Origin of the sequence: Kitasatospora sp. NPDC004723 (assembly GCF_040609255.1) — a bacterium.
Lineage (GTDB): Bacteria > Actinomycetota > Actinomycetes > Streptomycetales > Streptomycetaceae > Kitasatospora.
On sequence record NZ_JBEXJT010000008.1, the window covers coordinates 115,344 to 204,166 of the forward strand.

At 74.6% G+C, this 88,823-nt stretch carries 64 protein-coding genes and 2 pseudogenes (1 of these 66 only partly in view); 26 read left to right on the forward strand and 40 right to left on the reverse strand.

The features are described from left to right. A protein-coding gene (locus ABZW10_RS12320; RefSeq protein ID WP_355363185.1) for an alpha/beta fold hydrolase crosses the window boundary here: on the forward strand, positions 1-914 show its final stretch. 1,492 nt of this gene lie to the left of the window's left edge; the window shows 914 of its 2,406 coding nt (coding positions 1,493-2,406); its start codon lies beyond the left edge, outside the window; it ends in the stop codon at positions 912-914. Between the two features lie 121 nt (positions 915-1,035). Here ABZW10_RS12320 and ABZW10_RS12325 read toward each other — a convergent pair whose 3' ends face one another. The 4 genes from ABZW10_RS12325 to ABZW10_RS12340 form a co-directional block, all read right to left on the reverse strand. Continuing rightward, on the reverse strand, positions 1,036-1,443 hold the full coding sequence (locus tag ABZW10_RS12325) for a hypothetical protein (protein WP_355363187.1): 408 nt from the start codon (positions 1,441-1,443) through the stop codon (positions 1,036-1,038). 251 nt (positions 1,444-1,694) lie between these two features. Then, entirely contained in the window at positions 1,695-2,600 is a 906-nt protein-coding gene (locus tag ABZW10_RS12330) for an NAD(P)H-binding protein (protein ID WP_355363189.1), read from the reverse strand. Between the two features lie 86 nt (positions 2,601-2,686). Next, entirely contained in the window at positions 2,687-4,279 is a 1,593-nt protein-coding gene (locus tag ABZW10_RS12335) for a serine protease (protein ID WP_355363191.1), read from the reverse strand. A gap of 400 nt (positions 4,280-4,679) precedes the next feature. After that, the gene (locus ABZW10_RS12340) at positions 4,680-5,729 is read right to left on the reverse strand and encodes an alpha/beta hydrolase (RefSeq protein WP_355363193.1); all 1,050 of its coding nucleotides are present in this window, start codon (positions 5,727-5,729) and stop codon (positions 4,680-4,682) included. A gap of 298 nt (positions 5,730-6,027) precedes the next feature. Here ABZW10_RS12340 and ABZW10_RS12345 point away from each other — a divergent pair, with 298 nt between their 5' ends. The 4 genes from ABZW10_RS12345 to ABZW10_RS12360 are packed head-to-tail and all read left to right on the forward strand — an operon-like array spanning position 6,028 to position 11,306. After that, positions 6,028-7,125, forward strand: a complete 1,098-nt coding sequence (locus tag ABZW10_RS12345) for a hypothetical protein (protein WP_355363195.1) — start codon at positions 6,028-6,030, stop codon at positions 7,123-7,125. Further along, positions 7,119-7,784: a hypothetical protein gene (locus tag ABZW10_RS12350; protein ID WP_355363197.1), complete on the forward strand. Its 666-nt coding sequence runs from the start codon at positions 7,119-7,121 to the stop codon at positions 7,782-7,784. Before ABZW10_RS12345 ends, ABZW10_RS12350 begins: the two co-directional genes overlap by 7 nt. 2 nt (positions 7,785-7,786) lie before the next feature. Continuing rightward, a complete protein-coding gene (locus tag ABZW10_RS12355; RefSeq protein ID WP_355363199.1) occupies positions 7,787-8,458 on the forward strand; it encodes an RES family NAD+ phosphorylase in 672 nt (223 codons plus the stop codon). A 1-nt stretch (position 8,459) separates the two neighbouring features. Next, positions 8,460-11,306, forward strand: coding sequence for a CHAT domain-containing protein (locus tag ABZW10_RS12360; RefSeq protein ID WP_355363201.1), 2,847 nt, complete (start codon positions 8,460-8,462; stop codon positions 11,304-11,306). Between the two features lie 55 nt (positions 11,307-11,361). Here ABZW10_RS12360 and ABZW10_RS12365 read toward each other — a convergent pair whose 3' ends face one another. Next, positions 11,362-13,257: a caspase family protein gene (locus tag ABZW10_RS12365; RefSeq protein ID WP_355363203.1), complete on the reverse strand. Its 1,896-nt coding sequence runs from the start codon at positions 13,255-13,257 to the stop codon at positions 11,362-11,364. Positions 13,258-13,416: 159 nt separating this feature from the next. Between ABZW10_RS12365 and ABZW10_RS12370 the strand changes: the two genes are divergently transcribed. Continuing rightward, on the forward strand, positions 13,417-14,343 hold the full coding sequence (locus ABZW10_RS12370; RefSeq protein WP_355363205.1) for a hypothetical protein: 927 nt from the start codon (positions 13,417-13,419) through the stop codon (positions 14,341-14,343). Between the two features lie 3 nt (positions 14,344-14,346). On the opposite strand, the gene ABZW10_RS12375 is transcribed toward ABZW10_RS12370, so the two are convergent. Next, positions 14,347-15,534 carry a CapA family protein gene (locus ABZW10_RS12375; RefSeq protein WP_355363207.1) on the reverse strand — a complete coding sequence of 396 codons (1,188 nt, stop codon included), beginning with the start codon at positions 15,532-15,534 and terminating at the stop codon, positions 14,347-14,349. A gap of 171 nt (positions 15,535-15,705) precedes the next feature. On the opposite strand from ABZW10_RS12375, the gene ABZW10_RS12380 reads away from it, so the two are divergent. After that, entirely contained in the window at positions 15,706-16,098 is a 393-nt protein-coding gene (locus ABZW10_RS12380; protein ID WP_355363209.1) for a hypothetical protein, read from the forward strand. Positions 16,099-16,114: 16 nt separating this feature from the next. Next, entirely contained in the window at positions 16,115-16,417 is a 303-nt protein-coding gene (locus ABZW10_RS12385; protein ID WP_355363211.1) for a thioredoxin family protein, read from the forward strand. 10 nt (positions 16,418-16,427) lie between these two features. On the opposite strand, the gene ABZW10_RS12390 is transcribed toward ABZW10_RS12385, so the two are convergent. From ABZW10_RS12390 to shc, 7 genes and pseudogenes are all read right to left on the reverse strand, one after another. Continuing rightward, positions 16,428-17,309, reverse strand: a complete 882-nt coding sequence (locus ABZW10_RS12390; protein WP_355363213.1) for a menaquinone biosynthesis protein — start codon at positions 17,307-17,309, stop codon at positions 16,428-16,430. A gap of 6 nt (positions 17,310-17,315) precedes the next feature. Further along, the gene (locus ABZW10_RS12395) at positions 17,316-18,572 is read right to left on the reverse strand and encodes an FAD-dependent monooxygenase (RefSeq protein WP_355363215.1); all 1,257 of its coding nucleotides are present in this window, start codon (positions 18,570-18,572) and stop codon (positions 17,316-17,318) included. Then, positions 18,569-19,903 (reverse strand): cytochrome P450, encoded by a 1,335-nt coding sequence (locus tag ABZW10_RS12400; RefSeq protein ID WP_355363217.1) that lies wholly within the window; start codon positions 19,901-19,903, stop codon positions 18,569-18,571. The genes ABZW10_RS12395 and ABZW10_RS12400 overlap by 4 nt, the downstream gene beginning before the upstream one ends. Next, positions 19,900-20,970: a polyprenyl synthetase family protein gene (locus tag ABZW10_RS12405; RefSeq protein WP_355363219.1), complete on the reverse strand. Its 1,071-nt coding sequence runs from the start codon at positions 20,968-20,970 to the stop codon at positions 19,900-19,902. The genes ABZW10_RS12400 and ABZW10_RS12405 overlap by 4 nt, the downstream gene beginning before the upstream one ends. Before the next feature lies 1 nt (position 20,971). Beyond that, positions 20,972-21,880, reverse strand: a complete 909-nt coding sequence (locus ABZW10_RS12410) for a UbiA family prenyltransferase (protein WP_355363221.1) — start codon at positions 21,878-21,880, stop codon at positions 20,972-20,974. Then, positions 21,877-22,617 (reverse strand): methyltransferase domain-containing protein, encoded by a 741-nt coding sequence (locus tag ABZW10_RS12415; RefSeq protein ID WP_355363223.1) that lies wholly within the window; start codon positions 22,615-22,617, stop codon positions 21,877-21,879. The genes ABZW10_RS12410 and ABZW10_RS12415 overlap by 4 nt, the downstream gene beginning before the upstream one ends. Positions 22,618-22,771: 154 nt before the next feature. Continuing rightward, positions 22,772-24,735 (reverse strand): annotated as a pseudogene (gene shc / locus ABZW10_RS12420) (squalene--hopene cyclase). Between the two features lie 35 nt (positions 24,736-24,770). Between shc and ABZW10_RS12425 the strand changes: the two are divergent. Next, positions 24,771-25,964 carry an NAD(P)/FAD-dependent oxidoreductase gene (locus ABZW10_RS12425; protein ID WP_355363225.1) on the forward strand — a complete coding sequence of 398 codons (1,194 nt, stop codon included), beginning with the start codon at positions 24,771-24,773 and terminating at the stop codon, positions 25,962-25,964. Between the two features lie 112 nt (positions 25,965-26,076). On the opposite strand, the gene ABZW10_RS12430 is transcribed toward ABZW10_RS12425, so the two are convergent. Genes ABZW10_RS12430 through ABZW10_RS12520 form a run of 19 tightly spaced genes read right to left on the reverse strand, consistent with a single transcriptional unit; the run spans position 26,077 to position 54,397 of the window. Then, complete coding sequence (locus ABZW10_RS12430; protein WP_355363227.1) at positions 26,077-27,480, reverse strand: DUF6519 domain-containing protein; 1,404 nt, start codon at positions 27,478-27,480, stop codon at positions 26,077-26,079. A gap of 34 nt (positions 27,481-27,514) precedes the next feature. Continuing rightward, the gene (locus ABZW10_RS12435; RefSeq protein ID WP_355363229.1) at positions 27,515-29,746 is read right to left on the reverse strand and encodes a hypothetical protein; all 2,232 of its coding nucleotides are present in this window, start codon (positions 29,744-29,746) and stop codon (positions 27,515-27,517) included. Then, positions 29,743-33,573 (reverse strand): putative baseplate assembly protein, encoded by a 3,831-nt coding sequence (locus tag ABZW10_RS12440; RefSeq protein ID WP_355363231.1) that lies wholly within the window; start codon positions 33,571-33,573, stop codon positions 29,743-29,745. Before ABZW10_RS12440 ends, ABZW10_RS12435 begins: the two co-directional genes overlap by 4 nt. Further along, positions 33,570-36,842 (reverse strand): putative baseplate assembly protein, encoded by a 3,273-nt coding sequence (locus tag ABZW10_RS12445; protein WP_355363233.1) that lies wholly within the window; start codon positions 36,840-36,842, stop codon positions 33,570-33,572. The genes ABZW10_RS12440 and ABZW10_RS12445 overlap by 4 nt, the downstream gene beginning before the upstream one ends. After that, entirely contained in the window at positions 36,839-37,246 is a 408-nt protein-coding gene (locus ABZW10_RS12450) for a GPW/gp25 family protein (RefSeq protein WP_355363235.1), read from the reverse strand. Before ABZW10_RS12450 ends, ABZW10_RS12445 begins: the two co-directional genes overlap by 4 nt. After that, positions 37,243-37,575, reverse strand: coding sequence for a hypothetical protein (locus tag ABZW10_RS12455; protein ID WP_355363237.1), 333 nt, complete (start codon positions 37,573-37,575; stop codon positions 37,243-37,245). The genes ABZW10_RS12450 and ABZW10_RS12455 overlap by 4 nt, the downstream gene beginning before the upstream one ends. A gap of 12 nt (positions 37,576-37,587) precedes the next feature. Further along, positions 37,588-38,097: a phage baseplate assembly protein V gene (locus ABZW10_RS12460; RefSeq protein WP_355363239.1), complete on the reverse strand. Its 510-nt coding sequence runs from the start codon at positions 38,095-38,097 to the stop codon at positions 37,588-37,590. 18 nt (positions 38,098-38,115) lie between these two features. Continuing rightward, positions 38,116-39,210: a hypothetical protein gene (locus ABZW10_RS12465; RefSeq protein ID WP_355363312.1), complete on the reverse strand. Its 1,095-nt coding sequence runs from the start codon at positions 39,208-39,210 to the stop codon at positions 38,116-38,118. 55 nt (positions 39,211-39,265) lie between these two features. Beyond that, complete coding sequence (locus ABZW10_RS12470; RefSeq protein ID WP_355363241.1) at positions 39,266-39,637, reverse strand: LysM domain-containing protein; 372 nt, start codon at positions 39,635-39,637, stop codon at positions 39,266-39,268. Between the two features lie 5 nt (positions 39,638-39,642). Next, positions 39,643-40,290 (reverse strand): hypothetical protein, encoded by a 648-nt coding sequence (locus ABZW10_RS12475; protein ID WP_355363314.1) that lies wholly within the window; start codon positions 40,288-40,290, stop codon positions 39,643-39,645. Next, positions 40,287-40,898, reverse strand: a complete 612-nt coding sequence (locus ABZW10_RS12480; RefSeq protein ID WP_355363243.1) for a HEAT repeat domain-containing protein — start codon at positions 40,896-40,898, stop codon at positions 40,287-40,289. Before ABZW10_RS12480 ends, ABZW10_RS12475 begins: the two co-directional genes overlap by 4 nt. A gap of 12 nt (positions 40,899-40,910) precedes the next feature. Beyond that, the gene (locus ABZW10_RS12485) at positions 40,911-46,880 is read right to left on the reverse strand and encodes a DUF4157 domain-containing protein (protein ID WP_355363245.1); all 5,970 of its coding nucleotides are present in this window, start codon (positions 46,878-46,880) and stop codon (positions 40,911-40,913) included. Next, on the reverse strand, positions 46,877-47,221 hold the full coding sequence (locus ABZW10_RS12490) for a hypothetical protein (protein ID WP_355363247.1): 345 nt from the start codon (positions 47,219-47,221) through the stop codon (positions 46,877-46,879). The genes ABZW10_RS12485 and ABZW10_RS12490 overlap by 4 nt, the downstream gene beginning before the upstream one ends. Beyond that, on the reverse strand, positions 47,212-49,248 hold the full coding sequence (locus ABZW10_RS12495) for an ATP-binding protein (protein ID WP_355363249.1): 2,037 nt from the start codon (positions 49,246-49,248) through the stop codon (positions 47,212-47,214). Before ABZW10_RS12495 ends, ABZW10_RS12490 begins: the two co-directional genes overlap by 10 nt. Before the next feature lie 20 nt (positions 49,249-49,268). Then, positions 49,269-50,537 carry a DUF4255 domain-containing protein gene (locus ABZW10_RS12500; protein WP_355363251.1) on the reverse strand — a complete coding sequence of 423 codons (1,269 nt, stop codon included), beginning with the start codon at positions 50,535-50,537 and terminating at the stop codon, positions 49,269-49,271. 16 nt (positions 50,538-50,553) lie between these two features. After that, on the reverse strand, positions 50,554-51,279 hold the full coding sequence (locus ABZW10_RS12505; protein WP_355363253.1) for a hypothetical protein: 726 nt from the start codon (positions 51,277-51,279) through the stop codon (positions 50,554-50,556). Next, positions 51,272-52,003, reverse strand: coding sequence for a hypothetical protein (locus ABZW10_RS12510; protein ID WP_355363255.1), 732 nt, complete (start codon positions 52,001-52,003; stop codon positions 51,272-51,274). Before ABZW10_RS12510 ends, ABZW10_RS12505 begins: the two co-directional genes overlap by 8 nt. A 14-nt stretch (positions 52,004-52,017) precedes the next feature. Beyond that, positions 52,018-52,542, reverse strand: a complete 525-nt coding sequence (locus tag ABZW10_RS12515; RefSeq protein ID WP_355363257.1) for a phage tail protein — start codon at positions 52,540-52,542, stop codon at positions 52,018-52,020. A 7-nt stretch (positions 52,543-52,549) separates the two neighbouring features. After that, positions 52,550-54,397, reverse strand: coding sequence for a phage tail sheath C-terminal domain-containing protein (locus ABZW10_RS12520; RefSeq protein ID WP_355363259.1), 1,848 nt, complete (start codon positions 54,395-54,397; stop codon positions 52,550-52,552). 306 nt (positions 54,398-54,703) lie between these two features. Here ABZW10_RS12520 and ABZW10_RS12525 point away from each other — a divergent pair, with 306 nt between their 5' ends. After that, on the forward strand, positions 54,704-55,360 hold the full coding sequence (locus tag ABZW10_RS12525; protein WP_355363261.1) for a TetR family transcriptional regulator: 657 nt from the start codon (positions 54,704-54,706) through the stop codon (positions 55,358-55,360). A gap of 13 nt (positions 55,361-55,373) precedes the next feature. On the opposite strand, the gene ABZW10_RS12530 is transcribed toward ABZW10_RS12525, so the two are convergent. Continuing rightward, positions 55,374-56,171 carry an alpha/beta hydrolase gene (locus tag ABZW10_RS12530; RefSeq protein ID WP_355363263.1) on the reverse strand — a complete coding sequence of 266 codons (798 nt, stop codon included), beginning with the start codon at positions 56,169-56,171 and terminating at the stop codon, positions 55,374-55,376. Between the two features lie 190 nt (positions 56,172-56,361). Here ABZW10_RS12530 and ABZW10_RS12535 point away from each other — a divergent pair, with 190 nt between their 5' ends. Continuing rightward, positions 56,362-57,123, forward strand: a complete 762-nt coding sequence (locus tag ABZW10_RS12535; RefSeq protein ID WP_355363265.1) for an SDR family NAD(P)-dependent oxidoreductase — start codon at positions 56,362-56,364, stop codon at positions 57,121-57,123. Positions 57,124-57,227: 104 nt separating this feature from the next. Here ABZW10_RS12535 and ABZW10_RS12540 read toward each other — a convergent pair whose 3' ends face one another. The 3 genes from ABZW10_RS12540 to ABZW10_RS12550 all read right to left on the reverse strand — a co-directional run bounded on the left by ABZW10_RS12540 (position 57,228) and on the right by ABZW10_RS12550 (position 60,704). Beyond that, complete coding sequence (locus ABZW10_RS12540) at positions 57,228-58,193, reverse strand: zinc-binding dehydrogenase (protein ID WP_355363267.1); 966 nt, start codon at positions 58,191-58,193, stop codon at positions 57,228-57,230. 10 nt (positions 58,194-58,203) lie between these two features. Next, entirely contained in the window at positions 58,204-59,247 is a 1,044-nt protein-coding gene (locus ABZW10_RS12545; RefSeq protein WP_355363269.1) for a beta-ketoacyl-ACP synthase 3, read from the reverse strand. A gap of 401 nt (positions 59,248-59,648) precedes the next feature. Next, positions 59,649-60,704 (reverse strand): ParB N-terminal domain-containing protein, encoded by a 1,056-nt coding sequence (locus ABZW10_RS12550; protein ID WP_355363271.1) that lies wholly within the window; start codon positions 60,702-60,704, stop codon positions 59,649-59,651. A gap of 536 nt (positions 60,705-61,240) precedes the next feature. Here ABZW10_RS12550 and ABZW10_RS12555 point away from each other — a divergent pair. From ABZW10_RS12555 to ABZW10_RS12565, 3 genes are all read left to right on the forward strand, one after another. Further along, entirely contained in the window at positions 61,241-64,339 is a 3,099-nt protein-coding gene (locus tag ABZW10_RS12555) for an amino acid adenylation domain-containing protein (RefSeq protein ID WP_355363273.1), read from the forward strand. Continuing rightward, entirely contained in the window at positions 64,336-67,167 is a 2,832-nt protein-coding gene (locus ABZW10_RS12560; protein ID WP_355363275.1) for a beta-ketoacyl synthase N-terminal-like domain-containing protein, read from the forward strand. The genes ABZW10_RS12555 and ABZW10_RS12560 overlap by 4 nt, the downstream gene beginning before the upstream one ends. A 224-nt stretch (positions 67,168-67,391) precedes the next feature. Continuing rightward, on the forward strand, positions 67,392-67,979 hold the full coding sequence (locus ABZW10_RS12565) for a TetR/AcrR family transcriptional regulator (protein ID WP_355363277.1): 588 nt from the start codon (positions 67,392-67,394) through the stop codon (positions 67,977-67,979). Between the two features lie 49 nt (positions 67,980-68,028). Here ABZW10_RS12565 and ABZW10_RS12570 read toward each other — a convergent pair whose 3' ends face one another. Beyond that, positions 68,029-68,511 (reverse strand): SRPBCC family protein, encoded by a 483-nt coding sequence (locus ABZW10_RS12570; RefSeq protein WP_355363279.1) that lies wholly within the window; start codon positions 68,509-68,511, stop codon positions 68,029-68,031. Positions 68,512-68,744: 233 nt separating this feature from the next. Here ABZW10_RS12570 and ABZW10_RS12575 point away from each other — a divergent pair, with 233 nt between their 5' ends. From ABZW10_RS12575 to ABZW10_RS12615, 9 genes are all read left to right on the forward strand, one after another. After that, complete coding sequence (locus ABZW10_RS12575; RefSeq protein ID WP_355363281.1) at positions 68,745-70,355, forward strand: aldehyde dehydrogenase family protein; 1,611 nt, start codon at positions 68,745-68,747, stop codon at positions 70,353-70,355. Then, positions 70,352-71,491, forward strand: a complete 1,140-nt coding sequence (locus ABZW10_RS12580) for an acyl-CoA dehydrogenase family protein (RefSeq protein WP_355363283.1) — start codon at positions 70,352-70,354, stop codon at positions 71,489-71,491. Before ABZW10_RS12575 ends, ABZW10_RS12580 begins: the two co-directional genes overlap by 4 nt. 197 nt (positions 71,492-71,688) lie before the next feature. Continuing rightward, entirely contained in the window at positions 71,689-72,876 is a 1,188-nt protein-coding gene (locus tag ABZW10_RS12585) for an aminotransferase class III-fold pyridoxal phosphate-dependent enzyme (RefSeq protein ID WP_355363316.1), read from the forward strand. Between the two features lie 32 nt (positions 72,877-72,908). After that, positions 72,909-73,361 carry an SRPBCC family protein gene (locus ABZW10_RS12590; RefSeq protein WP_355363285.1) on the forward strand — a complete coding sequence of 151 codons (453 nt, stop codon included), beginning with the start codon at positions 72,909-72,911 and terminating at the stop codon, positions 73,359-73,361. Beyond that, the gene (locus tag ABZW10_RS12595) at positions 73,361-73,846 is read left to right on the forward strand and encodes a hypothetical protein (RefSeq protein WP_355363287.1); all 486 of its coding nucleotides are present in this window, start codon (positions 73,361-73,363) and stop codon (positions 73,844-73,846) included. Before ABZW10_RS12590 ends, ABZW10_RS12595 begins: the two co-directional genes overlap by 1 nt. After that, a complete protein-coding gene (locus ABZW10_RS12600) occupies positions 73,843-74,829 on the forward strand; it encodes a DUF2156 domain-containing protein (protein ID WP_355363289.1) in 987 nt (328 codons plus the stop codon). The genes ABZW10_RS12595 and ABZW10_RS12600 overlap by 4 nt, the downstream gene beginning before the upstream one ends. Positions 74,830-74,871: 42 nt before the next feature. Further along, entirely contained in the window at positions 74,872-75,840 is a 969-nt protein-coding gene (locus ABZW10_RS12605; RefSeq protein ID WP_355363291.1) for a VlmB-like protein, read from the forward strand. Next, positions 75,837-76,691, forward strand: coding sequence for an alpha/beta fold hydrolase (locus ABZW10_RS12610; protein ID WP_355363293.1), 855 nt, complete (start codon positions 75,837-75,839; stop codon positions 76,689-76,691). Before ABZW10_RS12605 ends, ABZW10_RS12610 begins: the two co-directional genes overlap by 4 nt. Positions 76,692-76,773: 82 nt before the next feature. After that, complete coding sequence (locus tag ABZW10_RS12615; protein ID WP_355363295.1) at positions 76,774-78,060, forward strand: ABC transporter permease; 1,287 nt, start codon at positions 76,774-76,776, stop codon at positions 78,058-78,060. Between the two features lie 27 nt (positions 78,061-78,087). Here the strand turns inward: ABZW10_RS12615 and ABZW10_RS12620 are convergent, their stop codons facing one another. Further along, the gene (locus ABZW10_RS12620; protein ID WP_355363297.1) at positions 78,088-78,903 is read right to left on the reverse strand and encodes an SAM-dependent methyltransferase; all 816 of its coding nucleotides are present in this window, start codon (positions 78,901-78,903) and stop codon (positions 78,088-78,090) included. A 323-nt stretch (positions 78,904-79,226) separates the two neighbouring features. Here ABZW10_RS12620 and ABZW10_RS12625 point away from each other — a divergent pair, with 323 nt between their 5' ends. Both ABZW10_RS12625 and ABZW10_RS12630 read left to right on the forward strand, forming a co-directional pair. Then, positions 79,227-79,787, forward strand: coding sequence for a sigma factor-like helix-turn-helix DNA-binding protein (locus tag ABZW10_RS12625; protein ID WP_355363299.1), 561 nt, complete (start codon positions 79,227-79,229; stop codon positions 79,785-79,787). Then, the gene (locus tag ABZW10_RS12630; RefSeq protein ID WP_355363301.1) at positions 79,784-80,446 is read left to right on the forward strand and encodes a hypothetical protein; all 663 of its coding nucleotides are present in this window, start codon (positions 79,784-79,786) and stop codon (positions 80,444-80,446) included. The genes ABZW10_RS12625 and ABZW10_RS12630 overlap by 4 nt, the downstream gene beginning before the upstream one ends. Before the next feature lie 278 nt (positions 80,447-80,724). Here ABZW10_RS12630 and ABZW10_RS12635 read toward each other — a convergent pair whose 3' ends face one another. Continuing rightward, positions 80,725-81,150, reverse strand: a complete 426-nt coding sequence (locus tag ABZW10_RS12635; protein ID WP_355363303.1) for a hypothetical protein — start codon at positions 81,148-81,150, stop codon at positions 80,725-80,727. Between the two features lie 116 nt (positions 81,151-81,266). After that, positions 81,267-87,017: an RHS repeat-associated core domain-containing protein gene (locus ABZW10_RS12640; protein WP_355363305.1), complete on the reverse strand. Its 5,751-nt coding sequence runs from the start codon at positions 87,015-87,017 to the stop codon at positions 81,267-81,269. A gap of 670 nt (positions 87,018-87,687) precedes the next feature. Here ABZW10_RS12640 and ABZW10_RS12645 point away from each other — a divergent pair. Further along, a pseudogene (locus ABZW10_RS12645) lies at positions 87,688-88,823 on the forward strand (hypothetical protein); the annotation flags it as partial.

The following is an 88,823-nucleotide window of genomic DNA, read 5'->3' on the forward strand; positions in this document are numbered from 1 at the left end:
GCGACCGCCGGATCCTGGCCGAGGGCCCGGCGGCCGACGGCGCCCTGCGCTTCTCCTCGCCCGCCGCGGCCGGGCCGGCGGGCGGCGACGGTCCGCGAACGGTCACGGTGGACGGGCGGCGCGTGCGCTACCGCGACACCGGGACGGGCCGGCCGGTCCTGCTGATCCACGGTCTCGCCCGATCCCTGGAGGACTGGAGCGAGCAGCACCGGCTCCTCGGCGAGGGACACCGCGTCATCAGCCTCGATCTGCCGGGCTTCGGCGGCTCCGAACGGCTGCCCGGTCCGACGACCCTGCCCGCCCTGGCCGCCGCGGTGCGCGCCTTCCTCGACGAAGTCGGCGTGCGCGAGCCGGTCCGGGTGGCGGGCAACTCGCTCGGCGGCGCCGTCGCCATGCGGCTCGCCGTCGACGCGCCCGACCGGGTGCACAGCCTGCTGCTGGCCGGCAGCGCGGGCTTCGGCCGCGAAGTCACCGCCGCCCTGCGGATCCTGGCGGTCCGCCCGCTGGGCCGGATGCTGCTGACCCGCCCCGGCCGCTCCGCCGTTGCCCGGGCCGAGCGGGCGATCTTCCACGATCCGTCGTTCGCCACGACCGCCCGGATCGAGCACGCGCTGCGCCTGGCCGACCGGCCCGGCGCGGCGGACGCGATGCTGGAGGTCCTGGCGGACCTCGGCTCGCCGCGCGGCGCCCACGAGGCCTGGCGCCGCACCCTGCTCGCCGGGGTCGGCGCCCTGGGCCTGCCGGTGTTCGTCGTCTGGGGCGACCGCGACCGCGTGCTGCCCGCCCGGCACCTGGCCGCGGCCCGCGTGGCCCTGCCGAAGGCCCGCACCCGCCTGTTCCGGGCCACCGGCCACATGCCGCAGATCGAACGCGCGGAGGACTTCGCCGAGTTGGCGCTGGACTTCTGGGCCTGACCGGGCGGCGCGGGCCGGCCCCGGGTCGGGCCGGGGCGGGCGGTCGTCGTGGGGGGTGTCCCGGTGCGCGTCGGGTGCGCACCGGGACACCCTTCGGCCGACCGGCCTCAGCGCCGCACGGTCAGTTGGCGACGACCCGGGCCGTGGTGGTGACGCGGTTGAGTTCGAGGTCCGCGATGTACAGCGAAAGGTCGACCGAGGACCTGCTCCACGCCTGGTCGGCCGAGGCGGTGGTCACCGGGACGGTCACCTTGCCCGGCACGCCGACGCAGGGGACGTGGATCGAGCCCCTGCCGGACACGCCGGACTGGGTGCCCTGCACGGTGATGGCGGCCGACTGGAACTCCGGGAGGCACTGGTAGGTCACGGAGACGTTCAGCGTACGGCCGGAGTCCGCCACCGTGGCACCGTCGGCGGCGATCGAGATGGAGCGGGCGTAGGCGGGCGCGGTCGCGAGGACCACGCCGGCCGCGGCGACGGCGGGGACGGCCAGGAACCGGGTGAACTTCGTACGGGCGGACGAGCGCATGGTGATCTGCTCCAGTGGTGAGATGACGGCGGGGAATTCCCGCGCCCCATCGTGCTGTCGGCAATCGCCGGGATCGGCCGGAGAATCGGCGGGCGTCCGAAATGGCATGGCGAAATGGCGTGGAGTCGTCCGCCGGAAATCGCGTGTACGGCGTGTGTACGGAACGTAGACCGGATTTTCCTAGGGTTGGAATCTTCCGGGCCCGCGAATTCGGGACGACGGTCGAAATCGAAGTCCGGGGAGAACCGGTCTCACCCGCCGAAAAGGCGGGCGTGCTGCCGGAGGTATTCGCCGACGCCGGTGGCGGGGCGTCCGGTGACCTGCCGGACGCCGTCGGCCCGGCGGTCGTAGCGGTTCTCGGCGTGCAGGCGGGCCATGGTGGAGATGTGCTGGAAGGTGTGCTCCGACAGCGCCAGGGGTTTGAGGTCGCGGTCGATCCACTCGTCCAACGGGACGTCGGCGTAGCGGACCGGCCGGCCGAGGGCGTCGGAGGCCTCGGCGGCGAGGGCGGGGCCGTCCAGGGAACGCGGGCCGGTCAGTTCGAGGACGCGGCCGAGGTACGGGGCCGGTTCGGCCAGGACCTCCGTGACGACGGCGGCGACGTCGGCGGCGGCCACGGGGGAGGTGCGGGCCCGGCCGAGCGGCAGTCGGACGGTGCCGTCCACGGCGATCGAGGACAGGCCGGCCCGGAACAGCGGGTTCTCCAGGAACACGGTGGGCCTGATCTCGACCACGGGCAGTCCGGACCAGGTGAGGGCCTGTTCCACCAGCCACTGCTGACGGTGCTGGTGCGACTCGCCCGCGTCCCTCGGGCCCAGCTCGGAGACGGTCAGCTGCGACATGTTGACGAACACCTCCGGCCGCTGCGCCGCGCGGGCCACGGCCGCCGTCGTCAGGGCGGCTTCCAGGTACCCGGCGGAGACGCCCATGCCGAAGTACACGCGCGGGCAGTCGGCCATGGCCGCCGCCACGTCGTCGATGCGGGTCAGGTCCCCGACGACGACCTCGGCGCCGGTCGCGCGAAGGGCGTCGGCGCGTTCGTCCGCACGGCGTACCAGGGCGCGGACCGGGAGGCCGCGTCGGCGCAGGTTCTCGACCACGGATCGTCCGACGGCTCCCACGCGGCCGGCGGCGCCGGTCACCAGAATCGGTTGCACGGTGTCCCTCCAGGGTGTGGGTACGGCACACCAAGGGTGACCGCTCGCCCGCCCGGCCGCCCGGCCGCCGAGCGGGCGGGAGGGCGTCAGTGGGTGCGGTAGGCGTCGACGACGGTCTGGTCGAGAGTGTTGCCCTCGGTGTCGGTCAGCTCCGCGCGCAGCGAGACGGCGGTGTCCGCCGCCGCCGGGTTCGGGACCGTGACGGCGCCGGCGTCGACCGGGAGCCGGGTCCAGGAGGCGCCGCCGTCCGCGGACATCGAGACCGTCAGCGAGCGGACCCGGCCGTTCGCGGCGGCGCCCTGCACGGTGACGGGCACCCGGATCGGGCTGCCGGCCGCGGCGGTGCCGTCCGGGTTCAGCTCGGGCGAGAACCGCACGACGCTCACCGGCAGCGGGGTCGGCCCGGTCGTCGCGGCCGAGGGGAAGGTCCACGAGGCGTTCACCCGGGTGGTCGCGCCGGTCGCGGCCCTGCGGGTGACGGTGGCGGCCAGACGGTACGAGGCCGGGGCCGCGGGCACCGTGAACGCGGCGCGCCCGGCCGCGGCGTCCGCCCCGGAGCGGGTGCCGATCAGTGCGCCGTCGCGGTGGAGCGCGGTGTAGGCCGTGTCGAAGGACGGCGCCGAGGGCACGTGGCCGTCGCCGTCGGCGAGCAGCGGGAGGTTCGCGGTGATGGTGTCGCCGTCGCGTTCGACGCCGGCCCGGTCGGTCAGCGCCGGGCCGAGGACCGGGCCCTCGAAGGTCTGGGTCGTGGTCGTCCCGGCCCGCAGGGCGAGGCCGTTGGCGAAGTAGCGGTTCGTCCGGGCGCCGTCGCCGCCGGGCGGCGCGAAGCTGAGGTCCCAGGTGCCGCGGTGGGGCGTGACGTGGACGGTGGCCGTGCCGGGGAACGGCATGCCCTGCGAGAGCCCGATGGTCGGTCCGGCGGCCGGTCCGGGGGTCGGCCCCAGATCGAAGGTCGCCGTCCCCGCGCCGCCCGGCCGGGCCGCGCCGCGGATCCGCAGGGTGGCGAGTTCCTGGGCGGTGTAGTGATGGGTGAGCCCGGTCAGCGCGCGGGTGCCGGAGAAGGTCCGGCCGAGCGCGTAGGTGTCCGTGTCGCTCGCCCAGTACGTGTCGTACCACTGCCTCACCGAGCCGGGTTCGCTGTCGGGACCGAGGTGGGCCACCCGCAGCGGGTTCGGCGTCAGCTTGACCATGCTGGCCATCCTGGTGGCGCCCTCGTGGGTGACGTCCAGGAACATCCCGGCCTGCAGGAAGCGCGCGGAGCCGTCGGCGGGCCGGACGTCCACGGGGGCGGTGGTCCGCGCGTCGACGGTGACGGTGGTGTCCTGGTCGAGGTCGAGCCGAGGCTGGACGATCCAGTCGGTGCCGTCGGCCGGCCGCTCGGTGAACAGCGTGCTCTCCAGCAGGTACCGGCCCTTGGGCAGTCGCAGGGTGGTGACGCCGGAGGCGTCGTAGGGCTGCTCCGTGCGGTCGGCGCCGGCGCCGGAGATGCCGAAGACGGAGGTGACGTACCTCGCGGGCGCCTGGCCGGCGCGGTCCAGGTGGCGGATCGTGAGGGTGTACGTCGGCGGCTCCGCGGCGACGGCCGCGCCGCTCCAGTCGGGCGTCAGGCCGCCGACCAGCGTGACGGCGACGGCCAGGGCACGGAGGACGGTCCGGCGGGGTGTGGAAGTTGTGCTCATGCCCTGACCTGGCCGCACGGGCCCCGGAGTTCCTGTGATCCGGGCCACGTGCGCGGGCCTGCCGTCCCGGCGGGCTCGCCGGCCCCACGGTTTCCGGGTGCGCCGGGCGGCCGGGATCGGCGATGTGCGGGTCTTGCCGCCGTGCCGTTGCCACGGCCGCCGTGAGCTGCGGATCACGCTCCGGGCGGACGGGGGGACCGCCATGATCGACGTGCCGGTCGAACCGGTGCGCCGCCGGCTCCACGATCGGGTCTTCGCCCTGGTGCCCCGCGATGGGGGGCCGAACTGGTCGACTGGGACCTCGAGTCGGGCCGCTTGGCCGGGGGCGGTCCGGGACGTTGCTGTCCGCCCGTACCGGGTCTCCGGGTACGGGCGGACAGCGGGCGTTCGGCGGGCGTGCTCAGCGGGTGCCGCGGCGGCGGGCGACGCGGGCGAGCACCGCGCCGGAGAGGAGCGCGGTGGCGGAGGCCGCGCCGACGGCGGCGAGGGCCTGGGCGGGCGAGCCGGTGGCCGCGAGCTCGGCCGGGGCCGTGCCGTCGCGGCCGTTGCGCCCATCGCGTCCGTCGCGCCCATCGCGTCCGTCGCGTCCGTCGCTTCCGCCGCGGCTCGTGCTCGCGGCCTCGCGGATCTGGCGGGTGACGACGTCGGGGTGGGACATCATCGACACGTGCGAGGAGTCGACCTCGACGGTGCGCGACCTGCCGCGCTCGGCCTCGAAGCGTTCGAGGTCGGGGGCGATGGCCTTGTCCTGTCCGGAGACGACGAACCAGGACGGGATGTCGTGCCAGGCGGCGGCGGTGAGCTTCTCGCCGAACCCGGCCTCGGAGACCGGACGCTGCTCGGCGGCCATCCGGCGGGCCCGGGACTCGGGCAGGTCGGCGGCGAAGACGTCGTGGAACCTGTCGTTCCTGATGTACAGGTCGGTGCCGCTGCCGCCGCGGTCCTTGAAGGGCACGGGGTTGAGCGAGGTGCCGAGCTCGCTGCCGGTGAACTTGGCGGACAGCTCGGCCGGGGACTCGCCGACGTCGGGCATGAACGCCGACACGTAGACCAGGGCCTGCACGTTCGGGTTCCCGGCGGCGGCCTGGGTGATGACGGCGCCGCCGTAGGAGTGGCCGGCCAGCACGATCGGGCCGATGATGCTCTTCAGCAACTCGGCGACGGAGGCGGCGTCGTTGGCCACGCCGCGCAGTTCGTTGGGCGGGGCCAGGACGGGGAAGCCGTCGGCGAGCAGGCGTTCGACGACGGCGTCCCAGCCCGAGGCGTCGGCGAACGCGCCGTGCACCAGGACCACCGTCGGCTTCCCCCCGCCACCCGGTCGACCGCCACCACTCGGCCCGCCCCCGGCCTGGGCGGCGAGGGCGGGGGCGGCGGTGGCGGCGACCGCACAGGTGGCGAGTGCCACCGTGGCGGCGGTGAGGAGCGGGGAACGGGGCAGTGATATGCCCATGATTCCAACCTTTCGAATGGGGTGAGGCTGCAACCACCCTGTGCACACCCGAGCGCCGGCAGCACCTCGCGCTGCGCACGGGGAGTGAACCCGCACGGCCGTTCGGGTTCCGTGGCGGTCGGCGGGGGCCGACCGGCGCGCGACCGGGAAACGACCTGGCGCGCGGGGTCGCGGGCGGGGCCGGCGGCCCTAGCATCGAGGCAGCGGGGGGAACTTGTCGCGATGCTGTTCCGCGCTCGATCATTGCCGTATGACGGCTGGTACTCCGCAGTTTGACGTTGCGTCGATTCTCCGCGAGGTGAAATTGGTCCGCTCCGAGGGGCTGGTCCGGATCCGTGACCTGGACCTTCCGTTGCTTCGCGGGATGGCCGTCTCGGCGCCCGGGGCCGTCGTGGAGGCCTGGCCGGTCGAGGTGGAGAAGCTGCTGCGCGAGGCGGTCTCCCGGCTGGGCGGCGGGGACCTCCAGGAGGCCGCCGAGCTGACGCTCGGGCTCGCGCCGGGCATGCGGGACAGCGTGGCGGCGGAGCGGCGCAAGCGCGCCGCGCGGGTCTACAGCCTGAGTACCGAGCGCTTCCGCAAGAGTCAGGAGGGGACGGTCCTGGCCCAGGTGGTCGAGCAGCTGTGCTGGATCGCGGGGGCGGGCGCGCGCGACGTTCCGGGGGCGGGCGGAACGGTGCCCGCGCCTTACCGCCAGCACCGCGAGTTGCGGATCGATCGCCAGGGGCGCGCACGGCGGGTTCTGCTGCACATTCACCCGGTCGAGTGGCTGCGCTGCGTGGACGTGGTCGTCTCGCCCAGCAACACCCACTTCGAGCTGCCCCCGGTCTACAAGTCCTCGGTGGCCGCCTCGCTGCGGCGGGCCGCGGCCGGGCGCGACGCGACCGGCGAGGTGGTCGCCGACCACCTCGCCGACGCCCTGGCGGCGGCGCGGCACGAGCGCGGGCTGCCGGCCGGGCCGGTGCCGCCGGGGGCCGTGCTGGCGACCGCCCCGGGGGCACTCGCCCGACGCGGCGTGCGGCGGATCTACCACGCCGCCGTGACGGCGCCGAGGCCCGGCACCAACGACTACGACACCACACCGCAGGGCGTCGCCGACGCGGCCGCCCGGGTGCTGGAGCTGATGTCTCGGGAGGGCGCCGCCTGCACGCCCCCGCTGCGCTCGGTCTGCTTCCCGCTGCTGGGCGCCGGCCGCGGCGGCCTGCCGGTCGAGGCCAGCGTCGGGGCCATGTGGCCCGTGCTCGACGCGGACGGCGGTCCCGACCGGGAGGTGCACCTCATCGTCCGCCGCCCGGACACGGCGGACCAGTTGGCGAGGTTCCTCGGCGCCGAGCAGCTGCCCCCCGACGGCGCGGCCGCGTGCTCCGGCGGACCGGCGGAAGGAGAACGGCCGTGGTGAACGCCGTGGCGTTGCTGGCCGGGTTCGCCGCGAGCTGGTCGCGGCTGTCGCCCCTGCTCGACCCCGGCGCGCGCCGGGCCCTGGTACCGATCCTGGCCGAGTTCAGGACGGTGGCGGGCGCCGACGAGGCCGACGCCCGCACGCTCGCCGCCCGTGCCGTCGCGACGGTGCTGGACGGACTCCCGGCCGACGAGGCCGAGCGGCTGCGGGCCGACGCGCAGGGCGCGCGGTTCTCCGACGCCTCACCGGACCCGCGCCACGACGGCTACAGCGCCGCCGACCTCTGTCTGCTCGTCGTCGACCGCAACCCCATGGTCGGGCCGCTGCTCGGACCGATCCGCGAACGGCTCCTCGCCGCGCCGGCCGTCGTCCGGCCGGTCTGGGAGGAGATCGACCCCAGGCTCGTCGTCCTGACCGGTCCGGACGGCCGACGACGGCTGCCCGCCTTCCAGTTCGAAGCCGCCCTGATGCCCTGGGCCGTCGTCCTGGACGTCAACGCCGCCCTACGGGCCGACGCCGACCCCTGGGGCGCCGCCGACTGGTGGCTCTCCGGCCACAGCCTGTTCGGGGCCGCGCCCGCCGAACTGCTGGGACGCGGCCGGGACGCCGAACTGCTCGGCGCTGCCAGGGCGTTGGCCGGCCTGGACGGGGAGGAGTAGTCGTGCCGAGGTACCCCTGCCCCGACAGCCTGCCGGGCGAGCCGATCCGCGCCGTCCTGGCCGCCGGAACGACCCTCTACCGCGTGCACTCCACCCACCGCTCCCCGGTCGCGTTCAACTCCGTCCCCGCGAAGGCGCTCTACGACGGCGGCCGGTTCGACGGCACGCCGAACGACGAGTACGGCTTCCTCTACGCCGGGTTCGGCCCCGGCGCCGCGCTCTGCGAGGTCCTGCTGCGCTCCATCCCGTTCGACGCGAGCGGAGGCCCGCGACTGCTCCAGCGGGCCGCCTTCGAGCGGCGCAGCCTGTCCGTGCTGCGACTGCGCGAGTCCGTCCAGGCGGTCTCCCTGATGTCCGGTACGGAACTGGCCGCCGTGGGACAGGACTCCTGGCTGATCCACGCCGAGGGCCTGGAGTACCCGCAGACCCGCGACTGGGGCCACTGGATCAGGGAGCGGACCAAGACCTGGTCCCAGGGCTTCGTCTGGCCGTCGAAGCGCGAGCCGGCCGACCGGGTCGTCGTGCTGTTCGAGGACCGCTGCGGCGACGCACCGCTCGAACCGACCGGCCACACCGTCGACTTCGGCACCGAGGAGGGCGAGGAATGGCTGAACGCGGCGCTCTCCCCGTACCTCACCCGGACCTCCCCGAAGCAGCCCGGAAGGTGGCTCTGACATGGCGGCGGACTACGACCTCCACGTGCTGTTGTACGAGATCCAGGAGGCGTCCCGGGGCGGTCTCCTCCTCGCCCAGGACATGAACCGGATCACCGGTACGGTCCTGGACCACCTCGGCTGCGCCACCGGCGACGAAGCCTTCGAACTGCTCTACCGCGACTGGAAGGCGCTGCCGGCCGGCACACTGCTGTCCGGGATGCGCGCCGGCCAGATCATCTCCGTCCTGCCGCTGCTCCAGCTCGACCGCAACGCGCCGCTGCACGGCCGGGACGCCGAACTGCTGGCCGCCGCCAGGTCGCACGGGCCGACCGGGAAGCCCTGGCAGACGGACATCGGCGCGCTGGCCGCCGGGCTGCAGGCGCGGGGCGACCTGACGTCCCCGGCCGAGCTGGAGCGGACCCTCGCCGAGGTGGACCGCCTGCTCGCGGACGTGCCGCAGGACGGCGATGCCCACGGCGCGCTCACGTTCATGCGCGCCTCCCTGCTGTTCAACCTCGCCCAGATCGCGGGCGGTCAGGACGACTTCGACGAGGCGGTCGACGAACTCGTCCGCCTGGCGGACCGACCGGTCTTCGCCGCCCCCGGGACGCGACAGGTCTTCCCAGCGCAGCTGGCGATGTTCCGATCCAGCCAGGCCACCCGCCGCGAGGACGAGCCCGCGCTCGCGCAGGCGATCCGGGAGATGGAAGCGGCGCTGGCCGAACTGCCGCCCGACTTCATGGACCGCGCGAGCTTCATGACGGTGATCGACACCGCCAAGTACAACCTCCGCGCGCTGCGGGCCCGACGCGGCGGCGAGGGGGACTGGAAGCTCACCCCCGACGCCCTGACCGCCCCGGCCCCGATCGAGGAGATCCGCCGGCACTGCGCGCTGCTCCCGCCCGGCCCCAGGGCCGACGCGCTCACGGATGCCGCGATCGGCCGCAGTGCGCACGCGCTGGCCGCCGGGGACGGGGTCCTGCTGGCCGAGGCGATGGCCCTCGTGGAGGACGCGCTGGAACTGACCGACCCGGACAGCGACAACTGGACCCGCCAGACCCACCTCCTGGGTGTCGCCCACTGCGCGGCACCGGAGCTGGGCCCTATGCCTCCCGGTCTCCGCCGGCACCACCTGGACCAGGGCATCGCCCTGCTGAGACACTCCGCGCGGGCGGCCGGGGGACCGGAGCACACCCTCTGGGGCGCCACGACCATGAGTCTGGCCCAGGCCTTTCGCCGACGGGGCCGGACGCGTCAGGTCCGCGCCGGGTCCGCGGGCGGCGACCACGCGGAGTCCCGGCGCCTCGGCCTCGACGCCTTGCGGGCCCCGGCCTGGGGCGTCCTGCTGCAGTCGGGTACCGCCCACGCGGCCGAGGTCGCCCGCCTCGCCGGTGCGCAGGCCCGCGAGGTGGCCCGCTGGAGCCTCGCGGACGGCGCGTACGAGGACGCCGTCCGCGCGCTGGACGCCGGCCGGGGGCTCGCCCTGCACGCGGCCACCGTGAGCGCCACCGTGCCCGACCTGCTGGTCTCGCTGGACCGGGCGGACCTGGCCCGGGAGTGGCGGGCCGCCGGAGCCGAACCGGTCGTCGACCACGGCGCGGCACTGTCCGCGCCCGGTTCGCCCGCGGGGCCGTCGAGCCGCTTGCGGCGCCGGGTGCTGGAGACGCTCGCGGCCTCGCCGGTGCGCGGGCGGGTGCTGGAGACCCCGGAGCCCGGTGAGATCGGGGCGGCGCTGCGCGCGCTCGGGGCGACGGCGCTGGTGTACCTGCTGGCGGGCGACGACATGGGCCAGGGCGCCGCGCTGCTGGTCCACGCGAACGGCCGGGTCGAGGCGATCGTGCTGGACGGGCTCAGGACGGACGCCCCGCCGCTGACGCGCTACCGGGCCGCCGGGACCCCGGGACGGGTGGCCGGTGCGCCGCCCGGCGGGCCCGCGCCCGCCGGGCCCGCCGCCGGGACGGCCGCCGACCGGGCGGACGCCCTCGCGGAGCTCTGCGACTGGGCGGGGCGGGCGGTGATGGGCCCGCTGCTCGACCGGGTCGGCCGCAGCCCGGGCCGGGCGCCCACCCTGGTGCTCGTCCCGATGGCGGAACTCGCCCTGGTGCCCTGGCACGCGGCGCGCGTCACCGGGCGTCGCGGTCGGCGGAGCCGGGCCTGCCAGGAGGCCACCGTCTCCTACATCCCCTCCGCCCGGCTGCTGTGCGAGGTGGCCGCGCGGCCCGCGTCGGCGGCCCGTGAGGTGCTCGTGGTGGGCAACCCCACCGGCGACCTGCACCACGCCGGGGCGGAGGCCGCCGCCGTCCACCGCGACTTCCACCCGGAGGGCGCCCTGCTCGACGCCCGCACCGCGACCCCGGCGGCCGTCCGGGACTGGCTGCGGCGCCAGCGCGGCGGCGTGCTGCACCTCGCCTGCCACGGGACGGTCCGCGAGGGCGAGCGGCACAGCGCCTACCTCGCGCTGTCGGGCGGCACCCTGGCCGCCGAGGAGCTGACCGAGGACCTCACCGGCCGCCGTGCGCTGGAGCTGGTGGTGCTCGCCGCCTGCCGTACCAACGTCTCCGGGCGCGGCTACGACGAGGCCTACAGCCTGTCCACCGCGTTCCTGGTCAGCGGCGCGCGCTCGGTGCTGGGCTCGCTCTGGCCGGTGCCCGACGAGGCGACCTCGCTGCTGATGTACCTGACCCATCACTACCTGAGCCGGGAGGGCCTGTCGCCGGGGCAGGCCCTGCGCCGCGCCCAGGCGTGGTACCTGGACGACCGCCGGCAGGCGCCGCCCGGGATGGCTCCGGAACTGGCCGCCCAGGTGCCGGGCGTCCGGGCCGACGATCTGGTGAGCTGGGCGGGGTTCACGCACCTCGGCTGGTGAACCCCGCCCGGGCCGGCCCGGGTTCCTCGGCTCCTCGGCTCCTCGGCTCCTCGGCTCAGGGAACCTCGGTCCGTACCACCAGCGAGGCCGTCCCCCACCGTCCGTGGCCGCCCGGTGCCGCCCCGGCGACCCGGTCGCCGCTCGGCGGACCCAGGTGGACCAGCGGTCCGTTGTCGGCCGGGTCGGCCGAGCGGGCCGACCATCCGGTCCACGCGTCGAGCTGGAACGGCACGGTGTTCAGCACGTTCTCGGCCGCGATCACCTTGAGCACGTCGACGGTGGACGCCCCGCTGCGCGGCGGCTGTGTGTGGGGCAACTGGAAGCACACCGGCTCGTTCGCGCGGGCGACGCCCCGGTACCGACCGACGACGAAGTCGCCCGGGTAGTTGTCCGTCGTGGCGGCGTAGTCGGTGCTGAGGGAGACCAGGGTGCACCACAGGGTGCGGTCGGAGTCGTTGTGGATCAGGACCCTCAGCTGCGGGGGCCGGCCGTCCCGGGTGTACGAGCAGACGATCTCGCCGGTGCCGGTGCGCCGGAAGGTGCCGACCGAGGGGGAGTCGACGGTCACCCGGAGCAGGGTGGAGAGCCACGGGTCCGGGTTGGCGAGGTCCCTGATCCGGTGCCAGCGTGTGACGTGCGTCAGGAAGTCGGCCAGCCGGGTCGCGTCCGCCGCGGAGCGCAGCGGCAGGAACGGGGCGTCGCCACCGGCGCCCAGGACCTCGGCCGCGCCGTCGCGCAGCACCACGCGCAGTGGCAGGCCGTCGCCGCCGCGGGCGAGCAGCGGCGCGGCGGCCACCGCCCGCTCGACCAGCCGGACCGCGGCCCGGTCGTCCCCGGAGACGGTGACGGCCGCGGGCGGGAACGCCAGCGCGGACGGGGTCACCGGGTAGGCCGCGCCCGTGTCCTCCCGCCGGGCCCACGAGCCGACCGGGTCGACCAGCGCCGACTCCGGCCGCAGTTCGCGCACCACGACCTTCCGGCCGGCTCGTGAGGCGTCGGTGCCGGCGTCCGGGAGCAGGGTGAACTCGGCGCCGATGCGCCGGAGTCCGTGCGCCAGACCGCAGTTGACCTCGAAGCCGGCCGAGGTGGAACGGAGTACGAACGGGGCGGAGGTGAGCTCGTCGCCGTGCAGGAAGCGGCGGTTCTCGGCGCCCCGCAGCTCGGGGTGCTGGGGGCCGGAGGTGCGCCGACGGACCTGTTCCTCGGCGAGCGCGTGCAGTTGGCCGTAGGTGGTGTGCGGCCCGAGCCGCTCCAGGGCGTCGAGCAGGGCGTGGCTGAAGTGGCCGCGGTGGGTGCCGTCGATCAGCCCCTCGTGGGCCTTCTCCTGCGGCCGGCAGGCGGCGAGCAGGACGTGCCGGGGCGGCTCCGGGCCGGTGCCGCCCGCGCCCCGGGCGCCGGTCGGCGTGCCGGCGGACGGCCCGGTGGGCGGCTGCGTCGAGGGACCGGCGGCCGGCTCGGCGTCCCACCAGGGCATCCACTCCACGCCGCGCGTGGTGAGGCCCGGGTCGTCGTCGCGGCTCGCTCCGCCGGCGTGGCAACAGTCCAGGACGGCGACCACGTGCGTGCCGCCCCGGGCGAGTCCGTCCAGCAGCGGGCCGAGGGTGGTGTCCTGGAGCAGGGCCCGCCCGCCCTCGGTGAGGCTGTCGTGGCAGACCAGCGCCTGGTACCGGCCGGTCGCCTCGCGCGGGTCGCCGGTGGGGCGGGAGGCGCCGTGGCCGCTGAACCACAGCAGCGCGGTGTCGCCCGGCCCGCACCGGCCCAGGTGGTTCCGGATGCCCTGGCGCACCGCGGCGGTGCCGGCCTGTTCGTTGAGCAGCGTCCGGATCCGCGTCGGCGGTCCGGGTCGGCGGGTCAGCCAGGCCTCCACCGCGCGGATGTCGTTCTCACATCCCTTGAGCGGTTTGGTCGGGTAGCGGTCGATGCCCACGAGGAGGGCGTAGACGGTGCGCATGCGGTGATCCTTCCAGCCCGGGCCGGTCGGGCGCGGGTCGTTCGTCGGGCGGATGGTGGGCGGGTGGTGGGCGGGGTGCGGGCGGGCGGCAGTAGGGTGCGGCGCTGCAGGGTTGACTGGGTGTCGGCAAACGGGCAGCGCGCGCGTGAGGAACTTGGTGTGACGTACGGAAATCAGAACTCCTTTCCCCGGCGGGACGTTTCGCTGCGGCAGCGGTTCCGGGGTGAGGAGTGGCCGACCCTGCGGGAGCTGGTGGCGCCGGTGTGGCGGGCGGTCAGCGGGTGGGTCCTGGTGCCGGTGCTGTTCTGTCTGTGGCCGTTCCTGATGTTCCTGGGGCTCTACCCGATGGCCCGGTCGGCCCGCCGGCTGGCGCGGCGGGTGTTCACGGTGGCCGGGCCGCAGGGGATGACCGACCTGGCGGTGCTGCGGGTGCAGAGGGTGCGGGCGCGGCTGGCCCTCGCGGCAGGGTTCGTGGTGCTGGTCGTGTACGGGACGCCGGAGGACTGGGGAGGGATCGGCGATCAGGTGCAGCTGCGGCTGCTGATCACGCCGTGGCTGGTGCTGGTGAGCGCGCCGGTGGTGGTCGGGGTGCTGTTCCGGCTCGCCGGACCGGACGCGCGGCCCGCCATGCGGGCCCGGGTGCGGCCGGCGGTGCGGATGGCGCTGCAGTACGTGGGCGCCTGTTCGGCGGTGCCGGTGCTGCTGTGGCTCGCCGACCGGGTGCAGGGGTCGGTCCACACCCTGCTGCTCGGGCAGGTCTTCGACCTGCTGGTCCTGGCGGTGCCGATCTGGGTGCTGATGTTCGTGGCCTTTGCCTCGCCGACGGTGGTCCGCACCGCCTTCACCCTGGACCGGGCCCACGCGGCGCTCCCGCCGGTGCTGACCGGCGTGCTGGTCTGGGAACTCGCCCTGACCGGCCTGCTGTTCGGCGGTCCGCCGCCCGGCCCGCTGCCCGTCCAGCTGTGCGCCGTCCTCGGCGGACCGGCCGGCGTGACCGCCGTGGCCTGGTGGGAGGTGCGGCGACTGCGTACCCGCTTCGGGGTCTCCCTGCGCGGTACGGCTGCGGCGGTGAGCGCCGCCGGGTAGCGTCTACGGGGCCATGGTCAGGCCCGCTGAGGCGGCGCCGCGGCTGAGGACCACGGAGCGGATGTGGTCCAGGGCGCGGGCGTAGTCGGTGCGGCCGGGGGCGCGGTGGGTGGCTTCGCGCAGGTCGAGGACGCGGTAGGGCGGGCCGAGGTCGGTCAGCTGGGGGATGAACTCGGCCTTGGCGACCGTCCACCGCAGGCCGGGGGCGTTCGGCGGGGTGAAGGTGAAGCGGGCGATCGAGCTCCAGTTGCCGCGCGGGTCCTCGGCGCCGTCGTAGGTGAACATGTGGCCGGCGAGCTGGTCGCCGAGGCCGTACACGGCCCAGGTGTCGTTGATCTTCTCGTACGCCTGGGGGATGTGGGCGTGGGTGCCGAGGATCAGGTCGATGTCCGGTCGGCCCTCGCCCTGTCCGGTGGCCAGCTCGCGGGCCAGGGTGAGCTGTTGCTCGTTCGGGGTGTCCTGCCACTCGGTGCCCCAGTGGACGCTCACCGCGACGACGTCGGCGCCGTTCGCCCGGGCGGCGCGGGCGTCGGCGAGGATCCGGTCCCGGTCGATCAGGTTGACCGACCAGGGGCGGTCGGCCGGCAGCGGGATGCCGTTGGTGCCGTAGGTGTAGGCGAGGTGGGCCACGGTGGCGCCGCCGGCCCGGAGCAGTGCGGGTCCGCCCGCCTCGGCCTCGTCGCGGGCCGAGCCGGTGTGCGCCAGGCCGACGGCGTCCATGGCGTCGAGGGTGCGCCGGATTCCGGCGGGGCCGTCGTCGAGGGTGTGGTTGGAGGCGGTGTCGCAGGAGGTGTACCCGGCGTCCTTGAGGGCGCGGGCGACCTGCGGCGGCGACTTGAAGGTCGGGTAGCCGGTGAACGGCCCGCCGTCGGCGCCGTAGACGGTCTCCATGTGGCAGATGGCCAGGTCCGCGCCGCTGATCAGCGGTGTGACGCCGGCGAACATCCGGGTGAAGTCGTAGCCGGTGCCGCCGGCGTCCTCCTGGGCCTGCCGGATGATCTCGGTGTGCGGCAGGACGTCGCCGGTGGCGACGAGCGTGAACGCCCGCGGCCCGGTGGCGGTGGTGGCGACGGCGGGGGTGGCGGGGGTGCGGTCGTCGACCGGGGGAGGGATGGCCGGGGAGCCGCAGCCCGCGGCGGTGAGGAGCAGCGGGACGGCCAGCGCGGTGGCGGGTCGGTGGGGCAGGCGCATGGTCGACTCATCTCATGATCGGAAGGTGTCGCCGGCACTCCGACTATGCGACGCCCCGGCGCCTCCTCCGCGCCCCCACGCCCCGGGGTCACCCGAGGACGAAACCCGGTGACAGGTGTCCTGCGGGCAGGTTGACTGGCTCCCGAGGACGGAGATGACGGATGCGGACGGGTGAGGGACGGGGGCGGCAGGGTGGTACTGGCCAGGAAGGGGTCCCGCCGGATCGTCGTGGACGGTGTCGAGTACCGCTGGCGGGTGGGCAGGCGGCACCTGTGCTGCGACTACGAGGGCAGCACCTTGGGCTATGTGGCGGAAGCCGCGGTCGGCCCGGGATCGACGCTGGTCGTGGAGACCGGCCGTCCGGCCCTCGTCGGCCCGCGCCCGCTGCCGGAGGAGGTCGTCCTGCCGTGGGAGGTCGCCGCCGGCATCCGGGCCGCCCGGGCGAGGGGCTGGACGCCCGGCGCCGACGGCTCGCCGTTCCGGCTGTCCTTCTCGCCGGGAGCCGATGACGGCTCCGGTGCGCGGGCGGACTACGGTCGGGGTCGAGAGGTGTCGGAGGAATGAACCGGAGGGCGGACGGATGCGGATCACGGTGCTGACGGTGGCGGGCTGCCCCAACGCCCGGCCTGCGGTGGAGCTGGTCGAGGCCGCCCTGGAGGGGCGGGAGGCGGAGGTGGAGCTGGTCGAGGTGCGGGACGAGGCCGAGGCCGTCGAGCGGGGCATGTACGGGTCGCCGACCGTTCTGGTCGACGGTACCGACCCGTTCGCCCCGCCCGGGGCCGTGCCGAGCCTGTCGTGCCGGCTGTACCGGGGCGCCGACGGCACCGTGTCCGGCGTGCCGGGGGAGGCCGCCCTGCGCCGCGTGCTGGCCGGGGTCCGCTGAGCACCCGCGGTCAGCGCTCGGCGGTGGTGGGGGAGGCGCTCAGCAGGTCGAGCCGGGCATCGGCGGGGAAGCCCGCCGCGGGGCCGCCGGCGAGGCGGGTGAACTCCGCGATGCCGAGCAGCTGCCGCGGGCCCAGGCCGTAGTCGAGCGCGCGGGTGAAGTAGTGGCGCAGGGCCGCGGCGTCGAACGGCTCCCAGCGGGCCGCCCGTCCGCACAGCCGGTCCACCTCGCGCAGCCCGAGGTCCCGGGCGGCCAGCAGCTGGGCGTGGACCTCGCGCACGGTCGCCGGATCCCGCCGCACGAGGTCGCGGCGGGCGGCGAAGAGCGCGAAGACGAAGGGCAGCCCGGTCCACTCCCGCCAGAGCCGGCCCAGGTCGTGCACCTCCAGGCCGGCGGGCGCGGGGTGGCGCAGGGCGGCCCGCAGCGCCGGGTCGCCGATCAGCACGGCGGCGTCCGCGTCGGCGAGCATCACCGGCAGGTCCGGCGGCCGGACCCGGTAGCGGGGTTCGACGCCGAACCGCTCGCGCAGCAGCAGCCGGGCGAGCCGCACCGAGGTCTGGCTGGTCGAGCAGAGCGACACCGTCCGGCCGTCGAGCCGGGACAGCGGCACCCTGCTGACGATCAGGCAGGACATCACCGGTCCGTCACTGCCGACGGCGATGTCGGGCAGGGCGACCAGCCGGTCGGTGTTGCCCAGGTAGTCCGCCAGGCTGATCGGGCCGATGTCCAGCTCGCCGGCCACCAGGGCGGCTCCGAGCCGGCCGGGGTGGCCGGTGGTCAGGTCGAGGTCGAGCAGGCTGCCGGTCCTGGCCAGCCCCCAGAGCAGGGGCAGGCAGTTGAGGAACGCGATGTGGCCGACCCGGGGCCGTCGGGGGGAGGGGGCGGTCGTCATGGCGCCTCAGCGGGCCCGGTCGGCGGCGTCGCGGGCGACCGTCCAGGAGGGGTGGGAGTTCACCTGCGCGACGGTGGCCAGGGCGAGTTCCTTGTAGCCCCGCGCGATGGCCTCGGCCCGGTCGGCGGGCAGCGGACCGCCGTGCTCCGCGGCCCGGGCGATGATCTCCTCCGGTCCCAGCTCCCGGTTGCCCAGCACGATGGCGTTGACGGTCGGGCGGCGCAGCTCGTCGTACTGGCGCAGGGCGGCCACCGGGTCGTGCTCCCGGGCCAGGCACCAGGCCAGCACCCGGGCGTCGACGACGGACTGCGAGCCGCCGTTCATCCCCATCGGGAACATCGGGTGCGCGGCGTCGCCCAGCAGGGTGACCCGGCCGAAGCTCCAGCGGGGCAGCGGGTCGCGGTCGAGCATCGGGTACTCGAAGATCGCCGAGGAGCTCCCGACCAGGGTGGGCAGGTCGATCCAGGGCAGGCTCCAGCCCGCCAGGCCGGCGAGCGCCTCGGCCGGCGCGATGCGGCGGTTGGAGCGGTCCAGCGGTGCGGCGGACGGGTCGTGCCGCACCTCCAGCACCCAGTTCATCAGGGCGTCGCCGCCCTCGGCGGCGGGGTCCTCGATGGGGTAGGCGACGAACTTGGCGCCGGGGCTGCCTCCGGCCACGGCGATCGACCGGCCGCCGAGGACGTGCGGGTACGGCGCGACGCCGCGCCACATGTGCACGCCGTTCCAGTGGGAGGGGCCCTCGTGCGGGTGGAGCTGGGCGCGGACGGCGGAGTCGATGCCGTCGGAGCCGACCAGCAGGTCGGACTCCTCGACGATCGGGGCGCCGCTCGCCCGGTCCAGGAAGTGGGCCCGGACGCCGTCCGTGCTCTGCTCGAAGCGCCGGAACCGCAGGCCGGTGCGGACGGCGTCCGGCCCCAGGCGCTCGCGCGCGGCGGCGAGCAGCAGCAGGTGCAGCCGGCCGCGGTGGACCGAGTACTGCGGCCAGCGGTAGCCGGCGTCGACGCCGAGCGTCTCCTCCCACACCGGCGAGCCGGCCCGGTCGTAGTAGTTCAGCCGGCGCGGGCGCAGCGCGACGGCGTCCAGTTCGTCGGCCAGGCCGAGTTCGGAGAGCTCCCGGGCGGCGTGCGGCAGCAGGTTGATCCCCACGCCGACCGCCTCGATGCTCCGCGCCGCCTCGCACACCAGCGGCTCGAAGCCGGCGGCGTGCAGGCTCAGCGCGGTGGTCAGCCCGGCGATGCCGCCGCCCACGATGGTGATCCTCATCGGTGCGAGCCTGCCTTTCGTCGGCGCACCACGACGGGGACTCCCCGGCGGGGGCGCATGGCCATGATGCTGACCGGGGTCACCGGGCCGGCCGGCGTCAGTTCGGTCCGCCGGAGCAGCTCCACGAGGACGGTCTTGAGTTCGGCGGTCGCGAACGGCGCGCCGATGCAGCGGTGGCGCCCGCCCCCGAACGGCAGGAAGCCGGCCGGGGTGACCTCCCGGTGCAGGGGGTGGCCGTTCTGCCACCGCTCGGGGACGAAGCGGGAGGGCTCGGGCCAGACCCGGGACATCCGGTGCGTCACGTAAGGGCTGATCGCCAGCCGGGTGCCGGCCGGCAGCCGCCGGCCGGCGAACTCGACCTCCCGGGCCGTGACCCGGGGCAGGACGACCACCGGCGGGTGGAGGCGCAGCGCCTCCTGCACCACGCCGTCCAGGTAGTCGAGCTTCTCCAGCGCCTCCACCGTCACCGGTTCGTCGCCGAGCAGCGCGGTGACGGACTCCCGGGCCCGCTCCCACGTCCCGGGGGTGCTCAGCGCGGCGTGCACCACCCAGGCCATGGCGGCGCTGGTCGTCTCGTAGCCGGCCACGATCAGGCTGATCACCTGGTCCTGGATCTCGCCGTCGTCGAGCGGGCAGCCCTCGCCGTCCGTGGCCGCGAGCAGCGCGCCGAGGCCGTCGCCGTCCGGTTCGGGGTGGCGGCGCCGGTGCTCGATCTCGGCCTGGACCCGCTCGGCGACCCAGCGGCGGGCCCGTTCGGCCCGGGCGGTGACCGGGTTGGGGACGCGGGTGAGGAAGAGCTGCAGCCCGAGGGGCAGGTCGGTGGCGTCGAGGGCGATCTGCAGCCGGGCGCCGATGGCGTCGTTCTGGGCGGCCAGCCGGGAGCCGTAGAGCGACTCGACGGTGTTGCGGCGGATCAGCGCGCGCAGCTCGCGGTAGAGGTCGACGCGCCGGCCGGTGTCCCAACGGTCGACCGTCGCCGCGGTGTTGCGGGCCATCAGACGGACGTAGTCCTCGATGCGGCGGCGGTGGAAGGCGGGCAGCACCAGGTGGCGGCGCCTGCGGTGGCTCTCGCCGTCGCTCACCAGCAGGGCGCTCTCGCCGAGCACCGGCAGCATCACCTCGAAGGAGTCGCGCCAGGAGAACAGCTGGGGGTTGGCGAAGACGAAGGAGTTGGCCTCCGGCCCGAAGAGGAAGGTCGAGCGCTGGCGGCCGTACCCGACCTCCACCACGTCGCCGTGGACGCGCTGGGCGCGCAGCATGCCGGTGAACGGGTCGGCGGCGAACCGCAGCACCTCGGCGGGCGTGAGCCTGGGAACCGCCGCGGTGCTCATCCCGCCGCCTTCGCGGATCGGGCCGCCTTCGCGGAGCGGGCCGTCCCGGGTGGGGCGTCGAGCAGCTGCGCCACCTCGGGCAGGAGGCCGGCCAGCATCCGGCGCAGCGCCGGTACGCCGTGCGGCCGGGGCAGGTCGGCGGCCTCCAGGCAGTCGAAGGCCGTCCGCAGCCGGGCGCCCGCGGTGTCGGCGGCCCGTTGCAGGGCGCCGCAGTCGCGCAGCACGGCGAGCACCTCGGTGACCGTTCGGTCGTGGTCGCGGTCGTGGTTCTGGTCAGGAGTGGACAGCAGTGGGCGCAGCCGGTCGCCGGCCGTCTCCAGCCCGAAGAGGACGGGCAGGGTGTAGACGGCGTTGCCGAGGTCACGGCCGGCGCCCTCGCCGGGTGCGGTGAGGTCGCCGAGGTCGTTCCAGATCTGGAAGGCCACGCCGAGGTGGTGGCCGAAGGCGGCCAGGGCCCGCCGGCGGCCTTCGTCGGCGCCGGCCGCGATGGCGCCCAACAGCGCGCTGAAGGAGAGGAGTTCGGCGGTCTTGCCGGAGACGGCGGCGAGGTAGCCGGGGACGGTGCGGTCCGGGTCGCCGGTCGCGCGGAGTTCGACGAGCTGTCCGACGCAGATCCGCCGGGCGCAGTGCGCCGCGGCGGCGGCGGCCTCCGGGCCCAGGGTGGCGGCGAGGCCGAGGGCGGTGGCGAGCAGGTAGTCGCCGAGCACCAGGGCGGCGCTGTCGCCGTAGCGCGCGTTGACGGTGGGTACGCCGCGGCGGACCCCGGCGCGGTCGCACAGGTCGTCGTGGCAGAGGGTGGCGAGGTGGAGCAGTTCGACCGCCGCGCCCGCGGTGACCACCTGCTCACTGGCCGGGGTGTCGGCGCCGAGCAGGTCGGCGGCGCCGAGCACCAGGGCGGGGCGCAGGAACTTCCCGGGGTGGCGGACCAGGTGCTGCAGGGCGTCCTCGATCGCCGGGTCGTCCAGCGTCAGCTCCTTGACGACGCGGTCGCGGACGCGCGACAGGTCGCCGGCGAGCCGGGGGAGATCCGGGCCCTGCGGGGTGGGGCCGGTTCCAGCGGGCGGCATCTCAGATCCACGCTCCGATCGCGAAGAGGACGAAGTCGGCGATCATCAGGTAGTACAGCCAGGCCCAGGAGATCATCGACGGGCCGATCCGGGACCGGGCGACCGAGACGGCCAGCGCGGCGGCCCAGGGCAGGGTGAGCAGCGGCAGCAGCACGCCCGCCGCGTGCAGCCGCCCGGCCACGGCGGCGTCGACCAGGTAGAAGCCGGCCAGGCAGCCGCCGTACAGCAGCTTGGTCACCGCCGGGCTGACCACGTGCGGCAGGGTCGTCTTGCCGACCGCGGCGTCCTTCTCGGTGTCGCGGGCGTTGTTGTGCAGCATCAGCGCGGCGAACAGGAACCCCGGGCCCAGGGCGGCGAGCAGCAGGGTGGTGTCGACGCGGCCCGCGTTCAGCCAGGCCAGGATCAGGGTGACGCCGAAGCCGGTCACCACGAAGTCCAGCAGCTCGCCCAGCGCCCGGTGGCCCAGCGGCCGGGGGCCGCCCGCGTAGCCGAAGTAGGCGAGGTAGCAGAGCGCGATCAGGGGTGGCAGCCACCAGGAGGTGGCGGCGGCGAGCACGGCGAGGCCGATCCAGGCGACGGCGAAGCAGCCGAGCCCGGCCAGCCGCAGCCGGCGCATGTCCAGGCCCTGCGCGAGGGCGCTCTCGGGGCGGACCCGGTCCGTCCTGTCGAGGCCGCGCACGTAGTCCTCGTAGTCGTTGACGTAGCGCCGGCCGACGCAGTCCGGGACCAGCACGAACAGGGTCAGCGCCACCCGCCAGGGCTCCAGCGGATGGACCTGGCGGGCGACGGCCACCGCGTACAGGCCCTGCAGCACGATGACCAGGACCAGCGGCGGTCCGGCGGCCACCAGCCAGGCCCGCGCGCCCGGCCGGGTCCGGGCGGACGCCGCCGTCGCGGACTCCACCGTCACCGCGCGCCGCCCGAGGCCGGCAGGCGCTTGGTGCCGATCGCCTGGAACATCACGTTGGTGGAGCGGGTGGGGAACATCGGGACCGTCGACCGGAGCTTGAAGAACCAGGGGATGAGTGCCCGGGCCTGCGGCCAGAGCCCGTACAGCCGCAGTTCGACCCCGCCGAGCGCGGCGGTCTGGGCCAGGCGCAGGCGGTTGACGAAGAGCCGGTGGTCGTGGCAGCCCTTGGGGGCCATCCCGGGCAGCGGGAGGTTCTCGGTCAGCGTGACGATGAGGATCCGGGCCAGGAAGGTGTCGGCGATGGTGTCGAGCAGCAGGGTGCCGCCCGGGCGCAGGATCCGGCAGCACTCGGCGACCACGGCGTACGGGCCCGGGACGTGCTCCAGGCACTGGCCGGCGACCACGACGTCCACGCTGTCGTCCTCGAACGGCAGCTTGGCGACGTCGGCCAGGACCGTCTCGTCGACCCCGTGGGCGGCGGCCACCTCCAGCGAGCGCTCGGACTGGTCCACGCCGATGTGCCGGTAGCCCTTGCCGGCCAGGTACGGGTGGAGCAGACCGCCGCCGCAGGCGACGTCGACCAGGCGGGCGCCGGACCGGTCGGCGGGCGGGATGAGCTCGCCGCGCTTGGCCGCGATCCAGCCGAGCGCGGCGAAGGGGCCGCGCGGGTCCCACCACTGGTCGGCGAGGTCGTCGTACTGGGTGAGGTCGTTGGCCTTGACCCTGGGCTTCTTCACGGAACTCCGTTCGTGGTGGTCGTCGGTGGTTGCCGATGGTTCGGGGCGGCTCCGGTCCGGGGGGGGGGGGGCTGTGCCGGTGGTCCAGGGAAGCGCAGGCCGAGGACGGCGCCGGTGGTCCGGGGGGCGCCGGTGTTCTTCGGGGTGGCGCGGGTCAGCGCTGGTAGCGCCCGAGCGCCATGACGGGGAAGAGGTGGCGGTACATCGGGTAGCTCATGTAGAACTGCCGCGGCAGGACGGTGCCGGTGAACGGCTCCTCGTCCCAGCCGCCGTCCTCCCGCTGCGCGGCGACCAGCCAGGACAGCCCCCGGTCGACCCGCTCGTCGTCGGCCGGCAGCCCGGCCGCGTGCAGGGCGAGCAGCGCCCAGGAGGTCTGGCTGGGGGTGGAGGGGCCGCGGCCGCGCCAGGCCGGGTCGTCGTACGAGCGCAGGCTCTCGCCCCAGCCGCCGTCGGTGTTCTGGTGGTCCGTCAGCCAGTCGACCGCGCGCCGCACCGGCCGGCTGTGCGGCGGGACGCCGGCGCTCAGCAGCGCGGTGACCGCCGCCCCCGTGCCGTACAGGTGGTTGGCGCCCCAGCGGCCGAACCAGGAGCCGTCCGCGTCCTGGTGGCGCGCCAGCCAGCGTGCGGCGGCCCGGATCCTCGGGTCGGCCGCCAGGCCCTGGCGGGCCAGGCTCTCCAGGGCGTGCGCGGTGATGTCCGGGCAGGGCCGGTCGGTGAGTTCGGTGAAGTCGAGGGTGCTCAGGCGGGAGACGGCCCACGAGGTGTTGTCCGCGTCGTAGGCGGCCCAGCCGCCGTCCGAGGACTGCATGGCGAGCAGCCAGGAGGTGCCGCGGACGGCGGCGCCGCGCAGCCGGGCGGCCTCGGCGGGGTCGGGGGCCGTCACCCGGGAGAGCGCGTCGACGACCACCGCGGTGTCGTCGCAGTCGGGGAAGGCCTGCTCGACGAAGCCGACCGACCAGCCGCCGGCGGCCCGTCCGGGCCTGGCGACGGCCCAGTCGCCGTGCGAGGTGACCTCCTGTCCGGCGAGCCAGCGGGCGGCGCGCAGCAGGGCGGGATGGTCGGTGTCCAGGCCGGCGTCGGTGAGCGCGGTCACGCACAGGGCGGTGTCCCAGACCGGGGTGGGCATGCAGTTCATCCGGCGGACCGGGCCGTCCGGGCCCTCCTCGTGGACCGCGAAGCCGTCCAGCCCGCGCAGTCCGGCGCGGATCGCGGGGTGCTCGGCGCCCAGGCCCGCGGCGTGCAGGCCGAGCAGGCAGAACACCGAGGCCACGTTGCAGGCCAGCCAGGCGCCGTCGGCCTCCTGGCGGTCGGTGATCCAGCGGACGGCGCGCTCGACGGCCCGGCCGCGCGGCAGGCCGAGCGCGTGCTCGTTGTACCAGCCGACCGCGCGGTCCACGGCCCGCAGGGCCGGCGGCAGTGCGGGTGGGACGCGCTGGCCGGTGCGCAGTTCGTCGGTCCGGAAGCCGGGGTCGTGGCGGGGCCGGGAGCGGTGCACCAGGCCGAGCGGCACCATCGTCAGCCGGGCCCAGGTGGACATCCGGTAGAGCGAGAGCGGAGCGCGCGGCGGCAGCAGCACCGCCTCGGTGAGCACGGTGGGCACGGCCCGCCAGTCCTCCTGGCCGAACAGGGCCAGCCACAGGTGGGCTTCGAGGCGGCAGCGTTCGGCGCCCCCTGGGCGCGGACGAAACGGGCCGCGGCCGCCATGTGCGGTTCCTCGGGGGCGTCGCCGGCCAGCCGCAGCGCGAGGTAGGCCTCCACGGTGGTGGACAGGTCGCCGGGGCCTCCCGGGTACAGGCCCCAGCCGGCGTCGGGGAGTTGGCGGGAGCGGATCCAGCGGGCGGTGGCCGCGAGGACGTCCTCGTCGCGCACCCCCAGCAGCTCGCGGATGAAGAGGTCGACCGCGTCGACCATCACATTCGCGTCCGGACAGCGGGACCACCAGCCGTCCGGTTCCTGGATCGACAGCAGGTGGTCCACCCCACGGGAGACGGCCACTTTCAGATCAGTGCGCACGATAGTAACCCTCGGTATCTGGACTAGTGGCCAGTAGCGGGTGGGACGTGACACTCGGGAGCTCTCGTTCGTACTATAAAAGCATTGGGGCCGCACTGCTCCCACCCGTCGATGTATTCACAACTGGGGGATCATCTTCCATGCGGTTACTGATAGTTGGTGCAGGAATCGGCGGCCTGGCACTCGCCCGGGGACTGCTCGCGACCGGACACCAGGTGACCGTACTGGAGCAGGCACCGAGCCCCCGGACCACCGGCTCGGCGATCACTGTCTGGAGCGGCGGAGTCGGCATCCTCCGCGCGCTCGGAGTCTCCGGCGAGGGGCTGGGCGCACGGATCGACCGGCTGGAGAACCGGACCGACGCGGGGGAGCACCTCTACTCCATCGATGTCGGGCACGCGACCCGGCGGCTGGGCCACCCCAGCATCACCGCGCCGCGCCGCGACCTGCTCGCCCGCCTCGCCGACGGCCTGCCGGAGGGCACCGTCGAGTACGGGCGCCGGTTCGTGCGGGCCAAGGAGGGCGGCTCCGGCGTGCAGGCCGTCTTCGCCGACGGCGGCACCGTCGAGGGCGACCTGCTGATCGGGGCCGACGGCCACCACTCCGCGGTACGGCGGCACCTGTGGGGCCAGGACCCGACCGAGCCGGCCGGCTGGGCGACCTGGCAGGGCCTCACCGGCCTCCGCTCCCGGATCACCGGGCCGCACCACGGGCTCATGATCAACGGGCGGGCCGGCTTCTGCGGACTGCTGCCCGCCGGGCCCGACACCCTGCAGTGGTGGTTCAGTTTCCCGTGGCGCCCCGGCGCACCCGGTGCACCCGGCGTGTCCGGAGCACCCGAGGCATCCGGTGCACCCGACGCACCCGACGCACCCGCCCTGCCGCTGCTGCGCGAGCGCTTCGCCCACTGGGCCGCGCCGGTGCCGGCGCTACTGGAGGGCCTGCGGGAGGCGGAGATCGAGATGTTCCCGCACCACACCCACCGGGTCCGCCGGGTCTGGGGCGGCGAGCGCTCGACCCTGCTCGGCGACGCCGCCCACACGATGCCGCCCATCGTCGCCCAGGGCGCCAACCAGGCGCTGGAGGACGCCTGGGTGCTCGCCCGGCTGCTCGCCCACCGGCCGGGGAACCTCACCGCGGCGCTGCGCCGCTACGAACACCTCCGCTCCCGGCGGGTCTCCCCGATCGCCCGGCTGGCCGCCACCGAGTACACCTACCGCTACCACCCGCCGCGCTGGGACCGCCTGGTGCCCAGCCCGCTGGTGACCCGGGCGTACGGGCGCTGGCTGTACGCCACCAGCGACTACCTGCGGGGCCGCCGACGCTGGTGGTAGGGGTGGCCGCCGCTCTTGGCCGGGGTCGGGGAGCCGGGTACGTTCGCGCGTCCTGCACCGGCCGCGCGACACCGCGGTAGCCGTCCCTGAACGGGCCGCGGGCGCGGGGTGGTCAGGCCAACGGGGCGAAGGTCTGCCGGAGGTCGACCACCGTGGCCGGCCCGGTCACCCAGGCGAGCGGGGCGTGGTGGACCCGCACGCCGGCCGGGGGCCGCAGCAGCGCCTGGCCGGCGGCGTTCTGCGGCCACTCCACCGAACCGGTGGCGGTCCGGGCCGGAACGAGCCAGTAGTCGCCCCGGGTGTACTCGCCGCACGGCCGGAAGTACACCTGGACGCCGTCCTCCAGGTCGAGCCAGGTCCCCTCCTGGACCCGCAGCGCACCGCCGGCCGGCGGCAGGGCGTCCCGGCCGCGCGGCGCCCGGTGGTCCCAGCGGCGCAGGAAGGGGTGACGCCCGGCCAGCCGCCCGACCTCCGGCACCGGTTCGGCGGACAGCCGCACCCGGCGCCCCGGCAGGTCGGTCTCCGCCACCTGCAGCAGGTCCGCCGGCTCCTCCCGGCTGACGTAGGCGCTGTCCGCGACCTCGACCCAGTCGCCGACCGAGAGGCCGAGCCGGTCGTCGTCGCCCAGCGTGGTGAGATCGACCCAGACGCCCTCGATCGAGACGACCGGCAGGACGACCGAGCCGTTCTCCCGGGACCACTTGAACGTGGCCCCGCCCCCGGCCGAGCCGCCGCGGTGGACCTCCACCCGGTACAGCTGGTTCTCCGGGCCCCGGTAGCCGGCTTCCGGGTGGGCCAGACACGGGTCCTCGCTCGCCCGCTCCGGCCGCCGGGCGCGCGCGGCCAGCCGGGCGGCGGGCCGCTCCCGCGCCTCGGCCCAGGCGTCGAAGGCCTCCCGCACCCGGGACTCCCCGCCGTCCGGCGCTCCCAACTCCGAGGCGGGCAGGGCGAGCACCTGCCAGACGACCTTGGCCCGGGCCGCCGTGTCGGGCATCGCCGCACCGAGCGCGACCTCGCGGATCTCCGGGTCCTCGACGGCCGTGACACTGCGCTCCCAGACCTTCAGGTAGACCAGGAACGGGAATTCGCCGGGCAGCCGGTCGCCGGGCCGCTCCTGGTCCCGGTAGGCGTCCGGCTGGTCCCAGTACGTCCAGCCGGCGGGCTCCTGCCGGACGTCCGCCTCACCGCCGCCCGGATCACCCTCGTCGGGCACGGCGGGGTCGGGCCCGGGCCGGTCGGCCTCGCACAGGATGCCGTCCACGTAGTAGCGGCCGCCGCCGATGCCGAGGTCGTCCAGGTCGTGGTTGCCCGGCAGGTGGACGATCGCGAACCCGGCCGCCGCGGCCGGTCCGCCGTGGCGGCCGATCAGGTCGGCGGCGAGCGTACGCAGCTGGTAGCGCTCGATCGCGGCCTGCTCGTTGGCGTCGGCGTCCAGCTGGACCCGGCCCTGCTGGGTCAGCACCGCGGAGTAGTGCCTGCCGGGCCGGAAGGTCAGGCGCGAGAAGTCTGCGTGCACGGTTTCCCTCTCACAGTCGGGGGTCGGGAGCGGGTCAGGAGGCGAAGAAGATCCCGGCGTCGGTGGCGGCCGGCGTGTACTCGGCCAGCCGCGCCCGCAGGTTGTCCTCGCGCTGGGGCTGGAACAGGTCGTGGAAGGCGCCCAGTTCGGAGCGGTCCTCGGCGCCCCGGGTGATCTCCGGCGCGCATCCGGCGGCCGGCCGGCCGTAGTCGGGCGTGCCGTAGCGCAGGGAGGCGAACAGCGGGCGGACCCGCTCGGCCTCCACCTCGCGCAGCCGGGCGGCCTGCGCCGGGGACAGCTCGCCGCGCTCGGCCAGCTCGGTCACCGCCGCGCGCACCAGGTCCGGCTGGCACGCGTACCGGCGCGGGGAACGCGAGCCCGGTGGGAGGTAGCAGAACCGCAGGCAGCCGGGTGAGCGGCGGGCTACCCGCAGCCGCCCGGTGAAGACGCAGTCCTCGGCGATCGGCACCGCGTGGGTGTGCACCTCGCCGAGCACGGTGGAGCGGTGCGCGTGCAGCAGCGCGTGGGCGTGCTCGCAGTCGGGTCCGGAGAGCGCCGGCCGGTCGGGCCCGGTGGCGTCCAGGATGCTGTCCGCGAGGTGGATCTGCAGCGGGTCGGTGTCCACCTCGTCGCCGACGACCTGGATCGCGCCCAGGACGCACCGCTCGATCCGGACGCAGGCCGTCGTGCGGTCCAGCACCAGGCTGGGCTCGTGGGGCGCGTGCGGTGCGCAGTGCGGCTCCAGCGACCAGCCCGGCACCAGGGTGCAGTGCCGCAGGGTGACGGAGGCCAGCGGTCCGGTGACGTTGACGCCGCGACCGGTGATCAGCAGGCCGTCCAGGACCAGCCGCCCGCCCGGGCACGCGCCGCGGACGTTGAGCGCGTCCGGCCGGTTGCTGTACCAGTCGAGCAGCCGGATCACCGGGCGGGTGCCCTCGGCGGCGCGCAGTTCGAGGCGGTCGTCGGCCGCCAGGTCGAAGTCCAGCTGCTCCTGGTAGGCGCCGCTGTGGGTGATCTCGATGACGGCGGCGCCGCCCGCGGTACCGGCCTGCTGATCGGCCCGCCACCGCTCGTACGCCTCGTTGATCCGCTCGTACGACTGGCCGGGCCCGACCCGGTAGACCGGCCGGTGCCGGGCCTCCGGGCGGTCGCGCGGGTACTCGCCGCCGCCGGTGTCGTCGGCGAACGCGTAGTGGTGGTCGACCAGGACGCCGCGGCGCGGGGCGCAGCGGGCGCCGAAGGCGATCCGGCCGAGCACCGGGTCGACGGCGACCTGGCCGCGGGCGGGCCGGTAGGTCCAGCCGGTCAGGTCGGCCACCGTGATCTCGGCGGGCGGGATCGGCTCCTGGGCGCCGTCGCGCCAGATCGCGAAGCTCTTGCCGGGCCCGTAGTAGTCGGCCAGGCGCTCGGCCAGCTGCCGGCGCCGGATCGGTGCCGGCACGTTGTCGATCGCCGCGAGGTGGGAGGCCGACGGCTCCGGCTCGGGCCGGGTGAACAGCGGGGCGTCGTTGCCGAGGACCGAGAAGGTGAAGAGGTTCCTGGCCCGGTCGACGCAGTAGGCGGGCGCCCGGGTGACGGAGTACGGCCTCAACCGCCAGACGTACAGGGCGACCCCGGCCGGCGTGCGGCCGCCCCGGCGGCGGGCGGAGGCGGCCCGGCGGACGTCGGCGGTGTGCGCCTGGCCGTCGAACGGCCCGTCGAGCAGGTCCAGCGCCGCGCCGTCCCGGACGTCGACCAGCCGGCCCCGGCCCAGCCGCAGCCGGTCGGCGCTCTCCTCGTCGGGGCGCAGCAGCCGCACCGGCTGGGTGCCGCCGAGCAGCCGGGAGAGCTCCACGGCCCGGGCCGGCCAGTCGGCGACCGAGGCGGACAGCTCCTCCAGCAGGGCGAGCGTGCCCTTGCGCCGCCGGTTGGCGACGGTGTTCGCGACGTCCTGGCGCGGCGCCAGCCGGGCGGCGAGCCGGTCGCGGGCCGCCGCCCGCTCGGGGGAGGCCTCGCCGTGCAGACCGGTGGCGAGCACCTCCTCGTAGCCGGGCAGGATCCGGTAGCCGACCAGGTCGCCGAGGTAGGCGACGGCCCAGTCGGCGGCGGTCTCCACGAACCAGTCCCGGTAGCCCTGGTCGATGCCCTCGCGCACGAGGTCCACCTGCTCGGCGACGACGGCCAGCAGGGCGCGCAGCGGCTCACCCGCCTCGGCGTCCCGCAGCCGGTGCCACTGCGGCAGCAGCTCCAGCAGGCCGTCCGGGTCCCGCTCGCTCGGGCCGGTCATGTGCGGACCTCCTTGAGGATCAACGTGTCGGGCAGATCCGCCGACAGCAGGGCGAGTTGGGCCGGGCGGATGCCGCGGAAGACCGTCAGCACCCGGCCGGCCGGCAGCGGCCGGGTGTCGGTGATGCCGGGGTTGAGCCGCAGCAGCTCCGCGAGCGGGATGCCGTGGCGGGCGGCGATGTCGGTGAGGCTCTCCCCGGCGGGGTCGCGCACCCGGTACCGCTGCTCCTCGAAGCGGGCGAGCCGGGCCGGGACGGTCGGCCACGGCCGGGCGAGCTGCTCGGGCAGCCGCTCCAGGCCCTCCGGGGTGAGGCTGCCGGGTACACCGGTGAAGGCGTCGACGTCCGCGCGGTCCACGCCGGGGACGGCCTGGGCGGTGGCGAGCACCTCGGACAGGTGGGCGCTCTGGCCGAGTTGGCGGCCGGCGTAGCCGAGGCGGTCGAGCAGGGCGCGGCGCAGTGCCGGTTCGACCACGTCCCAGGAGTGGTCCGGGTCGAGCTCGACGCTCAGGGCGACGACCAGCAGGACGAGTTCGCGCGGCGCGACCTCGACCGGCAGCCTCGGGTCGCCGCAGGCGGTGAGCGCGGAGCGCAGGGTACGGACCGGGTCGGAGCCGTCGGTGAGCGGGATGTCGTCCACCCCGGCCACCGTGACGTGCACGAGTTCGCGCCGGCCGTCCGAGAGCCGGGTGGCGGCGGCGCGCCCGATGCCGGCCCGGGAGCGGGTGAAGTCCTCGTAGTCCGGGACCGAGACCAGCCGGTCCAGGGCGGTGACGGCGAGCGGGACGGTGCGCCGGGCGAGGCCCGGGCCGTCGGGGTCGGCGCCGCCGGTGGCGGGCAGCGGGTTGACGACGGCGGAGACGCCGAGCGGACGGGTGGTGAGCTGGGTGATCCGGCCGGCGCCGACGTTGCCCGGCGCGCCGATGCCGATTCGGTAGCGGGCGCGGACGTTCTCCCGGCCGGTGGGCAGGCGCGAACCGTGCACGCCGTCGCCGAAGGTGGCGGTGGTGCGGCCGTCGGACGCGGTCGTGGTGACGTAGACCCGTTCGTCCGGGCCGCGCCCGGCGAGGCTGTCGACCTCGTGCCAGCGCACCCCGTCGACCCGGACCTCCAGGGTGCTGCGGGCGCCGCCGGGGGTGTCGGCGGCCAGCCAGGTGAGCGGGGACTGCCAGAGGGCGAAGCGCTGGCCGGGGACGCCGGCGTCGCCGCTGCCGATGGCCTCGTCGCGGGTGGCGCCCTGGGTGGCGCGGACCACGTTGCCGAGGATCCGGACGGTGTCGCGCCGGTAGCGGTGGGCGAGGTCGGCGCTGAGCGTGATCGTGGTGCGGACGGTGTCCCCGGGCAGTCGCGGGTCGACGCCCTGCTCGACGCCGGCGATCATGGCGAGTTCGCTCGCCCGGACCCCGCTGGTGTGCGGGATGTCGGTCCGCTCGCCGTCGACCACGATCCACCGGCCGGGCGTCAGCCCGTCGTGGAGCCGGGCGAGTTCGATCCGGTCGCCGTGCACGTCCTCGGTGACGGGCTCGTCGGCGAGCCGCAGGGACTCGCCGCGGGCGTAGACGGTGGCGTCGCGGATGTGCGAGAGCTGGGTGTCCTGGTCGTCCAGCCACTGCTGCTGGAGCGACAGTTCGGTCACCTTGCCGGTGATGCCGAAGTCGGCGCGGGAGATCACCCGCACGTCGGTCACCCGGGTGATGACCTCGGCGAGGTCGCGGCTGCCCGGGATGCCGCCGTCGAGCCCCTTGCGCGGGCGCTGGATGACCACCCAACTGCCGGGCGCGATCTGGTCGTACACGGCGTCGAGGGTGAGGACCGTGCCGGAGACCGGTTGCAGCTTGGTGGTGAACACCACCTCGACGGCGGGCGGTGACTGCTCGGTGGCGGGGTAGCGGTGCACCCGGACGTTCAGCTCGCCGGACTCGCCGGTCTTCTCCTGGCCCGGGTCGAGCCGGTAGTCGAGCGCGGGGCCGGGGCCGCCGTCGATCGTCACATGGACGCGGTCGTCGGCCTGCGGGCGGGACACCGAGACCCTGCGTTCGGGCAGCCCGGGCAGGAACCGGGCGCTGACGCCGGGTTCCGGGTCGGAGGAGGGCACGGCGGAAGCGTGCGGGCCCGGCGCTTTGGGCCCGTTCGGCGGGTTGGGCGGGTTGGGCGCGTTCGGTGGGTTCGGCGGGTTCGGTGGGGGCGTCGGCGGCTCGGTGGTGACCACCTCGACCTGGCCAGGCCCGAACGGGAAGGTGTGGTCCCACGGCAGCGAGAAGCCGCTGTGCAGCAGGCTGCCGGCCTCGACATAGGTGAAGTCGGCGGTCCTGGGGACGGCGCCGGCGGCGTCGAAGGTGACCCGGACGCCGATCAGGGTGCTGCCGGAGAGCGGCCAGTCCACGTAGCGGTCGATCCGGCCGTCGGCGCCGTAGACCGGCTTGAGCGGCGCGGTGGCGCCGAACGGGGTGGCCACCACCCGCATCGCCTGGATCTCGTGCACGGCGGGCGGCACCGTCAGGTCGACCCGGCGCCAGGCGGGGTAGAGGCCGTCGCGCAGCCGGGGGTCGAGGGCGGCGAGCAGCTGCGCGCTGAGGTCCGAGCCCGGGGCGAACAGGCGCTTCGGGTCGCGGGCGAGGTCCCGGGCGCTGAGCGGGGGCCGGGCGGCGGTGGTGCGCAGCGCGGCCAGCAGCGGGCCGAGTCCGCGGACCGCCGGGTCGCCGGCCGGGGGGCCGCCCGGCTGCGGTCCGGTCCCCTCGGGGACCTGCGGCGGCTCCAGCTGGTGGGCGCGGTCGCGCAGGGCGGACAGTTCGTCACCGAGGCGGCCGAACCAGTCGGCCACCGGCTGGCGGGGGCGGGCCAGTTCGGCGGCCTCGGCGGTCCGGACGAGCACCGGGGCGAGCCGGTCGGCGTAGCCGGCCGGGGTGCTCAGCGGGCCGGAGGGCCGGTCGAGGTCGGCGCGCAGCGGGGCCAGCACCTGCGCGTCGAAGTCCCGGACGATCCGGCTTGGGCCGGGCCGGGGGTTCGGGGCGGTCTCGGACTCGGTGATCCAGTCCGCCAGCTCGGCGCGCAGGTCCTTGAGGGTGCGCAGGTCCCGGGGGAGTCCGATCACCGTGACGTCGTTCTCGCGGTCGAGCCGCACCTCGGGCACCAGCCGCAGCACCCGGTGGACCGGGTCGGCGGCCTTGTCGGCGCTGAAGACGAACAGCAGCCGGTCGCCGGGCCTGATGTTGTTGGCGGTGCCGGCGGCGAACAGCTCGGCCCGACCGCCGGGGTTCAGCCGGCCGGGCGTCAGCTGGTAGGGGCGGCGGCGCAGGACGGCCAGCTCGTTCCAGGCCGCGCGGGCGGGGAGGTCCTCGGTGGTCTCGAAGGACTGCGGGTCCTCGCCGGGGCCGGGGACGCTCTGGCTGCGGGCGCCGCGCGGCACGATCACGACCGGGTCCTCGGCGGCCCGCGGGTCCTGGTCGAGCGTGTAGGCGAGGTGGGTGCCGGCGGCCACGCCGGGCCGGGGCCGGTGACCGACCAGCCGGCCGAGCAGGGTGAGCGAGCCCTCGTCGGTGGCGGTGCGCAGATAGCCCTCGTTGGCGATCCGCTCCGAGTGGAAGGTGAGCAGGTCGGCGAGCACGGCCCAGGAGTCCAGCAGCGCGATCGCCGGGTCGTCCGGGGTGCGGACCGTCAGGTCGCGCAGCGCGGGGTAGGCGGGGCCGGACAGCCGGGCGAGCAGGCTGTCGAGGAACTGCCCGTAGCGGCCGACCCGGTAGCCGATGGCGTCCAGTCCGGGCGGGTTGAACAGCGGGGCCGGGGTCGCGGTCGCGGTGCCCGCGCAGCCGCAGGTGCACTGGCCGTTCACCGGCCACCTCCGATCACGAGCGAGAGCCGGCCGTTCTCCGGCCGGTCGGGGTCGTTGTCGCAGCAGGCGATCTCCAGCGCGCCGATCCGCAGCAGCCCGTCGGCCGGCTCGCCGTCGTCCCGCCCGAACTGCCGCCGCAGCCGCGTGACCTGGGCGCTGACCACGCCGGGCACGGCGGCCGCCGCGGCCACCAGCCGGGAGACCCGCACCGGCTCGCCGAAGTCCAGCGCGTCGGGGTGGAAGAAGCCGAGCCGGCCGTCCGGCAGCGCGCGGCTGCCCAGCACCCGCCGCAACTCGGCCAGCAGATGGCCGCGTTGGTGCCCGGGGGCGGCGCAGATCCGCAGTTCGAGGTCGAGCGGCACCAGCAGGGCGGGGCGGACGACCAGGTCGTGGCCGATCCGCCGGTACACCTCCAGGCCCTGTCCGACCGCCTCCAGCAGGGCGGGGTCCGCCGTCGCCTGCCCGTACGGCTCGACGGCGACGTGGACCTCCTGGACGCTGCCGGTCCAGCGGAGCTCGGCGGCGGCCCGCCGCACCCCCGGCCGGGCGGCGGCCAGCTCCGCGTAGTCGGCGGCCGTGACGGCGCGCAGCCGGGTGCGGCTCAGCGCGAGCGGGGCCGACTGGCGCACCTGGTCGAGCGGTTCGGGGTCGACGCCGCCGGTCGCGGGCAGCGGGTTGCGGACCAGGCGCACCGCGTCCTGCGGCCGGGTGGCGGGGCCGCCGTCCTGCGGTCGGTGGCAGACCACCAGATGGTTGACGGCCTCCGCGCCGACGTTCCCGGCCGTGCCGTTGCCGATCCGGTAGCCGACCCGCACCTGCGCGCCGGGCCGCGGCGGCAGGCCGTGCCGGCCGTCGCCGAAGCGCAGCGCGAGGCGGCCGTCCTCCTCCGGCTCGCCCACGAAGTGCCGGTCGCGCCGGCCGTCGGCGAGCAGGTCCGGGCGGGGTGTCCACTCCTGGCCGTCGGCGGTGGCCCGGACCGCGGGCAGGGCGGAACGCGGGTCCTGGACGGCGAGCCCGCTCGCCGGGCCGGCCAGCGCGGGGGAGTCGGGGTCGAGCCCGGCGGCGTACCGGGCGCCCCAGCTCCGGGTCACCTCCCAGACGCCGGAGCGCCGCAGCACCCCGCCGGCGCGGGCCCGCGCGGTGAGCAGGTCGAGACGGCGTTGCTTGGCCGCGAGCAGCCGGGTACGGCGGGCCAGCAACTCGCGCAGGGCGGCGGCGGGCCGGTCGGCGAGGTGCAGCCCGGCGACCACCCGGGCGCCGAACAGGACGGTCAGTTCGGCGAGTTCGGCGCGGGACGGGGCGTGGCCGCGGTGCGCCCGGTGCCACAGCTCCTCCAGCCGTGCGCGGACCCGTTCGGGAATGCCGGCGAGCAGCGCGGCCTGCCCGGCGCAGACGTGCGCCCGGTCCGGGTAGCCGGCCGCCCGGGTGACCGGCGCGTAGCGCAGCACGGGGCGGAAGGGCGGCGGCAGGACGGGGTAGCGGGTCTGGTCGAGCAGCGTCTCCAGCGCCGCCGCCTGGGCGTCGGCGGTGGGCGGCTCGACCACGGCGCCGCCGCCGTCCTCGCCCTCGGCGCCCGCGCCGGGCGCGAGGCGCACGCTCAGCCCGGCCCGCCGCACCGCCGCCTCGCCGACCAGCGCGGACAGCGCGTGGACCTGCTCCGGGTCGAGCCGGCGGCCACTCCGGGTCCGCGTGAGCAGCTCGTGGACGGCCTCCGCCGCGGGGCTGCCCCCGGTGCGGTCCGCGCAGCCGGACCCGTCCGGTCCGCAGGGCGCCACCCGGACCGGCTCCGGCGGTACCGCGAAGGTCTCCGGGGCTCCGTCGCAGAAGGTGAGGGAGCGGCCGTGGTCGACCGGGACGACGTTGCCGCGGGCGACGCTCACATCGGCGATCGGGGCGCAGTCGCTCCCGCCGTGCGACGACAGGCAGACCGGGAAGGCGAGCGCGTCCTCGGGTGCCCAGGTGACCTCGACCACGGGCTGTCCGTACAGCTCGTCGACCAGCGGGGTGACGGAGGTGAGCCGCACGGCCTGGCGGTGCGCGGGGTCGGCGTCGGCGGCGGCGCCGGTGCGCGGGCCGAGCACCTCCTCGATGATCAGCAGGTCGCCGGGGTGCAGCGCCAGCTGCCGGGCATGGCCCTGCGGCCGGCCGGTTTCGTGCGGGCCGGTTTCGTGCGGGCCGGTGTCCTGTACACGGGTTTCCGGCACGCCGGTCGCCTGCGGTCCGGTCGCGGTCCGGCCGTCGCGCAGGGTCGCGGAGGTCGCGCCCCGGGGCAGCACGCAGTCCTGGTCGCCCCAGGTCCAGAACCGGATGGTGTTGTGCGCCGGGTGCAGCACCACGTCCGCCCCGTCGAGCGGCTCGAACACCTCGACGGTGGCGGACCCGGCGAGCGCGTCCAGTTGCTCGTCCGGGATCACCGTGGACAGCTCGGGGCGGTCCTGCGGGCCGAGCCGGCCGGCGTCGACGGCGGCGAAGCGGAAGGTGCCGTGCCGCAGGGTGAGCGGTCGGTCGGCCGTCAGCGCGACCAGCGCCCGGGCGTTGCAGCCCTCGTGCACGGCGTAGTCGACCAGCCGGGCGTGCCGGCGCACCGACACCCGGCGGCGGGCGGTGTCGAGGTACGCCTCTGTGGCCACCGCGTCCTGCTGGTAGGAGAGCTGGTCGGCGGTGTGGGCGAGCAGCTCGACCAGGGTGATGCCGAGGTCGGGCAGGTGCCGCTCGGACCAGCCGGGCACGGTGAGGCTCATCCGGTCCAGCACCAGCCGTCGCAGGCTCTCGTAGTCGCGGGCGGTGTAGTCGATGACCGGGGCCGGCCGGACGGCGGGCGGACAGTCCTCCCCGGTGCGGCAGTCGAAGGGGGAGGGGCAGTCGGCGCCGAAGGAGAACCCGGTGCTCGCGTAGCGCGGATCGAAGCCCGGGTACGGGCGGGTGCCCGGCCGGCCGTGGGCGTCCGGCTCCACCACGGTCAGCCGGTAGCGGGAGGTGTCGCCACGGCGGTCGAGGGTGACGTGCATCCGGTCGTCGAGTTCCGGGTCGTCCGCGCGCTCGATGTCGACCGCGAGGGCGCGCAGGCCGGTGATCCGCCGGCCGCCGTCGACGCGGACGTTCTGCGGGCCCAGCTCGTCGGGGGCCCGGCCGAGGAAGGTCACGCTCAGCGTGCGCCCGTCGTCGCCCGGTTCGGCGCCGTCCAGGCCCAGCAGCCGCGCCGCCCGCACGTCGGCGCGCCGTTGTTCCGTCCCGCACCGGACCGTCGGGTCCCCGGATCGCCCGGTCATGCCGCCACCCCGCCCTCGAACACGTCCTGCCGCTGCGAGCCGGTCCGGCTGACGACGTACGCCAGCTCGACCCGCACCACGTTGTCCTCGCTCGTCACGTCGAGCGAGGCCACCTCGATCACATCGCCGAGCCAGCGCTGCAGCGCCGCCTGCACGGACAGCCGCAGGGTGGCCGCCAGCTCCGGGCTGTTCGGCGCGAACACCAGGTCGAGCAGCCCGCAGCCGAGGTCCGGGTGCATCACCCGCTCGCCGGGGCTGGTGAACAGCAACTGCTCGATCAGGTCGCGCACATGGTCGTCGTACGCCGCCTCGGCGGTGCGCCCCCGGCGGTCGGTCCGGAACGGGAACGCGAGGTCCGTCCGGGCCGGACCGGCGCCGCTCCCCGGGTACCCCGTGCCGCTCATGTGCCCACCGCCCGCTGCTGGACGACGGTCACGACCGGCGGCCCCTGCGGGATCTGCTCGGCGCTCCGGCACAGCCCGACGGCGGACCGCGGCAGCGCGGGGGAGCCGTTCACCCGGATCCGGGCGGAGGGCACCACCCAGTGCACCGTGACGCAGGGCTGCGGCTTGCCGGCCACGGTGAAGGGGCAGCCGGTCACGGTGTACGGGTCGGCGGTGGCGGTGACGGCCTGCCCGGCGACCAGCACCCGGGCCTGGACGGGGCGGGCGGTCGCCTGGGCGCCGTGCGGGCAGGTGACCGTCGCATTGACGTGCAGCAGGTGTCCGGACACGAGACTCTCCCGTCAGGTCACGCTCAGGGCGTCCTGGTTGATGGATACGGTGGCGCCGACGAGCGAGATCGAGGCGCCCTGGCCGTTGCTGATCCGGATGCCCGAGTCGTCGAGCACGATCGAGGCCCCGCTCGGCGTGCGCAGGGTGATCCCGGTGGTCGGATCGTCGGACAGCACGATCACCCGGTGCCCGGAGGTCTCCAGCACCGTGTTCGGCGCGCCCGGCGGTCCGGTCAGCGCCTCCACCGGGACCTCCGAGGCGGAGCCGTACCAGCAGCCCGTCCAGACCGGGTAGCTCTGGTCGCCCTGCTCGAACTCCAGCCACACGCCCGCCCCGACCGGCGGGACCGCGTAGTGGCCCATGCCGGGACCGGCCACCGGGAAGCACGGCATCGCCCAGCCCGAGGTGACCTCGCCCAGGACGTCGGGCACCTGGGCCTGGATGCGGCCGATCCCGAGCGGGTCGGTGTTGTTCACCACCGTCCCCCGGAACTTGCCGAGGTAGCGGGTCGGTTCGGCCATGCCGGCACCTCCTGGTGGTCACGGGACGACGGTGGGTCCGAGGGCGATCAGGCCCTCACGGGTCAGCGTGAAGTTCTGGGTGTACGAGCCGGGTCTGAGGTTGTGGGTGACGCTCTTGACGAAGTACAGGCCGTCGTAGGTGAGCCCGGCGCCGCGGACGCCGACCAGCTCGCGCGGGCGCAGCACGTGCCCGTACCGGACGACGTCCAGTTGCCCGGAGCCCGAGACGGCGTCCGCCGACTGCATCGCCTGGGCGATGATCTCGGCGACGGCCTGGCCGGTGTCCTTCTTGGCGGTGTCGGCGACGACCTTCTTCTTCAGCGCCGGCGCGGGCCTGAGCGCGAGCGGCGGGCGCAGCACGCTCACCTCCGGCACCGGCAGGACGGCGGACACCTTGGTCGCCGGGAGCTGGATGCGGGCCTCCGGCTCCTCGCGGGCGGTGCCGTCGAAGGCGAAGGTGAGCTGGTCGACGTTGGACAGCACGTCCAGGTTCACGTTCAGCGCGTGCTGCGGGACGCCGAGCCGGTTCTCCGGCCCCCAGTAGGCGCGGCTCATCCCGGGGACCGGGCCCGGGTCGAGGTAGAAGACGTACCCGTTGGCCTTCGCCAGCTCGTTGACGTAGCCGAGGTCGGTGCCCTTCTGGAAGTCGATCCGCCGGGTGGGCATCGGCGTCTGCGGCACCAGCTCGGGGATCACCAGCGGGGCGATGCCGTACTGCCCGTACTTGCCGATGATCGCGGCGACCCGGGCCGCCGGGGACATCGCCGGGAAGGGCACCGCGGCCTGCTCCTCCAGGTCCATCAGCACCGTGAGGTCCTCGCCGGTGACGGTGAGGGTGGACTGGCCGGGCTGGTTGCTGATGCCGACCTCCTGCCGGATGATCACACCGTCCATCAGCACGGTCGGGGTGCCGGTGACGGTCACCATCAGCACCACCCTGATCTTCGGGTCGAAGAAGCCGCCCGGCAGCAGCGCGGTGTCGATCAGACCGTTCTTCGACAGGTCGAAGGCGAGCTGGAACCCGCTGCGCTGCCCGGACGCCACCGTGACCTGCGCCGACAGCAGGGCGTCGGTCACCGGCTGGGGCACCGGCACCGGGAGCTGCGGGCCCATCAGCAGGCCGAGCCGGATCGACCCGACCGGCCCGTTCCCCGTGACGGCGGCGGCGTCAGGCACGGCCCACCCCCGGTACGGCGCCGGGCAGCGCGACGGTGATCCGCCGGCCCGGCGTCGCGGTCAGCTCCCGGGGATCGATCACCGGGTTGGCGTCGGCGATCCGCCACCACTGGTCGGCGCTGCCGAGGTAGCGCTGGGCGAGCAGATCGAGGCGGTCGCCGGCGCCGACGGTGTGCTCGGCGAGCGGGGTCAGGCCGTCCGTGGGCGGCAGCAGTCGCCGGGTCAGGTACGGCACCTGCCGTCCGTCCGGTGCCGTGTACAGCGCCACCGGGACGCCGTGGTAGCGGCTGGTCAGCGGGTAGGACGAGGACGCGGGCAGCGCGGCGAACGGGTCGTCGGGGGTCGACGGGGTCCTCGGAGGCATCGGGGTCATCGCAGTCCACCGCCCAGGCCGAGCGCGCTCAGCCGGCCGTCGGCCGCGCCGGCGACCAGCCGCTCCTGCTGCGCGAGGTGCGCGAGGTAGAGCTCGGCCCCGCGGTGGCCGGTCGGCAGGTCGCTGACGGTCAGGACGCGCAGGCCGATGGCGACGGTGGCCCTGATCGGGTTCAGATCGATGTCGAACGCCTCCTCGGTGATGGTGAGTTCGGTCAGCCGCACCGGCAGGATCCGCTTGCCGCCCCAGGTGAACAGGGTGAGCGGGGCCTCGATCGGCGTGATCTCCAGGGTGCCGACCGCCGCGAGCGCCTGATTGCTCCGCAGCCGCGCACTGGGCGGCTGCACCAGCAGCTCCAGCGTGGCCAGCTGCGGATGGATGCCGTTCGGGGCCGGCAGGTCCAGCTGGTCGGTCGCGTCCAGCTCCGCGGTGAGCTTCCAGGTCTCCACGGCCGGCCCCTTGAGCCGCAGGGCCTCCGTCCGGTCCCCGCTGCCGTCGGCCCCCGCCACCTGCGGGGCCAGCGAGCGCTCCAGACTGTCCGGGTTGAACTGCAGCACGATGATCCGCTGCGGCGTGCCGCGCTGCGGATCGACGATGACCAGCCCCGACCGCACGGGCCTGGGGGCGTCCGTGTAGGGCATCAGGAGTCGCCTTCCGTTCGGGCCAGTCCCTCCAGCAGGACCCCCGCGTTGTGCCGGACGTGGTCCACCGGGTCCGTCCGGCTCAGCTCCTCCACCAGCGCCACCAGGCCGGGCCAGGGGAGGTACCCGGTCGCGACCACCACCGCCTGGCGGATCCCCGGATCGGCGTCCCGGGCGGCGCCGGCGAACGCCTCGACCACCGACCGGTCCTCCGGGCCCTCGGCGGTCAGCGCGGCGGCGTAGAGGGCGACCAGCCGGTCGTTGCGGTTGGCCCCCTCGGCCCCCGCGGCCCCGTCGGCCCCCACGGTCGACGCCTCGTGCAGCGCGGTCAGGGCCTCGTCGAGCGTCCACACCCGGCAGCGCGGACGCAGTTCCGCCTCCGCCTCCGCCGCGTCGTCGCCCCGGATCGTGACGTACCGCATGCCGGTGATCCGGTCGTCGACGTAGTGCACCTCGGCGCCGCCGTCCGGGGTGAGCCAGCTGTCGACGACGGCGCCGTCCTCCTGCCGTCCGAGGTCGAGGAGGTCCCAGAAGAGGTCCCAGACGACCAGCTTGAAGTCGTGTTCGGTGAACTCGGGCCTGAGGACCAGGCGGGTGAACGATCGGGTCATGGGGTCTTCCTCTTATCTCAGGCCGTAGAACTGCCGCAGGAACTGGCGGACGAGGGCCTCGCCCTTCTTGACGGTCTCGGCCTCCGTCGCGGCCAGGATCCCCCGGCCACCGGTGCGGGCCTTCGCCCAGGCCTCGCCGAGCTCCACCTCGCGGAGCCGCAGCTCGGCGCGTTCGGCCACCGAGCCCTTCAGGTACGTCCGCTGGCCCGCCTCCTCCTGTTCGAGACCGGCCGCCGCGGCCGCGGCGCCCTCCATCGACATCGGGAACAGCCCCCGGTTGCCCAGGCGGTTGCCCTCGTGCCCGGCGAACGCCTGGTCCCGGTCGAAGCCGCCGGCCCCCGGTCCGCGGGCCAGCAGATCGGTCGTCATGGCCGCGAAGCCGAGGTTGGCGGGATTCCGGACGGACTCCCGGACGAACATCAGCCAGTGCGCGTTGCGGACCAGCTCCTGCTGCTCCGGCGTGAACGACGGGGGCAGTTGCTTGTTGGTGCTGTACGCCCGCAGCGCCATGGCGAAGTTCATGTCGGTCAGACCGACGCGGGTCAGATCGGCCGGGATCTCGGGGTACTTGCCGACCCCCCTGGTGATCTGGTTGAAGGCGCCCGCCCACTGCTGTTCGCTGACCGGTCCGCCCTCCGGGCCGACCAGGTAGCGGTCCACCTTTCCCCAGCGGAGCCTGTACGGCGGGAGGGTGAGCGGACCGCCCTGCGCGGCCGAGAGTTCGAGGTCCGTGCCGCGGTTGCGCAGGTACCGGACGACGCCGGGAATGTCCTTCCGCCCCTGCGTCCGCAGCTCCTGGTCCCCGGCGGCCGCCCCGGCCCGGTACTTGAGGATCCGCATGTGCGTCGCGACCGCGATCACGTCGGCCCGTTCCAGGAGGCCCTGGGCCTGCTTGCGGATGATCGCGCGGACCTCCTCCGCCGTCAGCTCGAAGCCGCCCCCGGCCGCTTCCCTGGGGTTGAGCAGCGCCTCGATGGTGAAGGCCGGACTGCCGACCTCGGAGAGACCGGTCAGCCGGTACCAGGCCCGCATCCCGGCCAGGACCGGTCCGAGCACCGGCTGCGGCACACCCCGGGCCAGCAGGCGCTGGATCCGCGGACGGATGCGGGCGACGATCAGGTCCAGGCGCTGCTGCTTCGCCTGCGGCGAGTTCTCGCGTGCGCGGCGCTCGGCGCGCTGCCGGCGGCGCCTGCTCTGCCAGTCACGCAGCCGGTCGCGCTGCTTGCGGTAGCCGTCGCGGATCCGGTGGGCGCCGTTGGTCAGGGCGCGGCCCAGCCGGCTGCCGAGGAGCTTGCGGCCGAGGGCACGGGCGGCGCCGCGGACACGGGTGAGGGCGGCCCGGACCGTCCGGCGGGAGGCGTCCAGCGCGCGGCCGACGGCCGAGCCGGGGCGGCGGGGCGCGGCGGACCGCGGACGGGCGGCCTCGCGGCGCGGGCGCCCGGTGGCGGGGGTGGGGTGCTGCGCGCGTCGGTCGATACGCGGGGCGGGGCGGGCCCGTTCGGGCAGCGGCTGGGCGGCGCGGGTGGGGGAGGGGCTGCGGCGCAACGACCGGGTGGCCCGGCGCAGGGTCTCCCGGGCCCGGTTGACGGCGCGTCCGGCCGCCCGGCGGGCGCCCCGGCCGGCCCTGGCCAGGCCCTTCAGGATCCGTTGGGCGATTCCCTTGAGCCGGTTGCCGACCGCCTTGCCGGCTCCCTTGAGCTTGCCGAGCAGGAAGTTGGAGATGAAGTCCAGCAGCGCGACCACGCCCGACGCGACCGCGTCGGCGAACAGACAGGCGGCCGATCCGGACCTGACCGCCTTGAGGAAGGCGACGAACCTCCCGATCGCGGCGACGATCCTGCTGACGGTGTTCCACGCCGCGACCAGGCCCTGGATGATCGCCATGACCGCGCCCGCGGCCGGCACGATCAGTGACACCAGCTTCTCGATGACGATCGAGACGATCATCCCGGGCAGCGCGGCCACGATCGCCTGCCAGGCCATCCGGCCGATCCGGGCCATCGAGACACAGCCCTTGGCCAGGACGTTGACCAGGGCGGAGGTCAGACCGACGACCGACTCGACCTTCTCGTCGAACCACTGCTTGACCGCCCGCTTGATCGCCCCCCACAGGTGGAGCCGGATGCCGTCGACCGCGGCGGTGCCCAGCTTGCGCAGCCACCCGCCCGGGTCGGCGGCGATGTCGCCGATCAGGACGGCGAACTCGCCGAACACCGCGATGGCCTTCCGCACGAAGTCGATCGCGTCCAGCACCGTTCTGCGGACCGCCTCGATCGCGGCCTTCAGCCCGGCCTCCAGCGTGTCCAGCAGCGCGCTCAGCCCGGCCGCCAGCGCGTCGAGCAGCTTGTCGACGGCGTTCCTGAGCCTGTCCGCCCACGCGTTGACCTTGGCGACGGCCCGGTCGCGCCACTCCTCGATCTTCCGGCGGAACCGGTCCCGCAGGTCCGGGAAGGCCGCCAACAGGACGTCGCAGATCGCGATCAGCGCGTCGGCGAGCTTGTCGATCAGCTCGACGGCGAACTTCCGCGCCTGGTCGATCGCCCAATCGGCGAACGTGCGGAAGCCGTCGATGATGTCGTTGATCAGACCGCGGAAGTAGTCGAAGACCCTGGTCACCGCCTGGACCAGCGCGTCGAAGGCCGCCTTGACCTTGGACTTGACCCAGCCCCACCAGCCCTCGGACTCCTCCTTCTTGCGGTCCTTCTCCTGCCGCGCCTTCTCCTCGGCCTCCTTCCGCTTGTCCTGGATCTTCCGGTTGTCCTGCTGCTGACGGTCCCGGACGTCCTTGTCGGCCTGGGTGCGCCTGCCCTCGATCCGGCCGGTCCGGTCCCGGTGCTCCGCGTCGGCGTCCCGGTCCGCTCCGGCGACCTTCCGGTCCTGCTCGGTGCGCCACTGCTCGCGCTCGGCGGCGACCTTCTCCGCGGCGTCGCCCCGCTCGCCGGCCTGCGCCCGGGCGTTGTCGGCCACCTCCTGGTCGATCCCGGCCTGGTTCTGCCGGCGCGCCTCGGCCTCGCCCTGCTTCTGCCGGGCCTGTTCGGAGCCCAGCCGGCTCCGGCCCTGGCCGACCGCGGCCTCGATCTGCGGGCCGCGCTCCTGCCGGGCCACCAGGCCGATGCCCGGCCCGGTGCCTGGGCCGGTGCCTGGGCCGGTGCCGACCGCTCCGCCGGTGCGGGCGCCCCCGCTTCGCCGGCCGCCCCCCGGCACCGAGGCGGTCAGGGTCTCCTTCGGCACGTCCGGGTAGATCCGGTCCTCGCCCATCGGCTTGGCGGCGTCCTCCCGGCCGACACCGAGGATCCTGGCGGAACCGTCCTTGAGCTTCGCCGTCTGCAGATCGGTCCGCACCGGGTCGCTCTCACCGGACAGTTCGACCCGGGGCGCCGGACCGACCGTGGTGTTCAGCGCCGGGTCGGTCGAGGGCACGCCGTCGACCGCGCCCTGAACCTGCTGCACCTCCTGCGGCGAGACCTGGCCGCCCGCGTCGTCGGTGACATGCGGCGGGGCGACCCGCTCGGCGGGGTTCGGCCCCTCGACGCGCTTCCGTTCGGCCTCCTGCTGGGCGCGCTCCGTGTCCGCCGGGCCGACCCGCTCCAGCCGCTCCGTCACCGCCTCCGCGGGCGGCGCGGCCTCGGGCGTACCGGACTGGGTCCGCGGGGCTCCCGACGGCCGCTGCACGGCGGGCGGGTCCGCCTGCAGCCGGGCGTGCTGCTCGCCGACCGTACGGTCCACCGAGCCGTCCACGCCGTCCAGCGCGGTGGCCATCCGATCGGGCGGCAGGCTCGCGGCGGTGGCGAGCGCGCTCTGCGGGTCCTGGGCGGAGACGTCGGGCGGGGCCGGTGCCTCCTCCTGCTTGGCCGGGGCGGCGGCGCCGGCCGCGCAACCGCCGGCTCCCGCGCCGGTGGCGTCGGGCTCCGCCTCGGTGGTGGGCTGCTGCGGGCCCGCGCAGGCGCCGCCGCCGGACTCCAGGGAGGCCTCCGGGGCGGGACCGGCGGCGAGGTCGGCCGGGGCGTCGGTCTGCTCGGCCGCCGGACCGGGGGCCGTGGGCGGCGCGGAGTCGGGCGGCGCGGAGTCGGGCGCCGGCCCGGGTGCGCGGTCCGGGGCGTCGGCGGTTCCGGTCGGGCCCTCGCCGCCTACCGGCCCGGCTGCGGTGGGGGCGGTGGGGGCGGCGGTGCGCTGCGGGGCGCTCGGCTCGGGCCCGCGCGGCTCCTCGGCTTCCGGCTGCCGGCCCGGCTGCTGTTCCTGCCCCGGCTCGGGCTGCTCCCGCTGCTCAGGGGCGGCGGGCTCGGCGGCCGGGCCCCTGTCCGGGCCCCCGTCCGGGCCGCCGTCCGACGCGGGATCGGGGCCGACCTCCTGCGCGACCGGCCGTTCCGGCTGGAGGTCGCGGCCACCCGCGTCCTCGGCCTCGGCCTGCGCGGGCTCCTCGTCGGCCTCCGGCCGGCTCCCACGCTCGTCCTGGACCTCCTCGGCCTTGGTCGCGGGGGGCTCCGGGAACGACGGGGCCTCGTCGTCGACGGCCGGCATGCTGTCGGCCGACGGCGGGATCCGGTCGAGGGTCGGGACGGCGGAGAGGTCGAGGTCCGAGGAGGGCAGGAAGTCCCCGGGCCGCAGCTCCGGCCCGTCGGCGGCCGACGGCGCCCGGCCGTCCCGGTCCTCGCCGGGGGCGGCCCGGACCTCGGCGTCCGCGTCGGGCTCCATGCCCAGCGGCCGTTCCTCGTCCCGGATTTCGTCCTGCGGTCGGTCGCCCGCCAGCAGCCCGTGCCGGGCGAGCGGACTGTCCGGGGCCTGCACGATCGCGTCCAGGCGCTCGGGCCGGACGGGCGCCGGCTGCGGCGGCGGCACGGCGGCGGGCTCGCGTGGCGTGGTACCCGCCGAGGGCTGGGCGGCGGCGTCCGGCTGCGCGGCTTCGGGCGGGTTGGTGACGGGGACGGCCTGCGGCGGGGCCGACTCCTCCGCCGTGGCGGGCGCCTGCGCTGCCGCTGCCGGTGCTGCCTCGGATGCTGCTGCGGGGGCCTCCGGGGCCGCTGCGGGTTGCTCCGCCGGCTGCGCGCCCGGCGGAGCCTGGTCGGCCGCGCCTTCCGGGGGTTGGGCCTGCTGCTCGTCCTGCTGCTGCTCCGGCGGCCGGTTCTGCTCCTGACCGGGCTCGACGGTCGGCTCGGTGGCCTCGGTGGCCTCGGTGACCGGCGCGGGCGTCTGCGCGCCGTCCACCTCGGCCGGGCGCTGCTCGGCGGCCTCGACCAGCTCCAGTACCCGGGTGTAGTCGGAGGAGGGCAGCCGGTCGGCCAGCCGGTCGAGTACGGAGGCCTGCAACTCGGGGGCGAAGCGTGCGAGTTGAAGCCTGACCCGACCGGAGGAGTCGGTCGGGTCGCCGCGCAGCGAGCGCAGGATGCCGGCCGCCAGCCGGTCGACCAGGGTGGCCGGATCGAGCCGCTCGGTGCGGAACCGGTCGGCGTCGACGGTCGCGTAGCGGAGCCAGCCCGGCGTGGCACCCGGTGTGGCACCCGGTGTGGCCGCCGCCGGCCGGTCGTCGCGCGCGCCGCGCTCCGCCTCCCGTTCGATCGGGTCCTGCGGCAGACTGACCGCGCCCAGGTCGCGGCCGGCCCGCAGCGCGCCGAGCGGGTTCGGGGCCTGGACGGTGTGCAGCAGCTCATGGGTGAGCAGCCGCCGGCCGTCCTCGGCGGCGGGCCGGTACTTGCCCTCGCCGAAGAAGAGGTCCTGGCCGACGGCGACGGCGTCCGCGCCGATCAGTTCGGTCAGCGCGGCGGAGTCCCGGTCGGTGTGCACCCGGACCCGGCTGAGGTCGTGTCCGAGCCGCGCCTCCAGCTCCCGGCGCAGGCCCGGGTCGAGCGGCTGGCCGGCGCCGGAGACGATCTCCTTCGGCTCCGGCGTCCGGGACTTCGGCGTCCGTGCGCGCTTCCGCTCCGCGCCCCGCCCGGCGTCCTTCGAGGCGACGGCGGGCGTGGCGGCCGTCGCGGCGGGCCGTGTCATGGCCGCCCCCGTCCCGCGGGCCGGCCGCCGCCCGACAGCCCGCTGTGCACGGCACGGGCGAGCGCCTCGCCGAGCCGCCGCGCGGAGACACCCGCGGGCAGCGGCGGCAGCCCGGCGAGCCGGTCCAGCGCGCGGTCACCGCCGGCCGCGAGCGGCACGCCGCGTGCGGCGACCAGACGGGCCAGTTCGCTCCGGAACGCCGTCGTCAGCCGGTCGTGGTCGATTCCCGCGAAGCCGTCCAGGACCAGCTCACCGATCTCGACCTCGATCCGTCCGGCACTCCCGCGCCCGGCGCCATCACGCCCGGTACCGGGCTCCCGCCGCTCCTCGGTCAGATCCATCCGCCGACCTCCGAGGGCGTCAACGGGCGCTCCAGCTTCAGGTACTCGGTGCGCGCGGCGGCCAGCAGGTGCCGCATCTGCAGGGGACAGTCCTCGTCGGCGGCCTGGAAGGCGGCGGAGAGCGCGATGTTGCGGATGGAACCGCCGGTCACGGTCAGCTGGGCGAGCCGCTCCGGGTCCACGCCCTGGCTGGGGGTCCGCGCGGGGATGACCCGCCGCCAGATCTCGGCGCGCTCCGGCACCCCGGGGAACGGGAAGTCGACCACGAACCTGATCCGCCGCATGAACGCCGGGTCCAGCGCCTTCTTCATGTTGGTGGTGAGCACCGCCAGGCCCCGGTAGGCCTCCATCCGCATCAGCAGGTAGCTGACCTCCAGGTTGGCGTAGCGGTCATGGCTGTCCCTGACCTCGCTGCGCTTGCCGAACAGCGCGTCGGCCTCGTCGAACAGCAGCAGTGCGCCGCCGCGTTCGGCCGCGTCGAAGACCCGCCGAAGGTTCTTCTCGGTCTCGCCGATGTACTTGCTGACGACCTGGGAGAGGTCGATGACGAACAGGTCCACCCCGAGCTGCCCGGCGACCACCTCGGCCGCCAGCGTCTTTCCGGTGCCCGACCCGCCGGCGAACAGCGCGGTGACGCCGAGGCCGTGGCGCAGCACGGCTTCGAAGCCCCACTCCTGGTAGACGGTGCCGCGTCGGCGGACGTGGGCGACGATCTCGCGCAGCGTCGCGCGCTGGCGATCCTCCAGCACCAGGTCCTCCCAGCCGGCGCGCGGCTCGACCCGTCGGCCCAGCTCGTCGAGGCACATCCGGGCTTCCACCAGCCCGGCGTGCCACGCCAGCGGGCTGATGTCCCGGCCGTTCCCGGCCGCCCGCCGGGCCGTCGCCGCGGCGGATCGGATCACATGGCCGGGCAGCGAGAACTGTGCGGCCAGCGAACGGAGTTCACGCTCGGTGATCCCCGGTGCGCCGTCCAGGGCGGTGGTCCAGATCGCCAGCTGGTCCTCGGGGCCGAGCGGGGGCACGGCCAGCCGGGGACGGTCGGAGGCCCCGGGGGGCCGGGGCTCGTCGCCGGACACGACCAGCGGAACGGTGAGGCCCGCGAGGAAGGCCTCCACGCCGTTCGGGCTGTGCGGGCGCTCCCGGCCCGGCTCCGCGCCCTCCACCAGCAGGGCGGCCGGGATCAGGATCGCCTCCCGCTGCCACAGCCGGGCGAGCCGCTCGCGTTCGGCCGGCTCGGTGGGCAGGTCCTCGCGGTGGGCGGCGTAGAGGCCGAGCCCGGCGCGGTGGGCCGCTGCCGCCGCGATCTCCCAGCGGGTGCGGCGGTCGGCGCCGGTCAGTTCGCTGTGCGGCGGTCCGTGCGGCCCGTCCGGTCCGGCCGCGGTCCACGTCCGCGCCAGTTCGGCGGCGCACCGTTCGTGCGGGCCGGGCAGTTCGCCGGGCGGGCCGACCCGGGTGAGCAGCCCGTGCAACCGCACGTCCAGGTAGGGCACGCCGACCAGGAAGTGCAGCACCCGCTCGTCGATCCGCAGCCGGGAGGTGGTGAGCGCCGTCTCGTCCTCCGGCTCGGTCAGCCGGAAGCGGCGCAGCGGGCCGACCGGGGTGAGCGCGCTCCAGTGCGGTCGGTCCAGGGCGGCCAGGGCGAGCGAGAAGGTCGGGTACGCGCGCCCGGGGTCGCCGCTCGCCGCGGCGCACCGGGCGGCGGCGGTGGGGTCGATCTCGGGGGCGGCGGCCAGGACGAGGAGGTCGCGCTCGAACGGGGTGAGGCCGAAGGAGGCGGTGAGCGCGTCCAGGGCCGTGACGGGCGGTGGCTGCCCGACCAGGTGGCCGTCGGCCGCACCGGCCGCACCGGCCGCACCGGTCGTCCTGCCCGCCCTGCCGGCCCCGGACGCACCGCTCGGCCGCCGGCCGGTGCGGCCCGCCGCGTGCGCGTCGACCCGTTCCAGCACGGCCGTGACCGCGGCCGACAGCGACCGCCGGTGCGGTTCGTCCGCCGGGCCGTCGTGGCCCTGCCCTCGGCGCGTGCTCATCGTGTCCCCCCGTCCCCCGGTCAGTGCGTCAGATCCACGACGGGGCCGGTGAAGGACCCGTCCCCGTCCACCGTCAACTCGCTGGGCACGCCGTCCACCTGCACCCGGGCCAGGTACACCGTCGGGCGGAGGCCGGTGACCGGCACCCGGACCTTGAACGGGTCGCTGCGCGGCCGCGGCGGCGCGGGTGCGCGGAACTGGTGGCTCGCCCCGGCCCGACCGGTGGGCGGGTGCAGCTCGTCCAGCAGCAGCAGGACGTGCTGGTCGTCCCGGAGCGGCAGGTCCAGTCGGACGTCCAGCCGGGCCGAGACCCCGGCCGGTCCGTCGGCGCGGTCCGCCGTGCCGATCGGCGCCAGGATCCGCGGCTGCCGGGCGAAGGTCTGCGCGTTGGACTCCACGGCGAGGTGCTCGGCGGCCGGCCGGCCGTCCAGCGCCAGTCCGTGCAGCACCTGCACCTGGTGGACGCCGGGCGGCAGATCCTCCGGGACGGCCAGCACCAGCCGGTCGTCCCGGACGGCGCCCGGGCCGACCGTCACCCGCTGCTCGCCCAGCCGGACCACCACCAGGTCCGCGCGCAGGCCGGAGCCGTGCACCACCAGCTCCCGGTCCTTGGTCACCGGCCCCTCCTCGGGGACGTCCCGGGACCCGGCCGGTCGGGAGAGCACCCGTGCGACGACCGGTCCGCGGGACGGCACGGCCCGCACGGTACGGCGCAGCACGGGCTTGCCGGCCACCGGATCGGTCCTGCCCTCCACCAGGACGGCGGTGGCTTGGTAGGCGACGGACAGCGCGAACGGCGTCTGGAACAGCGCGGTCCACAGCTTGGACAGCTCGTCGACGTCCATCGACGCGGCGGTGAAGCGGACCCGCTGCGGCGAGGCGGCCAGGTCCGCTCCCGCCAGGTACGGCTGGGCGGCTGCCTCCTCGATCAACTGACGGGACAGCACTGGCTGTTCGGTCAGCGCCCGGACCACGCAGCCGAGCAGCCGCTGGCCGACCAGCCGGGACTCCTCGCCGTAGCAGCTGATCAGGTAGTGCAGGTCGAGGGCGGCGGTCGGCCGGGTCAGCAGGGTGCCGTCCGTCGTGCGGGTGGGCGCGTCGAGGTTGCGCAGCGAGGCGTTGGGCGTGACCTGGTAGAGGAAGACGGTGATGGCCGGGTCGGTCGGCGGCTCGCTGGGCGGCTTGCGGGTGCCGACCTCGACCGCGAACGGGATGTCGGGCGAGAGCGCGCGGATGATGAGCAGCCGCAGCGCCTCGCTCACGGTGGCGATGGCGAGGTGGTTGCTCATGGGCCCGCCCGCTCGGTCATGAGGGCTCCCGGGTGAGGTAGGTGTCCAGGCCGAGGACCGGGGCCGGGCGGGCCGCGGCCGGCCTGCGCGGTTCGGCCTGGACGCGTTCGGCGGCCCTGACCTCGACCCGCCCGATCCGCACCCGCACCACCCGTTCGACCGGCCGCGGCCGACGGCGGGTCCCGGCCCCGTTCCCGGACGGGTGTCCCGGGGCGGCCACCGCGGCGGCCCGCCGTCCGGACGCCGGTGCGACGGCCGGCCGTACGGGCGCGGGTGGCGCCCCGGCCGGGGGCTCGGCCGCGACCGTGCGCTGCGGTGCGGCGACGGGCGCCGCGGTGGCCGGCGCCGGGGCCGCCGGGCGGGCGGCCCCCGTCCGCGGCGGTGGCTCGTCGGCCCGCGCGGTGGCGGTGGCGATCGGCGGCGCGAGCAGCAGCGGTGTGCGCGGCAGCGGAAGGGCGGGCGCGGCGGCCGGGCGGTCGGCGCCGCCCGCCGCCGGGGGCGTCTCCCCGGCCGGCGTCGGATGCGGTGTCGCCGACCGGGGGAGCAGCGCGAGAACGGGCCGCCCGTCCGGCAGGCCCGGGGCGACCGGCTCTCCGCCCCCGGCCGGCAGCGTCGGTCCGAGCGCGTCGATCCGTTCGAACGGCCCCGGCAGGCGCGGGCGTACCCGCACGCCGGCTCCGGCCCCGGCGGGGTCCCGGCCCGGGGCGCCCTTGGCCACCAGGCGGTCGAAGTGGTCAGGCATCTGCACACAACTCCAGGTAGTAGCGGCGCCGCAGCGGGCTGAGGGCGAGGATCTCCGGCTCGCTCCAGCCGTAGGCGGTGGCCAGCAGATGGACGTCGAGCAGGGTGGCCCGGGCCCAGTCGTCCAGCTCCTCCCAGAGGTAGGAGGCGATGTCCAGCTCGGCGAGGGTCTGCCGCCCGCACTCGGGGCAGCCGAGGTTCAGCCGCACGTCCGCGCAGGGGTCGGCGGTGGCAGCGGCCTCGGCCATCCGCCGCTGCACCGGCTCGGGGAGCTGCCGCGCCGCCACCGGCTCCCCGCCGTGCTCGGCGGTCAGCACGCACCGCTCCAGCAGCACGGCCCTCGCCCGGCCGGCCGGGGCCTGCTCGGCGGCGGCCAGGTCGGCGGGGGTGGCCGGCCGGAAGCCGACCCGCCAGCCGTCCAGCTCCACCCGCAGCGGCCCGGGCGCCGGTCGCGCGGCACCGGCCATCCACCCGGCGTCGAAGGTGAACTCCATCTCCTCCGAGCAGCCCGGGCAGCCGAGCCGCATGGTGAGCTGGTCGCCGAACAGCTCGGTGCGCAGTCCGAACAGTTCGGCGTCCCGCTCGCCGAGCGGTACGGCCAGCAGCTCCTCCGCCCCGGCGCCGGGACGGGCGACGGTGTGCAGCAGCAGGGCCCGCCCGGTGCGCCCGGCCGCCTGCCCGGCCTCCCAGGTGGCCAACAGGGCCGCCTGCCCGGTGAGTTCCATGGTCCGACCGCCGCTCAGGCCGGTTGCTGGAACGACGGCTCTTCCGGTTCGGGCGTCTCCTCGTCCCGCTCCCAGCCCTCCACCTCCAGCTTGAGGCTCTGGATCGCCACCGCGTTGGCGTTGGCGTCGAGTTCGCCGAGCACCTGGTACTCGCTCGGCCAGGCGCGGTACAGCTTGTGGGCGACCGCCACCTGACCGGCCTCGTTGAGCACCTGGATCACCAGGTCCTTGCGGAAGTCCCGCAGCGAGACCTCGGCCCCGCGGCCCGCGCCGACCATCCAGACCTTGTTGGCCCAGCGGTCGAACTCCGGGTCGTGGGTGACACCGCGCTCCAGGGTGACCGCCTCGAAGTCGGTGCGGCCCGGCGACTTCCGCGGCGCGCTCGAATCTCCCCCGCTGCGGTGCTTCACCACTTCGGTGGTGCGCTTGAGCGGACTGACCTTGCTGATGCCGGCGACGATCCGGCCGTCCCAGACCACCAGGAACTTGAAGTTCTTGTACGGATCGAAGCGATGTGGATTGACGGTGAACTCGACCATGGAGATCCTAAACCTCGAACTGTCCGGCGAGCTGCTCGATCTTGACAATCACGAATTCCGCAGGTTTGAGCGGCGCGAATCCGACCACGACGTTCACCACGCCGCGATTGATGTCGTCCTGGGTGGTGGTGTCCCGGTCGCACTTGACGAAATAGGCCGAGCGCGCGGACGTGCCCTGGAACGCGCCCTGCTGGAACAGCGAGTGCAGGAACGCGCCCACGTTCAGCCGGATCTGTGCCCACAGCCGCTCGTCGTTGGGCTCGAACACCACCCACTTGGTGCCGCGGTAGAGGCTCTCCTCCAGCATCAGCGCGAGGCGCCGCACCGGGACGTACTTCCACTGCGAGCCGAGCACATCGGCCCCGGCCATCGTCCGGGCGCCCCACGCCACCGGGCCCACCACCGGGAAGGTCCGCAGGCAGTTCACCGCGAGCGGGTTCAGCAGGCCGTTCTCCCGGTCCGTCAGCGGAACGGTCAGCGCGCGCACCCCGGGCAGACCGGCCTCGGTGCCCGCCGGGGCCTTCCACACTCCCCGCTGGCCGTCGGTGCGCGCCATCACGCCGGCGATGGTGCCCGAGGGCGGGAAGGCGCGCAGCCGGCCGGTGAGCGGATCGACCAGCTCCAGGTGCGGGAAGTACAGCGCCGCGTGGTCGCTGCGCACCGAGTCGAAGGCGGACAGGCCGGCCCGGGCGGCGTCCAGCGTCGTCCACGCCTGCGGGGAGTCGACGATCAGGAACATCCGCTTCTCCACGCAGAGCGCCTGGGCGGCCGAGACGACCGTGACCGCGTCGTCCACGTCGGCGTAGCCGGCCAGTTCCGGCAGCACCAGCAGGTTGACGTCCTGGACGTCGCGCAGGGCCTGGATGCCGGTCTTGGCCGCCTCGCTGCCGATCAGGTCGGTCAGGCCGGGGGACGCGCCGTCCTGGCCGCCGGTGAGGGCGAGGACCGGCGGGCTGACCGAGCCCTCCAGCCCCAGGTTGTTGGCGGCCTCGCCGAGGAAGCGGACCACGTCGGCCGGGTCGGTGGAGCCGGCGACGACCTGGAGCCGCCGGCCGAACACGCTCACCCGGGTGCCCGCGAAGGCCCGCCGGCCCGGGGCGTCGGGCAGGGCGCGCAGTTTGCGCTCCAGCAGCAGGGCGAGTTCGGTGACGGTGGTGGGTGCGGGGCCGTCCGCGGCCGGGTCGTGGACGGTGACGGTGCGCGAGACGTCGCCGATCTTGACCTGGATCGGGTGGGTGAGGTCCGGCAGGGTGGCCGCGAAGGGCTTGGAGACGGTGCCCACCGGGTCCGGCCGGCTCTCCGTCAGGACCTTGACCCGGACGACCGCCGAGCCGTCGTTCACCACCGTCTCGGCGAACCGGGGGTCGGCGGCCCGGACCGACAGGTCCGCGAAGGACTCCTGGACGGCGCCGGAGGTGTCCAGGACCTGGAGGTTGAAGGTGTCGGCCGGGGTCGGCGTCCGGTAGTCCACGGCGACCCGCAGCGCCGCGCCCCAGGCGCCCGGCTCGACGGCCGTGACCTCCAGGGCCGGGGTGGCGGTGGAGGTCTGCGTCGAGCCGAGCGTGACGCCCGCCGCGGCGCCGGTGCCGGCCGCCGCGACCCGCACCACGACCCCGATCGAGCCCCCGTTGAGGAAGAACTGCTGGACGGCGTAGCTGACCGGGCTCTGGCTCGCGAGCCCGCCGAAACGGCGCTCGAAGTCCGCGAAGCTCGTGACGGTGACGGGCTGGTCGAGCGGGCCGCGCCGGGTGGCCCCGACGAAGGCGGTGACCGAGGTGCTCACCGCGGCGATGGTGCGGACGCCACTGGGAAGCTCTTCGATGTAGACGCCCGGGTAGGTCGGTGTCGTCGGCAATTCCCCCTCCGTTCCCTTCGTGCATCAAGAGACTCGGGGAAATGGTGCTCCGAGCATTCCTGGTGCGTTGACGGCAGGCCCAGTTTCATCGTGGGCGGGCTATTCGTCAAGGCTTTTATTGGGGAGGGCAATTGTATTACTTTGCTTATTATCTGGGATTGTGGAATTGCCTGCTCCGCAACTCCTCGGCCAAGCCGTCCGCGCCGGGAACGCGCGCCCTTCACTCCGGCGCACTTGCCGTTGTCGTGCGCTCGTGACCGGGTGAGGTCGTCACGGCCGTGGCTCATGCCTTAGCGTGAGGGCGCTATGGAAGACGTGACTGACACCGCCCGCTCGCCGCTTCGGAATCAGCTGCTCGACGCGGCCTACGACCTGGTGGTCGAACACGGCTGGGCCAAGCTGCGGTTGACGCACATCGCCAAGGCGGCCGAGGTCGGCCGGGCGGTGGTGCACGACCACTTCCCCTCCCTGGACGCGGTGGGGGAGGAGCTCGTCGCGCGGGAGATCGAACGCTTCCTGGGCGGCATCGTCGACGAGCTGAGCAAGCATCCGGACGACCTGCGGGAGAGCGCCGCCGAGGGGGTGGGGTTCGCCCTGCGGTTCGCGGCCGAGAACCCGCTGCTGAACGGCGCGGTCAGCAGCGGGATCGGCGGGGACCGGGCGCTGCTGACGCCGCTCACGACGCGCTCCGAGAGCGTCTTCGACTGCACCTACGCGCTGATCGCCGGGTACGTCGACCGGGCGTGGCCGCAGGTGAGTCCGGAGCGGCGGCGGCTGATGGTCGACGCCGCCGTCCGGCTGACGATCAGTCACATCATGGCCCCCTCCGTACCGGTGCCGGTCGCCGCCCGGGACATCGCCGACATCGCGGCCTACATCGCCGGCGTGGACGGCGTGGACGGCGTGGACGGCGCGGGCGGTTCGGCCGGACCGGCCGGACCGGGCGGCGCGACCGAGGCGTGATCGGGGGCCGGGTTCACGGACCCGGCTCCTCCGCCGCCGCCAACTCGGCGCACCCGCGGTCGAGGACGCGGCCGAACACCTCGGGGTCGGTCAGCGGGAGCAGGTGCGGCCCCGGGACGTGCACCAGCCGGGCCGGGGTGCCGGCCTCCCGGACGCGGTCCAGGAAGCGCCGCTCCTGGAGCCGGAACAGCGGGTCGCCGAGGCCGTTGGCGAGGATCACCGGAGTGCGGACGCGGGAGATCGTCGACAGCATGTCCGTACGGGAGATCACGGCGATCGCCTCGCCGAACCCGCGCTCCGACAGCCCGCCCGCCATGATCGCCCGATAGCTCTCCGCGGGCAGTCGGCGCCGCAGGGCGGCCCGGTTGAGCCGGAGCGACCACCGTTCGCCGAGCCCGCGCTGGACCAGGGCGGTGGCCCGGTGCGGGAGCAGCAGCGGACCGTCGGTCCTGAGCGTGGCGCCGTGCGCGAACAGGCCCACCGCGCCGCCGTGTTCCGAGGCGCCGTAGGCGAGCGCGGCGAAGCCGCCGAGCGAGCTGCCGGCGACGACCGGACGGCGGCCGGTGGAGCGGCTCGCCTCGGCGACGGCGGCCGCGATCCGCTCGACCGCTCCTTCGAGGGTGAACGGGCGGTCGCCCAGGGCGCCGTGGCCCGGCAGGTCGCAGGCGGTGATCCGGTACCGGTCGGCCAGTCGGCCGGCGACCGGCAGCCACATGTGCGCGGACAGCCGGATGCCGTGCACGAGCACCAGCGGGCGGCCGTCGTCGGGGCCGGCGGTCCAGAGGCCGGGCTCCCGGGTCTGACGGAACATGAGGCACCTTTCCTTCGGGGGAGTGGGGACGGGTTCGGATTCGACCGCTCCGGTCGGTTCGGACGGATTGATCAAACGCTGTGCAAAGGGATTCCGGCCGGATTCGCAATTACCATCGGACACCGGCGTGCCGTCAGGTCGTCGAATCACGAGAGCGTGCGAACCGAAATTCGGGAGAGGGAGCAGCAGCGTGCAGATCGCAGAGAGCGTCGCCCTGGTCGCCGGGGGCACTTCGGGCCTGGGGCTGGCCACAGCCCGGCGGCTGGTGGCGGCCGGCGCCCGGGTGGTCATCGTCGGCCGGCCCGGTGGGCGGGGTCCGCAGGTGGCCCGTGAGCTGGGCGATCGGGCGGTCTTCGCGGCGGCCGACATCACCGGCGAGGCGGAGTTGGCGGGCGCACTCGACGTTGCCGAGGCGCTCGGCCCGCTGCGGGTGGTGGTGAATTGCGCGGGTGCGACGAATGCCGTGAAAATCGTCGGGAAAACCGGCCCCTACCCGCTCGCCGAGTTCCAGCGGATGGTCACGGTCAATCTGGTGGGCGCGTTCAATCTGCTCCGGCTCGCCGCCGACCGGATGTCCCGGAACGCGGAAGTGGACGGGGAGCGCGGGGTCGTCGTCCATACCGCCTCGATCGCGGCATTCGACGGGCAGGTGGGCCAGGCCGGGTACGCCGCGGCCAAGAGCGGACTGGTGGGCCTGACCCTGCCGGCCGCCCGGGACCTCGCGCCGCTGAAGATCCGGGTGGTCACCGTCGCGCCGGGGGTGTTCGACACCCCCATGCTCAGCGCCCTGTCGGCGGAGGCGAAGTCCTCGGTCGGCGACCAGGTCCCGCATCCCGCGCGGCTCGGCGACCCGGACGAGTTCGCGGCCCTGGCGCTGCACATCGTGGCGAACCCGATGCTCAACGGCGAGACCATCCGGATCGACGGCGCCATGCGGATGGGCCCGCGCTGAGCGGGGGGAGCCGTGCCCGGACGCTTCCGGCCGGGCACGGCTCACCGATTCCTCGGAAGGCAGCGCAAACTGACGATCAGTCAGCACCACGCGAGGGCGGCCGCTCATCGGGACGGATCGAAGACGACCTTGCCGAACACCGCGCCGTCCGCCAGGGCCTGGAAGCCCTCCCGGGCCCGGCTCAGCGGCAGCACCCGGTCGACCACCGGGGCCAGCCGGTGCGCGGTGCAGAACGCGGCCAGCTCCACCAACTCCTCGCGGGTGCCCAGGGTGGAGCCGACGATCGTCAGCTGCCGGAAGAAGACGTGCGCCAGGTCGGCGGGCGGCATCGCCCCGGTCGTCGCGCCGCTGACCACCACCCGGCCGCCGGGGCGCACGCTGCGCAGTGAGTGGGCCCAGGTGGCCTCGCCCACCGTCTCCATCACCGCGTCGACCCGGTCGGGCAAGCGGGCTCCGGCCGCGAAGACGCCCTCGGCGCCGAGCCGCAACGCGCGCTCGCGGCGTTCCTCGCTCCGCCCGGTCACCCACATCCGGTAGCCGGCGGCGGAGCCCAGCGCGATCAGCGCCGTCGACACCCCGCCGCCGGCACCCTGCACCAGCACCGTCCCGCCGGGCCGGACCCCGGACCGCTTGAAGAGCATCCGGTACGCGGTCAGCCAGGCACCGGGCAGGCAGGCGGCCTCCTCGAACGACAGGCCCGCCGGCTTGGGAACGAGGTTGCGGCGCGGTACGGCCACCCGCTCGGCGAAGGTGCCGTCGTGCTCGTCGCCGAGCAGGGTCCGGGCCGGGTCGAGCGTCTCGTCCCCGTGGCCGGCGGCGGGGTCGCCGACCACCGGGTGGATGAGGACCTCGTTGCCGTCCTCGTCGACGCCGGCCGCGTCGGAGCCCAGGACGACGGGCAGGTGCCGGGCTCCCGGGCCCACGCCGCGCAGCGTCCACAGGTCGTGCTGGTTGAGCGAGGCGGCGCGGACCGTGACGGTCGTCCAGTCGCCCTCCGCCCGGGGCGCCGGCCAGTCGCCGACGTGCAGCCCGGCCAGCGGGTCGGCCCGGTCGGCGCTCTTGGCGACCACCGCGAGCACGTTACGCCTCGCCGAACGGGTCGAAGTGCCGGAAGCAGGCCGAACCCCAGAGGAAGCCCGCGCCGATCGCGGACATGATCAGCAGGTCGCCGTGGCGCGCCCGGTTCTCGATGGTCTCGTGCAGCACGGTGAACACACTGGCGGCGGCGGTGTTGCCGAACCGCTGGACGGTGGTCGGCACCCGGTCGGCGGAGACCCCGAGGGCCTTGGCGGCCTCGTTGATGATGTTGAGGTTGGCCTGGTGCAGCAGGATGTGCTGGACCTCGTCCAGCTCGACCCCGGCGTGGCGGGCGGTGCGGCGGATGCTCTCCGGGAGCTTCTCGGTGGCCATGTTCCACACGGCCTTGCCGTTCATCTTGAGGTACTGGGAGCGCGCCTCGACGGTCTCCGGGCTGGTGGGCAGCCGCGAGCCGCCGGCGGTGATCTCCACCTCGTAGGAGAGCTCGCCGTCGGTGTCCCAGCCCAGCAGGCCGAACCCGGCCGGTGTGCGGCCGAGCAGGGCGGCGCCCGCGGCGTCGCCGAGGAAGACCCGGGTAGTGCGCTCCTGCGGGTCGGTGCCGCGTGAGCCGGCGTCGGCGCCGATGACCAGGACGTACCGGTGGTTGGTGTTCTGCAGCAGGTGCGCGGCGGTGAGCAGGGCGTAGATGCCGCCGGAGCAGGCCGACTGGGTGAGGTCGAGCGGCATCGCCCGGCGGGCGCCGAGCGCCTCCCCGATGATCATCGCGGTGGAGGGCAGCGGCTGGTCGGGAGTGAAGGTGGCGACCACGATGGCGTCCAGCTCCGAGGCCTCGACCCCGGCCCGGGCGAGCGCCTGGCGGCCGGCCTCGATGGCCATGTCGGAGGTGACGCGGCCCTCCTCCAGGAAGCGCCGTTCCCGGATGCCGGTGCGGGAGGTGATCCACTCGTCGGAGGTGTCCAGGGTGCGGGTGAGGTCCTCGTTGGTGACCACGGTCCGGGGCACGTGCAGGCCGGTGCCGAGGATGCCGACCGGGTGGGTCAGTCCGGTCCGTGTGGCCACCGGCGCTGTGGATTCCAGAAGGTTCATGTCGGGTTCCCCGTTTTCTGTGGGATGGGAGGCCGGGGACGGGGCGCCGCGAAGGGTGGCCGCGGCGCGCCCGGGACCGTCGTGGTCGACGATGGTCCGTGACGGGCTTCGTCCCCGAGGCAGTGGCGTCGGGCAGGTGCGGACCGCCGGCAGGAATGCGTCGGCGGCGTGCGGGCAGGGTGGTCGACCACGGTCCGGAGGACCCTGGGTCCTGCCGCGCGGCGCCGAACGAGCCTCCCGGACCGGGTCGCTTCAGGGGTGTGGAAGCCCGCTGACCCGCGGTGCGGTGAAGGCACTGGTGACGATAGCCGCCCGACCGCGCGCCGCGCACCCTCGGCCCTCGTGCTGTGCAACCGCGGATTCTGCGGCAGTTGCACGGCGACGGCCTCGGTGGCGCTCCCTCAGGCCCGGCCGTCGAGCCGGTCGGCGAACTCCGCCCAGGTCTCGGCGCAGGCCCTGGCGGCCTGGCTGACCAGCGGGAGGGAGTGGCCGGGGACGGCGTTCATCAGCTCCCGCCAGTACTGCGGGGGCAGCGAGGTGGCGCTGAGCAGGCGTAGCAGGAGACGGCCGTTCTCCGCATACTTGAGCGAGGGGTCCTTCGCCAGCAGGGCGAGCAGCGCTCCCTGGTCGCGGGCCGGCTCGGCGGCCGGCGGCTGTTCCGTGGGCGGCCGCTGCTCCGCGATCGGCCGCTGCTCCGCGATCGGCGGGTGTTCGCGCCCGGGCTCCCGCTCGGCCTCCCGTTCGACCCAGCCGGCGGGCCTGCGGTGCGCGTGCCGTTCGGCCGCGGACGGCGCTGACGGACGATCAGCACCGCTGCTCCGGCGGGTGTTTCCGGCCATCGACGGGGGCACCGGATCCTCGCCGCGGTCGATCCGGGCGCGGACGTCCCGGACGGTGCCGGGGGAGATGCCGGCCAGCTCCGCGATCTGCCGCAGTGAGGCGGTGGGCATCTCGGCGATCAACCGACCGGCGAGCACCCGCCCCCGGGCGCTGCTCAGCGGGCGGGTCCGCCCGTCCCGGCCCAGCCGTACGGCCGGCTGGTCGGCCTCGTCGAGCGTGACCCGGCGGATCTCCCGCACCGTCCTGGCGGACAGGCCGGTCGTCTCGGCGATCGCCCGGTCCGCCCAGGTCCCGTGCGAGCGGATGATGCGGGAGGCCGCGGCCGCGCGGTCGCTCAGGGACAGCGGCAGGCCGTGCGCCGTGTTCTCGCGCACGGCGAGCAGGAAGGCCTCGCACGCGGTCCCCTCGAAGAAGCGCACCCGGATCAGTTCCTCGCCGCGCGCGACGGTCGCGCGCAGGCGGTGCATGCCGTCCACCACGCGCATCGAGCCGCGGTGCACGGTGATCGGCGGCAGTACCGCCCCGGACTGGGCGAGCAGTTGGGTGTGGTGCGGGTCCTCGCCGGCGCTGCGCGGTGAGTCGGCGGGCAGCAGTGCGCCCACCGGTACGAGTTCCACGGCGGAGAGCCCGGGCCGGCCGTCCCCGCCGGACTGCTCCCCCCCGCTCCCCTCTGCGCGAGAAGACCTGGCGGATTCCTGCTGTCGGACCTTCACCGATCCCCCTTGATTCTGGTGCGTCGCCGCCCAATGGTAGTCAGCGGGCAGGTCATTTCAAGGGTTCCGGATGCCCGGTCCGACGGGGCCTCAGAAACCGGCCGAAGAACGTGATTCGGGTTATCAGGGATGCGTAAACGGAGGCGGCAGTTCCTTGACGGCCACCCGGGCCGGGCCTAGTGTGGGTCGAGTCGATCCGTTCTGGAAAGCTCCACCGCCCGGCAGCATCGCGCCCGACCTGCAGGTTCTTCTTCACTGCCGGGACGGGGCGGCGGGCCTCGAACCCCGACAGCGATGCCCGGGGAGAGTCACGGCATCCGCACAGCGGGCAATCGGCCGCCGTGTCGCGAGATTTTCGTCAGTGCCTTATTCGGCATATCCAGATCGCCGGGACCGAGCCTCCGCGGCAATCAGCAAGCCACTCATGGGGGATGTCAGAAATGCCCGAGACGGTACGCGTTCTCACGGCCGCTCAGCGAAAGCTCTATCTGCACGGAAAAGTTCATCCCCGCGACACCTCGTACGATCTGACGTTCGCCTTCCGTATGACCGGGGACATCGACTCCGAGCGCCTGCGCGGAGCGGTCGAGGCGTTCCTCAACGCCAACGTCGCGTTCAACACGGTGTTCGCGGAGCGCGACGGCGAGGTCAGGGCGGTGTACGACCCGGAGCGCCGCTACCGGGTACCGCTCACCCGCTGCGCGGGCGACGCCACCGAGCGCGTCCGGGAGCGGATGTCGGGGGAGGCCCGCCGGCAGATCCCCGTCGACCGCTGGCCGCTGTACGACTACACGCTGGTCGAGGACGACCACGCCACCTTCCTGACCATCCGGATGTCGCACCTGATCTGCGACGCCTTCGCCTTCTACAACGTCGGCCCGGAGATCGAGCGCCTCTACCGGGACCCCTCCGCGCGGCCGGCCGGCGCCGAGCTCAGCCCGCTGGACTTCCCGGACGGCGACGCCCGGGACCCCGCCGCGAAGGAGTTCTTCGGCTCGATGCTGGGCGGCCTCTCCGCGCTCGCGCTGGAGGAGCTGGAGGCCGGCCGCAACGGCGAGGGGATCCTGGAGGGCTCGCACCTGTGGCTGCCGCTGGACGCGGAGCTGAACGCCGCGATCGACAAGACGGTCGCCGAGCTCGGGGTGCGCAAGTTCAGCTTCTTCCTCGGTGTGCACCTGCTGCTGCTCGGCACCCTGAGCGCGAGCCGCACCGTCACCACGGCCATCCCGCTGGGCAACCGCCGCAGGGACGAGCGCCGGCGCCTCGCGTACGGCTACTTCGTCAACACCCTGCCGCTCGCGGTGGACCTCGACGCCTACGCCACCTTCGGCGACCTGTGCCGGGACGTCGAGGAGCGGATGGGCTCGATGATCCGGTACGAGGACTTCGACCTGACGGCGCACGCCGACGAGGTCATCCCCGCGGTCCGGGCCGGACGCCACACACCGAGCAGCTCCTTCACCTACTACCGCCAGGCACTCGCCTTCCGGATCGCCGACTGGACGGCCGAGAGCCTCGAACTGCACCGCCGCGACCTGGTCTACCCGCTCGTCGCCCGGGTCGAGGACCTCGGCGACGGCTACGGCTACCACCTCGCGCACACCGACGCCCTGGCGGCCGGCGACCCGCCGGCCACCCTGCTGACCCTGCTGGACTCGGTGGCCGTCGGCCGGGACGTCGACCTCGCCGAGGTGCGCGGCGTCTCCCCGGACCGCGCCCGGGCCATCGACGCCCTGGTCAACCGGCACCTCCCGGTCCCGACCGCGCCCTCCGTCCAGGCCGTCTTCGAGCAGCGGGCCGCCCGGTACCCGGACCGCACCGCGGTCGAGTACGGCACCGAGCGGCTGAGCTACCGCGAACTGGACGAGCGGGCCAACCGGATCGCCCGCCGGCTGCGGGCGACCGTGCCCGCCGACCACGTGGCCGTCGCGATGGACCGCGGCTGCGACCTGATCGCGGTGCTGCTCGGCGTGCTGAAGGCCGGCAAGGCGTACGTGCCGCTCGACCCGGCGGCGCCCGAGGCCCGGGTGCGCCACATCATCGGCCGGTTCGCGGAGCTGCCGCTGATCTGCGGACCGGACGTCTTCGCCGGGATCGGCCACGACGCGCGCCTGCCGCTGGACGAACTGCTCGGCGCCGCCGCGGACCTGCCCGGCACGCCGCTCCCGGTGCGGGACCTGCGGCAGCGCCCCGCCTACGTGATCTTCACCTCCGGGTCGACCGGCAAGCCCAAGGGCGTCCAGGTCACCCACGCCAACGTGCTGCGGCTGTTCGGCGCCGCCGACCGGGAGTTCCGCTTCACGGCCGACGACACCTGGTGCCTCTTCCACTCCTACGCCTTCGACTTCGCGGTCTGGGAGATGTACGGCGCGCTGCTCTACGGCGGCCGCCTGGTCGTCCCGTCCGAGGCCGAGCGGAAGTCGCCCGACCGGTTCGCCGACTTCCTCGCCGAGACCGGCGTCACGGTGCTCAACCAGACGCCCTCGGCCTTCCGCCGGCTCAGCGGGGCGCTGGACGAGCGCCACGTGGACCGGATCCGGGTCCGCTACGTGGTCTTCGGCGGCGAGGCGCTGCAGTTCGACTGCCTGGCGCGCTGGGTCGAGCTGCTGGGCCCGCGGGCGGAGCTGGTGAACATGTACGGCATCACCGAGACCACCGTCCATGTGACGTCCTACCGGGTGACGCCCGAGGACATCGCCGAGCGCCGTCCCAGCATCATCGGCAAGCCGCTCGCGGACCTGGCGGTGCGGGTGGTCGACCACCACCTGGCGCCGGTCCCGGTCGGCGTCCCCGGCGAGATCCTGGTGTCCGGCGCCGGGGTGTCGCTGGGCTACCTGGGACAGCCGGAGCTCACCGCCGAGCGCTTCGTCGAACTCCCCGGAGAGCAGGGCCGGTTCTACCGCTCGGGCGACCTCGGCCGGGTGCTCGCCGACGGCAACCTGGTCTACCTGGGCCGGATGGACCAGCAGGTCCAGCTGCGCGGGTACCGGATCGAGCTGGGCGAGGTCGAGACCGCGCTGCGCGCGGTGCCCGGCATCACCGACTGCGCCGTCCTGCTGGACGAGCGGGCGGCGGAGCCGCAGCTGGTCGGGTTCGTGGTGCGCCGCCCGGAGGCGGACGACCAGCGGATCCGCGCGGCGATGAAGGACCTGCTGCCGGGCTACATGCTGCCCGCGCGCTACACCGAGGTGGCGGCGCTGCCGCTGACCGTCAACGGCAAGGTCGACGCGGCCGCGCTGCCGTGGTCCGAGCCCGAGCCGGACACCCGGCTGTCCTTCGCCGAGGCGGACGGCGCGGCGACCCCGGCGGTCGTCCGGGTCGCCCGGGTCTGGCGGGAGGTCCTCGGCTTCTCCGAATTCACCGCCGACGACCGGTTCTTCGACATCGGCGGCAGCTCGGTACAGGTGCTCCAGGTGCACCGCCGACTCGCCCAGGACGTGCCCGGCCTGGAGATGATCGACCTGTTCATGCACACGACCGTGCGTGAACTGGCCACCCACCTGGACCTGTTGACCCTCGCCGCCGGTGGTGCGGCATGACCAAGGAGCGTAGCAACGACATGACTGCCGCCAATCCCGCGGAGCCCGTGGCCATCGTCGGCATGGCGGTGCGCCTGCCCGGTGCGCGCACGGTGGACGAGTTCTGGCAGAACCTGGTGGACGGCGTCAGCGCCGTGCGCGGGTTCACCGACGAGGAGATGGCCGCGGCCGGCGTCGACGAGCGGCTGCGGGCCCAGCCGGGCTACGTGGCCCGGGGCGTCCCGCTGGAGGACGTCGACCGCTTCGACGCGGACTTCTTCGGCTACACCCCGCAGGAGGCGCGGGTGACCGACCCGCAGCACCGCGTCTTCCTGGAGACCTGCTGGCGCGCCCTGGAGGACGCCGGGACGGTGCCGCGCGCCGGCGACGCCGCGATCGGGGTGTTCGCCTCCTCCAGCATGAGCACCTACCTGCTCAACAACATCCTGCGCGACGAGCAGGAGGGCGCGCCGACCGAGCTCAGCTACCCGGTGCTGATCGGCAACGACAAGGACTTCCTGGCCACCCGGGTCTCCTACAAGCTGGGGCTCACCGGTCCCAGCCAGACCGTGCAGTCCGCCTGCTCCAGCTCGCTGGTGGCGCTGCACCAGGCGGCGGCCGCGCTGCGCGGCGGCGAGTGCGACGTCGCGCTGGCCGGCGGGGTGAGCATCACCGTGCCGCAGCACTCCGGCTACCTGCACAAGGAGGGCGGCATCGCGTCCCCCGACGGCGACTGCCGGCCGTTCGACGCGGCGGCGGGCGGCACCGTGCGGGGCAACGGGGCCGGCGTGGTCGTGCTCAAGCGGCTCGCGGACGCCCTCGCCGACCGGGACCGGATCTACGCGGTGGTCCGCGGCAGTGCCGTGACCAACGACGGCTCCGACAAGATCGGCTTCACCGCGCCCGGCGTGCGCGGCCAGGCCCGCGCCGTCACCGCCGCACTGGCCGCGGCCGGCACTTCGGCGGACGAGATCGGCTACGTCGAGGCGCACGGCACCGGCACCGCGATCGGCGACCCGATCGAGATCCGGGCGCTGTCGATGGCGCACGAGCACGCCACCCGGGAGTGCGCCCTGGGCAGCGTCAAGGCCAACCTCGGGCACCTGGACGCGGCCGCGGGCATCGTGGGCCTGATCAAGACCGCGCTGGTGCTGCACCACCAGACGGTGCCTCCGCAGATCAACTTCGCCGCGGTCAACCCGCTGATCCCGCTGGAGCGTTCGCGCTACGTGGTGCACACCGACAAGCACCTGCCGGCCGAGCCGATCACGGCCGCCGCGGTCAGCTCCTTCGGGCTCGGCGGCACCAACGGGCACTGCGTCCTGGGCCGCCACGTCGCGGCGGAGCGCCGCCGGGAGCCGGCGGGGGAGCCGTACCTGCTGCTGCTGTCCGCGCGCGGCCCCGAGGCGCTGGTCCGGCAGGCCGAGCGGCTGCGCGGCCACCTGGAGCAGGCGCGGCCGCGCCTGGACGACCTCGCCCTCACGCTCGGCACCGGCCGCACCCACTGGACGGAGCGCCTGGCGCTGGTCGCCGGGTCCCTGGACGAGGCGCTGGCCGGACTGGACGCGTTCCTGGCCGGCGGCGGGCGGGCCGGGGACCACCCGGCGGCCCGGGACTTCGTGGCGGGCGGCAGCGTCGCGCCGGAGCTGCTCGGCGACCTCGGCTCGGCGGTGAAGACCGTCCTGCCCGGCTACCCGCTCGAACCGCGCAGCCACTGGATCGAGCCGGCGCTCCGCGAGGCCGCCGCCCCGGTCCCGGCCCCGGCCGCGACGCCGGCCGCGCCGGGGGCCGCCGCCGGGGAGCTGCTGGCGGAGGTCGTCGCCGTGCTGCAGCAGCTGCTGGGCATCGACGGGATCGGCCCCGACGACGACTTCTTCGACCTCGGCGGCGACTCGCTCACCGCGGTCGACGCGGCGAGCCTGCTGTCGCAGCGCTACCACGTGGAGGTCGACTTCGAGGCGTTCGCGGACCGCCGCACCCCCGGTGGGATCGCCGAGTACCTGACGGAGCTGGTCCACGGCACGGCCGAGTACTCCGCCACGGTCCGGGTGCGCGAGGGCGAGGGCCCGCACCTGTTCCTGATCTACCCGGCGGGCGGCACCAACTTCTGCTACTTCCGGCTGGCCGAGCACCTGGACTTCGACGGCCCGCTGACCGCGTTCGCCTACCCCCGTGAGCTCGGCGACGGACCGGTCACCATCCGGCAGCTGGCCGCGCTGTACATCGAGCGGATGCGGGCGGTGCAGCCGCACGGGCCGTACCGGCTCGCGGGCTACTCCTTCGGCGGCAACCTCGCCTTCGAGGTCGCCCTGCAGCTGCAGCGGGCCGGCGAGGGGGTCTCCGGGCTGTACCTGTTCGACGCGCACCCGCCGGAGGCGTACGTCGGCGAGTCGCTGACCGAGCAGGAGTTCCTGGTCGCGCTGCCGCAGATGATCGCCTCGGTGATGCCGGACGCCGGCATCCGGCGCGACGCCGCTCCGCCGCGCAGCATGGCCGAGGTGGCCGAGGTGCTCAGGACCCGCCCGGACTGGCTGCCCGCCGGGGAGGAAGAGTTCCTGCGGTTCGTGCGGATCTGGCGCCGCAACCACGAGGCCCTCAAGGGGTACTACCCGGACGGGAAGGTCAGCGGACCGGTGGTGGTCTTCGACGCCGAGCAGCCGCACCCGGAGGAGGAGGTGGCGGTGCTGCGGATCAAGCTGCTGAGCAAGGACTACTGGCGCTCCCACGTCGACGGCGAGATGTCGGTCGTCCCGGTGCCCGGCAACCACTACACCATGTTCACCGACCTGGCGCTGGTGCCGAGGCTGGCCGCCGCCTTCCAGGCGGTACTGGACGGGCGCGGCGCCTGAGGCCGGCGCGGCGGGGTGCGTGCGCGGCGGTGCGCGCACCCCGCCGCAGCCCGGCGCACCCCGCCGCAGCCCGGCGCGCCGCGGACGAGGTGGCCCGGCGCGGCGCAGTCATGATAGAACGGTCCGACTCGTTCTTTTCTGATACCGGCCACGTCCGTCGCCGCAAGTCACTTCCGACGCCAGGGGATTGAGAAGCAGTGGGTACCAAGCGCACGCTGACACGCGTGGACGGCGCGTCCGGGGCGGCCATGCGGGACCTGGAGGCCCGTCGGCGGATCCTGTCCGTCACCCACCAGATGCTCGTCGCCCAGGGCTACGCCAAGCTGACGATCGGCGGGGTGGCCGCCAACGCCGGGGTCGGCAAGGCGACGATCTACCGCACCTGGCCCAACAAGCCGTCCCTGGTGCTGGACGCCCTGCGCGACTCCTTCCCCGAGGTGCCGACGGCCGACCTGGGCGACAGCCGGGCGGAGATGCTCGCCGCGGCCAACACGCTGGCCAGGCTGTTCGGCCTGCGTGAGGTCCGTGCGGTGCTGCCCGGTCTGATCGCCGACACGGCGGCGAGCTCCGAGTTCGAGAACGTGCTGCGGGACAACCTGGTCGGCGAGCGCAAGAACCGCTCGACGCAGGCCCTGGAGCGGGCGATCGAGCGCGGCGACCTGCCGCCGGACACGGACGTCTCGCTGGTGCTCGACAGCTGGGCGGGCGTGATGCTGTTCCGCTGCCTGTTCTTCGACGAGACCTTCTCCGAGGCGGACGTCGAGCGCCTGGTCGACGGCACGCTGAACTCGCCCTACCTGCGCTCCGAGTGACACCCGGGCCGCGCCGTGCGGCACGGCGCGGCCCGTTCCTCGAACCCTCCTAGCCGCGCTCGACCGCGCGCTTGAGCCGTTCCAGCGTGGTGCGCATGCCCTGGCGGTTGATCCGCGCCCGGTCGATCGGGCGGGTGGCGGTGAAGACCAGCCCGAGCAGCTCGGTGAGCCGGGCGCCGGGTCCCTTCCGCAGGTCCTGCCAGTACTCGGTGACCGTCGTGCCGCCGTCCGGGGCCGGCTCGAAGCGGTACCCCCAACTCGCCACCGGCAGCCCGAAAATGCCGACCCGGAAGGCGAACTCCCGGCCCTCCTCGGCCCGGGTGACCCGGCAGGTGGTGAACCACACCGCCACGCCGCGCCGATTGAACCCGACGAACGGCGAGCCCGCGGCGGCCGGCCCGCGCCGGGCCAGTACCGCCTTGCACTCCGGGCTCCACTCACCCATCCGGCGGATGTCGCTGACGGCCCGGTAGACCACTTCGGGGCGGGCCCCGATCAGCATGCTTTCCTCGACCGACCACTGTCGGTTCACACAAACCTCCCTGACATGCGGGTTGTTGACGGGGGGACAGGCAGACTCTACCGTAGGACGAGACGGATCGTTCTGGAGGAATCGGCCTCGCGGTCCGAACGGCGCGGTGTTCCCGCGGCCCGCCCGGACCGGAGCGTCCGGAGGCCCCCCGCGCAGGGAGTCCACGGTTGTCCGGCACAGTCCTGCCGCGGCCGGAATCGACGAAAAATGCGACGAAGAACAGGAGTGACGCGATGCTGAGTTACGGTTCCTACATCGCGGGGCAGGACCGCCCTGGCACCGACTGGGTGTACACCCTGCGGTCCTCCGCGATGGTGCGCGACTTCTTCGGGTCGCTGGCGCTCAAGCGCGGCCTGGAGAAGGGCCGGATCGCCCCGGCCGACGCCCCCGAGCAGGTCGTGGGCCGCTGCTCCCTCGCCGACGGGCACGACCTGGACGCCGCCCTGGTCGCCGCCTCGACGGCGGCCCGCGAGTGGCGGGCCTTCCCGCTGGCCGCCCGGATGCGGTTGGTCGAGGAGTTCCGCGCCCTGGTCGTGGAGCACTTCGACGAGATCGTCGACCTGATGGTCGCCGAGGGCCACCCGCGCACGCTGGCCCGCTGGGAGCTGACCGGCTGGCTGGCCAACACCGGCGAGGAGACCCGGGAGTGGTGCCGGGGCCAGATGGAGCACCAGGCCGTCATCGGGCCCCGTCGGATGACCGTCCGACGGGTCGCGGACGGCGTGGTCTGCCTCAACCCGCCGCAGAACGCCTCGGTGGCCAACTCGATGCTCGGGGTCTGGGCGCTGGCCGCCGGCAACGCCCTGGTGGTCCGGGCGCCGGTGAGCGCGCCGCTCGGCGTGCTGCACGCGCTGCACCGGCTGGTGGTCCCCGCGCTGGAGCGCGTCGGCGCGCCGGCCGGGGTGCTGAACGCGGTCTGCGCCGACGCCCGGCAGACCCTGCAGCACTGGCTGGACAGCCCGCTGGTCGACGACATCATGTACTTCGGCGGCAGCGAGAAGGGCGTCGCGTTCGGCGCCGAGTGCGTGGCCCGCGGCAAGAAGCCGGTGCTGGAACTGGCCGGCAACGACACCGCCGTGGTCTGGCACGACGCCGACCCCGACCTGGCGGCCGAGGCACTCGCCGAGGCCTTCTACGGCTCCGGCCAGATCTGCATGGTGCCCAACCGCGCGGTGGTCCACCCGCGGATCGCCGACCGGCTGATCGAACGGCTGCGCGCCCGGGTGGCCGAGATCCGGCCCGGCTTCCCCGAGGACGAGGGAGTGCTGCTCTCGCCGGTGCTGCGCGCCGACTCCTTCTTCGAGGTGCTGGAGCAGGCCGTCGCCGGCGGCGCCCGACTGCTGTGCGGCGGCGAGCGGGTGGACGTCGACGGCAGGCCCGACCCGATCGGGCTCTTCCTGGAGCCCACCCTGCTCCGGGTGGACGGGCTGAAGGCGGCGGACGACCTGGACGCCGTCCGGCACGAGACCTTCTTCCCGCTGCTGCCGGTGGTCGTCCCCGAGGACGCCCCGGACGACGAACTGCTGGAGTCCGTCATCGAGTTCACCAACGCCAACGCCTACGGGCTGCGCAACTCGCTCTGGGCCCGGGACGCGCGGGTGGTGGACCGGTTCGTCGCCGGCGTCACCAACGGAGGCCTGATCAAGGTGAACGACTCGCACATCGGCTTCCTGCCGCTGCTGCCCACCCACGGCGGCAACGGCCTGACCGGCGGACCCGGCGGCGAGGCCAACTTCCCGATCCTGCGCACCTCGCGCCTGCAGGGCGTCAGCGTGGCCGACGGGATCCGGCCGGTCGAGGCCGCGTTCGAGGCGCTCGTCCCGGCACGGGAGGCGGCCGAATGATCCGCTCGATGGAGCTGGCCCGCGAGGCCTGCGACACGTTCCTGCCCGGACTGCGCGACGCACTCGCCGACGTCCCGCTGGAGGTCCTGGAGTCGGCCGAGAGCCCCGGCCTGGACGCCTTCCGCCGGGCCGGCGGCCCGGGCCTGCTGGTGCCGACCGCCTACAGCGGCGGCGGCGCCGGCCCGCTCGAGGCGGTCCGGGCGACCCGGGCGATCGGGGCGCTGTCGCCCTCGCTCGCGGTGGCCGCGACCATGCACAACTTCTCGGTGGCCAGCCTGGTCGCGCTGCTCGGTTCGGCCGACGCGACCGGCCTGGAGTGGCTGCTGATCGAGGGCATCGCCCGGGACCGGCTGCTGGTGGCCTCCGGCTTCGCCGAGGGGCGCGCCGGACAGGGCATCCTCAGCGCGACCATGACGGCCCGTCAGGTCAAGGCCGGCTACCTGGTCACCGGCGCCAAAAAGCCGTGCAGCCTGTCCCGGTCGATGGACCTGCTCACCGCGAGCGTGGCGGTCCCGCTGCCGGACGGCGGCACCGAACTGGGCGTCGCGCTGATCCCGGCCACCTCGCCCGGGATCACCCGGCACCCGTTCTGGGCCAGCGGCTTCCTGGCCGGGGCCGAGAGCGACGAGGTCCGGCTGGTGGACGTCGAGGTGGCACCCGAGCTGATGCTCAAGCCCAAGCAGGAACTGGGCGGCGGACTCGACACCCTGCAGACCGTCGGCTTCGTCTGGTTCGAGCTGCTGGTGACCGCGGCCTACACCGGCGCGGTCGCCCGGCTGGTCGAGCGGGCGCTGGACGAGGGCCGGGGCAGCACCACCGACCGGGCCGCACTGGCCACCAAGCTGGAGGCCGCCATCGCGGTGGTGGAGAACCAGGCCCGGGCCGCCGAGTCCGGCGAGGTCGGCCACGACGAGCTGGCCGCCGTGCTCACCGCCCGCTACGCCGCCCAGGACCTGCTGGTGGAGGCCGCCGACCGGGCCGCCGAACTGCTCGGCGGCATGGCCTACATCGGCTCCTCGGAGGTCGGCTACCTGCTCGCGGTCAGCCGGGCCCTGGCCTTCCACCCGCCCTCCCGGTCCAGCAGCGCCCAGGCCCTGCTGGACCACCACGCGGGACAGCCGCTGCTGCTGTCCTGACCCAGATCGGCACGTGCGCCCGGTCGGCGCATCCCCCGTCGACCGGCCGGGCGCACGTCGCCACCCCACCGACCCCAGGAAGGACCCGGGCAGTGACCCAGGCGCTCGAAACCACGGCACCGGCCCCGCACGACCCGGCCGGCATCGCCGCGCTCTACCGGGCCCACCTCAGCCGGGGGCGCGGCAAGCTCGGCGAGATGTTCGGCGGCCAGGTCGAGGCGTCCTCCTCCGGCTCCGTGGTCCGCACCTCGGACGGCCGCGAGTACCTCAACTGCGGCGGCTACGGCGTCTTCCTGGCCGGCGCCTGCCACCCGAAGGTGGTCGCCGCCGTCGAGCACCAGCTGCGCACCCACCCGCTGTCCACCCGGCTGCTGCTGGAGCCCTCCGCCGCCCACGCCGCCGCCGCCCTGGCCCGGGTCGCGCCGCCCGGCCTGGAGCGGGTGCACTTCTGCGGCTCCGGCGCCGAGGCGGTGGAGACCGGCATCAAGCTGGCCCGCAGCGCCGGCCACCGGCGGCTGGTCTCCATGGTCGACGGCTTCCACGGCAAGACGCTCGGCGCGCTCTCCGCCACCGCCAAGCCGCTCTACCAGGACCCGTTCCGGCCGCTGCTGCCGGACACCGCGCACGTCCCGTACGGCGACATCGACGCGCTGGCCGCGGCCCTCGGCCCGGACGCCTCCGACGCCTGCGTGATCCTCGAACCCGTGCAGGGCGAGGCGGGCGTGGTGATCCCGCCGGACGGCTACCTCAAGCAGGTCGAGCGGTTGTGCCGCCGGACCGGCGCCTTCCTCGTCCTGGACGAGGTGATGACCGGGCTGGGCCGGCTCGGCACCATGTGGGGCGCCGACCGCGAGCAGGTCGTGCCCGACGTCCTGCTGGTCGGCAAGGCGCTCAGCGGCGGCGTCGTCCCGGTCGCGGCGGCCATCGCCACCCCCGCGGCCTTCGCCGCCTTCGACCGCGACCCCTTCCTGCACACCTCGACCTTCTCCGCCGCGCCGATCGCCATGGCCGCCGCCCGCGCCGCGGTCGAACTGATCGAGGAGGAGGACCTGGTCGGCCGCTCGCACGCGCTCGGCGGCCGGCTGCTCACCATGCTGACCCGGGTGCTCGGCGAGCACTGCCCGCACCTGGTCGCCGACATCCGCGGCCGCGGGCTGCTGATCGGCGTCGAGTTCCACGACGCCGGCCTGGTGGGGGAGTTCATCCTCGAACTGCTGGACCGGGGGGTGGTGGTCAACCACTCCCTGAACGCCCACGCGGTGGCCCGCTTCACCCCGCCCGCCGTGCTGGAGGAGCACGAGCTGGAGCGGCTGGAGGCCGCCGTCACCGCCGCCGCCCGCGCGCTCGCCGCCCGGCTCCCCGCCCCGTCCCGCCCCTCCGCGTAGTACTCCTCCCCGAGAAGTGAAGGTGACGACCCATGAGAACCGTGGACCTGGACGTCCGCTACGACAGCGTGGCACCCGACGACGCGTACGCCCGGATCGGTGACTTCGCCCGCTACCCCTCGCTCGTCGAGGCCGTCCGGCAGGTGACCGTCCACCCCGGGCCGCGGACCGAACCGCTGCACAGCGACTGGGAGGTGGACTTCCGCAACGGCGTGCTCAGCTGGTCGGAGGCCGACACCTTCGACGACGAGCGGCGGCTGATCTCCTTCGAGCAGACCACCGGCGACTTCGACACCTTCACCGGCCAGTGGCAGGTGCGGGAGGAGGGCGAGGGCTGCGCGGTCCGCTTCAGCGCGGAGTTCGACTTCGGACTGCCCAGCCTGGCCGGCATCATCGACCCGGTGGCCGAACGGGTGCTGCGGGAGAACATCCTGGGCATCCTGGAGGGCCTGCTCGGCGCCGGACCGGCCCGGACGGAGGCCTGATGGACGCCGCCAACCGCTTCGAGTCGCGGGTCACCTACCGCCTGCTGCGCGCGGAGTACCTCACCGGCCTGCTGATCTGCGCCGGGCTGCTGATCTACCACTTCGACGAGGTGCGCTGGCTGCCCGCCCTCGCGCTGTTCGGCTACATCGACGTCATCGGGTACCTGCCCGGGGCGCTCGCCCACCACCGGGCCAAGGGCGGACGGATCCACCGCGCCTACTACGTGCTGTACAACACCATGCACAGCGCCCTCACCGCCGGCGCGGTCGCCGCGCTCTGGGCGTGGCTGGTCGGGCCGGAGTGGGCCCTGCTCGCCATCCCGCTCCACCTCTGCGGCGACCGCGGGCTGCTCGGCAACTTCCTCAAGCCGTTCAGCGTGCCGTTCGAGCCCTCCCCGCACCCGGCCTTCGTCGACTTCGACGAGCAACTCGCCGGCGGTTCCCCGACGTTCGCCCGGCCGGCCGGGTCGAAGGAGCGGGTGTGACCACCCCGGCCGTTCCCCGGGCCGACGCCGCCGAGACCCTGCGCCGCCACGCCGACCACCCCAGCGGCTTCCTCGCCCTGAACTCCGGCACCCGGCACCACCACGGCGGCGACGACCGGGGCCTCATCGCCTACACGCTCCGGGGCCGGCACGCCATTCAGTTCGGCGGCCCGTTCGCGCCGCCGGCACACCGTGCGGCGCTGCTCGCCGAGTTCCGCGCGGCCGTCCCGGCCCGGCTGACCGTCGCCCAACTCCGCGCCCCGGACATCCCGTTGTACGCCGGACAGGGCTTCGCCGTGAACCAGATCGGCAGCACCTACGCGATCGACCTGGCCGCCTTCACCACCCGCGGCCGGGCACTCGCCAAGGTCCGGCAGAACACCGCCCGCGCCCGCCGGGAGGGCGTGACCGTCACCGAGCTGGCCCAGGGCGAGGGCGAGGACCCGGAGCTGTCCGCCATCGACGCCGCCTGGCTGCGCGACAAGGGGCGGCACGTCAAGGAACTGCGGTTCCTGATCGGCGAACGGGGCGGCCCCGGAGCGTCCTGGCGGCGCACCTTCGTCGCCCGGCGCGAGGGGCGGACCATCGGGTACATCAGCTACTCCCCGGCGTACGGGGCCCGCCCCGGCTGGCTCTACGACCTCACCCGGCGCCGCCCCGACAGCCCGGTGGGCACGGTGGAGCTGATCAATCTCACCGCGCTCACCCGGTTCCAGTCCGAGGGCGCCGGCTGGCTGCACCTCGGCCTCACCCCGTTCGCGGGCCTCGCGGCCGAGCACGACCCGCCGGCGGCCAGCCGCACCCTGGCCCGCGTCGTCGGCCTGCTGGCGGAGCACGGCCGGGCGGTCTACCCGGCGCGCAGCCAGGAGGCCTTCAAGCTCAAGTGGGACCCGCAGGTGATCGAACCGGAGTACGCGGCCTTCGAGGGCGGCGTCTCGCCCACCGCGGTGTGGAACCTGATGCGGGCCACCCGAGCGATCTGACGAATCGTCAACCATCGATCTTCACGCTGACCTGGAGCCACCATGACCATCGGCACGACCCCGGACCTCCCCGCGGAGGTCGACCTCAGGTCCGCCCCCGGCGTCCTCGAAGGCGCCCGCGACCTCGAACTCACCCCCGAACAGTGCGACCTGCCGTACTGGTTCGACCACGTCGCCGGCGGCATGCTGCGCCAGCTGCGCGACGGCACCGTCCCCGACCCCGGGCCGACCCCCGCGGTGCTCACCCCCGGGCCGCTGCGCGACGCCCTGGTCGCGGAGTTCGCCTTCCGCCACCTCGCCGAGTCCAAGGCGACCAGGGCACTGACCCAGCTGGTCTTCCACGCCCCCGACGAGAGCTGCCTGGAGTTCTTCTCCACCCAGCTCATCGACGAGGCCCGGCACTCCCGCGCCTTCCGCGACCACCTGCTGCGCCTCGGCGTGCCGGCCGGCGAACTCGCCGCCACCGTCCAGCGGGTGGCCGGAGCGGACGGCGCGGCCGTGCTCGACCCGCTGGAGGAGTTCGGCCTCGGCGTGCTCCGCGACAACGCGGACTTCTACGGCGGTGTCCTGGTGCTCACCGTGCTGGTGGAGGGCGTGCTCGCCCCGGCGGCGGAGCTGAGCGAACGCAAGTGGCGCTGCTTCGACCCGGCCGCCGCGCTGATCGAACGGGCCGCCAACGTCGACGAGATCCGCCACCTGACCGTGGGCAGCGCGGTGATCCGCCGACTGCTGACCGAGCAGCCCGGGCAGCGCCGGCGGCTGCTCGACGTGATCGGCCGCGGCTACGAGCTGTGGCAGCGGCTGCCGATGCAGGAGATGCTGATGCGCCGCGAGACGCTCTTCCAGCGGGGGATGGAGGAGCACGCGGCCCTGGCCGCCGGATACCAGGTCTGGCCGGACCGGCTGCTGCTGGACACCACCCCGCAGGAGCGGCTGGCCACCGCCGAACGCTGGTCGCACGAGACCCAGCAGTCCCGGCTGGAGCACATGCTGCTCGGGGCCGCCGGATGACCACGGTCGAGCGGCTGACGGTCCCGGTCCCCGGCCGGCCCGCCACGCTGGCCGCGACCGTCACCGTGCCCGACCGGGCGCCGAGCGCGGTGGCCGTGCTGTGGCCCGCGCTCGGCGTCAGGGCCGCCCACTACGAGGCGTTCTGCGCCGAACTCGCCCGCGCCGGCTTCGGCGTGGTCTGCGCCGACCTGCGCGGGCAGGGCGCGAGCGGGCCCCGGGCCGACCGCTCGGCCCGGCACGGCTACCACGAACTCGCCACCCTGGACTGGCCCGCCGTGCTGGGCGCCGCCCGCACCCGGTTCGGGGCACTGCCGGTCTACTCGGTCGGCCACAGCCTCGGCGGGCAGGTCTCGCTGCTGCACGCGGCGGCCGACCCGGAGGCGGTCGCCGGTGTGGCCCTGGTCGCGACGGGCTCGGTCGACCACCGCGGCTTCCCCGGCCTGCACGGCCCGCGGGTCCTGGCCGCCACCCACCTCACCGCGGCGGTGGCCACCGCCGTCGGCCACTGGCCGGGGGACCGGCTGGGCTTCGCCGGGCGCCAGTCGGCCGTCCTGATGCGCGACTGGGCCCGGATCTGCCGCACCGGCCGGTTCGAGCCCGCCGGGGCCGACCGGGACTACGAGACCCTGCTGGCGGAGCTCACCCTGCCGGTCCTGGCCCTCTCGGTGGCGGGCGACGACCTGGCCCCGCTGCCGGCCGTGGACCGGCTCTGCGCGAAGATCCCGTCCGCCCGGCTGGACCGGGACCACCACGCCGGCGACGCGGGCCGGCGGCCGGACCACTTCCGCTGGGTCCGCGACTCCGGGGCGATCGCGGACCGGATCCGCGCCTGGGCCGACACCCACCGCTGAGCCCACCGCCGAGCCCACCGCTGAGCCCACCGCCGAGCCCATCGCCGAGCCCGCGGAGGGCCGGCCCCACGAGAGGAGACCCATGCGCGCATCGGCCATCTGGCGCCGGCCCAAGGCCTGGCTCACCGCCGTCGCCGGCGCACTGCTCGCGATCATCTGCACGTCCGCCTACCTCGGGGCGAGCATCGACCCGCAGGGCCGGCTGCACGGCCTGCCGGTCGGCATCGTCAACGCCGACACCGGCGCCCTCGCGGGCGGCGAGCGGGTGGACTTCGGCGGGGCCGTCCGGGACGGCGTCCTCCAGCAGCGCGCGACCCAGGACCGGATCGCCTGGCAGGACCTCGGCACCCGGGAACAGGCGCTCGACCGGCTCGCGGACGACGACGTCTACGCCGTCCTGGTGATCCCGCCGGAGTTCAGCCGCGCGGCCCTCGGCCTGCTGGCGTCCGACGGGCCCGCCGAGCGCCCCGTGCTGACCGTCCTCACCAACCCGGGCGCCGGCGGCCTGGCCGCCTCGCTGTCCCAGAACGCCGCCACCGCCGCCGCCGCGGACGCCTCCGCCGAGCTCGGCCGGCGCCTGGCGGTCCGGGCCGGCGCCCCGGACCCGGCCCTGCGCCTGCTGCTCGCCGACCCCGTCCTGGTGAGCGCCGTCCCCGGCCACCCCGTCCCCGCCAAGTCCGGCGGCGGCACCCTGCCCCTCTACTACACGATCATGCTGCTGCTGGCCGGCCTGTTGCCCGCCATCATGGTCACCACCGGCCTGGACGTCGCCCTCGGCTTCCTGCCGATGGAGGTGGGCCCCAAGCGGGTGCTGCAGCTGATCGCCCCGATCAGCCGGACCCAGACCCTGCTCGCCAAGACCGGCATCGGGGCCGGGGCCGCGGTGCTCAGCGGTACCGCGGTCCTCGCCACGGCGACCCTCCTGCTCGACATGCCGGCCTCGCACCCGTTGCAGCTCTGGCTGCTCTCGATCGGCACCACGATCACCATCGCCACGTTCACGCTCTGCCTGGTCGCGGCGCTCGGCACCCCGGGTCAGCTGCTCGCCCTGCTGCTGGTCACCCTGTTCGGCGCGCCCACCTCGGGCGGCGCGATGCCCGTCGAGGCCATGCCGCCGGCACTCGCCGCCCTCGGGTCGGTCCTCCCGGCCCGGCACGTCGTGGACGGGGTACGGGCGCTGCTGTTCTTCGACGCCCGCGGCGCGGCCGGCCTCACCTCGGCCTGGGTGACCCTCGGGTGCTACCTGCTGCTCGCCCTGGCCGTCGGCTTCGGCGCCAGCCGGCGCTACGACCGGCGCGGCCACGCCCGCGTGCACCGGCACGAACTCGCCCGCACCCCCGCGCAGGCCCCCGTACCCGCGGCGGGCTGAGCCCCGCGGCCGCCGGGGGAGCGCGGCTCAGGGGCGTATCGCGACGGCCCCGTAGCAGGAGGCCTCGGCGTCCGTGACGGGCTCGGCCTCGTCCTCGGGCGTCGGGTGCCAGCGCTGGGTGGCGACGACACCCGGCGCCATGAGGTTCCAGCCGGTGAAGAACTCGCCGAACTCGCCCCGGGTCAGGGCCGCGACCGCGGTGCCGGCGGCGGTGTAGACCTGGATCAGCCGCTCGGTCTCCTCGGCCGCGAAGTCCTGGGTGAGGTGGCTGATCACCAGCGCCGAGCCGCCGGGCAGCTGCTCCTTGAGGCCCTCGGTGATCCGGTGGGCCTCGGACGGGACGAAGTGCAGCAGGGCGTTCATGCTGAGCGCTATCGGCCGGGTGAAGTCCAGGACCTCCCGGGCCGAGTCCAGCAGCGCCCCGGGCTCGCGCACATCCGCCTGGACGTAGGCGGTGACGCCCTGCTCGGTGCCGCGCAGCAGGGCCTGCGCGTGGAGGAGCACGATCGGGTCGTTGTCGGCGTACACGACCTTGGCGTCCGGGGAGACCGACTGCGCGACCTCGTGCAGGTTCGGCGAGGTCGGGATGCCGGTGCCGATGTCGAGGAACTGCCGGATGCCGGCCTCGGCGAGCAGCCGCGTCGAGCGGCGCATGAAGGCGCGGTTGGCGCGGGCGGCGGAGCGGGCGTAGGGGAAGACCGCCAGCGCCCGGCCGGCGGCCTCCCGGTCGGCGGGGAAGTTGGTCGTTCCGCCGAGGTAGTAGTCGTACATCCGCGCCGAATGCGCCAGATGGATGTCGAGGTTGACCTCCACGTCGTCGCTCCGGGCCGTGCCGTCGGTCATGCGCTCCCCCTGCCAGGTCGTCGGAGCACCCCCGCGCGGGGCGTCGACGGTGCCACAAGTGTCGAGCAGGATAACCGAATCGGGTCGCGCAGCGGTTCGCTCCGGGTATGTTCGCGCGACGTTCGCCCCGCGGTCGCCTCACCATATGTCTGATCTTCAAACCTCTTGTTGCGATTTAACATCTCGCCACCCAATACGCCTTAATGTGCCTACCGGGGAAGCGAGTTCCCGCTGTCACCGCGAAGGGCCGTAGGGTTCCACCCGAGGCCGGCGGCCCGCACCGGGTGCCGTCCGGCCGGGGTGCCGCAGGGGAGGATTGGGACTTGACCGAGAGCGACTGGGTGGTCGGCGACCGGGACCGCCTGACGTTCGACGCGTTCTGCGACACGCACGGCAGGGCCTGGACCGGGTTCGCCCGCGCGCGCCTGCGCGACGACGCCGTCGCGCACACGGTGGTGGAGATCGCCAAGGCCCGGGTGTGGCAGGAGTGGCCCCGCATCCTGCGCGAGCAGATCCCGCCCTTCCACGCCTGGGCGATCCTCAAGGAGGAGATCGGGGCCTGCCTGGCGGAGCTGATGATGAACGGCGAACCGCTGCCCACCCAGACGCACGTCCCCGGGTGGGTCCAGTCGGTGCGGACCGCCGCCGAGCGGGCACACCACCTGCTGGAGACCGAGGGCAGCCACGAACAGCTGTACGCCGCGCTGCGCCGGCTGTCCGAGCGGCGCCACGACGTGATCGTGCTGCGCTACCTGCTTGGCCTGCCGGACGACCAGATCGCCAGCTACCTGGGGACGACCGAGGCCAACGTCCGCTCGACCGTGCGCCAGGCCCTCGACCGGCTGGCCGCGGCGCTCGGCGGCCGGCGCGGGGAGGGCCGGTGAGCACCGAGCACGACCGGGCCCTGCACCCGAACGCGACCGGCGTCCACACGCCCGCCCGGGCCCCGCGGCCGCAGCCGGGGGGTGCCGGCGTCTCCTGGGAACGGCTGCTGACCGCGCCGAGCCCGATGTCCTCCGAGCACAAGCAGGCGGCCCACGAACTCGACCTCGCCGCCTCCCTGGTCCTGGCGATGCCCTCCGCCGCGGCCTCCCTGAGCCTGCTGGTCAACGGCGAACGGATCCAGCCCGAGGGCGCCCTGGTGCTCGGCGCCCTGCTGTACGTCGCGGACCACCGCGACGGCGCCCAGTTCTGGTGGCAGTTCGCGGCCGGCGGCGGCTCCTACACCGCGGCGTCCTTCCTGAGCCTGCTGCACCGCAGCCTGGGGGAGTTCCTGGACGCCGAGGTCTGGCGCCAGCAGGCCGAGGCGATGGCCACCCGGCCCCGCCCCCCGCAGCGGGTGCTGGACCCCCCGCGCGCCCTGCTTCCGGCCAGGGTGCTCGCCGACATACTGGCCCGCTGCCACCACGGCCTCGACGTGCGGCTGCCGCCCCGCATCGCGGCCGTGATCCATCAGCTCCCGGTCGACGGCGACGACCCCGAGTACGGCGAACTGCCCCAGGTCAGCAGCACCCTGGTCCGCGACCTCACCGGCGAGCCGTAGCGGACGGCGGCGGCCGGCATCGGCGCGTGCCGGGCGTGCTGCCCCGCTGGGTGCCCGCCGAGGTGCGCCGCCGCCCCCGACGAAAGACGCTCGTCGGGGGCGGCGGCACGTCCGGAGCCGGTTCGGATGCCGGCCACCGCCAGGGTGGTGGCCGGGTCGATCGGGCCGGCCGCCCCCGGGGCCTCGGTGTCCATCCAGCCCGACCAACGGCCGAGGGCGTAGTCGCCGTTGGGCCGTCGACCTGCGTGGTGACGGCGCCCGATCGCCGGACCGGGCCCTCAGCGGCGGGCGCCGCGCACGGCCCAGAGGAAGCCGGCCGCGACCAGTGCGGCGGTGGTCGCCGTGATCGCCGCGATCCGCGGGTCCAGGAAGGCCTGCGGCTCGTCGATGACGATGCCGATGATGTAGAACTGCGCGGCGCAGGCGAGGGCCGCACCGGTGAGCGGCGCGGTCCAGGAGCTGAGCGCGGCGCGGTCGGGGATCCAGGCCAGCAGCATCGCCGTCAGGATGGCGATGGAGGTGGTCACGGCGGCTCCCAGCACGGCGCCGATCGGGATGAGCACGAAGCTGTAACCGAGGACGGTGATCACGGCGCCCCAGCCGCCCCCGACGGCCAGGCCCGCGCAGATCAGCCGCCCCCAGATGCGCAGCCGCCAGGCGGTGGGTCCCGGGTCGTCCCGGCGCGGCGCGAGTGATGCGGTCATGAACGAAGTCTCCGGGGAATCTCGGGCGAAGGGAGGTGCCCGCCGGGCCGGCCTCGTGGCGTTTCCGGCGGGCACCCCGGTCGAACAAGCGGCGGTGCGGTCCACCGCGGCGGATGCTACTCCAGGTCGCTCTTGCGGGCGTACGAGTCGGACTCCAGGTACTCGCGGGCACCGCGCTTGATGAGGAGGACGGTCACGGCCTTGTTGCCGTTCGCCTCGCGGGCCGCGCGTTCACCGAGTGCCTGGGCGAACTCGTTGTTCAGCAGGTCGACCCGGTGGTCCGTCTCCTCCTCCGGCGGGTAGTAGGCCTCGTGGGCGGCCGCCCACTTCTCCGCCTTCTCCCGGCCGAGCCGCGCGGTGAGACTCGCCTGCCACAGCACGTGCCGGTAGGCGTTCGCCTCGGCTCCGCCCTGGCCGCCTTCCTTGTACTGGTTCTCCCTCATGGCCCACATGCTCTCGGCGACGTAGACGGTGCACTCGGACTTGTTGTCCCAGCAGAGCGACAGCTCCGCGTCGTTCATGGTGAAGCTGAAGGAGCGGTTCATCTCCTTGCGCTGCTCCTCCGTCACCGCCCGGTACTCGACCTTCTTCTGGTCCTGGTCGCCGAGGTGGTTGGCCCGCGCCTTGCGCTCGTCCTTGGTCAGGTTGCCCTTGGAGTTGCTGCGCGGCGTCGGCGGGGTCGGCGGCGGCGGGGAGCAGTCGTGGGTGGCGCAGTACTCGGGGGCCGGGGTGCCGCCCTCGTTGCGGGTGATGTTGAGGTAGTTGCTGCCGTAGTCGACCGGCTGGGTGCCCTTGTTGGTGCAGGTGTACTGGCCGGAGTAGCACTCGGGCAGCGCCTCGCCGGACGGGTCGCTGGTGGTCAGCGGGTTGTTGTTGGCGTAGGTGTAGGCGCCCATCTCCTGGGAGGCGGTGGTGTCCATCCGCGGGTCGACGCTGATGAACCGGCCGGTGTTGGGGTCGTACTCGCGGGCCCCGAGGTGGGTCAGGCCGGTGTCGCCGTCCCGGGTGCCGCCCAGGAAGCCGTGGTCGCCGAGCCAGCCGCTGCCGGGTGCGGCGCCGCGCTCGGCGCCGAACAGGGTCGTCTTGCGCCGGGTGACGGCCTGGGTGGCCGAGTCGACGTGGACGGTCGCGGTGCCGTGCTGATCCGCGAGCACGAAGGACAGCTTGCCCGCCGTGCGCACGGCCGCGGTCCTGCCTCCGTGGCTGTAGTAGCGGGTGCCGACCGGCGTGGTGGCGCCGGGCGCGAGCTTCAGCTCGTTGCCGCCGGGCAGGTAGAGCGTGGTGCCGGTGGAGTCCCTGCGCACCAGCCGCCCGCCGTCGGCGTCGTAGACGTACGTGTTGTCCGTCCCGGTGCCGGTCAGCTTGGCCAGGTGGCCCTGCTGGTCCCACTCCAGGGTCTGGGCGGGGGAGGAGCCGATCGTGCGGCCGGTGGTGTTGCCGGTGACGTCGTAGGAGTAGCTCTCCTTGACGGTGCCGCCGGGGCCGGTCTGGGTGACCTCGGCCAGGGCGTTGGGCTTGCCCTGGACCGGGGTGTAGGTGCGCACGGTGTCCGCGGCGCCGCCGAGGCCGTGCCGGGTCTCGCTGCGGCGGTTGCCGACGCCGTCGTAGCCGAAGCTGGTCCAGTAGGCGTCGGGGCCGCCGACCGTGCTCGCCGACGGCGCGGCGGTGCAGTTGTCGGTCGCGGTCCAGGCCTGGGTGATCCGGCGCAGCGAGTCGGTGATGACGCACTGGGTGTCGGTCGCGACCGGCGCGTCCTGACCGGACCTGGTCGAGGTGCTGGTCACGTTGCCGACCGGGTCGTAGGTGTAGCGGGTGTCGTCGATGCGCTGCGGGGCGGCCTCGCGGTCGCTCACGGCGCGCAGCAGGCTACCGGTGTGCTCGTCGTACTCGTACGAGGCCCACAGGTGCGAGCCGAACGCCCCGTACTCGTCGCGCAGGGTCCGGCCGTAGTGGTCGTAGGTGCTGACCGAGACGATCGGGGCGCCGCCGGCGTAGGTGCTGACGGGCAGTCCGGTGGTCGGGGTGTAGGAGTGGACGATCCGCTCCGCCGGCAGTCCGCCGAGCGCGGGCTGCTGGGTCCACATCGGCTGGCCGGTGTTGGTGTTGTAGGACGTGGTCCACTTGTAGGTGTTGGCCAGCGCGCCCTCCGCGGCCGGCACGGTCAGCTGGGTGTTGACCGGCTGGTAGAGGGAGTTGTACGAGGTCACCGCCGAGACGTAGGCGGCGCCGTCCACATAGCGGGTGCTGGTATCGGGCTTGCCCTTGGCCGCGGTGTCGTACGTCCACTCGGCGAGCCTGGTGGCACCCTGCTTGACGGCGGTGGTGCGGCCGAGCGCGTCGTAGTCGGTGTGCAGCACCACGCCGCGGGCGTCCTTGACGTCGGTGACGCGGCCGCCGACGTCGACGGTCAGCTCCGAGGTGCCCTTGTCCGGGTCCTCGACCCGGACCTGCCGGCCGCGGCTGTCGTAGCCGTAGCGCCAGACGTTGCCGACCGGGTCGGTCATCTCGACGACCTGGCCGCGCTGGTCGTAGCGGTAGAGCACCGACTGGCTCGCGGTGCGCTCCTCGTTGGTGTACTCCTTCATCTCGACCACGTTGCCGCGGGCGTCGGCGAGGTTGGTCTTGGCGGTGCCGCCCTTGGGCGGGACGACCGTGATGCCGTCACCGTGGTAGGTGGTCGTGGTGCGCTTGGTCTCGTCGCCGAACCGCTTGCCGATGACAGCGGTCGGCCGGGCGGCGCCGTCGTAGAGGGTGTCGGTCGAGGACGGGTACTTCAGCTCCTGCCCGGTCACCAGCACGCCCTCGGCGGCGCCGTCGGCGTAGTACGAGCCGGAGTCGCGCCAGGCCAGGCCGCGGCTGTCGTAGAACTGCTCGGTGACGAGGCGTCCCGTGCGGTCGGGCGAGGTGCGCTGGGTCTGGCGGGAGCGCATCAGGCCGTCGTAGATCGCGTACGAGGTCTCGTAGGTGGAGTCGAACTGCAGGGTGCGGGTGGTCACCACGACCGGGCCGTTGTTGCGCACCTGGTAGTCGAACCCGTAGTTCGGCGAGTCGGGGTAGGTGGCGGCCGAGCGGGTGGGCAGCCAGACGCCGGTGAGCCGGCCGAGCGCGTCGAAGCGGCTGGTGGTCACCTTGGCGTTGGGGTCCGAGATCGTCAGCGCCTGGCCGCGCAGCGGCTCGTAGCCGGTGGTGGTCGTGTGGCCGAGCGGGTTGGTGACCACGGAGGAGGCCGCGACCTCCCCGGCGGCCGGGGTGTAGGCGGTCGTCGTGGTCTTGCCGTAGGCGTCAGTGGCCGAGACGACGCGGCCGTAGGCGTCGTAGCCGGTGCGGGAGAGGGTGTCGTAGCCGTTGCCCGCCCCGTTGATGCCGCGGCTCTCGGTGGCCAGGCCGGCGGTGGGCGCGGCGCCGACGGTGGTGGTGTTGTCGTAGAGGGTCTGGGTGTCGGTGATGACGTCCGCCGGCCGGTTGACCGGCGCGCCGCAGGCCGCGCCGACGAGCTCCACCCGGCTCGGCTTGTTCAGCATCCAGGTGCCCGTGTTGCGGGCGTACGTCGTCGTGGTGCACCGCTCGTCACCGCTCTTGGACTCGTCGCCGAGCTCGCTGAGGGTGGACAGCAGGCCGTACTCGTCGAAGGTGCGCGACAGCGAGGTGCGGCGCTCGCCGCCGGTGACCGCGGTGCGGGTCCGCTCCTTCTGGATGCCGGTGAAGCGGGCGGTGAGCGCCGGCAGCCCGGCGCGGTTGCGGGTCGCGGTGGCGGTGGAGCTCCACGGCGTGTACGAGGTCGCCGACACCAGCGCGCCGCCGTCCCCGTTGTAGACGGCCTTCTCGCGCAGCTGGCCGGCGAACTCGGGCCGGTCGGTGACGGCCTCGCCGGCCGAGTCCTTGACCGCCGCCCCGTCGAGGCCGCGGAAGTAGCGGGTCTCGGTGAGGGTCCGGGCGTCGTAGCCGGCGCCGGTGCGGGTCTGGACGCGGCCGTAGCCGCGGGCGACGGAGAAGGTGCGCTCGTCGGCGTTGGTGAGCTCGTCCTCGTTCATCGCCCAGGCGGCGCCGTCGGGGTAGGAGTACTCGGTGACCTTGTCCGGGGTCTCGGCGAGGTTGTCGCCCTCGACGACCTTCTCGACGACGTAGCTGTTGAACCAGTCGTCCTTCACCGTGCTGCCCTCGCGCCGCTTGACGGGGTAGCAGCGGCTGGTGTTCGAGCCGTTCGCGGCCGGCAGGCCGGTCGCGGTGCAGCCGGGCTGGGAGTAGTAGACGCCGATGGTGCCGCCGGTCTCGGTGGTGATCTGCGACATCCGCAGCCGGATGAACGGCGCGAGGCCGTCACCGGTCCTGTCCACCCGGTTCGCCAGCTGCTCGCCCTCGAAGGTGACCGCGGGCAGGTCCAGTTTGCCGCCGGTCCAGCCGGTGCGGGTGACGGAGGAGAGCCACATCGGGGTTGAGAGGCCGTCACCGGAGGGCGGGAAGCCCTGCTTCAGGCTCCAGCTGTCGACGTCCTTGTGGGTGCCGCCGGTCAGGGCCCTGGCGGTGACGGTGACCAGGCGCTTGCGGGACCAGAAGGTGGGGGAGGCGTTGGACTTGCAGTCCGCGCCGTCCGCGCAGTACAGGTCGAACGGGACGTCCGGCCAGTTCTTGGCGTGGGCCTCGTCGAAGGTGCCGCAGTCGGCCAGGCAGCGCTCGTCGACGTCGAACTTGACGACGCCCATCGGCTTGGCGGAGTACACGGTGTCCGCGCGCAGGCCGTACTCGACGCGGTCGAGCCAGCCGCCGCGCACGTACGGGGTCGCGGTGCCCTTGCCGGTCGTCGTGCTCCAGTTGCGGGCGTAGTTGTTGGTCTCGGTGTTCCAGTAGTACGCCATCGCGTTGCCGCGCGCGTCGACCACGTAGTCCAGCTGCCAGCGCCAGGCCTGCTGGCACCAGGCACTGGCGAAGGACGCGTTGTAGCAGGGCTCGCCGGACTGGTTGCCGAACACCGGCACCGTCCAGGTCGACCTGGTCTCCGCCGATCCCGACTGGAAGCCCGGCAGGCGGTTCAGGCCGAAGAAGTACTGGGTGCCGTCGGTCGAGGTGATCTTCCAGTGCTCGCCGTCGTTGTCGCCGTTGGCGGCGCCGGTCAGCTTCTCGACCTTCTCGCCGCTGTCCGCGGCCGGGTGCCAGCCCTTGCCGGCCTCGTACACCAGCTCGGTGTTCTTGCCGCCGAGGTTGAGGACGGCGTTGTCGTTGAACCAGCACAGGTCGCCGACCTTGGCGGTGTTGGTGCCGCCGGTCCTGTCGTCGTCGCACGGCTTGTAGCGCCGCTCGATGAAGCCCGGCTCGTACGACCAGCCGTCACCCAGCCAGCCGGCCTGGTTGTTGGAGGCGCTGCTGCGCCCGTCGACGGCCTGCGAGGAGTAGCCGAGCGAGACGCCGGGCTGCAGTCCGCCGGGCACCGGGGGCACCGACATCGGGTAGGACCAGGTGAAGGTCCCGGTGGAGCCGCCGGCCGACCAGGCCCCGGACGCCTGGAGCTGCGTGGCCTTGTAGTCACCGGTGGGGCCGCTGGCGTCGGCGAGCGCCGCGAGCACCGTGACGCCGCCGGCCGCGGTGGACCCGGCGGCGAGCGAAAAGCCCTTCGCCTGCGCCGGGCGGGCGGCGGGGGCGTCCACGCTCGCCGACAGGGCGCCCTTGGCGGGCTCGTTCACCGACTCCAGCGGCACCGGCGTGCGGCACTCCGGGCTGTCCGGAGTGGTCAGCGCACACTCGGGAAGCCGGACCAGCCGCAGTCGTGACGCCCAGTCACCGCCGTAGGCCTTGGCGAAGGCCGAGTAGTCGAGCGTGACCTTGACCTTTCCGCCCTCGGGCGTCTGGTCCGCCGAGGAGAGCGAGAACAGCACGCCGTCGATTCCGGCGGCACGGGTGTGCTGCCGGTCGGCGACGGTGACCTCGACTCCCTTCGGCTGTCCCGAAGGGAGTGCCTTCGCGCGTGAATCAACGTTTGCCGTAAGCGACTTGCCCGATTCGGATGCCGATTCCACGGATATCGCACCGGGGCCGGGCCATACCGCCTCGGGGGTCTTCTCCGTGGCGGTCGAGGCCAGGCCGGCCCGCTTTTCCCGGCCGATCGGTGCCGTCTTCACGGGCACCGGCCGGGTCTGCTGAAGGGCCGGCAGATCCGGTCCCCTGCCGCTGTTCTCGGCGGCTGACGCTGCACCTGGCAGTGCCGATGTCAATGCCGTGGCCACGACTGCGGTCGCCAGCCAACGGACGACGAAATGCCTCACTCGTCCCTCCGATGATTCTGAATGAGTCGACGAAGGCTAACAAGGCCCTACCGCAGATTTCTTGGGCTCACCTGGAGAAATGATGGGCGTAATGTCCCGTGTGCGATCATTCGTCAGGATCGATGGTGTGCGCTCTTGTCTTCCGTCAGCACAGATGGACCGAAGTGAAGTTGACTTTGCATCACGAAGATGAAGGCGATGTGAGAGGACCGAGAGGGTGCCTCGCGGTGGGGTATAGAGTCCTACCGCTTTCGGTAAATGCACTCATCGTGAAGGAAGCAGTGTGACCATCCTTTCCAGTAGGAACGGGCGCAGTGGTGTGCGTCCGACCGGGGCGATAGCCCTGGGCCTCGTGGGAGGGCTCACGGTCGGCCTCGCCGTCGTGCCGCCCTCCGTCGCCCGGGCCCTGCCGGCCGCCCCGACCGCCCCGACCTCCCCGACCGCGCCGACCTCCCCGACCGCGCCGGCTGCTCCGGGCGTCGCCGTGAACCCGTCCGACGACGACGGCTCGGTCAGTCCCGAGGAGAAGGCCCTCCAGCAGGCCAAGTCCACCAACGCCCCCGCCGAACTCGTCACCGCCCGGACCGAGCGGTCGGACACCTGGGCCAACCCCGACGGCACCTTCTCGGTGCGCCACTACGGGACCCCGGTGCGCGTACTGCGCGGCGGCGCCTGGGTGGCCACCGACCCGACGCTGCAGTTCGCGGCCGACGGCTCGGTGAAGCCGAAGGCCGCCTCCGTCACCATCGCCTTCTCCGGCGGCGGCGCCGGCCCGCTGCTGACCGGCGTCAAGGACGGGCGCACCCTCTCGCTCTCCTGGCCGAAGCCGCTGCCCCAGCCCACCCTGGCCGGCAACGTCGCCACCTACGCCGAGGTGCTGCCCGGCGTCGACGTGCAGCTGAAGGCCGAGATCGAGGGCTTCTCGCAGCTGGTGGTCGTCAAGACGCCCCAGGCCGCGGCCAACCCCGAGCTGGCGACGCTCAAGTACACGATGTCGACGGTCGGTGTGACGGTCGCCACCGACGCGGCCACCGGCGCCGTGCAGGCCACCGACCCCGCCGGGCGCCCGGTGTTCACCAGCCCGCCGCCGATGATGTGGGACTCCACCACCATCAGCAGCGCCCCGCCCGCCACCGGGCCCGCGAAGTCCGCCGCCGCCCCGGCCGCCCCGGGTGTGGAGGGTTTCGCGTCGACGGCCGGTGTCGGCGCGGGTGACCCGGCGAGCGGGTTCGAGCAGCCGGTCGGCGCCAAGGACGCGGTCATGCCGACCGCGGTCAGCGGCAACACCCTGCAGATCACGCCGGACCAGGCGCTGCTGACCGCCGCGGACACCAAGTACCCGGTGTACATCGACCCGTCCTGGGCGTGGGGCGGGCGCCAGAACTGGACCCGGGTCTACAAGAAGTACCCGAAGATGAG

What these genes read in the sequence shown, in the direction of transcription:
- ABZW10_RS12325 (WP_355363187.1), bottom strand. Translation starts at nt 1,443, where the DNA reads ATGCGCTCGTCCGCCCGTACGAAGTTCACCCGGTTCCTGGCCGTCCCC.
- ABZW10_RS12335 (WP_355363191.1), bottom strand. Translation starts at nt 4,279, where the DNA reads ATGAGCACAACTTCCACACCCCGCCGGACCGTCCTCCGTGCCCTGGCC.
- ABZW10_RS12340 (WP_355363193.1), bottom strand. Translation starts at nt 5,729, where the DNA reads ATGGGCATATCACTGCCCCGTTCCCCGCTCCTCACCGCCGCCACGGTG.
- ABZW10_RS12360 (WP_355363201.1), top strand. Translation starts at nt 8,460, where the DNA reads ATGGCGGCGGACTACGACCTCCACGTGCTGTTGTACGAGATCCAGGAG.
- ABZW10_RS12365 (WP_355363203.1), bottom strand. Translation starts at nt 13,257, where the DNA reads ATGCGCACCGTCTACGCCCTCCTCGTGGGCATCGACCGCTACCCGACC.
- ABZW10_RS12375 (WP_355363207.1), bottom strand. Translation starts at nt 15,534, where the DNA reads ATGCGCCTGCCCCACCGACCCGCCACCGCGCTGGCCGTCCCGCTGCTC.
- ABZW10_RS12385 (WP_355363211.1), top strand. Translation starts at nt 16,115, where the DNA reads ATGCGGATCACGGTGCTGACGGTGGCGGGCTGCCCCAACGCCCGGCCT.
- ABZW10_RS12390 (WP_355363213.1), bottom strand. Translation starts at nt 17,309, where the DNA reads ATGACGACCGCCCCCTCCCCCCGACGGCCCCGGGTCGGCCACATCGCG.
- ABZW10_RS12395 (WP_355363215.1), bottom strand. Translation starts at nt 18,572, where the DNA reads ATGAGGATCACCATCGTGGGCGGCGGCATCGCCGGGCTGACCACCGCG.
- ABZW10_RS12400 (WP_355363217.1), bottom strand. Translation starts at nt 19,903, where the DNA reads ATGAGCACCGCGGCGGTTCCCAGGCTCACGCCCGCCGAGGTGCTGCGG.
- ABZW10_RS12405 (WP_355363219.1), bottom strand. Translation starts at nt 20,970, where the DNA reads ATGCCGCCCGCTGGAACCGGCCCCACCCCGCAGGGCCCGGATCTCCCC.
- ABZW10_RS12425 (WP_355363225.1), top strand. Translation starts at nt 24,771, where the DNA reads ATGCGGTTACTGATAGTTGGTGCAGGAATCGGCGGCCTGGCACTCGCC.
- ABZW10_RS12435 (WP_355363229.1), bottom strand. Translation starts at nt 29,746, where the DNA reads ATGACCGGCCCGAGCGAGCGGGACCCGGACGGCCTGCTGGAGCTGCTG.
- ABZW10_RS12445 (WP_355363233.1), bottom strand. Translation starts at nt 36,842, where the DNA reads ATGACCGGGCGATCCGGGGACCCGACGGTCCGGTGCGGGACGGAACAA.
- ABZW10_RS12450 (WP_355363235.1), bottom strand. Translation starts at nt 37,246, where the DNA reads ATGAGCGGCACGGGGTACCCGGGGAGCGGCGCCGGTCCGGCCCGGACG.
- ABZW10_RS12460 (WP_355363239.1), bottom strand. Translation starts at nt 38,097, where the DNA reads ATGGCCGAACCGACCCGCTACCTCGGCAAGTTCCGGGGGACGGTGGTG.
- ABZW10_RS12465 (WP_355363312.1), bottom strand. Translation starts at nt 39,210, where the DNA reads ATGGGCCCGCAGCTCCCGGTGCCGGTGCCCCAGCCGGTGACCGACGCC.
- ABZW10_RS12470 (WP_355363241.1), bottom strand. Translation starts at nt 39,637, where the DNA reads ATGCCTCCGAGGACCCCGTCGACCCCCGACGACCCGTTCGCCGCGCTG.
- ABZW10_RS12480 (WP_355363243.1), bottom strand. Translation starts at nt 40,898, where the DNA reads ATGACCCGATCGTTCACCCGCCTGGTCCTCAGGCCCGAGTTCACCGAA.
- ABZW10_RS12485 (WP_355363245.1), bottom strand. Translation starts at nt 46,880, where the DNA reads ATGACACGGCCCGCCGCGACGGCCGCCACGCCCGCCGTCGCCTCGAAG.
- ABZW10_RS12490 (WP_355363247.1), bottom strand. Translation starts at nt 47,221, where the DNA reads ATGGATCTGACCGAGGAGCGGCGGGAGCCCGGTACCGGGCGTGATGGC.
- ABZW10_RS12495 (WP_355363249.1), bottom strand. Translation starts at nt 49,248, where the DNA reads ATGAGCACGCGCCGAGGGCAGGGCCACGACGGCCCGGCGGACGAACCG.
- ABZW10_RS12500 (WP_355363251.1), bottom strand. Translation starts at nt 50,537, where the DNA reads ATGAGCAACCACCTCGCCATCGCCACCGTGAGCGAGGCGCTGCGGCTG.
- ABZW10_RS12505 (WP_355363253.1), bottom strand. Translation starts at nt 51,279, where the DNA reads ATGCCTGACCACTTCGACCGCCTGGTGGCCAAGGGCGCCCCGGGCCGG.
- ABZW10_RS12510 (WP_355363255.1), bottom strand. Translation starts at nt 52,003, where the DNA reads ATGGAACTCACCGGGCAGGCGGCCCTGTTGGCCACCTGGGAGGCCGGG.
- ABZW10_RS12515 (WP_355363257.1), bottom strand. Translation starts at nt 52,542, where the DNA reads ATGGTCGAGTTCACCGTCAATCCACATCGCTTCGATCCGTACAAGAAC.
- ABZW10_RS12525 (WP_355363261.1), top strand. Translation starts at nt 54,704, where the DNA reads ATGGAAGACGTGACTGACACCGCCCGCTCGCCGCTTCGGAATCAGCTG.
- ABZW10_RS12530 (WP_355363263.1), bottom strand. Translation starts at nt 56,171, where the DNA reads ATGTTCCGTCAGACCCGGGAGCCCGGCCTCTGGACCGCCGGCCCCGAC.
- ABZW10_RS12545 (WP_355363269.1), bottom strand. Translation starts at nt 59,247, where the DNA reads ATGAACCTTCTGGAATCCACAGCGCCGGTGGCCACACGGACCGGACTG.
- ABZW10_RS12555 (WP_355363273.1), top strand. Translation starts at nt 61,241, where the DNA reads ATGCCCGAGACGGTACGCGTTCTCACGGCCGCTCAGCGAAAGCTCTAT.
- ABZW10_RS12560 (WP_355363275.1), top strand. Translation starts at nt 64,336, where the DNA reads ATGACCAAGGAGCGTAGCAACGACATGACTGCCGCCAATCCCGCGGAG.
- ABZW10_RS12575 (WP_355363281.1), top strand. Translation starts at nt 68,745, where the DNA reads ATGCTGAGTTACGGTTCCTACATCGCGGGGCAGGACCGCCCTGGCACC.
- ABZW10_RS12580 (WP_355363283.1), top strand. Translation starts at nt 70,352, where the DNA reads ATGATCCGCTCGATGGAGCTGGCCCGCGAGGCCTGCGACACGTTCCTG.
- ABZW10_RS12585 (WP_355363316.1), top strand. Translation starts at nt 71,689, where the DNA reads ATGTTCGGCGGCCAGGTCGAGGCGTCCTCCTCCGGCTCCGTGGTCCGC.
- ABZW10_RS12590 (WP_355363285.1), top strand. Translation starts at nt 72,909, where the DNA reads ATGAGAACCGTGGACCTGGACGTCCGCTACGACAGCGTGGCACCCGAC.
- ABZW10_RS12595 (WP_355363287.1), top strand. Translation starts at nt 73,361, where the DNA reads ATGGACGCCGCCAACCGCTTCGAGTCGCGGGTCACCTACCGCCTGCTG.
- ABZW10_RS12605 (WP_355363291.1), top strand. Translation starts at nt 74,872, where the DNA reads ATGACCATCGGCACGACCCCGGACCTCCCCGCGGAGGTCGACCTCAGG.
- ABZW10_RS12610 (WP_355363293.1), top strand. Translation starts at nt 75,837, where the DNA reads ATGACCACGGTCGAGCGGCTGACGGTCCCGGTCCCCGGCCGGCCCGCC.
- ABZW10_RS12615 (WP_355363295.1), top strand. Translation starts at nt 76,774, where the DNA reads ATGCGCGCATCGGCCATCTGGCGCCGGCCCAAGGCCTGGCTCACCGCC.
- ABZW10_RS12620 (WP_355363297.1), bottom strand. Translation starts at nt 78,903, where the DNA reads ATGACCGACGGCACGGCCCGGAGCGACGACGTGGAGGTCAACCTCGAC.
- ABZW10_RS12635 (WP_355363303.1), bottom strand. Translation starts at nt 81,150, where the DNA reads ATGACCGCATCACTCGCGCCGCGCCGGGACGACCCGGGACCCACCGCC.